The 114,612-nt window shown below is 70.5% G+C and carries 101 protein-coding genes and 1 riboswitch (2 of these 102 running past the window's edge); of the genes, 37 read left to right on the top strand and 64 right to left on the bottom strand.

All coding sequences use genetic code 11. The annotated features are described in order from the left end of the window. The 3 genes in view from I4J89_RS00775 to dxs are tightly spaced (at most 37 nt apart) and all read right to left on the bottom strand, a layout consistent with a single transcriptional unit that may run on beyond the window. Positions 1-321, bottom strand: the beginning of a protein-coding gene (locus I4J89_RS00775) for an outer membrane protein assembly factor BamB family protein (protein WP_196411822.1). 1,035 nt of this gene lie to the left of the window's left edge; 321 of the gene's 1,356 nt are visible here — the first part of the coding sequence; it begins with the start codon at positions 319-321; its stop codon lies beyond the left edge, outside the window. A gap of 24 nt (positions 322-345) precedes the next feature. Continuing rightward, a complete protein-coding gene (locus tag I4J89_RS00770; protein WP_196411821.1) occupies positions 346-1,656 on the bottom strand; it encodes an outer membrane protein assembly factor BamB family protein in 1,311 nt (436 codons plus the stop codon). A 37-nt stretch (positions 1,657-1,693) separates the two neighbouring features. After that, positions 1,694-3,628 (bottom strand): 1-deoxy-D-xylulose-5-phosphate synthase, encoded by a 1,935-nt coding sequence (gene dxs, locus I4J89_RS00765; RefSeq protein ID WP_196411820.1) that lies wholly within the window; start codon positions 3,626-3,628, stop codon positions 1,694-1,696. A 123-nt stretch (positions 3,629-3,751) separates the two neighbouring features. After that, a riboswitch (ZMP/ZTP riboswitch) is annotated at positions 3,752-3,834 on the top strand. Positions 3,835-3,848: 14 nt separating this feature from the next. On the opposite strand from dxs, the gene I4J89_RS00760 reads away from it, so the two are divergent. Next, the gene (locus I4J89_RS00760) at positions 3,849-4,703 is read left to right on the top strand and encodes a bifunctional 5,10-methylenetetrahydrofolate dehydrogenase/5,10-methenyltetrahydrofolate cyclohydrolase (RefSeq protein WP_196411819.1); all 855 of its coding nucleotides are present in this window, start codon (positions 3,849-3,851) and stop codon (positions 4,701-4,703) included. 5 nt (positions 4,704-4,708) lie between these two features. On the opposite strand, the gene I4J89_RS00755 is transcribed toward I4J89_RS00760, so the two are convergent. Both I4J89_RS00755 and I4J89_RS00750 read right to left on the bottom strand, forming a co-directional pair. Continuing rightward, positions 4,709-5,983, bottom strand: coding sequence for a class I SAM-dependent RNA methyltransferase (locus I4J89_RS00755; RefSeq protein WP_196411818.1), 1,275 nt, complete (start codon positions 5,981-5,983; stop codon positions 4,709-4,711). Further along, positions 5,980-8,019: an APC family permease gene (locus tag I4J89_RS00750; RefSeq protein ID WP_309238129.1), complete on the bottom strand. Its 2,040-nt coding sequence runs from the start codon at positions 8,017-8,019 to the stop codon at positions 5,980-5,982. The genes I4J89_RS00755 and I4J89_RS00750 overlap by 4 nt, the downstream gene beginning before the upstream one ends. 113 nt (positions 8,020-8,132) lie before the next feature. Here I4J89_RS00750 and I4J89_RS00745 point away from each other — a divergent pair, with 113 nt between their 5' ends. Both I4J89_RS00745 and I4J89_RS00740 read left to right on the top strand, forming a co-directional pair. Beyond that, positions 8,133-8,798, top strand: coding sequence for a potassium channel family protein (locus I4J89_RS00745; RefSeq protein ID WP_196411816.1), 666 nt, complete (start codon positions 8,133-8,135; stop codon positions 8,796-8,798). A 3-nt stretch (positions 8,799-8,801) separates the two neighbouring features. Then, the gene (locus I4J89_RS00740) at positions 8,802-9,464 is read left to right on the top strand and encodes a potassium channel family protein (RefSeq protein ID WP_196411815.1); all 663 of its coding nucleotides are present in this window, start codon (positions 8,802-8,804) and stop codon (positions 9,462-9,464) included. Here the strand turns inward: I4J89_RS00740 and I4J89_RS00735 are convergent. From I4J89_RS00735 to dut, 4 genes are all read right to left on the bottom strand, one after another. Further along, on the bottom strand, positions 9,461-10,231 hold the full coding sequence (locus tag I4J89_RS00735; protein WP_196411814.1) for a DUF3159 domain-containing protein: 771 nt from the start codon (positions 10,229-10,231) through the stop codon (positions 9,461-9,463). The genes I4J89_RS00740 and I4J89_RS00735 overlap by 4 nt on opposite strands. Then, a complete protein-coding gene (locus I4J89_RS00730; protein ID WP_196411813.1) occupies positions 10,228-10,605 on the bottom strand; it encodes an OB-fold nucleic acid binding domain-containing protein in 378 nt (125 codons plus the stop codon). The genes I4J89_RS00735 and I4J89_RS00730 overlap by 4 nt, the downstream gene beginning before the upstream one ends. A 114-nt stretch (positions 10,606-10,719) precedes the next feature. Beyond that, the gene (locus I4J89_RS00725) at positions 10,720-11,370 is read right to left on the bottom strand and encodes a DUF3710 domain-containing protein (RefSeq protein WP_196411812.1); all 651 of its coding nucleotides are present in this window, start codon (positions 11,368-11,370) and stop codon (positions 10,720-10,722) included. Positions 11,371-11,388: 18 nt separating this feature from the next. Continuing rightward, entirely contained in the window at positions 11,389-11,862 is a 474-nt protein-coding gene (gene dut, locus I4J89_RS00720; RefSeq protein WP_196411811.1) for a dUTP diphosphatase, read from the bottom strand. A gap of 95 nt (positions 11,863-11,957) precedes the next feature. Between dut and I4J89_RS00715 the strand changes: the two genes are divergently transcribed. Continuing rightward, a complete protein-coding gene (locus tag I4J89_RS00715; RefSeq protein WP_196411810.1) occupies positions 11,958-12,455 on the top strand; it encodes a DUF3093 domain-containing protein in 498 nt (165 codons plus the stop codon). Here I4J89_RS00715 and I4J89_RS00710 read toward each other — a convergent pair. Further along, entirely contained in the window at positions 12,421-13,314 is an 894-nt protein-coding gene (locus I4J89_RS00710) for a hypothetical protein (protein ID WP_230858150.1), read from the bottom strand. The two genes, I4J89_RS00715 and I4J89_RS00710, sit on opposite strands and share 35 nt — an antisense overlap. Before the next feature lie 143 nt (positions 13,315-13,457). Next, positions 13,458-13,754: a DUF4193 domain-containing protein gene (locus I4J89_RS00705; protein WP_196411809.1), complete on the bottom strand. Its 297-nt coding sequence runs from the start codon at positions 13,752-13,754 to the stop codon at positions 13,458-13,460. Between the two features lie 336 nt (positions 13,755-14,090). On the opposite strand from I4J89_RS00705, the gene I4J89_RS00700 reads away from it, so the two are divergent. After that, a complete protein-coding gene (locus tag I4J89_RS00700) occupies positions 14,091-14,642 on the top strand; it encodes a LytR C-terminal domain-containing protein (protein ID WP_196411808.1) in 552 nt (183 codons plus the stop codon). 23 nt (positions 14,643-14,665) lie between these two features. Here I4J89_RS00700 and I4J89_RS00695 read toward each other — a convergent pair whose 3' ends face one another. Beyond that, complete coding sequence (locus I4J89_RS00695; RefSeq protein WP_196411807.1) at positions 14,666-15,487, bottom strand: inositol monophosphatase family protein; 822 nt, start codon at positions 15,485-15,487, stop codon at positions 14,666-14,668. Between the two features lie 253 nt (positions 15,488-15,740). Between I4J89_RS00695 and I4J89_RS00690 the strand changes: the two genes are divergently transcribed. Both I4J89_RS00690 and I4J89_RS00685 read left to right on the top strand, forming a co-directional pair. After that, a complete protein-coding gene (locus I4J89_RS00690; protein WP_196411806.1) occupies positions 15,741-17,309 on the top strand; it encodes an RNA polymerase sigma factor in 1,569 nt (522 codons plus the stop codon). A 247-nt stretch (positions 17,310-17,556) separates the two neighbouring features. Next, positions 17,557-17,799, top strand: coding sequence for a DUF7455 domain-containing protein (locus tag I4J89_RS00685; protein ID WP_196411805.1), 243 nt, complete (start codon positions 17,557-17,559; stop codon positions 17,797-17,799). A gap of 84 nt (positions 17,800-17,883) precedes the next feature. On the opposite strand, the gene I4J89_RS00680 is transcribed toward I4J89_RS00685, so the two are convergent. The 3 genes from I4J89_RS00680 to I4J89_RS00670 form a co-directional block, all read right to left on the bottom strand. Further along, on the bottom strand, positions 17,884-19,614 hold the full coding sequence (locus I4J89_RS00680; RefSeq protein WP_196411804.1) for a DEAD/DEAH box helicase: 1,731 nt from the start codon (positions 19,612-19,614) through the stop codon (positions 17,884-17,886). A 94-nt stretch (positions 19,615-19,708) separates the two neighbouring features. Then, positions 19,709-20,323, bottom strand: a complete 615-nt coding sequence (locus I4J89_RS00675; RefSeq protein ID WP_196411803.1) for a trimeric intracellular cation channel family protein — start codon at positions 20,321-20,323, stop codon at positions 19,709-19,711. Between the two features lie 7 nt (positions 20,324-20,330). Next, positions 20,331-20,549, bottom strand: coding sequence for a DUF3039 domain-containing protein (locus I4J89_RS00670; RefSeq protein ID WP_196411802.1), 219 nt, complete (start codon positions 20,547-20,549; stop codon positions 20,331-20,333). A 119-nt stretch (positions 20,550-20,668) separates the two neighbouring features. Here I4J89_RS00670 and I4J89_RS00665 point away from each other — a divergent pair, with 119 nt between their 5' ends. Both I4J89_RS00665 and I4J89_RS00660 read left to right on the top strand, forming a co-directional pair. Continuing rightward, a complete protein-coding gene (locus tag I4J89_RS00665) occupies positions 20,669-21,619 on the top strand; it encodes a pseudouridine-5'-phosphate glycosidase (protein WP_196411801.1) in 951 nt (316 codons plus the stop codon). A gap of 14 nt (positions 21,620-21,633) precedes the next feature. After that, positions 21,634-22,527, top strand: a complete 894-nt coding sequence (locus I4J89_RS00660) for a carbohydrate kinase family protein (RefSeq protein WP_196412213.1) — start codon at positions 21,634-21,636, stop codon at positions 22,525-22,527. Here the strand turns inward: I4J89_RS00660 and I4J89_RS00655 are convergent. Next, the gene (locus tag I4J89_RS00655; protein WP_196411800.1) at positions 22,521-22,913 is read right to left on the bottom strand and encodes a DUF3099 domain-containing protein; all 393 of its coding nucleotides are present in this window, start codon (positions 22,911-22,913) and stop codon (positions 22,521-22,523) included. The genes I4J89_RS00660 and I4J89_RS00655 overlap by 7 nt on opposite strands. Positions 22,914-22,976: 63 nt before the next feature. After that, the gene (locus tag I4J89_RS00650; RefSeq protein WP_196411799.1) at positions 22,977-23,543 is read right to left on the bottom strand and encodes an HhH-GPD-type base excision DNA repair protein; all 567 of its coding nucleotides are present in this window, start codon (positions 23,541-23,543) and stop codon (positions 22,977-22,979) included. A gap of 96 nt (positions 23,544-23,639) precedes the next feature. On the opposite strand from I4J89_RS00650, the gene dtd reads away from it, so the two are divergent. Continuing rightward, a complete protein-coding gene (gene dtd, locus I4J89_RS00645) occupies positions 23,640-24,062 on the top strand; it encodes a D-aminoacyl-tRNA deacylase (RefSeq protein ID WP_196411798.1) in 423 nt (140 codons plus the stop codon). On the opposite strand, the gene I4J89_RS00640 is transcribed toward dtd, so the two are convergent. After that, entirely contained in the window at positions 24,059-24,844 is a 786-nt protein-coding gene (locus tag I4J89_RS00640) for a sporulation protein (RefSeq protein WP_196411797.1), read from the bottom strand. The genes dtd and I4J89_RS00640 overlap by 4 nt on opposite strands. Before the next feature lie 270 nt (positions 24,845-25,114). Here I4J89_RS00640 and sigB point away from each other — a divergent pair, with 270 nt between their 5' ends. Then, entirely contained in the window at positions 25,115-26,068 is a 954-nt protein-coding gene (gene sigB / locus I4J89_RS00635; RefSeq protein ID WP_196412212.1) for an RNA polymerase sigma factor SigB, read from the top strand. Between the two features lie 2 nt (positions 26,069-26,070). Here sigB and I4J89_RS00630 read toward each other — a convergent pair whose 3' ends face one another. Both I4J89_RS00630 and I4J89_RS00625 read right to left on the bottom strand, forming a co-directional pair. Then, on the bottom strand, positions 26,071-28,617 hold the full coding sequence (locus tag I4J89_RS00630) for a bifunctional acetate--CoA ligase family protein/GNAT family N-acetyltransferase (RefSeq protein WP_196411796.1): 2,547 nt from the start codon (positions 28,615-28,617) through the stop codon (positions 26,071-26,073). A gap of 3 nt (positions 28,618-28,620) precedes the next feature. Then, positions 28,621-29,802, bottom strand: a complete 1,182-nt coding sequence (locus I4J89_RS00625) for an acetoin utilization protein AcuC (protein WP_196411795.1) — start codon at positions 29,800-29,802, stop codon at positions 28,621-28,623. 218 nt (positions 29,803-30,020) lie between these two features. Here I4J89_RS00625 and I4J89_RS00620 point away from each other — a divergent pair, with 218 nt between their 5' ends. Continuing rightward, a complete protein-coding gene (locus tag I4J89_RS00620) occupies positions 30,021-30,722 on the top strand; it encodes an iron-dependent transcriptional repressor DtxR (RefSeq protein WP_196411794.1) in 702 nt (233 codons plus the stop codon). Here I4J89_RS00620 and I4J89_RS00615 read toward each other — a convergent pair. Further along, positions 30,719-31,270 (bottom strand): hypothetical protein, encoded by a 552-nt coding sequence (locus I4J89_RS00615; RefSeq protein WP_309238126.1) that lies wholly within the window; start codon positions 31,268-31,270, stop codon positions 30,719-30,721. The genes I4J89_RS00620 and I4J89_RS00615 overlap by 4 nt on opposite strands. A 286-nt stretch (positions 31,271-31,556) precedes the next feature. Between I4J89_RS00615 and I4J89_RS00610 the strand changes: the two genes are divergently transcribed. Then, the gene (locus I4J89_RS00610) at positions 31,557-32,027 is read left to right on the top strand and encodes a hypothetical protein (protein WP_196411793.1); all 471 of its coding nucleotides are present in this window, start codon (positions 31,557-31,559) and stop codon (positions 32,025-32,027) included. Beyond that, entirely contained in the window at positions 32,024-32,926 is a 903-nt protein-coding gene (locus I4J89_RS00605; RefSeq protein WP_196411792.1) for an alpha/beta fold hydrolase, read from the top strand. Before I4J89_RS00610 ends, I4J89_RS00605 begins: the two co-directional genes overlap by 4 nt. 795 nt (positions 32,927-33,721) lie before the next feature. Here the strand turns inward: I4J89_RS00605 and I4J89_RS00600 are convergent. Then, positions 33,722-34,912, bottom strand: coding sequence for an MFS transporter (locus I4J89_RS00600; protein WP_196411791.1), 1,191 nt, complete (start codon positions 34,910-34,912; stop codon positions 33,722-33,724). Positions 34,913-35,017: 105 nt separating this feature from the next. Here I4J89_RS00600 and I4J89_RS00595 point away from each other — a divergent pair, with 105 nt between their 5' ends. Next, complete coding sequence (locus I4J89_RS00595; protein ID WP_196411790.1) at positions 35,018-35,557, top strand: hypothetical protein; 540 nt, start codon at positions 35,018-35,020, stop codon at positions 35,555-35,557. Positions 35,558-35,608: 51 nt separating this feature from the next. Here I4J89_RS00595 and I4J89_RS00590 read toward each other — a convergent pair whose 3' ends face one another. The 3 genes from I4J89_RS00590 to I4J89_RS00580 all read right to left on the bottom strand — a co-directional run bounded on the left by I4J89_RS00590 (position 35,609) and on the right by I4J89_RS00580 (position 39,525). Continuing rightward, positions 35,609-38,503, bottom strand: coding sequence for a vitamin B12-dependent ribonucleotide reductase (locus I4J89_RS00590; RefSeq protein ID WP_196411789.1), 2,895 nt, complete (start codon positions 38,501-38,503; stop codon positions 35,609-35,611). A gap of 45 nt (positions 38,504-38,548) precedes the next feature. After that, positions 38,549-39,067, bottom strand: coding sequence for a transcriptional regulator NrdR (gene nrdR, locus I4J89_RS00585; protein ID WP_196411788.1), 519 nt, complete (start codon positions 39,065-39,067; stop codon positions 38,549-38,551). Positions 39,068-39,363: 296 nt separating this feature from the next. Beyond that, complete coding sequence (locus tag I4J89_RS00580) at positions 39,364-39,525, bottom strand: hypothetical protein (RefSeq protein WP_196411787.1); 162 nt, start codon at positions 39,523-39,525, stop codon at positions 39,364-39,366. 301 nt (positions 39,526-39,826) lie between these two features. Between I4J89_RS00580 and lexA the strand changes: the two genes are divergently transcribed. Continuing rightward, complete coding sequence (gene lexA, locus I4J89_RS00575; RefSeq protein WP_230858209.1) at positions 39,827-40,546, top strand: transcriptional repressor LexA; 720 nt, start codon at positions 39,827-39,829, stop codon at positions 40,544-40,546. Positions 40,547-40,769: 223 nt separating this feature from the next. On the opposite strand, the gene I4J89_RS00570 is transcribed toward lexA, so the two are convergent. Both I4J89_RS00570 and hflX read right to left on the bottom strand, forming a co-directional pair. Further along, positions 40,770-42,548 (bottom strand): hypothetical protein, encoded by a 1,779-nt coding sequence (locus I4J89_RS00570; RefSeq protein ID WP_196411785.1) that lies wholly within the window; start codon positions 42,546-42,548, stop codon positions 40,770-40,772. Positions 42,549-42,639: 91 nt separating this feature from the next. Further along, on the bottom strand, positions 42,640-44,055 hold the full coding sequence (hflX, locus tag I4J89_RS00565) for a GTPase HflX (RefSeq protein WP_196411784.1): 1,416 nt from the start codon (positions 44,053-44,055) through the stop codon (positions 42,640-42,642). Between the two features lie 150 nt (positions 44,056-44,205). Here hflX and I4J89_RS00560 point away from each other — a divergent pair, with 150 nt between their 5' ends. Continuing rightward, the gene (locus I4J89_RS00560) at positions 44,206-45,663 is read left to right on the top strand and encodes an NAD-dependent malic enzyme (protein WP_196411783.1); all 1,458 of its coding nucleotides are present in this window, start codon (positions 44,206-44,208) and stop codon (positions 45,661-45,663) included. Between the two features lie 380 nt (positions 45,664-46,043). Here I4J89_RS00560 and I4J89_RS00555 read toward each other — a convergent pair whose 3' ends face one another. The 3 genes from I4J89_RS00555 to miaA are packed head-to-tail and all read right to left on the bottom strand — an operon-like array spanning position 46,044 to position 48,519. Then, positions 46,044-46,775, bottom strand: a complete 732-nt coding sequence (locus I4J89_RS00555; protein WP_196411782.1) for a glycerophosphodiester phosphodiesterase — start codon at positions 46,773-46,775, stop codon at positions 46,044-46,046. Then, positions 46,775-47,605 (bottom strand): diaminopimelate epimerase, encoded by an 831-nt coding sequence (dapF, locus tag I4J89_RS00550; RefSeq protein ID WP_196411781.1) that lies wholly within the window; start codon positions 47,603-47,605, stop codon positions 46,775-46,777. Before dapF ends, I4J89_RS00555 begins: the two co-directional genes overlap by 1 nt. Before the next feature lie 8 nt (positions 47,606-47,613). Continuing rightward, on the bottom strand, positions 47,614-48,519 hold the full coding sequence (gene miaA / locus I4J89_RS00545) for a tRNA (adenosine(37)-N6)-dimethylallyltransferase MiaA (protein ID WP_309238122.1): 906 nt from the start codon (positions 48,517-48,519) through the stop codon (positions 47,614-47,616). A gap of 180 nt (positions 48,520-48,699) precedes the next feature. On the opposite strand from miaA, the gene I4J89_RS00540 reads away from it, so the two are divergent. From I4J89_RS00540 to I4J89_RS00525, 4 genes are all read left to right on the top strand, one after another. Continuing rightward, a complete protein-coding gene (locus I4J89_RS00540) occupies positions 48,700-49,908 on the top strand; it encodes a DUF349 domain-containing protein (protein ID WP_196411780.1) in 1,209 nt (402 codons plus the stop codon). Positions 49,909-50,218: 310 nt separating this feature from the next. Next, positions 50,219-52,135: an SCO2524 family protein gene (locus tag I4J89_RS00535; RefSeq protein WP_196411779.1), complete on the top strand. Its 1,917-nt coding sequence runs from the start codon at positions 50,219-50,221 to the stop codon at positions 52,133-52,135. After that, positions 52,135-53,052, top strand: a complete 918-nt coding sequence (locus tag I4J89_RS00530) for an SCO2523 family variant P-loop protein (RefSeq protein ID WP_196411778.1) — start codon at positions 52,135-52,137, stop codon at positions 53,050-53,052. Before I4J89_RS00535 ends, I4J89_RS00530 begins: the two co-directional genes overlap by 1 nt. Continuing rightward, a complete protein-coding gene (locus I4J89_RS00525) occupies positions 53,049-54,026 on the top strand; it encodes an SCO2522 family protein (protein ID WP_196411777.1) in 978 nt (325 codons plus the stop codon). Before I4J89_RS00530 ends, I4J89_RS00525 begins: the two co-directional genes overlap by 4 nt. Here I4J89_RS00525 and I4J89_RS00520 read toward each other — a convergent pair. Further along, positions 53,995-58,173 (bottom strand): HEAT repeat domain-containing protein, encoded by a 4,179-nt coding sequence (locus I4J89_RS00520; RefSeq protein WP_196411776.1) that lies wholly within the window; start codon positions 58,171-58,173, stop codon positions 53,995-53,997. The genes I4J89_RS00525 and I4J89_RS00520 overlap by 32 nt on opposite strands. A gap of 77 nt (positions 58,174-58,250) precedes the next feature. After that, positions 58,251-59,216: an NAD(P)/FAD-dependent oxidoreductase gene (locus tag I4J89_RS00515; protein ID WP_196411775.1), complete on the bottom strand. Its 966-nt coding sequence runs from the start codon at positions 59,214-59,216 to the stop codon at positions 58,251-58,253. 182 nt (positions 59,217-59,398) lie between these two features. On the opposite strand from I4J89_RS00515, the gene I4J89_RS00510 reads away from it, so the two are divergent. Next, entirely contained in the window at positions 59,399-60,364 is a 966-nt protein-coding gene (locus I4J89_RS00510; protein WP_196411774.1) for an SCO2521 family protein, read from the top strand. On the opposite strand, the gene I4J89_RS00505 is transcribed toward I4J89_RS00510, so the two are convergent. From I4J89_RS00505 to I4J89_RS00495, 3 genes are all read right to left on the bottom strand, one after another. Next, entirely contained in the window at positions 60,345-60,812 is a 468-nt protein-coding gene (locus tag I4J89_RS00505) for a TIR domain-containing protein (RefSeq protein ID WP_196411773.1), read from the bottom strand. The two genes, I4J89_RS00510 and I4J89_RS00505, sit on opposite strands and share 20 nt — an antisense overlap. A 19-nt stretch (positions 60,813-60,831) precedes the next feature. Then, a complete protein-coding gene (locus I4J89_RS00500) occupies positions 60,832-62,622 on the bottom strand; it encodes an NAD-binding protein (RefSeq protein ID WP_196411772.1) in 1,791 nt (596 codons plus the stop codon). A gap of 91 nt (positions 62,623-62,713) precedes the next feature. Next, positions 62,714-63,658, bottom strand: coding sequence for a threonine ammonia-lyase (locus I4J89_RS00495; RefSeq protein ID WP_196411771.1), 945 nt, complete (start codon positions 63,656-63,658; stop codon positions 62,714-62,716). A gap of 84 nt (positions 63,659-63,742) precedes the next feature. On the opposite strand from I4J89_RS00495, the gene I4J89_RS00490 reads away from it, so the two are divergent. Continuing rightward, positions 63,743-64,621: a LysR family transcriptional regulator gene (locus tag I4J89_RS00490; RefSeq protein ID WP_196411770.1), complete on the top strand. Its 879-nt coding sequence runs from the start codon at positions 63,743-63,745 to the stop codon at positions 64,619-64,621. A gap of 128 nt (positions 64,622-64,749) precedes the next feature. On the opposite strand, the gene miaB is transcribed toward I4J89_RS00490, so the two are convergent. Then, positions 64,750-66,234, bottom strand: a complete 1,485-nt coding sequence (miaB, locus tag I4J89_RS00485; RefSeq protein ID WP_196411769.1) for a tRNA (N6-isopentenyl adenosine(37)-C2)-methylthiotransferase MiaB — start codon at positions 66,232-66,234, stop codon at positions 64,750-64,752. A gap of 21 nt (positions 66,235-66,255) precedes the next feature. Beyond that, positions 66,256-66,684, bottom strand: coding sequence for a hypothetical protein (locus I4J89_RS00480; protein WP_230858148.1), 429 nt, complete (start codon positions 66,682-66,684; stop codon positions 66,256-66,258). A gap of 128 nt (positions 66,685-66,812) precedes the next feature. Here I4J89_RS00480 and I4J89_RS00475 point away from each other — a divergent pair, with 128 nt between their 5' ends. The 4 genes from I4J89_RS00475 (at position 66,813) to I4J89_RS00460 (ending at position 70,119) form a co-directional block, all read left to right on the top strand. Further along, complete coding sequence (locus tag I4J89_RS00475; RefSeq protein ID WP_196411767.1) at positions 66,813-67,565, top strand: amino acid ABC transporter ATP-binding protein; 753 nt, start codon at positions 66,813-66,815, stop codon at positions 67,563-67,565. Between the two features lie 38 nt (positions 67,566-67,603). Further along, positions 67,604-68,539, top strand: coding sequence for a glutamate ABC transporter substrate-binding protein (locus I4J89_RS00470; RefSeq protein ID WP_196411766.1), 936 nt, complete (start codon positions 67,604-67,606; stop codon positions 68,537-68,539). A gap of 69 nt (positions 68,540-68,608) precedes the next feature. Next, positions 68,609-69,265: an amino acid ABC transporter permease gene (locus I4J89_RS00465; protein WP_196411765.1), complete on the top strand. Its 657-nt coding sequence runs from the start codon at positions 68,609-68,611 to the stop codon at positions 69,263-69,265. Then, entirely contained in the window at positions 69,262-70,119 is an 858-nt protein-coding gene (locus tag I4J89_RS00460; RefSeq protein WP_196411764.1) for an amino acid ABC transporter permease, read from the top strand. The genes I4J89_RS00465 and I4J89_RS00460 overlap by 4 nt, the downstream gene beginning before the upstream one ends. On the opposite strand, the gene rny is transcribed toward I4J89_RS00460, so the two are convergent. From rny to I4J89_RS00430, 6 genes are all read right to left on the bottom strand, one after another. Beyond that, positions 70,120-71,844, bottom strand: a complete 1,725-nt coding sequence (gene rny / locus I4J89_RS00455) for a ribonuclease Y (RefSeq protein WP_196411763.1) — start codon at positions 71,842-71,844, stop codon at positions 70,120-70,122. A 2,198-nt stretch (positions 71,845-74,042) separates the two neighbouring features. After that, on the bottom strand, positions 74,043-74,804 hold the full coding sequence (locus tag I4J89_RS00450; protein WP_196411762.1) for a regulatory protein RecX: 762 nt from the start codon (positions 74,802-74,804) through the stop codon (positions 74,043-74,045). A 14-nt stretch (positions 74,805-74,818) separates the two neighbouring features. Continuing rightward, a complete protein-coding gene (gene recA, locus I4J89_RS00445) occupies positions 74,819-75,865 on the bottom strand; it encodes a recombinase RecA (protein WP_196411761.1) in 1,047 nt (348 codons plus the stop codon). Positions 75,866-76,061: 196 nt separating this feature from the next. Next, on the bottom strand, positions 76,062-76,262 hold the full coding sequence (locus tag I4J89_RS00440; protein ID WP_196411760.1) for a DUF3046 domain-containing protein: 201 nt from the start codon (positions 76,260-76,262) through the stop codon (positions 76,062-76,064). 34 nt (positions 76,263-76,296) lie between these two features. Then, entirely contained in the window at positions 76,297-76,959 is a 663-nt protein-coding gene (locus I4J89_RS00435) for a UdgX family uracil-DNA binding protein (protein ID WP_196411759.1), read from the bottom strand. Between the two features lie 69 nt (positions 76,960-77,028). Further along, entirely contained in the window at positions 77,029-78,375 is a 1,347-nt protein-coding gene (locus tag I4J89_RS00430; RefSeq protein ID WP_196411758.1) for an aminotransferase class I/II-fold pyridoxal phosphate-dependent enzyme, read from the bottom strand. Between the two features lie 60 nt (positions 78,376-78,435). Between I4J89_RS00430 and I4J89_RS00425 the strand changes: the two genes are divergently transcribed. Together I4J89_RS00425 and leuE are read left to right on the top strand one after the other, a co-directional pair. After that, a complete protein-coding gene (locus I4J89_RS00425) occupies positions 78,436-79,674 on the top strand; it encodes a bifunctional pyridoxamine 5'-phosphate oxidase family protein/GNAT family N-acetyltransferase (protein ID WP_196411757.1) in 1,239 nt (412 codons plus the stop codon). 13 nt (positions 79,675-79,687) lie between these two features. Beyond that, positions 79,688-80,338: a leucine efflux protein LeuE gene (leuE, locus tag I4J89_RS00420; protein ID WP_196411756.1), complete on the top strand. Its 651-nt coding sequence runs from the start codon at positions 79,688-79,690 to the stop codon at positions 80,336-80,338. A gap of 58 nt (positions 80,339-80,396) precedes the next feature. Here leuE and I4J89_RS00415 read toward each other — a convergent pair whose 3' ends face one another. Further along, on the bottom strand, positions 80,397-82,604 hold the full coding sequence (locus I4J89_RS00415) for a serine/threonine-protein kinase (protein ID WP_196411755.1): 2,208 nt from the start codon (positions 82,602-82,604) through the stop codon (positions 80,397-80,399). A gap of 234 nt (positions 82,605-82,838) precedes the next feature. Between I4J89_RS00415 and I4J89_RS00410 the strand changes: the two genes are divergently transcribed. Next, positions 82,839-87,545 (top strand): Lhr family helicase, encoded by a 4,707-nt coding sequence (locus I4J89_RS00410; protein ID WP_230858147.1) that lies wholly within the window; start codon positions 82,839-82,841, stop codon positions 87,543-87,545. 786 nt (positions 87,546-88,331) lie between these two features. On the opposite strand, the gene I4J89_RS00405 is transcribed toward I4J89_RS00410, so the two are convergent. Continuing rightward, positions 88,332-89,258 carry an LLM class F420-dependent oxidoreductase gene (locus I4J89_RS00405; protein WP_196411753.1) on the bottom strand — a complete coding sequence of 309 codons (927 nt, stop codon included), beginning with the start codon at positions 89,256-89,258 and terminating at the stop codon, positions 88,332-88,334. Positions 89,259-89,331: 73 nt separating this feature from the next. Here I4J89_RS00405 and I4J89_RS00400 point away from each other — a divergent pair, with 73 nt between their 5' ends. Then, the gene (locus I4J89_RS00400) at positions 89,332-90,120 is read left to right on the top strand and encodes an SAM hydrolase/SAM-dependent halogenase family protein (RefSeq protein WP_196411752.1); all 789 of its coding nucleotides are present in this window, start codon (positions 89,332-89,334) and stop codon (positions 90,118-90,120) included. 267 nt (positions 90,121-90,387) lie between these two features. On the opposite strand, the gene I4J89_RS00395 is transcribed toward I4J89_RS00400, so the two are convergent. After that, positions 90,388-91,125, bottom strand: a complete 738-nt coding sequence (locus I4J89_RS00395; RefSeq protein ID WP_196411751.1) for an N-acetyltransferase — start codon at positions 91,123-91,125, stop codon at positions 90,388-90,390. A gap of 96 nt (positions 91,126-91,221) precedes the next feature. Between I4J89_RS00395 and I4J89_RS00390 the strand changes: the two genes are divergently transcribed. Continuing rightward, positions 91,222-92,019 carry a DNA-formamidopyrimidine glycosylase family protein gene (locus tag I4J89_RS00390; protein ID WP_196411750.1) on the top strand — a complete coding sequence of 266 codons (798 nt, stop codon included), beginning with the start codon at positions 91,222-91,224 and terminating at the stop codon, positions 92,017-92,019. Between the two features lie 2 nt (positions 92,020-92,021). Here the strand turns inward: I4J89_RS00390 and pspM are convergent, their stop codons facing one another. From pspM to rimO, 6 genes are all read right to left on the bottom strand, one after another. Then, positions 92,022-92,786: a phage shock envelope stress response protein PspM gene (pspM, locus tag I4J89_RS00385; protein WP_196411749.1), complete on the bottom strand. Its 765-nt coding sequence runs from the start codon at positions 92,784-92,786 to the stop codon at positions 92,022-92,024. A gap of 37 nt (positions 92,787-92,823) precedes the next feature. Further along, positions 92,824-93,684, bottom strand: coding sequence for a PspA/IM30 family protein (locus I4J89_RS00380; RefSeq protein WP_196411748.1), 861 nt, complete (start codon positions 93,682-93,684; stop codon positions 92,824-92,826). 234 nt (positions 93,685-93,918) lie between these two features. Continuing rightward, positions 93,919-94,329, bottom strand: a complete 411-nt coding sequence (locus I4J89_RS00375) for a helix-turn-helix domain-containing protein (protein ID WP_196411747.1) — start codon at positions 94,327-94,329, stop codon at positions 93,919-93,921. Positions 94,330-94,488: 159 nt separating this feature from the next. Beyond that, positions 94,489-94,974 carry a CinA family protein gene (locus tag I4J89_RS00370; RefSeq protein WP_196412209.1) on the bottom strand — a complete coding sequence of 162 codons (486 nt, stop codon included), beginning with the start codon at positions 94,972-94,974 and terminating at the stop codon, positions 94,489-94,491. Positions 94,975-94,989: 15 nt separating this feature from the next. Beyond that, the gene (gene pgsA, locus I4J89_RS00365; protein WP_196411746.1) at positions 94,990-95,583 is read right to left on the bottom strand and encodes a CDP-diacylglycerol--glycerol-3-phosphate 3-phosphatidyltransferase; all 594 of its coding nucleotides are present in this window, start codon (positions 95,581-95,583) and stop codon (positions 94,990-94,992) included. Further along, positions 95,580-97,040, bottom strand: a complete 1,461-nt coding sequence (gene rimO / locus I4J89_RS00360; RefSeq protein WP_196411745.1) for a 30S ribosomal protein S12 methylthiotransferase RimO — start codon at positions 97,038-97,040, stop codon at positions 95,580-95,582. Before rimO ends, pgsA begins: the two co-directional genes overlap by 4 nt. An 88-nt stretch (positions 97,041-97,128) precedes the next feature. Here rimO and I4J89_RS00355 point away from each other — a divergent pair, with 88 nt between their 5' ends. Next, complete coding sequence (locus tag I4J89_RS00355) at positions 97,129-97,767, top strand: helix-turn-helix transcriptional regulator (RefSeq protein WP_196411744.1); 639 nt, start codon at positions 97,129-97,131, stop codon at positions 97,765-97,767. 32 nt (positions 97,768-97,799) lie between these two features. Next, on the top strand, positions 97,800-98,282 hold the full coding sequence (locus I4J89_RS00350) for a DUF3291 domain-containing protein (RefSeq protein ID WP_196411743.1): 483 nt from the start codon (positions 97,800-97,802) through the stop codon (positions 98,280-98,282). Here the strand turns inward: I4J89_RS00350 and I4J89_RS00345 are convergent. Next, positions 98,233-100,716, bottom strand: coding sequence for an FtsK/SpoIIIE family DNA translocase (locus tag I4J89_RS00345; protein WP_196411742.1), 2,484 nt, complete (start codon positions 100,714-100,716; stop codon positions 98,233-98,235). The two genes, I4J89_RS00350 and I4J89_RS00345, sit on opposite strands and share 50 nt — an antisense overlap. An 86-nt stretch (positions 100,717-100,802) precedes the next feature. Here I4J89_RS00345 and I4J89_RS00340 point away from each other — a divergent pair, with 86 nt between their 5' ends. Next, positions 100,803-101,228 carry a type III secretion system chaperone family protein gene (locus tag I4J89_RS00340; RefSeq protein WP_309238116.1) on the top strand — a complete coding sequence of 142 codons (426 nt, stop codon included), beginning with the start codon at positions 100,803-100,805 and terminating at the stop codon, positions 101,226-101,228. Positions 101,229-101,343: 115 nt separating this feature from the next. Here I4J89_RS00340 and I4J89_RS00335 read toward each other — a convergent pair whose 3' ends face one another. The 5 genes from I4J89_RS00335 to I4J89_RS00315 all read right to left on the bottom strand — a co-directional run bounded on the left by I4J89_RS00335 (position 101,344) and on the right by I4J89_RS00315 (position 107,436). Beyond that, positions 101,344-102,894: a S1 family peptidase gene (locus I4J89_RS00335; RefSeq protein ID WP_196411741.1), complete on the bottom strand. Its 1,551-nt coding sequence runs from the start codon at positions 102,892-102,894 to the stop codon at positions 101,344-101,346. An 87-nt stretch (positions 102,895-102,981) separates the two neighbouring features. Next, positions 102,982-104,670 (bottom strand): ribonuclease J, encoded by a 1,689-nt coding sequence (locus I4J89_RS00330; protein ID WP_196411740.1) that lies wholly within the window; start codon positions 104,668-104,670, stop codon positions 102,982-102,984. 13 nt (positions 104,671-104,683) lie between these two features. Then, positions 104,684-105,577, bottom strand: coding sequence for a 4-hydroxy-tetrahydrodipicolinate synthase (dapA, locus tag I4J89_RS00325; RefSeq protein ID WP_196411739.1), 894 nt, complete (start codon positions 105,575-105,577; stop codon positions 104,684-104,686). A 26-nt stretch (positions 105,578-105,603) separates the two neighbouring features. After that, on the bottom strand, positions 105,604-106,173 hold the full coding sequence (locus tag I4J89_RS00320) for a DUF2752 domain-containing protein (protein ID WP_196411738.1): 570 nt from the start codon (positions 106,171-106,173) through the stop codon (positions 105,604-105,606). Between the two features lie 45 nt (positions 106,174-106,218). Further along, entirely contained in the window at positions 106,219-107,436 is a 1,218-nt protein-coding gene (locus tag I4J89_RS00315; RefSeq protein ID WP_196411737.1) for a winged helix-turn-helix domain-containing protein, read from the bottom strand. 42 nt (positions 107,437-107,478) lie between these two features. On the opposite strand from I4J89_RS00315, the gene I4J89_RS00310 reads away from it, so the two are divergent. Both I4J89_RS00310 and I4J89_RS00305 read left to right on the top strand, forming a co-directional pair. Continuing rightward, on the top strand, positions 107,479-108,042 hold the full coding sequence (locus tag I4J89_RS00310) for a GNAT family N-acetyltransferase (RefSeq protein ID WP_196411736.1): 564 nt from the start codon (positions 107,479-107,481) through the stop codon (positions 108,040-108,042). 4 nt (positions 108,043-108,046) lie between these two features. Beyond that, positions 108,047-108,439: a thiol-disulfide oxidoreductase DCC family protein gene (locus I4J89_RS00305; RefSeq protein ID WP_196411735.1), complete on the top strand. Its 393-nt coding sequence runs from the start codon at positions 108,047-108,049 to the stop codon at positions 108,437-108,439. 165 nt (positions 108,440-108,604) lie between these two features. Here the strand turns inward: I4J89_RS00305 and I4J89_RS00300 are convergent, their stop codons facing one another. The 6 genes from I4J89_RS00300 to I4J89_RS00275 all read right to left on the bottom strand — a co-directional run. Beyond that, positions 108,605-109,432, bottom strand: coding sequence for an MFS transporter permease (locus I4J89_RS00300; RefSeq protein ID WP_196412207.1), 828 nt, complete (start codon positions 109,430-109,432; stop codon positions 108,605-108,607). Next, the gene (locus tag I4J89_RS00295) at positions 109,432-109,872 is read right to left on the bottom strand and encodes a hypothetical protein (RefSeq protein WP_196411734.1); all 441 of its coding nucleotides are present in this window, start codon (positions 109,870-109,872) and stop codon (positions 109,432-109,434) included. The genes I4J89_RS00300 and I4J89_RS00295 overlap by 1 nt, the downstream gene beginning before the upstream one ends. Before the next feature lie 18 nt (positions 109,873-109,890). Beyond that, a complete protein-coding gene (gene dapB / locus I4J89_RS00290; protein ID WP_196411733.1) occupies positions 109,891-110,640 on the bottom strand; it encodes a 4-hydroxy-tetrahydrodipicolinate reductase in 750 nt (249 codons plus the stop codon). Between the two features lie 4 nt (positions 110,641-110,644). Next, on the bottom strand, positions 110,645-111,523 hold the full coding sequence (locus tag I4J89_RS00285) for a phosphatase PAP2 family protein (RefSeq protein ID WP_196412206.1): 879 nt from the start codon (positions 111,521-111,523) through the stop codon (positions 110,645-110,647). Positions 111,524-111,616: 93 nt separating this feature from the next. Beyond that, positions 111,617-112,948: a M16 family metallopeptidase gene (locus tag I4J89_RS00280; RefSeq protein ID WP_196411732.1), complete on the bottom strand. Its 1,332-nt coding sequence runs from the start codon at positions 112,946-112,948 to the stop codon at positions 111,617-111,619. Continuing rightward, positions 112,949-114,612 carry the 3' portion of a polyribonucleotide nucleotidyltransferase gene (locus I4J89_RS00275; RefSeq protein WP_196411731.1) on the bottom strand. 679 nt of this gene lie beyond the right edge of the window, so 1,664 of the gene's 2,343 nt are visible here — the last part of the coding sequence; its start codon lies beyond the right edge, outside the window; the stop codon is at positions 112,949-112,951.

Here is a 114,612-nt window from a genome sequence, read left to right as displayed (position 1 = left end):
CATGCCGATCGGCACCTGGGCGGTCCACAGCCGGCGGGGCGGCTGTTCCAGCGCCCAGGCGGTCAGCTCACGTCCGGGCCCGTCCACGGCGGCCGTGTAGAGCCGGCCGCCGGCCAGCTGGATCGGGATCTCGACGGCGCTCACCGGCCCAGCGGTGCCCAGGTCGCGCCAGCGCGTGCCGCCGGTCGGAACCGCGCCGCCCAGGGCGATCAGCAACACCGCGGCCACCAGCAGGCCGGCATGCCGGTACCGCCAGGGCGGCGGGCGCCGGCTTGGCTCCGGGTCGAGCGGGGCGTCGCGGTCCAGCTCGATCAGAGTCACGCCCCACCCTTCACCGGTACGCGGTCAGCCCGCTCTCGTGCTCGTCCGGTACGCCCAGACGATCAGTTCGCCGTACATCGACCGGCAGACCAGCCGGTCCGGGGCGCTCCGGCAGTCGCCGGTGCCCGGTGGCAGATCGGCCAGGAGCCGTGGCCGATCAAGGCCCGGGGCGACGACCGCGACCATGGTACGCGGGCCCGGCCCGATCTCCCGGGTGACGAGCAGTTCCCCGTCGGCGGTGGTCCCGGCGACCGGGCGCCATCCGGTCACGTCCGCCAGCACCCGGCCGGTCGCCGGATCCACCACGGCCACCGGGTCACTCGTCCCGTCCGTCGAGTACGCGATAAGCCAGTTCCCGTACTGCTCGACGGCACGCCAGCCGGGCCGGCGCCAGCTCTCGACGCCGCTCTCCGGGTCCACCGCCCGGATGCCGGCCGGCCCGATCAGGCAGGCCAGCTCGCCGCACGGCCGGATCCGCTGGGTGCTCGGCGCCCGCACGCTCCACAGCTCGCGGAGCGTCGCCGTGTCGTACGCGGACACCTTGACCGAGCCGCGCCCGGGATGCCGCAGCAGCACCGCGTCACCGATCACCACCGGGTTCTCCGGGTCGTAGTCGGCCACCGGGAACGTCCGGCTGGCCAGGTGGGCGCCGGTCGGCACGTCGTACAGGTCGGCGGTCTGGTCGTCGCGCAGCAGCATGATCCGGGACATCGAGCCGGGCACGCTGAGCAGCACCGCGGTGTTCGGCACGTGCACACGCCAGCGGGCCAGGCCGACGGCCGGGTCGATCACCTCGACCTCGTTCTGCACCCGGCGGCCGATGCCCGAAGTGCTGCGCACACCCTCGACCGCGAACAGCAGCGCGGTGCCGGGGAAGGACACGACGTTGCGGTCGTTGTGCCATTCCCGGGTCCCGGTGTCGAGGGAGATCGCCGTGGTGCCGGTCTCCTCGCGGCCCACGTTCCAGGGCCGCAGCAGTAGTTTTCCGCCGCCGGTGCGCAGCCGGTAGACCGGCTGGTGCTGCTGGATCTGCCAGCGCAGACCGCCGTCCGCCAGCTGGTAGGAGCTGAGCCGGCCGGTGGTCTGGATCAGCAGGCGACCGTCGTCTACGGCGTACGGATCACCGGGCCCGATCGCGACGCGCAGCACCTCGGCCAGCGGCGGCCGGGACGGCGGCCCCGCGGTCGTGACCCCGAAGAGCACCAGGAGCACGACCAAGGCCGGACCGAACCAGGGTGACGTCGTGCGCCGCCCTGGTCGGTGATAAGACTCCGGCTCCCCGCGTTCCAGGCCGAGATCGATGACGACCGGCCCGTCGTACGTGTCCGCACCCATCCATCAAAGGTAACGGTTCCGTAACGAAACCGCCCGGCTAGACCGTGGTGCGCGGTTCCGTCACCGTGTCGGCCGCCTCGTGACGCGACACCCACTCGGTCACGTCCCGCGCGATGTCCTGCGCGGTCAGCCCCAGCGAGGTGAGGATCTCGGCCCGGGTGCCGTGCGGGTGGAAGCCGACCGGCACACCGAAGTCGCGCAGCGGCACGTTCACGCCGGCGTCGCGCAGCGCGCTCGCCACCGCGTCGCCCACGCCGCCCGCGCGCACCCCGTCCTCGCACGTGACCACGAACCGGTGCTGTGCGGCCAGGCCGGTCAGCTCGATCGGGACCGGGCGGACCCAGCGCGGGTCGACGACCGTCACGCCGTACCCCTGCTCGGCGATCCGCTCGGCCGCGTCCAGGCCGAGCCCGGCGAACGAGCCCACCGCGACCAGAAGCACGTCCTTGTCCGGCCCGGCCTCGCGCAACACGTCCACCTGGCCGACCCGGCGCAGCGCCGGGGTCTCCGGCGCGACCGCGCCGGTCGGGAAGCGCACGATGGTCGGGCCGTCCTCCACCGCGACCGCCTCGCGCAGCTCCTCACGCAGCGTCTCGGCGTCGCGCGGCGCGGCGATCCGCAGCCCGGGCACCACCCCGAAGACGCTCATGTCCCACATGCCGTAGTGGCTCGGCCCGTCCGGCCCGGTGATCCCGGCCCGGTCCAGCACGAAGGTCACCGGCAGGTTGTGCATCGCCACGTCCAGCAGGACCTGGTCGAAAGCCCGGTTCAGGAAGGTCGCGTAGACCGCCACCACCGGGTGCAGCCCGCCCATCGCCAGGCCGGCCGCGGAGGTGGCCGCGTGCTGCTCGGCGATGCCCACGTCGTACGTCCGCTCCGGGTACTTCTTCGCCAGCGCGGCGATACCGGTCGGCTCGGCCATGGCGGCGGTGATACCCACCACGTCCGGACGCTCGTCGGCGATCCGGACCAGCTCGTCGGCGAAGACCTTCGTCCACTTCAGGGTCGGCTTGGCGAGCAGCTTGCCGGTCTCCACGTCGAACGCGCTGCCCGGGCCGTGCAGGCAGTCCGCCTCGTCCTGCTCGGCCGGCCGGTAGCCGTAGCCCTTGCGGGTCACCGCGTGCACGATCACCGGGGCGTTGTAGCCCTTGGCCCGGCGCAGCGCGGACTCCATCGCCTGCTGGTCGTGGCCGTCCACCGGGCCGATGTACTTCAGGCCCAGGTCCTCGAACATCGGCTGCGGGCTGACCGCGTCCTTGATGCCCTTCTTGACCGCGTGCAGCACCTCGAACACCGGCTTGCCCACCACCGGCGTCTGGCCCAGCGCGTCCTTGACCAGGTCGAGCACCCGCTCGTAACCCGGGTTGAGGCGCAGCGTGGAGAGGTGGTCGGCGAGGCCGCCGATGGTCGGCGCGTACGACCGGCCGTTGTCGTTCACCACGATGACCAGCCGGTTGCGGGTGGCCGCGATGTTGTTCAGCGCCTCCCAGCACATGCCGCCGGTCAGGGCGCCGTCGCCGACCACCGCCACCACGTGCCGGTCCTCGCCGCGCAGCGTGAACGCCTTGGCGATGCCGTCCGCGTACGACAGGGCGGTGGAGGCGTGCGAGTTCTCGATCAGGTCGTGCTCGCTCTCCGCCTGACTCGGGTAGCCGGTGAGGCCACCGCGCTGGCGGAGCAGGTCGAAGCCGTCCTGCCGGCCGGTAACGATCTTGTGGACGTAGGCCTGGTGCCCGGTGTCGAAGAGAATCCGGTCGCGTGGCGAGTCGAACACCCGGTGCAGGGCGAGGGTCATCTCGACCACACCGAGGTTCGGACCGAGATGCCCGCCGGTACGCGAGACCTTGGCCACGAGGAAGTCACGAATCTCGGCCGCGAGCAGGGACAACTGCTCTGGGGTCAGTCGCTTCAGATCACCGGGAGCGGTGATGCTGGTCAGCAGGCCGGCCGGGGTCGAGGGGGAGTCGCTCATGAGCGTGGAGTCTATCCGGGCCGCGCCGCACCGCACCTTGCGCGAACGGCCAGAGCCGATCCTCCACACAACCTTCACCTCCACCCCCGGTTGGCCGGGCGGCCGAGTGGTCCGGCATCCTGGAAGTCACGCAGCGACTGGCGGCACGGGGATGGTCGAACCATCGGGGAGCTCGTCACGGAGAGTCGACCGCCTGGGCTCCCGGTTCTTGGAGTCGCGCATGTCCGCTCAACTTCTTCCCGGCGCACCCGTCGCCGAGTCCGTTCTCGACGACGTCAGGGCGCGGGTCGCCCGCCTCAAGGAGCGCGGCGTCCAGCCCAGCCTCGCCACCATCCTGGTCGGCGACGACGACGCCAGCGCCGGCTACATCCGGATCAAGCAGAAGCAGGCCGCCGAGCTCGGGTTCGCGTCGCCGCACCGGCACCTCGGCGGTGACATCACCCAGGCCGACCTGCTCCGGGTGATCGCCGAGTTCAACGACGACAAGAACGTGCACGGCGTGCTGATCCAGTACCCGATCCCGGGCCATCTGGACTACGACGCCGCTCTGCAGACCCTCGACCCCGACAAGGACGTCGACGGGATGCACCCGCTCAACATGGGCCGGCTCGCGGTCGGCCTGCCCGGTCCGCTGCCCTGCACCCCGGCCGGCATCGAGGCGCTGCTCGCCTTCCACGACATCCCGGTCTCCGGCCGCGAGGTGGTCATCCTGGGCCGGGGCGCCACCCTGGGCCGCCCGCTGGCGATGCTGCTGGCCCAGAAGCGCCCCACCGCCAACGCCGCGGTCACCGTCGTGCACACCGGGGTGAAGGACTGGCCGCGGTACACCCAGCGCGCCGAGATCCTGATCGCCGCCGCCGGCGTCCCCGGCATCATCAAGCCCGAGCACGTCAAGCCCGGCGCCGTGGTGATCGGCGCGGGCGTCCGCTACGAGGGCCGCCGCCTGCTGCCGGACGTCGAGGAGTCCTGCGCCGAGGTGGCCGGGGCGATCACCCCGCGGGTCGGCGGCGTCGGCCCCACCACGGTCGCCATGCTCTTCCGCAACGCCGTCGTGGCCGCGGAGCGGGCCGGATAACCGGCTCAGGCCGGCACGATCAGAGCGACGCACTCCACATGCTGGGTCATCGGGAAGCAGTCGAAGGCCCGGATCTCCGCGGCCTTCCAGCCGAGTGACCGGAACGTCGCCAGGTCCCGGGCCAGCGCCGCCGGATCGCACGCGACGTAGGCGATGGCCCGCGGACCCGCCTCCGCCACGGCACGGACCACCTTGGCGCCGGCGCCGGCCCGCGGCGGGTCGAGCACGACCAGGTCGACCGGCCCGGCGACCCGGCGCCGGCTCAGCGCCACGTCCACCTTGGCGGCGACGACCTCCACGTTCGGCAGGCCGCCGAGGTTGGCCCGGGCCGCCGCCACCCCGATCGGGGACGACTCGACCACGGTGGTCCGGGCCCCGGTGCGCGCGGCCAGGGCGGCCGCGAAGAGCCCGGCTCCGCCGTACAGGTCCCAGGCGACCTCGCCTTCGGCGGGTCGCAACATGGTCAGCACCACACCGACAAGCGTGTCGGCGGCGGCCGGGTGCACCTGCCAGAAACCTTCCGGGGGTACGCGCCAAGCACGCCCACCGGCGACCTCGGAGACCTCCTCCGGCCCCGACAACCGGACCAGTCCCGGACCGGACGGGCCGTCGGTGAGGTCGTCCCCGGCCAGCGGTGACCGGCTGACGAGCACCGCGACGTCGCCGCCGGTACTCGCGACCACCTGGAGCCCGTCCGCGTCCGGCCAGGCCCGGGCGAGCAGGTCGAGCTCCTGGATGGCCGGGTGCGCGATCCGGCACCGGTCGATGGCCACCACCTGGTGCGACCGGTGCTGGAGCAGTCCGGGCCGGTCGGCCGCGTCCACCGCGTACCGGACGCGGCTGCGCCACCCGAGCAGCCGCGACGAGTCCGCCGGGCCGGGCAACGCCTCCACCCGTACCGGAAAGTCGGTGAGCCCGGCCAGGCGCTCGAGCTGTTCCCGGACCACCGCGGTCTTCCACCGCAGTTGCGCGTCATCCGAGACGTGCTGGAGGTCACAGCCGCCGCACCCACCCGGATGGGCGTAGGGGCAGGGCGGGGTGACCCGGTCCGGGGAAGCCTCGTGGATCTCCACCGCGTCGGCCCGCAGATAACCGCGGTGCAACTCGGTGATCTCCGCGGTGACCCGCTCGCCGGGCAGCGCGTGGCGGACGAAGACCACCCGGCCGTGCGGGCCGCCGATCCGGGCCACACAGTGCCCGCCGTGCGCCGGCGCGCCCACGGTCACCTCGACCCGGTCGCCCTGCACCAGGTCGTCCTCGACCGGAACCGGCACGCTCATGACTGACCGTCTTCGCCGTCGACCGGTTCGGCGATCTCGTCGTCGCCGCGGTTGCGCGGGCCACGGGCCGGCGCGCGGCTCAGGTCGCGGTCCAGCCGCTCCAGGTCGCGGTCCTGGCTGGACCGCAGCTGCCAGGGCACGCTGGTGACCATCACGCCCGGCTCGAAGAGCAACCGGCCCTTGATCCGCAGCGCACTTTGGTTGTGCAGCAGGTTCTCCCACCAGCGGCCGACCACGTACTCCGGCACGAAGACGGTGACCACGTCCCGGGGCGACGACCTTCGCACGCTCTTCACGTAGTCGATGATCGGCCGGGTGATCTCCCGGTACGGCGAGTCGACCACGGTCAGCGGCACCGGGACCTGCCGCCGCTCCCACTCCTCCTGGATGTTGCGGGTGTCCTTGTCGTCGACGTTCACGGTGACCGCGGTAAGCGTGTCCGGCCGGGTCGCCTGTGCGTACGCGACCGCACGCAGCGTCGGCATGTGCACCTTGCTGACCAGCACGACCGCGTGGTTGCGGGAGGGCAGCACGGGACGCTCGTCGGTCGGCTTCAGCTCCTCGGCGACCCGGGTGTAGTGCCGCTGGATGGCGACCATCAGCCCGTAGATGACCAGCATCATGGTGATCGCGATCCAGGCGCCGAGCAGGAACTTGGTGATCAGCACGATGACCAGTACTGCCCCGGTAAGTACCATGCCGAACGTGTTGATGGCCCGCGAGCGGATCATGCGGCGGCGGCGTTCCGGGTCACGCTGGGTCTGCAGCAACCGGTTCCAGTGCCGGATCATGCCGGCCTGGGACAGCGTGAAGGAGACGAAGACGCCCACGATGTAGAGCTGGATCAGCTTGGTGACCTCGGCGTGGAAGGCCACGATCAGCACGATCGCGGCGACCGCCAGGAAGAGGATGCCGTTGCTGAAGGCCAGCCGGTCGCCGCGGGTGTGCAGCTGGCGCGGCAGGAAACGGTCCTGGGCGAGGATCGAGCCGAGCACCGGGAAACCGTTGAACGCCGTGTTGGCCGCCAGGAAGAGGATCATCGCGGTGACCGCGCCGACCACGTAGAGCATGATCGAGCCGGCACCGAACACGGTCTCGGCGAGCTGAGTGGTGACCGTCTTCTGCACGTAGTTGACCGGCCCGGAGACGATCTGCAGGGCCGGGTTCTCGACGAACTGCAGGTGGGTCGCGCGGGCCAGGGAGATCATGCCGACCAGCATCACGACGGCGATGCCACCGAGCAGCATCAACGTGGTCGCCGCGTTCTTGCTCTTCGGAGGCTTGAAGGCGGGCACCCCGTTGGAGATCGCCTCGACACCGGTCAGCGCGGCACAGCCCGACGAGAAGGTTCGCAACAGGAGGAACGCGAAGCCGAAGCTGGTGAGATGGTCCTCCTCAGCCGCGATCACCAGCCCGGCGCTGGGCGCCTGCAGGTCGTCACCGAGCACGTAGAGCCGGAACAGGCCGGTCAGGATCATGCCCACGATGACGACGATGAAGAGATAGGTGGGCACGGCGAACGCGTTACCCGACTCGCGCAGGCCACGCAGGTTGAGCGCGCTCAGCACGACGACGGCGGCGATCGCGACGCCGACCTTGTTCTCCGCCACCCAGGGGACCACCGAGCCGAGGTTGCTGACCCCGGAGGAGACCGAGACGGCGACGGTGAGGATGTAGTCCACCAGCAGCGCACTGGCCACACCGATCCCGGCTCGCGGCCCCAGGTTGACCGTGGCCACCTCATAGTCACCGCCGCCGGACGGATACGCGTGCACGTTCTGCCGGTAACTGGCGACCACCGTCACCATCACCACCGCGACCGCGAGCGTCACCCACGGTGAGTAGACGTAGGCGGCGGCACCGGCGATGGAGAGGGTCAGCAGGATCTCGTCCGGCGCGTACGCCACGCTGGAGAGCGCGTCACTGGCGAAGACGGGCAGCGCGATCCGCTTCGGTAGAAGGGTGTGTTTCAGCCGGTCCGAGCGGAACGGCCGGCCCAGGAGCAGCCGCTTGGCTAGAGAGGTGGTACTTGCCACGAGTGCCAAGAGTACGGGCGGAGCGCATCGCCCGTACCCCGCCCCGGACACCGCCGCCGAGAGGCACATGGCAGGCTCACACTGGTCCGTAGTGATTCGGGAGGGCACGAACCGTGCACGTGGTGATCATGGGGTGCGGCCGGCTCGGTTCGACGCTGGCGCAGAAGCTCGACGCGCAAGGTCACCAGGTGGCCGTGATCGACCGGGACGCCGAGGCGTTCCGGCGGCTCGGCGCCGATTTCGGCGGCGTCACGGTGAACGGGATCGGTTTCGACCGGGGTGTGCTGGTGGCCGCCGGCATCGAGCGGGCGGACGCCTTCGCGGCCGTCTCCAGCGGTGACAACTCCAACATCATCTCGGCCCGGCTGGCCCGGGAGACGTTCGGGGTGAGCCGCGTGGTGGCCCGGATCTACGACTCCCGGCGGGCGCAGGTCTACGAGCGGCTCGGCATCCCGACGATCGCGACGATCCGGTGGGCCGCCGACCGGATGTTCCGGTTCCTGGTGCCGGAGGACCGGTACGAGGTGTTCCGCGATCCGACCAGCGTGGTCAGCATCGTGGAGGCGCCACTGCACCGGGACTGGATCGGCCGCACGGTCAAGTCGCTGGAGGACCGGACCGGTGCCCGGGTCGCGTACCTGACCCGGTTCGGGATGGGCCTGCTCGCCCAGCCGTCCGGCGTACTCCAGGACGGCGACCAGGTCTTCATGCTGGTGACCGACGAGACCGTCGGCAAGGTGCTGGACATCGCGGAGCGCGCCGACAAGGAAGGCCTCTAGACCATGCGGATCGCTATCGCCGGGGCCGGCAACGTGGGCCGGTCCATCGCGCAGGAACTGATCGGCAACGGGCACGACGTGATGCTGATCGAGCGGCAGCCGCGGCAGCTCTGCCCGGAGCGGGTGCCGCAGGCCCAGTGGGTGCTCGCCGACGCCTGCGAGCTGAGCAGCCTGGAGGAGGCCGACCTGGCCTCCTGCGACGTCGTGGTGGCCGCCACCGGCGACGACAAGGCGAACCTGGTGGTGTCGCTGCTCGCCAAGACCGAGTTCGCGGTGGCCCGGGTGGTGGCCCGGGTGAACCGCGCCGAGAACGAGTGGCTCTTCACCGAGCAGTGGGGCGTGGACGTCGCGGTGAGCAAGCCGCGCCTGATGGCCGCCCTGGTCGAGGAGGCGGTGACGGTCGGCGACCTGGTCCGGCTGATGACCTTCCGGCAGGGCGAGGCCAACCTGGTCGAGATCACCCTCCCGCGCGACGCGCCGTACGAGGGAAAGCCGCTCCGCTCCGTGCCGATGCCCCGCGACGCCGCCCTGGTCGCGATCCTGCGCGGCAAGCGGGTCCTGGTGCCGACCCCGGACGACCCGCTTGAGGCCGGCGACGAGCTGATCTTCGTGTGCACCGCCGACGTGGAGGAACAGGTCCGCGCCGTGGTCCTCGGCAACGCCTAGGCGACGGCCGTCTCGCGGCGCTGGGCGGACGTCACCCGGTGGATCGCCCACGCCGTGAACGCGAAGGTGCCGGCGTAGATCGGCCAGCTCACCAGGATCCGCACGACACCCAGGGCGTTCGCCTCGCCGATCGCGTACAGGTACGCCTGGATGCCGGCACGCAGGCTCAGCGAGACCACCCAGAGCAGCGTCAGCCACTGGAAGGTCCGGAACAGCCGGGCGTTGCCGAACCAGTCCTGGCGGCCCTTGTTCGCCATGATGCCCCAGGCGTAGCCGATCAGCGGCTTGCGGAACGCCACCGAGAGCAGCAGCACCGCGGCCTGCCCGAAGGTGAGCAGGATGCCGGGTAGGTAGAAGTTCTTCGCCTCGCCGGTGCGCCACGCCAGCCAGGCGCCGATCGCGATGCCGAACAGACCGTTCACCGCGTGCCGGATCGGCTGCCTGCGGATCAGCCGCACGGCGCCGATGGCCAGCGCCGAACCGACCGAGCCGATGATCGCCCAGAGCAGCGCGTCGCGTTTCTCCAGGCCCAGCACCGAGTCGCCGAGCAGCACGTTGAGCATGACGAAGGCCAGCACCGGCAGGCTCGACTCGATGAGGCCGCGCACACCACCGAGTTGCTCGGCGATCTGCTCGCTCATCGACGGGAGCGGCTCATCCTCATCGTCCTTGCGGACCGGATGCAGCTCGAGCTCCTCGACGACCTCCTCGGCGATCCGCTCCTCGACCGACTCGTGCGCGGCGTGGCGCGGCTCGCTGCCACTCACCGGGGCGCCTCCAGCTCGTAGTACGGGTTGTAGATCACCTTACGGTCGTCCCGGATCGCGATCCGGCCACGCGCGGTGAGCTGGCGTCCTGGTTCGATGCCGGCGATCGACCGGCGGCCCAGGAAGACCAGCGTGACCACGTCGCTGCCGTCGTAGAGGTCGGCCTCCAGCGTCGGCAGGTTGGTGCGAGGAGTGTACGCCACGGTCCGCAGTCGCCCCGACACCGAAACGACCTGACCTCGCTGACACTGCTCAGCCGGGACCGCGCCGCACTTGGCGCTGTCCCGCTGGAGCTCCCGCGCGTCCAGCTCCTCCTCGGTCGCGGTCAATCGATCGAGAAGCCTGCGCAGCCCGGTGCGTTCTTCGATGGTCATGACTCCGCTGTCACCCTTCCTCGACGCCCATGGGTCTCGGACGGCACAGTGTGCGCGCGTGCCTGCGGCCAACGGTACGCCCGAAGCGCCGGGGTGACATGGATCACCAACCGGCTATCCGGGCTGGTTGCCCGGACCCTGCTCGGCCATCTCCTTCGGCAGCCGCATCGGCAGCGGCTCGCGTACCGGCCGGGGCTCGTTGTCCCGGACCACGACCAGCCCGGCCAGCACCTCGCCGAGTACGCCCTCGCGCGCCCGGTCCGACGCGGCCGCACCCTGGTACAGCGCCCGGACCATCCAGCGGGGCCCGTCGACACCGACGAACCGCACGTCGGCCGGCCCGTCCGGGGTGTTGACCCGGGCCGCCAGCTCGATCCCGTACTTGCCGTCGATCTCCTGCGGGGTCACCCCGTCGGCCGCCATGGCCTCGGCGATCTCGGCCCGCACCTCGTCCCAGATGCCCTCGGTCTTCGGCGCCGCGAAGACACCCAGCTGCAGGGCGCTCTCGCCGTCCACCAGCACGATCTGCTCGACGCCGCCTTCCGGGTTGGCCTGCACCCGCACCTCGACGCCCTCGACCGCCGGGATCTGCAGACTGCCCAGGTCGAGGCGCTGCACCCCGTCCGGCGCGTGGCTGACGTCCCACGGGCCGAACTCGGGCGCCGGTGCCTCACCACCGGAGGCCAGGCTGTCGGCGAGCGCCTTTGAGGGCGGCGCGTCGGCCGCACGAACGTGCTTCGCGCCACCGCGCTTACGGGAGAACATCAACTCCACCTTCCGTCTTCAGTCTTGCGTCTGCTGCCCGGGCAGCGCTGCGTGGCCGCCGGTCGAACCGTGCCCGCCGGCTCCACGCGAGGTGTCGTCGAGCGTCTCCACCACGTGGAAGGCCGCCCGCTCCACCCGTTGGATCACGAGCTGGGCGATCCGGTCCCCGCGCGAGATCTTGACGGTGTTCGCCGGATCCAGATTGATCAGGATCACCAGAATCTCACCGCGGTAGCCGGCGTCGACCGTACCGGGCGCGTTGAGCACCGTCACGCCGAGGCGAGCGGCCAGCCCGGAACGCGGGTGCACCAGACCCACGTACCCCTCCGGGAGAGCGATCGCCAGGCCGGTTCGGACCTTGGCCCGCGCACCCGGGGCGATCTCGACCTCCTCCGCCGCGACCAGGTCCGCGCCGGCGTCGCCGGGATGGGCGTACGCCGGCAGGGGCAGGTCCGGATCGAGCCGGCGGACCTGGATGACTACGTCGGTCACGGCGGGTTTCCTCACGGGGTACGGGTACTGCGGGGCGGCACCTACCCTGCCATCCTGCCGCGCCGGGCAATGGAGGCGCGCCGTACCCTTCGAGGGTGACACCCGAGTCCCCGGCCCGCACGGCTGCGGCCTATCGAGAACGGCTCAGCCTGCCGTGGTGGGCCTGGCCCGCCGCCCTCATCACCGGCGCGATCCTGGCCACCGAGCTGGTCCTGGGCCTGCCCGATCTGCCCGGCTGGCTGCCGTACGCGGTGGTCCTGCCGCTCTCCGTGCTGCTGCTGATCCCGGCCGGCCGGCTGCCGGTGGCGGTCACCGCCGACGAGTTCCAGGTCGACGACGCCCGGCTGCCGGTCTCGGTGATCTCCGACGTGGTCGCGCTCGACACCGCCGGCAAGCGTGAGGCCCTCGGGGTCGGCGCGCATCCGCTGGCCTTCGTCATCCAGCGGGCCTGGATCGGACCGGCCGTGCAGGTGCTGCTCGACGACCCGGCCGATCCGACGCCGTACTGGGTGGTCAGCACCCGGCACCCGGTCGAGCTGGCCACCGCGCTGCTCGAGGTCAGCCGTCGAGAGCGGGCCGCCCGGCCGGGCTGAGCCGCTTCGCGCTCTCCTTGCGCAGGTCCTCGCGGACCTTGTCGCCCACCACCCGGGTCGCCCGGCGGTTCAGGTAGCTGGCGACCGCCGCGCCGGTCAGCATCGGTGCCAGGGTGGTCAGATTGCGGCCGAACCGCTTCAACAGGGTCCGCTGCAGGTCCTTGCGGGCGGCCGTGCCGAGCACCGTCGCCACACCCACGCCCGGGATCAGCGGGTTCACCCCGCGCTGCCCGGACCAGGACTCGATCAGCTTCATGGCCCGCTCGGGCGTGCCACCGGTGATCGGCTGCCCGTACACCTCGTGCAGCTCGCCGATCAGCTTGATCTCGATCGCCACCACGGCGACCGTCTCGCTGGCCAGCAGCACCGGCGCCGAGAGCAGTGTCGGGGTAGCCACCCACTCGACGGAGGCGATCCCGCCGCCGGCCGCGCCGACGCCGGCGGTGGCCCGGGTGGCGTTGCGGATCAGCCGCTCGGCCAGCTCCTCGTCGTCCATGCCGGGAAAGTGCCGGCGCAGGGTGTCCCGGTCCCGTACCGGGACGTGCGGCGCCACGTCCGCGACCATGTCGGTCATCCAGCGAAGTGCCGCCTTCGGACGGAACAGCCGGCCGATGTCGCGGGCCCGGACGTCGCTGATGAGCCGGCCCATCAGCCGTCTCCGGCCGGCCGGCTCCAGGTCGTCCGCGGTGAGAGCCGCCACGGTGCGGCCCAGCTCGACGTCAGTGCCCGGTTTCGCATCGGTGCCCGGTCGCACGTCGAGTTCCGCCGCCGTGTCGTGGCCCGGTTTCCGGGCAGGATCGAACTCGCTACCGGCACCGGACCCGGTGTCGGGCTCGGTCGCACGATCCGCGTGGTTCATCGTCGTCCTCCCCTTCGGCGTCTCCGGTATGTGCCCGGCTACGCCCCAGGGTCAAACCCCCGTGTAAAACCCCCCATGGCGAACGCCGTACGCCCGACCGCGTGATCCGCGATCGGGTGGCGGCGCGCTGCGCGCGGGTGCGCTCAGGCGCACTCGCGGCAGATCAGCTCCCCGTTTCGCTCCACAGCCAGCTGGCTGCGGTGGTGCACGAGGAAACAGCGGGCGCAACGGAACTCGTCGTTCTGCATCGGCAGCACCTTGACGGTCAGCTCCTCGTCGGCGAGGTCGGCGCCGGGCAGCTCGAAGCTCTCCGCCACCTCGACCTCGTCGACGTCCACTGCGCCCGACTGCGAGTCGGCGCGACGGGCCTTGAGCTCCTCGAGGCTGTCCTCGCCGAGGTCGACCTCATCGCGACGCGGGGCGTCGTAGTCGGTGGCCATCGGTCTTCACTCTCCTGTATCGATGTGTCGCTTGGCGTTAGTAACGCCGGTGACAAGGTTTCGGTTCCCGGTTCCGCTGGACGATTTCTGACTCCCGGGAACGACCCCGGCGAGCGCGGAACCTTACCTCTGCTGCGGCAGGGTTGTACGCGTTCTGGCGGCACATTGTTCCCGATGTGATTGAGGCGACATCAAAGTAGGGGCACCAGCGTCTCGATCATTGTCGGCGCGCCGGAAGCATTCCCTGTTTCCGCGTACCTGGCGGGCAGACGCTAACCTCTCGACAAGCCCGGCGACCCCAACCGGGTTCGCCGCCGGAATCCTGGAGCCAGCCCCATGAGCTTTGCGCGCGTCCGAGCGCTGGTAGTCGTCGGAGTCCTTTCCGTCGCCGCGCTCGTCTTCGTCGTCGTGGCGCTGGTCCGCGACTCGCAGCGGGATTTCGCGAACGGTGACGGCTGCGCGGCCGACGCTCCGCTCGCCGACATCCGGCTCCCGGACGACCCGGCCGAGGTCAAGGTCAAGGTGCTCAACGGCACCAGCAAGTCCGGCCTCGCCGAGGCGGTGACCAGCGAGTTCAAAAACCGGCGGTTCGCCGTCGAGAACCCGTCCAAGAGCAAGACCAAGTTCAAGGGCGTCGCGGAGATCCGGTTCGGCCCGGAGGCGGTCGGCAAGGCTCAGCTGCTGCGGGCGTACTTCCTGGCCCAGTCGGAGATGGTCTACAGCCCGAAGCGCAAGGGCCCGGTCATCGAGATCGTGATCGGCGACGAGTACCAGCAGCTGGCCACGACCACCGAGGTCAACCAGTCGCTGGTCGAGATCGGCGAGCCGACCCTCCCGCCGGGCGCCTGCCTCAAGCCGGTCGAGGCCAAGGCCAAGAACGACGACTGAGCCGCCCGGCCCACCGGCCGCGCCTACGGCCCACCCGCCGCGTCCAGCTCCACCAGCGCGTCGTGCAGCGCCGGGAACAGCGCGGGCGGAGCCGCCACCAGCATCTGCTTGCCGGCCGGCGCGCCGGACAGCCCGGCGACGGTGAGTCCCGCCTCCGCCGCGATCAGGCCACCGGCCGCGTGGTCCCACAGGTTCAGGCCCTTCTCGTAGTAGGCGTCCAGGGTGCCCTCGGCGACCATGCAGAGGTCCAGGGCCGCCGCGCCGAACCGCCGGATGTCACGCACACGGGTGATCAACTCGGCCAGCACCACACCCTGATGTGCCCGGCGCCGCGGGTCGTAACCGAATCCGGTGCCGATGAGAGCCTGATCCAGAGTCGTTCGCACCGAGCCGCTCAGGCGCCGGCCGGACCGCCAGGCTCCGCCGCCCCGGGTGGCCGTCCACTCGTCGCCGGTGGCGGCGTTGCAGACCACCCCGGCAACCACCTCACCGTCGCGCTCAGCGGCCAGGGAGACGGCGTACTGGGGCAGGCCGTAGAGGTAGTTCACGGTGCCGTCGATCGGGTCCAGGATCCACCGCACAGCGCCGGATTCGACCGTCACGGAGTCCCCGTACTCCTCCCCCAGCACCCCGTCACCGGGCCGTTCAGCCAGCAGCGCGTCCACCACCTGCCGCTCGACCGCCTTGTCCGCCGCGGTGACAACGTCGGTGTCGGTGCTCTTGGTCTGCACGTCACCGATCGCCTCGTCGCGCATCCGCCGAGCGGTGGCAGCCGCCTGACGGGCCACGCGCACCGCGATCGCCAGCAACTCGCCGGGCGTCGATACCGTCGAAATCTCGCTCACGTTTGGGTCCTTTCCACCGATAGCATTCTTGCGCCGAACGTCTCTGACGAGGTCGTCGGGCCCTAGCGGCGTGCTGGAGGCGGAGGATCTCGGTCGGCGGCGCTACAATTCACCCCTGCCCACGCTTCACGGACACACACCTGCGGGACTGTCCGTGTCCCGAGGGCCCCCAAACCGACTCCGGCGAGCCTCGCCCCCGCGTGCGCGCTGGATCCTGGCCGTGCCCAACCTCATCGCCTCCGGAAGGTCATTCGTGACAGAAGCCCACCAGAACGGTGCCGACGTTCGCTCTCTCACCGAGGCCTTGATCACCCATGCCCAGGGTGCGGGCGGGCAACTCACATCGGCGCAGGTCGCGCACACGCTCGAGTCCGCTGCGGTGAACGCGGCCCAGGCCAAGAAAATCCTGCGTGCCCTGGTGGACGCCGGCATCACCGTTGTCGTGGACGGCTCCGCCAGCACGCGACGCAAGGTGGCTGCCGCGCGCGCCGCCACGCCCGCGTCCAAGGCGACCACCGCCAAGACCGCTCCGGCGAAGAAGGCGGCGCCCGCCCCGAAGCAGGCGGCCCCGGCCGCGGAGGGCGACACGCCCGCCCCGGCGAAGGCCGCACCGGTCCGCAAGGCCACCGCGGCGGCCGCCAAGGCCACGCCGGCCCGTAAAGCGACCGCTGCCAAGGCCACCCCGGCCAAGGCCGCCAAGCCCGGCGAGGAGAGCCCTGAGGGGGAGATCGATCCCGAGGAGCTCGCCGCCGAGATCGAGGACGTGGTGGTCGAGGAGCCGGCCGCGATGGTCGCCGCCGCGGCGACCGACGCCGCCAGCTCGGCCACCGAGGGCGACTTCGAGTGGGACGACGAGGAGTCCGAGGCGCTGAAGCAGGCGCGTCGCGACGCCGAGCTCACCGCCTCCGCCGACTCGGTCCGCGCCTACCTCAAGCAGATCGGCAAGGTTCCGCTGCTCAACGCGGAGCAGGAGGTCGAGCTCGCCAAGCGGATCGAGGCCGGCCTCTACGCCGCCGAGCGGCTGCGCGCCGCCGACGAGGGCGAGGAGTCGCTCGAGCGCAACTTCGAGCGCGACCTCAAGTGGATCAACCGGGACGGCGAGCGGGCCAAGAATCACCTGCTCGAGGCGAACCTCCGGCTCGTGGTCTCGCTGGCCAAGCGGTACACCGGTCGTGGCATGGCGTTCCTGGACCTGATCCAGGAGGGCAACCTCGGCCTGATCCGCGCGGTCGAGAAGTTCGACTACACCAAGGGCTACAAGTTCTCCACGTACGCCACCTGGTGGATCCGGCAGGCCATCACCCGCGCCATGGCCGACCAGGCCCGCACCATCCGCATCCCGGTGCACATGGTCGAAGTCATCAACAAGCTCGGCCGCATCCAGCGCGAGCTGCTCCAGGACCTGGGCCGCGAGCCCACCCCGGAGGAGCTGGCCAAGGAGATGGACATCACGCCGGAGAAGGTGCTGGAGATCCAGCAGTACGCGCGTGAGCCGATCTCGCTGGACCAGACCATCGGCGACGAGGGCGACAGCCAGCTCGGTGACTTCATCGAGGACTCCGAGGCCGTAGTCGCGGTCGACGCCGTGTCGTTCTCCCTCTTGCAGGACCAGCTCCAGCAGGTCCTGCAGACGCTCTCCGAGCGGGAGGCGGGCGTGGTCCGGCTCCGGTTCGGCCTGACCGACGGCCAGCCGCGCACGCTGGACGAGATCGGCCAGGTGTACGGGGTGACCCGGGAGCGGATCCGGCAGATCGAGTCGAAGACGATGTCGAAATTGCGACACCCGTCCCGGTCCCAGGTCCTCCGCGACTACCTGGACTAGGACGAGTAGTCAACATTACGTGTCTGATTGGTCACCACCCGTACATCAACGGGTGGTGATCAGACCGTTGTGCAGAAGTGATCGTTGACGTGGCACCCTTGGATCACGGCACACTAGCCAGAACCGAACGTGTGACCTCGGTCCCCCCGGGGCACTCTGGGAAGGCTGCAACGGTGCAGGGTGTTGCACGATGTGTGAGCAGTAGCCGAAGAACATGTTCATCGGTGACGAACAGAGGAGGAAGGCGATGACCCCGACCCTCACGCCGCCGGCGGGTAGCCTGGCCGGCCCAGCAGCCGATGAACGGTGCGACCGCTGCAATGCAGCCGGGAAGCTCCGTTTGTCCCTGGCAGGCGGTGGCGAACTGGTCTTCTGTGGCCACCACGCCAACCGGTATGCCGAGGACCTCGTGAAGATCGCGGTTCAGTACACCGCCGACCCGGATTTCACCTGGCGCGGCGCGGTCAAGATGTCTAACTCCACCAACTAGCAAGATCAGCGGTCCCCCCGACTGACGCGTAAGAAGGGGCGCTCCCTCCAGGAGCGCCCCTTCTGCGTGCCATCGAAGTCGAGGTCAGAAGGTCTGGATCGTGGCGATCCGCTCCTCCAGCTGCTCGATCGTGGCCTGTGCGCTCGGCGGGCCGCCGCACAGCCGGCGCAGCTCCGCGTGGATCTTCCCGTGCGGGAGGTTCGTCCGGTGGTGGTGTGCCGCCACCAGAGTGTTCAGCTGCCGGCGCAGGGTGGCGCGCCGCTCGCCGGCGCTCATCGTCACGACCGGCTCCCGCTGCGCGGGCACCTCGGTCTTCGCCTGCTCCTGCTGCTGCCGTTTCTGGGCCGCCATCTGCTCCGTCTGGCGCTTGTTCAGCAGGGTGGTCACCTGGTCCGGGGTGAGCAGGCCGGGCAGGCCCAGATAGTCCGCCTCCTCGGCGGAGCCGGTGCGCGCGGCCATCCCGAACGAGGTGCCGTCGTAGATGACCTGATCCAGCTCGGCGACGGCGGAGAGCGCCTCGAACTTCTTGTCCAGGTCACCGAGCGCGTCTTCGGCCTTCTGCGCGCGCTCCAGCAGCGAGTCCTCCAGCCCGTCCTTCTCCTTCGGCGCGCCCAGCACGTGGTTGCGCTGCGCCTCCATCTCGCTGGCCAGCCCGAGCAGATGCGGGACGCTGGGCAGGAACACCGTCGCCGTCTCACCCTCCCGGCGGGCCCGGACGAACCGGCCGATCGCCTGAGCGAAGTAGAGCGGGGTGGAGGCGCTGGTGGCGTAGACGCCGACGGCCAGCCGGGGGATGTCGACGCCCTCCGACACCATCCGGACCGCGACCATCCAGCGCTGCTCCGAGTTCGCGAACTCGGCGATCCGGCCGGAGGCGCCCTCGTCGTCGGAGAGGACCACGGTGGCCGGCTCGCCGGTGAGGTCGCGCAGGAGTTTCGCGTACGCCCGGGCGGCCGTCTGGTCGCTCGCGATGACCAGGCCGCCCGCGTCCGGCATGCCGTGCTCGCGGATCTTGGTGAGGCGGGCGTCGGCGGCACGCATGACCTGGGGCATCCACTCGCCCCGGTGGTCCAGGGCGGTCCGCCACGCCTGGGCGATCAGGTCCTTGGTCATCGGCTCGCCCAGCCGGGCGGCCAGCTCGTCACCGGCGTTGGTCCGCCATCGGGTCTCCCCCGAGTACGCCATGAAGAGCACCGGGCGCACGACGCCGTCCCGCAGCGCGTCGGCGTAGCCGTAGACCGAGTCCGCCCTCGACCGCTGTACGCCGTCCTGGCCGCGCTCGTAGGCCACGAACGGGATCGGGTTCTCGTCGGAGCGGAACGGCGTACCGGTGAGCAGCAGGCGGCGTACGGCGGGCTCGAAGGCGTCCTTGACCCCGTCACCCCAGGTACGTGAATCGCCGGCGTGGTGGATCTCGTCCAGGATCACGAAGGTCCGCCGGGTGATGGTCCGCCGCTTGTGCACCGCGGGCGCCATGCCGACCTGCGCGTAGGTGAGAACCGCGCCGTGGAAGTCCCGTGACGAGTGCACGTCGGAGTTGCGGAACTTGGGGTCGAGCTGGATGCCGACCCGGGCCGCGGCGTGCGCCCACTGGGTCTTGAGGTGCTCGGTGGGGCAGACCACGGTCACCGCGTCACAGGTGCCGTCGGCGATCATCTCGGCCGCGATCCGCAGCGCGAACGTGGTCTTGCCGGCGCCGGGTGTCGCCACCGCCATGAAGTCCTCGGAACGGCGACGCAGGTACGTCACCATCGCCTTGCGCTGCCAGTCCCGCAGCGGCGGGAAGATCTCCAGGTTCGGCACAGGCGGGCTCAAGCTCCGGTGATCCCTTCGTCCATGGAAAAGCCTCCGCGATGTCGGGGCGCGGAGGCGGCACCCAGCATAGCCGCGGCCGGGTGCGAAACGGGGGCTACGGTGCCGCCACCGGCGCCGACCAGCGGCGGTAGAGCGCGATAAGGCGTACCCCGGTCATCAGGGCCGCGGCGCTGACCAGCGGAACCAGGCCGGTGAAGCCCAGTTTGTGGGAGAGGGTGACAAGAACCGCACCGCCCAGGGCGATCACCGCGTAGATCTCGCGTCGCAGCACCACCGGGATCTCCCCGGTGAGCAGGTCGCGGGCAACCCCGCCGCCGATCGCGGTGAGCATGCCCAGCAGGCAGGCGCCGACCGCCGGCACGCCGGCGTCGAGAGCCTTCAGCGTGCCCGTCGCGGTGAACAGTCCGAGCCCGGCGGCGTCCAGGAGTAGCACCGTACGGCGGACCCGGTTCAGCGTCGGATGCAGCCAGAAGACCGCGACCGAGGCGATGACGGCGGTCACCGCGTACCGCCAGTCGCCGAACGCCAGCGGCGGCACCGCGCCGATCGCCAGGTCACGCAAAATGCCGCCACCGAGCGCCGCCACGAAGCCGACGAACGCCACCCCGAACAGGTCGAGGCGTTTCACGACGCCGGCCGAGGCGCCCGAGGCGGCGAACACCGCCACGCCGATCAGGTCCGCGACGAGCAGTGGATATCCGCCCGTCACGCGCCGATCAGACCTTCATGGCTTCGTAGATCTCCTTGCACTGCGGGCAGACCGGGGAGCCCGGCTTCGGGGTCTTGGTCACCGGGAACTTCTCACCGCAGAGCGCGACCACGAAGGTGCCCATGACCGCGCTCTCCGCGATCTTCTCCTTGCGAACGTAGTGGAACATCTCCGGACCGGTGTCGGCATCCTTGGTTTCCGGACGCTCCAGGATCTGGGTGCTCACGTTATCTACCCTTCAGGAAGTTTTCAGTGGTGAGGCGAGGCTCCAGCCCACAAGTCTGACAGCTCACGCCTGGTCGGTCCAACGACAACGCGGCCGGTGAGAGCCGTACGGTAGCGGGCGTGACTGACTTCGCGATTCGATACGGCGAGCACGTGACCCGCGCCCGCCGGGACGGCCGTCCGGTGGTGGCCCTGGAGAGCACGATCATCTCGCACGGCCTGCCGCACCCCGACAACCTGCGGGTGGCCCGGGAGATCGAACAGACCGTACGGGACAACGGAGCCGTCCCCGCCACCATCGGCATGATCCGCGGAGAGGTGGTCGTCGGGCTGGACGACGCACAGGTCGAGCACCTCGCGCTCGCCGGTGACGTGGCCAAGCTCTCGGTCCGTGACCTCGCGATCGCCGCGGCCCGGCGCGCCGACGGTGCCACCACGGTCGCCGCCACCAGCGCGATCGCGGCCGCCGCGGGCATCGGGGTGTTCGCCACCGGCGGGCTGGGCGGTGTGCATCGCGAGGCGAACGTCACCTTCGACGAGTCGGCCGACCTGACCGCGCTGGCCGGTACGCCGATCGTCGTCGTCTGCGCAGGGGTCAAGTCGATCCTCGACGTGGGCGCCACCCTGGAGCGGCTGGAGACCCTCGGGGTGTCGGTGGCCGGTTACCGGACCCGGCGCTTCCCCGGCTTCTTCATCACCGACGGCGGCTTCGACGTCGACTGGCAGCTGGACTCGCCTGAGCAGGTGGCCGACTTCATCCGGGCCCGGAGCGAGCAGGGCGTGAGCGAGGGCGCCCTGGTGCTGGCGAACCCGCTACCCACCGAGGAGCAGCTCGACCCGGAGCTGCACGACCGGACGCTGGCGACCGGGCTGAACCTGCTGGCCGAGCAGAACATCACCGGCAAGGCGGTCACCCCGTTCCTGCTGTCGCACTTCCACTCCAGCACCGAGGGGAAGAGTCTGGAGGTCAACATCCGGATCATCCTGCGCAACTCGGCGCTGGCGGCCCGGATCGCGGCGGCCACCACCTCCGGCTCGGCGGCGCCGGTGGGGTTCGCGGTCCCCGCGTGACGCCGGTGCCCGCGATGATCGTCGTCGGGGACCTGGTGACCGACGTTCTGGTCGAGCAGAACGGTCCGATCCAGGTCGGATCGGACACCGACGCGGCGATCCGGGTCGGCGGCGGAGGCCAGGCCGCGAACACCGCAGCCTGGCTCGCCCACGCCCGGCAGGAGGTGACGCTGATCGCGGCGATCGGCGACGACGTCGCCGGCCGGGAACGCGTTGCCGAACTGGAGGAGGCGGGCGTGCACTGCGCGGTGCGCGTCCACCCGGGCACCGCCACCGGCAGCGTGGTGGTGCTCACCGGTCCGGCCGAGCGCACCATGATCACGGATCGGGGCGCCTCCCAGCTGCTCGATCCGGAGCACGTCACCGCGGTGGTCGCGGGCGCACCGCCCGGCAGCCACCTGCACCTGTCCGGCTATCCGCTGCTGCACGCCGGTTCCCGGGCGGCCGGCCTCGCGGCCCTGGCGGCCGCGGCCGGACGAGGACTCACGGTGAGCGTCGACGCGGCCTCGGCGGCCCCGTTGCGCGCCGTTGGTGCGGCGGCCTTCCTGGATTGGGTACGCGACGCCGACCTGCTCCTGTGCAACCAGGACGAGGCCGACGTGCTCGCCGGTCCGGGCACCGCGACGGACCAGGCGGCCCGGATGACGGCCCACGCGCGCAACGTGGTGGTGAAGCAGGGGGCGGCCGGCGCCTTCTGGTGCGGGCGGGACGGCGTCGCGGTGTCGGGGGCGGCGTCGCGCGTACCGATGAAAGATCCGACCGGGGCGGGTGACGCCTTCGCCGCCGGCCTGCTCGCCGCATGGTTTTCCGGTGCCGGGCCGGAAGCGGCGCTCGCCGCCGGCGCCGCACTGGGCGCGGCCGCCGTTGCCCGGATCGGAGCCCGCCCGGGTCACTCACCCGTTCACTGAGGGCGGCGGCGGGCCTCGGCCGGGTCGTCGACCACCTCGGAATCGATGGTGATGAACTCGGGCTCGGGGGTGTCGTGCCGGCCCAGCGCGCGCTGCACGTCCTCGCGCGCCGCCCGGTCAGCGGCGCGCTCCTCCTTGCTCTTGGGCGGGCGGTCGTTGGCGATCAGCACGGCCATCCAGGGCAGCAGGACCATCCCGAGCGCGCAGAGGGCCAGCCAGAGTGGCAGCAGTGGCACCTTCGCACTGATCAGGACCGCGCCGAGGATCAGGCAGCCGGCCCGGACACTCATCATCGTGACGTAGCGGATCTGCCTGCTGCGAAGCTGATCGTCCTGGCTGCGTGCGGCGTTGGTGATCAACACCGGGCGCTCCGGCTGCTTCTTCACGCGAAGTCTCCGATCGACCCAGCCATCCTTGCACCGTCCGGGTCGTTCTGCCCACCGGCCCGGCTACTGAGCGCCCTTGGCCGCCGCCTTCTTCTGCTGCTTGAACTCGCGCACCTTCTGCAGCGACGCGGCGTCGACCACGTCGGCCACCGACCGGTAGCCGTCCAGCGCGTAGTCCCCGGCGACCGTCTCCCAGCCCTCCGGGCGGACCCCGAGCTGCTTGGCCAGCAGCGCCACGAAGATCTGCGCCTTCTGCTTGCCGAAGCCGGGCAGCTCCTGGACCCGCTTGAGCAGTTCCTTACCGGTCGCCGCCTCGGACCACAGCCGCGTCACGTCGCCGCCGTACCGGGAGTCGACGAGCGCGGCGAGCTCCTGCAACCGGGCCGCCATCGAACCGGGGAACCGGTGGATCGCCGGTGGCCGGCTGCACAGCTCCTTGAACGCCTCGGGCTCGGCGGCGGCGATGGCGGCCGGGTCGAGCGTGCCGAACCGGCTCAGCACCTTCCAGCCGCCACGGAACGCGTGCTCCATCCCGTACTGCTGGTCCAGCATCATGCCGACCAGCACGGCGAACGGGTATTGATCGAGGACCTTGTCAGCCTCTGGCTCGTTGGCGATCTGGAAGCCCATGGCTGAATGTTCCCACGCCTGGCTGTGCGGGAGACCCTCCGGTCCCGGCTTCGGCCTGCCGGAAACCGTCCGACCGAGCTCGGTTAGCGTCGCCTGATGCGAGCACTGGTACAGACCGTCAGCCGAGCGAGCGTACGGGTCGACGACGAGGTCGTCGGCGAGGTCAAGGACGGCCTGCTGGTCCTGGTCGGCGTGACCCACGACGACACGCCGGCGCTGGCCGCCGAACTGGCCCGCAAGACGTGGGAGCTGCGCATCCTCGACGGGGACCGGTCCGCCTCGGACGAGGACGCGCCGGTGCTGGTGGTCAGTCAGTTCACCCTGTACGGCGACGCGCGCAAGGGCCGCCGCCCCACCTGGAACGCGGCCGCCCCGGCCGAGGTCGCCGAGCCGCTGGTGACCGAGTTCGTCAACGCACTGCGGGCCCGGGGAGCGACCGTGGCGACCGGCCGCTTCCGGGCCCATATGCTCGTCGAAAGCGTGAACGTCGGACCGCGGACGGTCCTGTTGGAGCTCTAGAACAGACCGCGCCGCTGCGCGGACTGCCGCAGCCACTGGTCCAGCCGGGCGGTCCAGTCGATCTGGTCCACGGTGGCGTAGTCCACGTCGAAGCTGCCGAAAGCGTCGTGGCCCTCGGTGAACAGACCACCCCGCTTGTCCAGCTCCAGCACGACCTGAAGCTTGCGCGGCGTGGGCAGGAAGGTCAGCTCCAGCTGGTTGATGCCACGCGCGTACGCCGCCGGCGGGTAGAACTCGATCTCCTGGTAGAACGGGAGCTCCTGCTCGACCCCGTAGACCCGGCCCTTCTCCACGTCGGCCTTGCTGAACCGGAAGCCGAGACGCAGCAGCGCCTCCAGGATCCGCTCCTGAGCCGGCAGCGGATGCACTGCCACCGCGTCCAGGTCCGACTTGTCGACGGCGCGGGCGACCTCGAGCTCGGTGGTCAGACCCATCGTCATGCCGTGCAGATGCTGACCGTTCAACACGGTCACCGGCGTCTGCCATGGCACGTCGAACCGGAACGGCACGTCGTGGCGCACACCCGGCTCCAACCGGAAGGAACCGGTCAGGCGCTGCCGGTGGAACTCCTGGTTCGACTGGTACTCGCTGTCCCCGCTCTCCACCTCGACCCGCGTGGTCAGACCGATCGCCAGATATTCCACGTCGACGGCGTGGTCACCGCCGACGATGTGCACCTGGCCCTCCAGGAAACCACCGGGGTACGTGTTCGGGTTCGCCAGCACGGTATCCACCGACGGCCCACCCACACCCAGCGCCTGCATCATGCGTTTGAAGACCACGAGACCAATCCCTTCCTCGGGAAAGCACATTATCGAGACACGGCAACCGCGCAGAGTGATCAAGCGCCCGGTTGTCGACTTGGCGACGTCAGGGTTCTCCCCCATTCATGCCACCTGGACGCTGGCCTCACCTCCGCTTAACGCGCCGCAGACGAAGCTAGCCATCACCGGCACGGATGCGGCTGGTACGCACGAGACGTTATCGCGGGGAGGGGACTCAAAGTGGTCCTGAACATGAAGGCGTCGGAGTCCATCATCGTCGAGGACAGCATGACCGACGAAGTCGAGACGCTCGCCGACCTGGACGCCACTGACGAACGCGGTGTCTCGGCCGATCTGGTTCGCGCCTACCTCAACGGAATCGGCCGGACCCGCCTGCTCACCGCCGTCGAAGAGGTCACCCTCTCGAAGCGCATCGAGGCAGGCCTGTACGCCGAGGAGAAGCTCCCGGCAGCCGCCGCCGACATGGCCCCCCTGCTGCACATCATCGCCGCCGAGGGCAAGGCCGCGAAGAATCACCTGCTCGAGGCGAACCTGCGCCTCGTGGTCAGCATCGCGAAGCGCTACACCGGTCGCGGCATGGCGTTCCTGGACCTGATCCAGGAGGGCAACCTCGGCCTGATCCGCGCGGTCGAGAAGTTCGACTACACCAAGGGCTACAAGTTCTCCACGTACGCCACCTGGTGGATCCGGCAGGCCATCACCCGCGCCATGGCCGACCAGGCCCGCACCATCCGCATCCCGGTGCACATGGTCGAGCAGGTCAACCGGATGGTGCGCAGCCGCCGTGACCTGGCCGCCACGCTCGGCCGGGAACCCAGCATCGCCGAGATCGCCAAGGCGATGGACGTGCCGGAGTTCCAGGTCATCGAGCTGATCTCGTACGACCGGGAGCCGGTCAGCCTGGACCAGGCGGTCGGCGAGGACGGCGAGAGCGCCCTCGGTGACTTCGTCGCCGCGGTCGACCCGAACCAGCCCGGCGAGGCCGTCGGTCAGGGCGAGCTCCGCAGCGAGGTGGAAATCGTACTGGCCACCCTCTCCGAGCGGGAGTCGGCGGTGATCCGCCTCCGCTTCGGCCTCGACGACGGCCGGCAGCGCACGCTGGACGAGGTGGGCCGCGAGTTCGGCCTCAGCCGCGAGCGCATCCGCCAGATCGAGAAGGTCACCATGCTGAAGCTGCGTGACCCGGAGCGGGCCTCCCGCCTCGAGGCGTACGCGGTCTGAGCTCAGACGCTGCGCAACCGCCGTGGGCCGGTGTCCGGACGGACACCGGCATCGCCGAACTCGGCGACGGCGTGCAGCACCGAGAAGCCGTCCGGGCGGGCCAGCACCGGGTTCAGGGTGAGTGAGCGGACCCGCGGATGCTCGTCCGCCAGCCGCCCGACCCGCAGCAGCAGATCGATGAGCGCGGCCCGGTCCACCGGCGTGGACCCGCGATAGCCGTGCAGCAGCGGCGCCGCCCGCGGCTCGTCCACCAGTGCCTCGGCCGCCCGGTCGGTCAACGGGGCGGCCCGCCAGGCCAGGTCGCCGAGCAGCTCGCTGGCCACTCCGCCGAGGCCGAACCCCACGACCGGGCCGAACGCCGGATCCTCGACCACCTCGATCACGCAGGCCACGCCGGGCGGCACCATGGTCTGGACCAGGACATCCGTCCCGAACTCGGCGGAAAGTTCGCGGTACGCCGCGCGTACGCCATCGGGGTCGGCAAGAGTGAGGCGCACCGCGCCGAGGTCGATCCGGTGCCGCAACCCACCGCCTGCCGCCTTGAGCGCGACCGGATAGCCCAGCTCGGCCGCTGCGGCCACCGCCGCGTCCTCGGAGCCGGTCAGGGTCGACGGCACGACCGGGATCCCGTAAGCGGCGAGCAGGTCGGTCGCGGTTTCCGCGGCCTCGGCCGCGGCGGTGTCCAGGTCCGGCAGAGCCGGCATGACGCCCGGCGGCCGGCGCAGCCAGTCCGCGTAGTTGACCACCCGGGCCAGGGCTCGCACCGCCTCCTCCACCGACGGGTAGACCGGCACCCGCGGCGGCACCTGACCGAAGACCAGCGTCGCGACGGTCGGCTTCTCCCCGGCCAGCGCCACGCTCGCCAGCGCCGCGGCGAAGTCGGCGTCCTCATCGGAGAGCTGGCCGGGCACCGGCGGGGCACAAACCGCCACCAGCGCGTCCACCCGCTCGTCGACCGCCGCGTCGGCCAGCGCGTCGGCGAGGTCGTGCGCGGTCGCGCCGGGACCCGCGTCGTGCGGATAGCCCTCGGCAACCACCAGCCCGGCGGCGCGGCAGGCGCCCACGGCCAGTTCGGCCAGCGCGGACGAGTTGCCGACCACGGCCACCCGGCGCCCGGCCGGCAGCGGCTGGTGGGCCAGCAGCATGCCGACGTCGAAGAGCTCCTGGACGGTGTCGACGCGAATGACGCCGGAACGGGCGAACAGGGCGGTTACCGCGTTCGCGTCCGGGCCGGGCAGATCACCGGCCAGACCGGGCGGGCGGGTGGCCGAGGCGACCGCCACCACCGGCTTGATCCGGCTCATCCGGCGGGCCAGGCGCGCGAACTTGCGGGGATTACCGAAGGTTTCCAGATAGAGCAAGACGACGTCGGTGCCGGGATCGTCCTGCCAGTACTGCAACAGGTCGTTGCCGGAGACGTCGGCCCGGTTGCCGGCCGACACGAAGCTGGACAGGCCCAGACCTCGACGGTCGGCCTCGGCCAGCAACGCCACGCCCAGCGCGCCGCTCTGGCTGAAGAAGCCCACCCGGCCGGCGATCGGCAGGCGCGGGGACATGGTGGCGTTCAGGCGTACGCCCGGGTCGGTGTTGGCGATCCCGAAGCTGTTCGGGCCGACCACGCGCAGGCCGACCGCGCGCGCCCGCTCGATCAGGCCGCGCTGCTGGGCGGCGCCCTCCGCGCCGGCCTCGGCGAAGCCGGTGGAGACCACCACCACGCCGCTGGCGCCGGCCCGGGCGGCGTCCGCGCCGGCCTCCGGCACAGCCGCGGCGGGCACAGCGATCAGGGCCAGGTCGATCGGGACTTCAGCGTCGGCGGCGGTCCGGTACGCGGTGAGCCCGGCAACCCGGTCAGCGGTGGGGTGGACCGGCACGACGGCACCGGTGTAGCCGCCGTCCCGCAGGTTGCCCAGCATGGCGGCACCGATGCCGTGACCGGTCGCGCTGGCGCCGTAGATGGCAATCCCGCGCGGGGCCAGCAGACGGGCGATCGACCGGGCCTCGGTGAGATGCTCGCGGGACTCCTGCACCTCCCGGGACTTCTCGGTGGGCGCGATCGGGAAGCTCAGGTGGACGACGCCGTCCGCGTACCGGCGCTGCACCTGGTAGCCGGAGTCGCCGAAGACGCGCAGCATGCCGCTGTTCTCCGGGAGCACCTCGGCGACGAACCGGGTGATGCCGTGCTCCCGGGCCGCCTCGGCCAGATGCTCCAGCAGTACCGAGCCGATGCCCCGGCCCTGGAGGGCGTCCTCGACCACGAAGGCGACCTCCGCCTCCGGCGAGCCGGGGCCGAGGCGCTCGTACCGCCCGACCGAGGTGATCTTGCCGTCGGCGACGGTGACGAAGGCCTCCCGGTCCCGGTGGTCCACGTTGACGAAGCGCTGCAGGTCACGCTCCGGGATCCGCGGGTACGGCGAGAAGTAGCGCAGGTAGCGGGTGCGATCGCTCATCCGGGAGTGGAAGTCCACGATGGCCGGCGCGTCCTCGGGCCGGATCTGCCGCAGGTGCGCGGCGGATCCGTCGGCCAGCAGAACGTCTGCGCTGCGCTCCATCGCTCAGTCCCGGGGGTCGTGCGGGTCGAGACCGTGCAGCGGGAAGACCGCTGTGCGGGTGGCCAGGATGGCCCGGTCGACCGGATCGGTTCCGCCCGGCGACCACTGCTGGATCGGCGGCTCGATCCCGTCGGTCATCGTCTCCGGGATCTCGGCGCCGGGCCGACGTTGCGCCGCGAGGGCCCGCCATCCGGGCGGGGTAGGCGTCTGCGGCGCCAGCGGCTCGCCGGTGGCCACCGCGAGCAGGTGCGTCCAGGCCCGGGGCACGACCTCGACCAGGGCGTACCCGCCGCCGCCGGTGGCCACCCAGCGCCCGTCGCAGACCTCGTCGGCCAGCTCGCGGATCGCGATGTAGGTGGCCCGCTGCCCGTCCACGGAGAGCCGCAGATCGGCGAGCGGATCGAGCCGGTGCGCGTCGGCGCCGCACTGGCTGATGATGATCTCCGGAGCGAAGGCCCGGACCACCGACGGCACGACCGCGTGGAAGGCCCGTAGCCAGCCGGCGTCGTCGGTGTTCGGCGGCAGCGGCACGTTCACCGCGGTGCCCTCCGCGTTCGGACCACCCACCTCGTCGGCGAACCCGGTGCCCGGAAAGAGCGCCAGCGGCGTCTCGTGCAGACTCACGGTCAGCACCCGCGGGTCGTCGTAGAAGACGCACTGCACGCCGTCGCCGTGGTGCACGTCGACGTCGAGGTACGCGATCCGCTGGGCACCCTGTTCCAGCAGCCAGGCGATCGCCACCGCCGGATCGTTGTAGACGCAGAACCCGGCGGCCCGGGCCGGCATGGCGTGATGCAGGCCGCCGGCCACGTTCACCGCACGCCGGGCGGACCCGCGCCAGACCGCCTGGGCCGCGGCGAGGGTGGCACCACAGATCCGCGCCGCGGAGTCGTGCATGCGGTCGAAGACGGGATTGTCCGGAGTGTTCAGACCCCAGCCGGTGAAGAAGGGATCAATCGGCGCCAGGCGCACGGCGTCCAGGTAGTCGGGACGGTGCACCCGGGTGAGATCGGTATCACTGGCCGGCCGAGGCGTGATCATCTGGACGTGTGGACGGTCGAGAACACCCAGCTCACGGGCGAGCGCCATGGTCAGCTCGACCCGCACCGGGTTGAGCGGATGATCACCCATGTCGTAGTCGAGCAGAGCGCTGTCCCAGACCACTGCCGTCGTCTCATCGGCCATGCTCGACATGCTGCCATGCGGCACCGTCCCCCGGCTGGGACGACGTGTCGTTAGCACGTGTGTTCCGTGGTCAGGTAGGGTCTCTTGGCACTTGCTCGGGGCGGATGTCAACCCCCCGCCGCGCGGTATTATCGCTGCTGGGAGGACCGCATCGTGAATTGTCTCGTCGATACCGCTGCATGTGTCGGCGCCCCGCGCCTCGTCCAGGAGGTCAGCGCATGAAGGCGTCGCTGCACAAACATGATCTCGTCGACACCACCGAGATGTATCTGAAGACCATCCTCGAGCTCGAGGAAGAGGGTGTTCCGGCGCTCCGCGCCCGGATCGCCGAGCGCCTGCACCAGAGCGGTCCCACGGTAAGCCAGACCGTCGCCCGGATGGAACGCGACGGGCTCCTCACCGTCGAGGGTGACCGCCACCTGGTCCTGACCGAGCTGGGCCGCAACACCGCGATCGGCGTCATGCGCAAACACCGCCTCGCCGAGCTGCTGCTCGTCAACGTCATCGGGATGCCCTACGAGGAGGCCCACGAGGAGGCCTGCCGGTGGGAGCACGTGATGAGCGACGCGGTGGAGAAGCGGGTCTACGAGCTGCTCAACAAGCCGACCCGCTCGCCGTACGGCAACCCGATCCCGGGACTCGAGCAGCTCGGCGCACCGGATGAGACCGCCGCTGCCCTCGACCTCGGTGAACGCAACCTGGCCTTCCCCGGCCTGTCCGGTGACGTGGTCGTCCGGCGGATCTGCGAGAGCGTGCAGACCAACGCCGACGTGCTGCGCCAGCTGCACGCCGCCGGCATCGATCCGGGTACCACGGTGACCGTCGCCCAGGAACGGGACGGGGTGACCATCGACCGGTCCGGCGACAAGATCCGCCTGCCGCGCGAGGTGGCGTCCCGGGTGTTCGTCGCGGCTCGCTAGCCCACGGTGGTGTTCATGGCCTTCGCCAGGTCGAACAGCTTCGTGTTCATGTCCTTGACCGCGGCGGCGTTGGCCCCCTTGGCGAAGGTGAAGCGCAGCGTCTGCAACTGCTTCGCCTCGCTCAGCCAGCCGATCTCGACCGTGGGGCCGTGCCCGGCCGTGGCCTTGGTGTTCAGCCGATAGGCGGCCTTGCCCAGACCCTTGAGCTTGGTCGCCTTCGGCGGCATGCGCTCGGAGGCGAACAGGGTGGCGTCCGCCTTCGTCGTCTCGACCACGGAGAGTGACAGGTCGGGCCACGGGGCGCTCACCGTCTGCACCACACAGGTCGAGGTGTCGTCGATCTGGTCGGAGGCGGCGACGGAGAACCGGATGCCGACTCTCTCCTCGATGAACTTCCAGTCCCACAGGATGCAGGCGCCGCCCGCCGAGGCGGCCGGCGGCTCGACGACCTTGACCGGGGGCACTGGCGGGCTGGACTCGGCGGGCTTGCTGCAGCCCGGCACGGCCAGCAACACGGCGGCGCCCAGCACGGCGAAACGCGTACGCACTCGTGATCCTCCCCGGTACCGGGCACACCGTACTGGCCGCGCGGCCCGAGCGGAAGAGGCCGCATTGATGTACGCGCAGTGATATTGGGCGGCTACTGCGCGTACTCCCACATCGCGCATTTTTGGGTACGCGTCAGCGTCTGTCCTCGCCGAGCCGGACCGTCCCCGCCCGCCCCCGCGATCACCTGCCCGCTCCTGGCCGCAGCGCGACCGCCGGGCATATGCGGTGGCTGCCGTGGCTCTGAATCGCTTGACGCGCGGTGTCAAGTGGCGGAAGGATGGGGGCGTGGGTGGGAACGGTGGGCTGAGGGAGCAACTGCTTCGGCTGCTCGACGTCCGCCTGCTCGACCCCCTCGAGATTCTGCTCGAGGATGATCGATCCGTCGGTGAGGTGCGGGAGCGGCTGCGGCTGCGGGTCGCCGACTGGGCCGACACGATCGAGAACGGCAGCGAGTCGGCCGCCGTCCGGACGATCGTGCGGCTCATCGCCACCCTCTACCCCGATGATCACGCGTTCGCGCCGCCGGTCGACTGGTGGCGGGCCCCGCTCGGGCAGGCCGTGGTCCGCCGGATCGGGCATCCCTACGCCGAGTCCGTGTCGCTTGCCACGGCCGGGGCGATGCTGGGCATCAGCCGGCAGGGAGTGCACGACCTGGTGCGCCGGGGTCGCCTCCCCCGCCATGCGGACGGTGGCGTGCCGGTGGTCGCCGTCCGGGAACGACTCTTGCGTACGCCTCCGACCGAGGAGCCCAAATGATCAACGATCGCCTCATCGACGCCGGCGACCTGCCACTCGCCGTCCGCGACTTCGGCGGCACCGAGCCGCCGCTCCTGCTCCTGCACGGTGCCGGCGGCAACCTCGCGCACATGACCACGCTGGCGCGCGCCCTGCGGCCGCGACATCGCGTCGTCACCGTCGACCTGCGGGGACACGGCCGCTCCGGTGACGGCACCTGGACGTGGGACGCCGCCCTCGGCGACCTGGCCGCCGTCTGTGTCCAACTCGAGCTCGAGCGACCAGCGGTCGTCGGCCACTCACTCGGCGGCATGCTGGCCGCCCTGTGGGGCCAGCGCCATCCCGAGTCGTGGGGCGTGGTCAACCTCGACGGCAACCCACCACCGACCCGCGCTGAGCATCTCCCCGGCCTCGACCCGGACAAGGCGGCGGCCGAGCTGGGCCGGCTGCACACGGTCTTCGACGCCATGGAGGCCGCCGCGGGCCAGGTGATCGAGGCGACCAAGCTCCCGGACCTGGTGGAGCGGCAACAGATGGCGGCGCGGGACATGGGCGCCAACGAAAAGGTGTGGATCGAAGGCTTCCGGCGCAACCTGGTGCACCAGAACGGGGAGACCTCGATCCGCCCCTCGGCCGCGACCACAGCCCAGCTACGCGCCCTCATGAACGGCCTGGACCTCACCCCGGTGTACGCCGCGACGACCTGCCCCCAGCTCGTCGTCCTGCCCACCCGCAACCTTCCCGAGCAGGAGCCTTTCGCCGAGCTGTACGAAGCACACCGCCGCTACCTGGTCGAGCAGGCGAAGTCCCTGCCGAACCTGCGCTACCTCTCCCTGGCCGACGCCTCGCACGCCATGGTCATCGAACAGCCGGCTCTGCTCGCCTCAATCATCGGCGACTTCCTGTCCGAACACCGCTGACCACTCAAACCGAGGCGCTCGCCGGGATTGACGCACCGGAGGCCGCCGGGCTGAAGCCGCGCAGGCGCACCTGCCGACCGGACGGATAACGGCCGTCGGCGTCGGGCTGGCTGGCGCCGCCGCGATGCCGCCCACCGCGCAGACGGCGGGCAGCGGGACCGGCACGCCGCCACCCGTATGCCGAGCCCTCGCCGGGTCAACGACGACCGCTTCCGGGCGGCGGATCCGATGGCGCCGCGAGCAACGCCGCTCGCCACGCAGGCGAGGGCGCGATTCAGCACGCGGACGCCGCCGCATGGCGCAAACCCTGGCAGGCGCCCAGCAACCACCTGCGGCAGGCAGGGTGCGTGCGATCGCGAGCTACCCCGCCTGGCGGGCGGACAGCGGGCGCTGGCCGGCGGGCGCGTTGGAGGCCGGGGTTGTGGTGGCCGTGCGTGGTCGGCGCGCATGACCCGGCAGGCGCGTTGGAGGCCGGGGTCGCGGTGGCCCGCGCGGGGTCGCCGCGCACGGCCCGGCAGGCGCGTTGAGGGCCCCGGGGTTGCGGTAGCCGTGCGCGGGCGGCGCGCACGACCCGGCAGGCGAGTTGAGGGCCCGGGGTTGCGGTGACCGCGCGCGATCGGCGCACATGACCCGGCAGGCGCGTTGGAGGCCGGGGTTGCGGTAGCCAGGCGGGGGCGGCGTGCATGGCCCGGCGGGCGCGTTGGGGGCGTGCGTTGTGCTTGGTCGCGGGGTAGCGGTGGGAGGTGTGGGTTGGGGTCGGGGACGGCCGTTGGGCGTACCGGAAAGGGGGTTGTCTCAGCGGGAGGGGGAATGCGGCAAGGGTTTGGCTGCATGGGAGGCCGCCAGGCCGATGGTCAGGGCGGCCAGTACGCAGAGGAGGGAGTTCAGGATGCCGAAATGCTCGGCGGCGAAGCCGATGAGCGGAGGGCCGGCGAGGAAGGCGCCGTAGCCGACGGAGCCGGCGACTGACACGCGGATGGCCGCGCGGGCCGGGTCGTCGGCGGCGGCGCTCATGCCGATGGGAAAGCCGAGGGAAGCGCCTACGCCCCAGAGGAGGGCGCCCAGCAGGGCCATCGGCACGGTGTTGCCGGTCACTACCAGCAGCAGGCCGGCGGCGGCGGTTGCGGCGGTGAGGCGGAGGACCGGGACTCGGCCCCAGCGTTCGATGGCGTGGCCGCCGAAGAGGCGGGCCAGGGTCATGGCGGTGACGAAGACGCCGAAGCCGATGGCGCCTACGGTTTCGCTGCTTCCGTAGCCGTCGACGAGGCTGATTGCCAGCCAGTCGTTCGCGGTGCCCTCGGTGAAGCCGAAGCCGAGCATCACCAGGCCGATGAGGAGGGTCCGCGGTTCGCGCCAGGCCTCGCCGATGGTCATCGCGCGGCGGGCGCCCGGCTCGGGGGCGGTGTGCGGCAGGAAACGCCGCACCATGATGGTCATGATCGCGGCGGTCAGCGCGGCGGAGAGGTAGAGCTGTGCCCAGAGCGGCAGGCCGGTGGCTGCCGCGCCGGCGCCGGTGGCCGCACCGGCGACGGTGCCCAGGCTGAAGCCGGCATGAAAGCGGGGCATCAGCGTACGGTTCAGACGGCGTTCTACGTCGGCGCCTTCGACGTTCATGGCGACGTCCCACGTGCTCGTGGCTATGCCGGCGAAGAGAAGGCCGGCGCCGGCGATGATCGGGGAGCCGAGCAGCGTGCCGGTGGCGACCAGGACCAGGCCGGATACCAGTGACAGGCAGCTGAACAGGACCGTGCGGGACGGGCCGAGACGCTGGACGATCGGGCCGGCGAGCGGGATCGCAGCGACCGCCGAGCCGGACATGCAGAGCAGCAGCAGGCCGAAGCCGGCGGCGGAGATGTCCAGGGCGTCCCGGGCGGCGGGTGCCCGGGACAGCCAGCCGGCGTAGGCGAACCCGTTCATCGCGAACGCTACGGCGACGGCGACCTTGGCGGAATTGAGGCGGGCGAAGTCGACGTCGAGGCTGGCCACACCTCAACTTACACGTTAAAGCAGAGCCGGTCACCGGCCGCCGACCGGCCACACCCGACAATGGGCCGGCGGCATCGCCTGTACGCGACAGGAAGGGAGAGCGAGATGAGCCGGCCCGAGGAACTGCAAGCAGAAGCGCGTTCGGTGCTCGCGCTGCTGGAGCCTTTGGGACCGCTGACACCCACCGGCAGCTTCGTCTCCGGCCTGATGGTCTGGCGCGACCTCGACGTGATGCTGCTGGGCGGCCCGGAGTACGCGCCCGGCGACGTCGTGGCCCTCCTCGGCCGCGCCGTCACGATCCCCGGCGTCACCGCGTTCGACTACACCGACGAGCGGGGCAGCCGGTCACCGACCGGTGAGAAGCGCGACGAACGGTTCCACGTGACGCTGACCCTGGACGAGTGGCGGGTCGACCTGTCGATCTGGCTGCACGACGACCACGCCAACGTCACCGAATGGCACCGCGAGCTCGCCGGACGCCTGACCGACGAGGAACGGCAGGCGATCCTCGCCATCAAGACCATCTGGCACCAGCGGCCGGAGTACCCGGACGAGATCAGCGGCTTCGACATCTACACGGCGGTGCTGGAGCACGGAGTGCGTACCGCGGTGGAGTTCGGGGTCTGGCTGCGCGAGTCCCGCTGAAACGGGCGACCGCCCGGCCCTGATCGGGCCGGGCGGTCGCTTTCATCCGGTTCAGCTGCAGCCGGAGGTGGAACCGCAGCCCTCGCAGACGTAGCAGCTGCCGGCGCGGCGCATCTTGGTGCCGCAGGTGAAGCAGAGCGGCGCGTCGGCGGACTGACCGGTGACGATCTCCAGCAGCTCGGTGGACGAGCCGGCGGAGACCGGGGTCTCCTTCTCCTGGACGACCGGCGCCTTCTCCTCGGCCGGCGCGCTCGCCGCACCGACCGGAGCGGAGACCGGCGCGGACGCGGCCATGCCGGCCAGGTCCACCGCGGCGGCCTCGGCGGCCGCCTCGGCCTGCGCCTGGGCGGTGCGCTCCTTCGCGGTGAAGATGCCGAGCTCGGCCCGGGTGTCGTACGGCAGGAAGTCCAGCGCCAGGCGACGGAAGATGTAGTCCATCACCGACGACGCCATGCGCACGTCCGGGTCGTCGGTCATGCCGGCCGGCTCGAAGCGCATGTTGGTGAACTTGCTGACGAACGTCTCCAGCGGGACGCCGTACTGAAGGCCTATGGAGATCGCCACGGAGAAGGCATCCATGACGCCGGCCAGGGTGGAGCCCTGCTTCGACATCTTCAGGAAGACCTCACCGAGACCGTCGTCCGGGTAGGACGACGCGGTCAGGTAACCCTCGGCGCCACCGACCGAGAAGGACACCGTCTCCGACGGGCGCTTCTTCGGCAGGCGCTTGCGAATCGGGCGGTACTCGATGACCTTCTCGACCACCTTCTCGACCGCTTTTTCCTCAACCGCCGCGGGCTCCTCCGCCTTGTTCCTCTTCGCGGCGGAGAGCGGTTGCCCGACCTTGCAGTTGTCGCGGTAGATCGCGAGCGCCTTCAGGCCGAGCTTCCAGCCCTGGTAGTGGATCTCCTCGATCTCCTCGACGGTCGCCGTCTCCGGCATGTTGACCGTCTTGGAGATGGCGCCGGAGATGAACGGCTGCACAGCGGCCATCATCCGGACGTGGCCGATCGGCGCGATGGCCCGCTCGCCCATGGCGCAGTCGAAGACCGCGTAGTGCTCCGGCTTCAGACCGGGGGCGTCGATCACGTTGCCGTGCTCGGAGATGTGCTCGACGATCGCCTCGACCTGCTCCTCGGGGTAGCCGAGGCTGCGCAGCGCGCGCGGGACGGTCTGGTTGACGATCTGCATGGAGCCGCCGCCGACCAGCTTCTTGAACTTGACGAGTGCCAGGTCGGGCTCGATGCCGGTGGTGTCGCAGTCCATCATCAGGCCGATGGTGCCGGTCGGGGCGAGGACCGAGGCCTGCGCGTTGCGCCAGCCGTTCTTCGCACCGATCTTGTTGCCGTTCTGCCACTGCCGGGTCGCCTCTTTGACGATCTCGGTGGCGACCGGGCCCTGCGGACGGATCTCGTCGTTGGCAGCGGCGTGCTTACGCATGACGCGCTGGTGCGCCTCGGCGTTGCGGGCGTAACCGTCGTACGCGCCGACGACACCGGCCAGCTCGGCCGAGCGACGGTACGCCGTACCGGTCATCAGCGAGGTGATCGCGGCGGCGACGCCACGGCCGGCCTCCGAGTCGTACGGCAAGCCGGACGCCATCAGCAGGGCGCCGATGTTCGCGTACCCGATACCGAGCTGACGGTAGGCGCGGGTGGTGACCCCGATCTTCTCGGTCGGGAAGTCGGCGAAGCAGATCGAGATGTCCATCGCGGTGATGATGAACTCGACGCTCTTGACGAACTTCTCCACCTCGAAGCCGCCGTCGGCCTTGAGGAACTTCATCAGGTTCAGCGAGGCCAGGTTGCAGGACGAGTCGTCCAGCGACATGTACTCCGAGCACGGGTTGGACGCGGTGATCCGGCCGGTCTCGGGGTTGGTGTGCCAGTCGTTGATGGTGTCGTCGTACTGCAGACCGGGGTCGGCGCACTCCCACGCGGCCGTGGCGATGTCGCGGAACAGCTTCTTGGCATCGATGGTCTCGATGACCTCGCCGTTCAGGCGGCCGCGGAGACCGAACTCGGTGCCCTCCTCATAGGCCCGCATGAACTCGTCGCTGACCCGGACCGAGTTGTTGGCGTTCTGGTACTGCACCGAGACGATGTCGGCGCCGCCCAGGTCCATGTCGAAGCCGGCGTCCCGCAGCGCGCGGATCTTGTTCTCCTCGCGCGCCTTGGTCTGGACGAACTCCTCGATGTCCGGGTGGTCCACGTCGAGGATGACCATCTTCGCGGCACGCCGGGTGGCGCCGCCGGACTTGATGGTGCCCGCGCTGGCGTCGGCGCCGCGCATGAAGCTGACCGGGCCGCTCGCCGTGCCCCCGGACGTCAGCAGCTCCTTCGAGGAACGGATCCGGGACAGGTTCACACCCGAGCCGGAGCCGCCCTTGAAGATCAGGCCCTCTTCCTTGTACCAGTCGAGGATCGAATCCATCGAGTCGTCGACCGAGAGGATGAAGCAGGCGCTGACCTGCTGCGGCGAGGAGGTGCCGACGTTGAACCAGACCGGTGAGTTGAAGCTGAACACCTGGTGCAGCAGCATCCAGGTGAGCTCGTGGTCGAACAGCTCGGCGTCCGCCGGGGAGGCGAAGTAGCCGTGCTCCTCGCCCGCCTTCCGGTACGTCTTGACGACGCGGTCGATGAGCTGCTTGAGCGACCACTCACGCTCCGGGGTCCCCACCGCACCCCGGAAGTACTTGGTCGTGACGATGTTCGCCGCGTTCACGCTCCAGAACGCCGGGTACTCCACGCCCCGCTGCTCGAAGTTGATCGAGCCGTCCCGCCAGTTGGTCATGACGACGTCGCGGCGTTCCCACTCCACTTCGTCGTACGGGTGGACGCCCTCGGTCGTCCACACCCGCTCCACACGCAGCCCCCCGGCCGCCGCGCCGTTGCCGCCGCTGGTCCGGCTGCGCTGGCGACCTGCAGTGATGCCGTCTCCGGCCATATGAGTGTGCTCCCCCTCGTAGTACCAGCTGAATTACGGCTGCACTCAGCCGTTTAGCTTTGGTGCGCGACCGCCGGACCGCGGCGCGACGCTGTGTCGCGTCCCGGGTTCCCTGACCGTCGCCGCGTCGCGCAGTGCCGCGATCTCCTTCTCGAATTCGTCGAGTGAGTCGAACGACTTGTAGACACTGGCGAACCGGAGATATGCCACCTGGTCCAGCTCACGCAACGGCGTGAGAATCGCCAGGCCCACCTCGTGGCTGGGGATCTCGGCGGCGCCCCGGGCCCGGACGGTCTCCTCCACCCGCTGCGCGAGCAGCGCGATCGAGTCCTCGTCGACGGGACGGCCCTGACAGGCCTTCCGCACGCCGCTCATGATCTTCGTCCGGCTGAAGGGCTCGGTGACACCGCTGCGCTTGACCACCGCGAGGACCGCCTCCTCGACCGTGGTGAACCGCTTGCCGCACTCGGGGCACGAGCGCCGGCGACGGATCAGCTGACCGTCATCGGCCTCACGCGAGTCGACCACGCGCGAATCGGCGTGGCGACAGTACGGGCAACGCACCGCGACCCCTTCCGGACACCCTCGCCACGGAATCCGGGCATGCAGAAGCGCAGCTTCGCCATGGTCAGGACCGTCGCGTCGCTGTGGACTGCATGTGGATAACCGGGAGAAGGAAACCCAACCTGTGGATGACTTACATCCGTGTAACCACTAGATGTTGGGGTAGACGCTATGCCCCGGCGGACGCCGATGCAAGTTCAGCGGCGTGCCGACGCGCCGTATTTTGCACCTCACCACCAGGGGTGATGTCACGATCACGCGGAGCGCCCGCGGGCCGGGGCTCGACGCGCCGAAAGTCAGCCCTGCGAGGCGGTCGCGAAGAGCACGACACTGGCAAGAGCGGACATCAGGAAGAACAGGCTGAGCAGCACGACCCGGCCGCGCCGGGTGAGTCGCAGCGGCGGTTCGGCGTGTCGCGCACCATTGACCACCATGACGAGTTCCCCCTTCTCGGACATGCGTTCGATAGAACGTGCGTACGACGGTCTATCAGAACACAGGTACGGAAGTCGAGCACTTCTGAGCGACACGCCGGGGGAAAGTCGTACAGATGTTTGAATAAGTCGCACCCGCCTACTAGGTTTTCCGTCAGAAGGGGTCAGCCGGACAAACGCCATCCCCACGGCGTCTGCCCGGCTCCGCGACGCACCACGTGCCGACAGGCACTGGCCGACAGGGAGGGCGGACGTGTCGACCGACGACCGGACGAGCCGACAGCAACAGACCGGGAAACCCGAGGCGGTCGGCGCCTCGGCGGCAATGCGGCGCCGTACCCCGAGCCGCGCCCGCGGGGCCGACGCACCCCAGCTGCGGTCGGTGACACCGGTCGGCCACCTGCCCGAGGCAGTCGCCACCGACCTCACCGCACGTCAGCGCCGGATCCTCGAGTTCATCCGCGACTGGGTGGAGCGGTACGGATACCCGCCCAGCGTGCGGGAGATCGGGGAGGCGGTCGGGCTGGTGTCCCCGTCCAGTGTGGCGTACCAGTTGAAGGCGCTGGAGACCAAGGGCTACCTCCGGCGCGACCCGAACCGGCCGCGCGCCGTTGACGTACGGGCGCCGGGTGAGCTGGTCGACGACGAGGCGATGCGGGCGGCCCGGCCGCAGCCGGCGTATGTGCCGCTCGTCGGGCGGATCGCCGCCGGTGGCCCGATCCTGGCCGAGCAGGCCGTGGAGGACTTCTTCCCGCTGCCCCGCGAGCTGGTCGGCGAGGGCGAGGTCTTCATGCTGGAGGTCAAGGGCGACTCGATGATCGACGCGGCCATCTGCAACCGGGACTGGGTGGTGGTACGCCAGCAGCCGACCGCCGAGGCCGGCGACATCGTGGCCGCGATGATCGACGGCGAGGCGACGGTGAAGAGCTACCGGCAGCGGGACGGGCACGTCTGGCTCATGCCGGCGAACCCGGCCTTCGACCCGATCCCGGGCGACGACGCGACGATCATGGGACGGGTGGTCGCGGTCCTGCGCCGCGTGTGACGGCGAGGCCGCCCGGGACGGATGGTCGCGGCCCAGCGCCTCGCGGCCCAGCGCCTCGCGGCCCAGCGCCGCGTGCAACAGCGAGGCCGCCCGGGACGGCCGCCGTGGACTGCGGCGCCAGGTCGATGGAGGCCCGGCTGAGCGGCACGCACCCGCGCATGACGGCACATTGAAAAGGCCCGGTCCCCCGCTCATCGAGTGGGAACCGGGCCTTTGATGTCTGTTACCGGTGGTAGCCGTCCTGGCCGGGCTGAGGGCGGCCGCCGCCACCGTAGACGCCCGGGGACCGCTGCGCCTGTCCCTGCTGGGGACCGCGCGGCGGCTGCGGACCTCGGCCCTGCTGCTGGCCACCATAACTCCCGCCACCACGCTGCGGGGGCTGGTGTCCCCGGCCGGGCGGCGGCGGCTGCGGACCGCGCGGCGGCTGCTGCTGCGGACCACGAGCCGGGGGCTGCTGAACACGGCCGGGCGCCTGCTGCGGACCACGCGGCGGCGGCTGCGGGGCGCGAGCCGGAGCCTGCTGCGGGCCACGCGCGGGCTGCTGCGGACCGCGGGCCGGCTGCTGGGGACCCCGGGCGGGCTGCTGGGGACCCCGGGCGGGCTGCTGCGGGCCTCGTGCGGGCGTCTGTTGCGGGCCGCGCGGCGGCTGGGCGGCCGGGCGGCCGTACTGCGGGCCGTTGCCCGGGCTGCCGCCGTAAACGCCGGTGCCGCGCTGCGGGGCGCCGCCGGGCGGACCGGACTGGGCGCCGTAGACCGGGCCCGAACCCGCGCCGGGACGAGTACCGCCGTAGGCGGCGGCCCGCTGCGGCGCACCGCCGACGCCGATCAGCTCGGTCTCCGGGTCGGTGGTCTTCAGGCCGGTGGACAGGTCGTCCGCGCCGGCCGCGGCCGCCGGTGACTTGCGGAAACGCATGATGCCGAAGACGCCGACCCCGACCAGGATCAGGCCCAGCGCGCCAACGCCGGCCACCATGTAGGTGACGTCGTCGACGGTGAGATCGGAATACCAGGAGTCGCTGGCTCCGCCCTTGCCGGACTTCTCGGAGAGCGCGGCCACCGTGGTGGCCGGCGTGTACTCCCGGATGTTGTTGGCGGTGGCGCTGTCCCCGTTCATGTCGGAGACCGTGAGGAAGGCTTTTCCGTCGGCGCTGTACGAGATCGCCTCGCCGAACGGCTCGTTGGGCAGGCCGGTGGTCCGCGGCTCCTTCTTCAGCGCACCGATCACGTCCCCGCCGGTGACGTCCCACTCGAGCGCGTCGGTGTAGGTCCGCAGCGCCACCTTCGCGCCGCCGGACGCGACCGCCCCGCCGGTGATCGTCTTGTTGCCGATCCGGGCCAGCGTGTTGCCGGCCGTCTCGGTCGCGTTGACGTTGATCTCCGCGACCTTCTTCATCGGCACGGCCTCGGAGTTGCGCGCCTTCAGCGGGGCGGTCGGCTGGTAGACGGCCGCCGGCTTGCCGATCTCCTTGGTCACGATGAGCGGAGTGCCGTCGCCGCTGAGCAGCAGCGCCTCGGCGTCGTGGCTGTCACCCTCGGGGTAGCTCAGCCGGTGCAACGCCGGCTTCTTCGCGCCGCCGGCCGGCATGCTCCAGAGCGCGACACTCGGGCGGGGATCCGGGTCGGCGGCCCGGACACCGTTGTCACCGATGTCGGCGATCCACAGCGTCTCGCCGTCGGCGGAGAGGACCAGGTCCTCCGGGTCGAGCGGGCCCTCGCCGCTGTAGTCCTGCACTTTGTCGACAGCGCACTCGCGGTCCAGGAAGAAGATCTTCTCCTTGGCCGATTCGGTCGTCCCGTCATTGATGACGACGTAACCCTTGCTCGTCGCCACGATGCCGGAGATCTCGGTGAGCCGCTTGTCGGTGATCTTGCACAGTTTCTTGCCCGGCGTCGCCTTCGCGCTGACCGTCGCCGCGGGGGTCGGGTCCTCGGCGGACGCGCTGGAGGAGCCGACCATCACCAGGCCCACACCCACGATGATCGGAAACACGAGACGCCGCATCCGCACAGTGTCGCACGCGGCGTCTCGTACCGGTATTACGTGTGGATCAATGCAGGGTGGACCGCCCCTGAAGTCCGTTTCCGCACGCCGATCAGCGGCTGAATCCGGCCAGTTCGGCGGCGAGCTGCTCGTTCACGCGAACGTGCAGCTCAGTGCCGTCGTCCAAGTGACGGGACTGGATCACCTGACCGGACCGGTGCACTCGGGCCACCAGGTCACCCCGGTCGTACGGGATCAGGACGGTCAGGTCGACCGCCGGCCGGGGCAGCCGGTCGGCGATCGCCGCCTGGAGCTCCGCCAGCCCCGTGCCGGAGCGGGCGGAGACGAAGACGGCGTCCGGCCATGTCCGCTTGAGCCGAAGTTTCGTCTCCTCGTCGGCGGCGTCGACCTTGTTGACCACCAGCAGCTCGGGAAGCCGGTCGGCGCCGACCTCGCCCAGCACCTCGCGGACCGCGCTGACCTGGCCCTCCGGGTCCGGATGGGCGCCGTCGACGACGTGCACCACCAGGTCGGCGTCGGCCACCTCCTCCAGCGTCGAGCGGAACGCCTCGACGATCTGGTGCGGCAGGTGCCGGACGAAACCCACGGTGTCGGAGAGGGTGTAGACCCGCCCGTCCTCCGCGGAAGCGCGCCGGGTGGTCGGGTCCAGGGTGGCGAAGAGCGCGTTCTCCACCAGCACGCCGGCCTGGGTCAGCCGGTTCAGCAGGCTGGACTTGCCGGCGTTGGTGTAACCGGCGATCGCCACGGCCGGGACCCCGCTCGCGGCACGGCGGGACCGTTTGGTCTCCCGTACCGTCCGCATGGCTTTGATCTCGCGCCGCAAGCGCGAGATGCGCTGGTTGATGCGCCGCCGGTCGGTCTCGAGCTTGGTCTCACCGGGACCACGCAGACCCACGCCGCCGCCGGCGCCACCGCCGCGACCGGAGCCACCGGACTGGCGGGAGAGGGTCTCACCCCAGCCGCGCAGTCGCGGCAGGAGGTATTGCAGCTGGGCCAGCTCGACCTGAGCCTTACCCTCGCGGCTCTTGGCGTGCTGGGCGAAGATGTCGAGGATCAGGGCGGTCCGGTCGACCACCTTGACCTTGGTCTGCTGCTCAAGGTTACGCAGCTGGGACGGGGACAGCTCGCCGTCACAGATGACGGTGTCGGCGCCGGTGTCGAGAACCACGTCACGTAGCTCGTCGACCTTGCCCCGGCCGATGAAGGTGGCCGCGTCGGGTTGCTTGCGGCGTTGGATAAGGCCTTCGAGCACCTGCGAACCGGCGGTCTCGGCGAGGGCGGCGAGCTCGGTCAGCGAGTTCTCCGCGTCGTCGACGCTGCCCTCGGTCCACACCCCGACCAGCACGACTCGCTCGAGTCGCAACTGCCGGTACTCAACCTCGGTTACATCGGTGAGCTCGGTGGAGAGACCGGCCACCCGCCTGAGCGAGTGCCGCTCCTCGAGCTCGAGCTCGCCGGTCGTCAGATCCGGCTCGTCAAGGACGGGTGTCTGGTACGTGTTTCGCAAAAGTGACCTCCTCCGCCCGATCGTGGCATGTCCCGTCGGGCGGCGCATCCACATAACTGGGCTAACTCACTAGTAACCACCGCGAGCGAATCGACTATTCCGCAAGAGCGAGAATGCGGATACTCACCCACCAACGTCGGAGGGAACACCGTGGTGACCACCCGCCTGCCGAGCGCAGGATTCTCGATCACGATTCGCATCGCCGTTACCGCGGACGCCTCGTCCATCGGCCGGCTCACCACCTGTGTGGGTGAGGCCGGAGCGATCGTGACGGCACTCGACGTGGTGGACTCCGACCCCACCCACGTGCTCGTGGACCTCACCTGTGACACCGCCGACGCCGCGCACGCCGACCAGGTGGTCAAGCAGCTCGAGGACCAGGACGGGGTGGACGTCCGGAAGGTGTCCGACCGTACGTTCCTGCTGCACCTCGGCGGCAAGATCGAGGTGTCGTCGAAGGTCGCTCTGCGTAACCGGGACGAGCTGTCCCGGGCGTACACGCCGGGCGTGGCGCGGGTCTGCATGGCGATCGCCGAGAACCCGGCCGACGCCCGCCGCCTCACCATCAAGCGCAACACCGTCGCGGTGGTCAGCGACGGCTCGGCGGTGCTCGGCCTCGGCAACATCGGGCCGGCCGCGGCGATGCCGGTGATGGAGGGCAAGGCGGCGCTCTTCAAGCGGTTCGGCGGCGTGGACGCCTGGCCGGTGGTCCTGGACACCCAGGACACCGACGAGATCGTCAACATCGTCCGGGCGATCGCGCCCGCGTACGGCGGGATCAACCTGGAGGACATCGCGGCGCCGCGGTGCTTCGAGATCGAGGCGCGGCTGCGGGAGTTGCTCGACATCCCGGTCTTCCACGACGACCAGCACGGCACCGCGATCTGCGTACTGGCCGCGCTGACCAACGCACTGCGGGTGGTCGGTAAGCGGATGCAGGACGTCAAGGTGGTCGTCTCCGGCGCCGGCGCGGCCGGCACCGCGATCATGAAGCTGCTGCTGCGGCAGGGCGTGGGCGACATCATCGCGTACGACCGGAAGGGCGCCCTGCACCGCGGGATGCCGGACATGACGGAGACCTGGCAGTGGCTGGCCGACCACACCAATAAGGCCAACTACTCCGGTGACCTGCCCGGAGCGATCGCCGGTGCCGACGTCTTCATCGGGGTCAGCGCGCCGAACCTGCTCACCGGCGACGACATCGCCCGGATGGCGGAGAAGTCGATCGTGTTCGCGCTGGCGAACCCGGACCCCGAGGTGGACCCGCGCGAGGCCCGCAAGCACGCCGCCGTGGTGGCGACCGGCCGATCCGACCAGCCCAACCAGATCAACAACGTGCTGGCCTTTCCCGGTGTGTTCCGCGGCATGCTCGACGTCAGCGCCGAGGAGTTCACCGAGGAGATGGCCCTAGCCGCGGCCCGGGCCATCGCGGACGTGGTGGGCGAGGACAAGCTCAACCCGACGGTGATCATTCCGAGCGTCTTCGACGCGCGGGTGACGCCGGCCGTGGCCGCCGCGATCCGGGCAGTGGTCAAGGGGACGCCGGCGCCGACGAACCCGTCGGCGGCGCCGGATTCGGAACTGGACCAGGCTCCCGACGCCTTCTAGACCGCGGATCTCTGCCTGCCGGTTGCGCTTTTTCGGGGTACGCGTGACCGGCGTCCCGCCCAAGCCGACCCTGTCCCCGCTCTCCCGGCGCGAGCCCGGCTTTGCCTCGCCGCCCCAGCGCGACCGCCGGGAAACAGCATCACCTGGCGGTTACGGCGACCGGGCGCTGGCAAGCAACCAGAGCAAAACCGCGCCCGGCCCGCCCGCAGCGGGACGGACTGGTGTTTCCCGGCGGTCGCGCTGCGGCCGGGACGGAAAGCCTGGCTCGCGTCGGGCAGGGCGGCACGCGTCGGCTTCGGCAAGACGCCGGTCACGCGTACCGAAGAAAGAGAGTGACCGGCGAGCGAACCTTGACCACGGCGTTGTATGACCGAGCGGGTTCAGACCGAGCCGGCGTTGACCCAGCCGGTGAGTTCGCCGACGTGGTCGGTGATCAAGCCGGCCACCCCGGCGTCCACCAGGGGACGCCACCGCGCCATGTCGTTCGGCGTCCAGGGCATCACCTGGACGCCGGCCTCGGCTAGGCCGGCCATCGTCTCCGGGTGGGACAGCACGTCCTCGAGGTCCGGGTTGCAGTAGGCGACGTCCAGCTCACGACAGGTCGCGACGGTCTCCGCGTCGAAGCGGAACAGCAGCAGCCCGAGGCGTACGTCCGGGACCAGGCCGCGGACCTTGCGGAGCACGTCGGCGTCGAAGCTCTGGATGACCGAGCGCGCCAGCAGGTCTCGCTCGGCGAGCTGGGCGACGATCGTCTTCACCTCGTCGAGCGTGGCCGGCGGCTTGATCTCGACGAGCAGCTCGGCCGTTCCGGCGGCCAGCAGGTCCAGGGTCTCGGCCAGCGTCGGCACCCGCAGACCGGTGAACCCGGCGCCGAACCAGGAGCCGGCGTCCAGCGCCGCGATCTCGTCGTAGGTCAGGTCCCAGACCCGGCCGGTGCCGGAGGTGGTGCGGTTGACCGTCCGGTCGTGGATCACCACGGGTACGCCGTCCCGGGTCACCCGCACGTCGAACTCGACCAGGGTGGCACCCGCCCGCACCGCGGCGTCGAAGGCGGGCAGCGTGTTCTCCGGCGCCACCGTGGAGTAGCCGCGGTGGGCGACGCGGTGCAGCATCAGAGCACCTCGCCGGTGGCGACGAGCACGGCGGGGCCCTCCAGCCACCAGACCCCGTCGTCGTCGTGGGTCACGATCAGCCGGCCGCCGGGCAGGTCCACGGCGATCGAGCCGGTCGTCAGGCCCGCGTCGCGCAGCGCCACCGCGCCGACCGCCAAGGCCCCGGTGCCGCAGGACAGGGTCTCGCCGGAGCCACGCTCGTGCACGCGCATCCGGACGTGCCCGTCCACACCGTCGACCGGCTCGGCGGGCTCGACGAACTCGACGTTCACCCCGCCCGGGAAGACCGCGGGGTCGTGGCCGGGTGGTCTGGTCAGGTCCAGGACGGCCAGCCGCACCCCGTCGTGCAGGTTGCAGACCAGATGCGGGTTCCCGCAGTCCACCGCGACCCCGGGAACGGTCAGGGCTCCTATGGTGGCGGTGCTTCCGGCGTACACCCGCGGGGTTGTCATGCGCACCCGGATCGAGCCGTCATTGACCTGCGCGACCATGATCCCGGCCCGGGTTGCCACCGGCAGGCCCGCAGGGCCGGGCGTGGCGAGGTCGTTGCTCATCAGATAGCGGACGAAGACGCGGACGCCGTTGCCGCACATCTCGGCGAACGAGCCGTCGCTGTTCCAGTAGTCCATGAACCACTCGGCCTCGCCGGCCTGCCCGGCCGCCTCGGGGTGCTTGGCGCTGCGCACCACCCGGAGCACGCCGTCGCCGCCGATGCCCCGGTGCCGGTCGCAGAGCGCGGCCACGCGCTCGGCCGTCAGCTCCAGCTCACCGTCGGGGTCGGGAAGGATGACGAAGTCGTTGCCGGTTCCATGGCCCTTGGTAAAACGCACGCCGCCAATCATCGCGCAAGCGTAAGAGCGTCCGCCAGGAGCGTCGTGGTGGCGCCGTCCAGCCAGGTGACGGACGGGTCCCGCCGGAACCACGACCGCTGCCGCCGGACGAACCGGCGAGTGCCGCGGACCGTGTCCTCCTTGGCCTGGGCCTCGGTGAGCAGGCCGTCGATCTGCGCGAGCGCCTGCTGGTAACCGAGAGCCCGGGAGGCGGTCCGCCCCTCGCGGATGCCGTCCAGACCGCGGACCTCGTCGATCAGGCCCGCCGCCCACATCAGGTCCACCCGCAGCGCGATCCGCTCGTCCAGGTCGGTGGTGTCCCGGTCGACGCCGATCCGCACCGCGTCATAGACCGGTACCGGGTCCGGCAGGGCGGCGGTGAACGGCTGACCGGTCAGCTCGATCACCTCCAGCGCGCGGACGATCCGGCGGCCGTTGGAGGTCAGGATCTTCGCCGCGGCGACCGGGTCCCGCTCACGCAGGCGGTCGTGCAGGGCCGCCGGGCCGGCCACGGCCAGCTCGTCCTCCAGCCGCGCCCGGACCGCCGGGTCGGTGCCCGGGAACTCGAAGTCCTCCAGCACCGCCCGCACGTAGAGACCGGAGCCGCCGACCAGCAGCGGCACCCGCCCCCGGCCGAGGATGTCGTCGATCGCCGCCCGGGCCAGCCGCTGGTACTCCGCGACCGCCGCCGGCTCGGTCACGTCCCAGATGTCGAGGAGATGATGCGGTACGCCCTCGCGCTCCTCGACACTCAACTTGGCCGTGCCGATGTCCATCCCGCGGTAGAGCTGCATCGAGTCGGCGTTGACCACCTCGCCGCCCAACTCGTGGGCCAGGGCGACGCTCAGCGCGGACTTGCCGGCCGCCGTCGGGCCGACGACGGTGATCACGCGGGAGTCTGACCGGAACGGCACCGATCAACCGTAGGACACCGTTGTGTCACGGTCGTCGGCGGGAGCTTTCCCCTAACCGGGTTGGACCTGTGACAATGCGCGAGAAAGAATGCCGGTGGGAAGATTGGCATTCGACTGCGCTATGGCGGTGGCCACGGGCCCGTCCGGGTCCGATGACGCCGGGAGAACGAGGATGAGCTCATGAACGACTGGACGGCCTTCGGGCGCGTGGATGCCGACGGCACCGTGTACGTGAAGACCGCCGAGGGCGACCGGGTGGTCGGCTCCTGGCAGGCGGGCACGCCAGAGGAAGGGCTGGCTCACTTCGCCCGGCGCTTCGACGACCTGGTGACCGAGGTCGACCTCGTCGAGGCTCGCCTCAAGTCCGGCGCGGCAGACGCCTCGCACTCGCTGAGCAGCGTCAAACGGCTCCGCACCCAGCTCGACGAGGCCCACGTGGTGGGTGACATCGACGGTCTCGCCGCCCGGCTGGAGCGGCTCGCCGGCCTGGCCGAGGAGAAGGCCGGGGAGGCTCGGGCGGCCCGTGAGGTGGCCCGTACCGAGGCGCTGGCGCGCAAGACCGCCCTGGTCGAGGAGGCGGAGAAGATCGCCGCCGAGGCGACCGGCTGGAAGTCGGCCGGCGACCGGCTCAAGGAGATCCTCGACGAGTGGAAGACCATCCGCGGCGTCGACAAGAAGACCGACGGTGAGCTGTGGAAGCGGTTCGCCGCCGCCCGGGACGGTTTCACCCGCCGCCGCGGTGCACACTTCGCCACCCTCGACGGGCAGCGCAAGCAGGCCCAGACGGCCAAGGAAGAGCTGGTCAAGGAGGCGGAGGGTCTCTCCGACTCGACCGAGTGGTCCACCACGGCGAACCGGCTCAAGGAGCTGATGGCCGAGTGGAAGGCGGCTCCGCGCGCCGCCAAGGAAGCCGAGCAGCGCCTCTGGGAACGCTTCCGGGCCGCTCAGGACGCCTTCTTCACCCGGCGCAGCGAGGTCTTCTCCGCCCGTGACGCGGAGTACCAGGGCAACCTGGAGAAGAAGCAGGCCATCCTGGCCGAGATCGAGGCCGTCGACGTCGACGCCGACCCGCGTGGCGCGCAGAACCGGCTCCGCGACGCCCAGGCCGCCTGGCACGACGCCGGCCGGGTGCCGCGCGAGGCGGCCGCCTCGCTGGACCGCCGCTGGCGGGCCGCGGAGGAGCGGATCCGGGTGGCGATGGACTCGGCCTGGCGCAAGACCAGCCCGCAGGACAACCCGCTGCTGCGCCAGATGCGCGACCAGGTCGCCGAGGCCGAGCAGCGGCTGGCCCGGGCACAGGCCGCCGGCGACGCTCGGCGGATCAAGGAGGCTGAGCAGGCACTGGCCTCCAAGAAGCAGTTCCTGGCGCTGGCCGAACAGGCGAACTGAGTACAACACGATCGGAGGAGCGGGGCGCCGGACCAGTGGTCCGTCGCCCCGCTCTTTTCGTTCTTCATTGGAGGGTCGGATCGACTTAGCCCCGCTCGTAGCGCTACTTTGGAGCGCCTGCGCGGTTGATAGCTTGACGGGTGCGACATCATGAGGGAGTCAGCGCGGACCGAGCGGCTATCGACCGAACCAGATGTACGCCGGTCCGGCTCCGCGGCACGCCGGGCGGCCGAGGCCCCCTCGGTGCAGCCGGTGAGCCGCGGGCATCTGTCGCCTTTGGGCCCGTCTGCGGAGATGGTGGTGTGCACCGGTGAGGATCGAACCGCGACAGCATCTGCTGGAGACCTGGAAAGCGACGGTTCTGAGCTCGTGGCGCGACGGTCGATGGCATTGGGGTGGCCGCGACGGATCCAACTCCATCAGTGACGCCGAGCAGCTGCTCTGCATCCTGCTCCCGGCCACACAGGTGACACCGTTCGCGCTGGACCGGCCGAACGCCACGGCCGACGCCATGCTCGAGGCACTCCGGCCGCTCGGCGACGAGAAGAGCATCCCGCTCAACCTGGTCCGGATCGCCACCGACTACTTCACCCGGTACGTCGACGAGAAGAACGACGGCCGCCCGATCTTCTCCGGCGGCAGTTACTACAAGTCCGACGAGGGCGGCAAGCTGACCGACGAGCAGCTGGGTCGCGACATCGTGGACTCGTTCGCGATCTCGGTGACGCTGTCGCTGGCCACCATCGGTTTCGTCCGCATCTTCCGGCAGTCCGTCACCCGGATGAATCTGCGCCGCGAGTTGCGGGAGCTGGAAAGACTCGCCAGCACCCGGCTCACCGCGGCCATGGTCGGCCTGCTCCGGAGCTTCTCCACGCACGTCTTCGAGGCGGACGACGATCCCGGGCAGGTCCTGCTCCGCACCATCAACAAGAGCCAGGCGCCGTCCAAGACGGTCGTCAACCAATTCCGTACGGCGTTGCAGGAGACGATCGCGTCCTTCGGCGAGGTCCTGATCGGATCGGGGCAGACGCAGGCGCTCGAGGGCGCCAACGCGCTCTTCGAGTGCGGTTGGTCGTGGGGCATCGTCAAGGAAGCGCCCGAGGTCGCGCTGGAGTACAAGCCGGTCGGAGGGGGCGAGCCGGCCACCGGAGAGGTACCGGCCGCAGCGCCGCCGGAGGAGATCGAGGACATCGGCCCGCAGCCGGAGGGCATCGCGGAGAACAAGCCGTACCTCTACTTCACCGTGGTGGCGGTCGACGCGATCGAGGACCTCTTCTCCGAGCGGACCCGTGTGCTGGGTCTGCTCAACGAGGAGCAGCAGCGCCTGTCGCGTGCGCTCCAGCTGCGCTGGGATCTCACCCTCACCTACTGGGCGACGGTGGCGACGTTCAGCGGCGGGCCGAAGTGGCCGCTGGAGGACCCACCATGGCAGACCACCGACGGGCTCCGCAGCGAGTACTACAGCCTCCTGGTGACCTCGATCGTGGTGAAGGACCTGGTCCGGCGACGCGGTGCGGACACCCGCCTGGCCCGGATCGGCGCCGTGCTGGCCGACCTGTCGAACGAGGGCCGGGTGACCCGCCGGCACCGCCCGGGCGACTCGGGCCTGCGGCTGCACCATCCCGGCCTGGAGGTCGTCCTGGAGGGCAGCGCCGACGACTCACCGGACAAGACGAAATCGGTGTGGTACGTCGGGGAGTTCGCCTCTCTGCTGCTCCAGCGCTCGGTCGCCATCGCCGGCCTGCTGAGCGACGTGGAGGAGCGCGCGCGCCTGCTGCGCCTGGCGGACGGGGTGTGGGACCATCTCTCCCGCCGCCGGCTGTCCGGCACGAGCCACCGCAGACTGTGGGACCAGCCGTCCAACGTGTTCGAAGAGCTCCCCGGGTACGAGCAACCGTCGTGGTACTACACCGAACGGGTGGTGGCGGGCCTGGTCAGCACGGCTAACCTGCTGAGCGAGGAACCGCTCGTCAACGACCGGCTCGTGATCCACGCCTTCGACCTGCTGTTCGAGGCCGAGCACCTGTACGACATGGAGCTCATGAGGGGTTCCGCCGATGCCAGCCTCGAGGTGATGGACGTCTTGACCGAGATCCGGGCCAAACTCGACCGGGCGCGATCCATCGCTCGTACCCGGCCGGGATCGGCGACCGCCCTGGTGAGCTGGATCCTGCTGGAGCTCGACGGCCTCGACGCCGTCCGCCAGAACGAGAGTACGGCGATCTGATGTTCGTCTTCGCCGCGTCCGACAAGGGCGGTACCGGCCGATCGGTGACCAGCAGCAACCTGCTGTATCGCAGCGCTCTGCAGGGCAACGACGTCTGCTACCTCGACTTCGACTTCGGCTCGCCGACAGCGGGCGCCATCTTCGGCATCGAGAAGGCTGAGAACGGCACCCAGAGCGGGTCCGGCCTCTACCGCTTCCTGCTCAAGGAGGTGGAGGAGCCGGAGCGCATCGACATCTGGACGTCGACCGACCGGCGCGCCATCCGTGAGGGGCAGGCCAACACCGGCCGTCTCGTCCTGCTCCCGGGTGACGTCGGCAGCGGCGACTTCCCGAGGCGGGGCGGCTTGGAGGAGCAGTGTCTCAAGCTGTTCCTCCGGCTCAACGAGGAGTTCAGCCTCTGCATGGTCGACCTCAGCGCCGGGCGGAACATCGCCGTCGAAACGGTTCTGAAGGTGACCGCCAGGCCGGAGATGCGCAACATCATGAGTCGCTGGCTGGTCTTCCACCGGTGGACCAGGCAGCACGTGGTGGCGGCGGGCGGCCTCGTCAACGGGCCGCACGGCCTCCTCGCCTCCGCACAGACCCTGGGTCACGACCGGCAGGAGTTCGCCAGCAATCTTCGATACGTCCGCACCGCGGTGATCGATCCGGCACCTTCGGCACAGAGTGGCCTCACCGCTAAGCAGGGCGTTTGGCTCGACGAGTGCAATAGGCGACTCACCCGGCTGGCGGGAGACCACCAAGTCGGCAAAAATTTAGTATTAGGGACCGTTCCTCTGGATCCCATGCTGCAATGGCAGGAACAGTTGATCACTGACAAGGACGTGGTGGCCGGCGTCGCGAACCAGGAGACGCGAAACGCCTTCGATTCGTTGGCGAGGCGCCTCGTCGACGACTCTGCTTGGGAGACCCTATGACGGTAGCCCCGCACCGCCAACGCGTGGTCTACCGGGAGAAGGCGGCCGAACGGACCGCTCCTTCCGTCGGGCTCTCGCACGTCTCGCTCGAGCTGGGCCACCTCTACATGGAGGACCTGCAGGACCCGGAGAGTGAGAGCCGGCTCGCCGAGTACTTCCGGAGCGTCTCCCACTGGGTCAAGGCCACCAAGTCGATGGGCCGCTGGGGCAGCACGTCGTCGCGCATCAGCACGTGCTTTCTGATCGACGACTACTTCAGCCGGCTCGACGATCCCCGGGTGATCATCAAGAAAGTGGTCGACGCGGCCGCCAAGAGCGGGCTGGAGATCGACTACATCGCCCGTGAGTCGAGCTGCGCCGAGTTCGGGGCGACCAAGCTGGCGCAGCAGGTCTTCGACAGCATCGTTCCGGAGCCGCTGCCCGGCGCCAACGGGAGCCGGCCGCCGCTCGAGAAATCCGGCTGGCTGGCGAACGGTCGCCGGTCCTTCGACCCCACAGTGGTGCCGGCCATGGCGGACGGTACGTGGCACGGCCCCGAACAGACCGCCGCCAACCGGCACTCCATCTTCATGGACGTGCAGATCAAGGACGACCTGTGGTCGTGCTCGTTCCTGGCCTCGGTGTGGCAGCTCCTCCGGTTGGGTGTCCTCCGGCCGGAGGACAAGCAGCTCACCAAGCCGGTGAAGGTGCGGGGCGATTACCCGAGCGCCTGGTCCGATCTGCCGCCGGTGATCAAGCTGACCGACACCCCGAACCCGTTCTGCGCGTACCGCAGCTTCTCGATCCTCCCGACCCGTTTCATGGAGGTCGAGATGGCCGCCCGGACGGTGCTGCAACAGGTCGAGGTCGACGCGCTCATCACGGCGGACCTCAACGCCCGGGCTCGCGCCGAGAGCATCCAGCTCCCGCCGGAGATCCTCGATCGCATCGATTACGCCTTCATCAACGATTGGGCTCCCGCCACCGGTCGTTGAGACGGAGCAGGTTCTGCGCGGTGCTGCTGACCGCGAAGTCCTCATCCGCGGTGCAGGTGATCAGGACGTCCTGAACGTCGCCCAGGTGGGCGACCGGCTCAAGGATCTCCACCGCCGCCCGCCGCACCTCGTGCTGCTCCGCGTCCCGGGCCTGCGTCAGCACCTCCCGGCGCACCGTGTCGTCGGTGAGCCAGCCGGCCAGGGCCCGGATCACGACCTGCCGGATCGCCGGCTCCCCGCTGGAGAGCCGGGCCAGCAGTTCGTCGCGCAGGTCGTCCTCCTGGAGGTCGGCGGCCGCGGCCGCCGCCGCGGCGACCACTGACGGATCGGCGTCGCGCCGGACCCGATCCCGGAACACCTCGGCGGCGGTCTTCGGATCGGCGCCGGAACCGAGGAGCCCCACCGCAGCCGCGCGGATCTCCGGCTTGGGGTCACTGGTGGCACGTTCCGCGATCACGGTCCAGAGCGGGGCCGCGGTGGTGGTATCGCCGACCGCGGCGGCCGCGGCGGCGGCGAAAACCTCACCCACGCTGTCATGGGAGATCCGATCCAGCAGCACCCCGGCTAGATCGACCCCGGCCGGGCAGAATCCGATCAGCACCTGGAGCGCTGCCAGACGTATCTGCGGGTGGTGGCCGTCGCCGGTGAGCGGCACCAGTGCGCCGCCCGTCGCGGCGTCCAGGGGCCGGCCGCAGAGGCCGCGCAGAGCAGCCGTCCTGATCTCCGTGTCCCGGTCGTTCTCGGCGACTTCGACCAGCGCCTTGGTGACGGTCTCGTCGCGGTCCGAGCCGAGCGCTTCGACAGCGGCCTGACGGACCGACGGTGTCGCGTCCGTGCCGGCGACACGGACCAGCAGGCGCCGCCGGGACGTGGTCTCCGGTAGGTCGGCCAGCCCCTGCACCGCGGCCAGCCGGACGGACGGCTCGGTGTCGCGGGCCGCCGTCGTCAGGGCGGCTTCCAGGCGGGGATGGGACCCGTAGGCGCTGCTGAGCGTACGAACCACGGCGCGCCGCATCACCTCGTCCGGTTCGGCGGCGAGGCGGGCCCTCAGCGCCTCCCACGATCGCTCCCGCGGCCGCTGACCACGGGCTGCGAGGGCGACGGCCGCATCCCGGACCACCAGTCCGTGCGTGTCATCGCGGATCCGCTCGAGCAGGGCGCCCTCGGAGCCGCTGCGCCCGAGCAGGCCGACCGCGGTCCGGCGGACACCGGCGACAGGGTCGCTACCCATCCGGGCCAGCAGCACCTCACGGGCCTCGCCATCGGTCTCGGCGCGGGGCAGCAACACCCCGGCGGCCGCCTCCACCACCTCCGATGCCGGGTCACGGCGGCAGGCCTCCATCAAGGCCTCCACCACCTCGCCCGAGAGCTGCCGGCTCCGCGCCAGAACCCGTACCACGCCGGCGCGTACCACCGCATGATGATCGTTACGCAGGGAATGGAGCAGGACCTCCACGACACCCGGCTCACCGCTCAGACGCTCACCGAGAATCTGTACGGCCGAGAGCCGGACCGTGGAGAAGGCATCGGTGCTCGCCGCCTCGAAGAGCACGTCGCGTGACTCGGGATAGACCGCGGCCAGGGGTGCCAGGGCCTGCACCGAAGCGAGGCGGACAACCGCTTGTTCGGCACCACGGGCGATGCGCAACAGCGGCTCCAGCGCCGGCCGGCCCCGCTCGGTCGCCTCATGCCGGACTGCCTGCTGCGCCAGCTCGCCGAGGCCGGCCACCGCGGCACAGAGGATCCGGACGTCGGCGGCATCGTCGAGCTGGGACTCGAACGTCTCGACCAGGCGTTCCCCCGGCTTCGCGAGGATCGCCGCGATCCGGGCCGCGGAGACCGCAGGGGTCTCGGCGAGCGCGGCGGTGTCGATCGCCCGGGACGTGGATGCCGATAGCTGGTCGCTGACGATCCGCACTCCCACCCGCCGATACCAGTCCAGGTAGGTCTCGCTCTCCGGCCAGCTCGATCCGACCGCCTCGACCGCCGGGATCAGCTCGTCGACCAGCAGATCCGAGTAGGCCGAACGGGACTCGGCCGGCGTCCTGGCGCAGTGCTCCAGAACCAGGCTGACCTGACGCAACACCAGGCCGGCGGCCGGCCCGGCGTCCTCGATCGGGTGAATCCCGGCCAGGCACTGCACGGCCAGCACCACGTTCCACGGCGGGTCGGGCGGAGGATCCCGGTGCCAGTCCGGATTGATCTCGGTGACGAGCAACTCGACGAGCTCGGCCGCGAGCGGCACCGACACCTGGCCGGCGACCAGCCGGAGTGTCTCCCGCCATCCCGGATCCGCCCACCTGTCGCGGAACAGGGACTTGATCTCCTCGCGCGCCTCGTGCCGTTTGAACCTCTCGACGATCGCCCAGGCACAGTAGAACTCCAGGAACGTCCGGTGCACGAAGCGGTAGTCGGCGCGACCGGCCCGGCCCAGCACGAAGCTACGCTTCTGGAGCTGCTCGATGGTCTGCTTGGCGGACGCCTTCGCCTCGGTCCAGCTCGAACCCTGCCGCACCAGGTGCTGGGCGAAGATCTGCCGGAGCTCGTCGCCGCTCACATGATCACCGTGGGGTCCCAGCCGGCCGGACATCATGTCGAACGCCAATGAGCGCAGCAGATTGTGCTTCTCGTCGGCGTCGAGGAGTTGCGACCCGGCGTCCGTGTTCACCATCCGGCTGTCATCCCAGCTGTGCACCAGCGTGACGGCGGCTTCCTTGTAGAGCCGCCACCGCTGTTTCGGCAGCATGCGATGCCGCCCGAGCACGGCGAGGATGCTGAGCAGCATCGGATTGCCGGCCAGCTCGGTGAGCTCCGGCGACCGGCGGATGGTGCCGAGGACGACCTCGCGCCGGACCGTGGCGTCGGTCTCGGACACCGCCTGGAACCAGCGGCCCAGGAAGTCCGCGGCCTGTTCCGGTGCGAACCGCTGCAGGGTGTAGTGGGCGAAGCCGGCCGCGGCCAAGGCAACCCGGTTGTACTCCGCGGGGCGAGTGGTCACCACGACCCGGGCATTGGGGAAGCTCTCGGCGAAGGCCGCTATCTGCCCGGCCGTCTCCTCCCGGATGCGCCGGTCGAAGATCTCGTCGAGGCCGTCGAAGATCACCACCGCCGGGTCACCGCGGGCCAGGTGCAGGCGCAGGCCGTCGGGCTCCTCCTCATAGCCGTCGGTGGCCGCGCGGTACGCCAGGTACTCCCGGAAGTTGCGGCACTGGCCGGCGGCGACGGCCCCGGCGTACGACCGCAGCTCGACCAGGATCGGCAGGTGATCGGCGAGGACAGCGAGCCGTTCGTCGGCGTGCGCGCGGGCGAGGCGGAGGGCGAGGTAACGCACGACGGCTGACTTGCCGGCGCCCGGGTCACCGATCAGCACCAGGCGTTGCCGGTCGCACACCACGTCGAGAACCGGCTGCCCGGGCCAGGACTTCGGCAGGGCCGACCGGTCGTAGCGCTTGGCGTCGGCCGCACCGCGCGGACTGGGATCGAGTGCGGGCGGTGGCTGGTCGTCACGCGCACGCGGCTCCACGAAGACGTCCAGCAACTGCGTGCCGAGGTACTGCTGGGGGGAGAGATTGAGCAGGTCGAGCCCGCCGTACTGCTGGCGGAGGCGCTCGAAGTAGTGCTCGGTCGCCGCCGGGCTCAGGCCGGCCACCTGGGCAACGGCGGGCACCGGGGTCTCCTCCCGGGCACGCTCCTCCAGCAGCTTGTGGACCGCGCCGTAGACCAGCAGGGCGAGGTCGCTGGGCGAGTCGAAGAAGTCGCACAGGTGCTGGGTCTGCAACACCTTTCGCAGCGCGTCGACGTGTACCGATTTCGGGCCGCGGTCGACGAACCTGACCGGCCATGGCGCGTCCTGGTTGTGCAGGAAGATGAGACAGTCCTTACCCCTGGCGACGGCGTGCTCGTACTCCAGGTGGGTGAAGGACTTCGACTGGTTGGGCGGGGTGTCGCCATACTGCCAGGCGAAGATGCCGATGTAGATGTCGCACGACTCGACATCGGCGAGGCAGCGTGCCAGAGGGGTGGACTTACCGGCGGAATACTTCTCCATCGTCCGGAACGGCAGGCCGAACAGCTCGAGCGCACTGCGGACCGCCTGGCGGCACTCCCTCAGATCCTCGAACGTGGCGGAGATGTAGGCCTCGGTCAAGCATTTCTCCCCTCGCCACAGCCGGAGCAGGCAGCGGCGATCACTCGGCGACGCTCCCCGGCAGCGCTGCGTAGCGGTCAATATATCCGGGACAGGCAAGCCTCCACCATGGACGCCACGTCGTGTGCGCAGCCCCAGGAGACGCTGACCCCGCCACCACCGTGGCCGTAGTTGTGCACGATGAGCTGGCCGTCCAGGCTGGTCACCTCGAGCCGGATCTCGTCGCGCACCGGGCGGTAACCGGCCCGGACGCCGATCACCGGAGCGTCCCGGAGCAGCGGCTCGATCTCCGCGCAGCGCTCCCGGATGCGCTCCACCGCCACGGTTTCCGGCACGGGTGCCCCGCCCGGCGTCTCCAGGGTGCTGCCCAGCACCACCGTGTCACCGTGCGGGATGAAGTAGGTGAGCTCCGGGCCCGCTCCCTCCTCGGCGAAGAAGGTGTCGATCCCGGGGTTGCCGACGACCACCACCACACCGCGCACCGGGATCAGGGCCGGATCCGCGGCCAGCCGGCGGGCGCCGGAGCCGCTGCAGTTGACGACGACCGGGGCACTGCCCACCAGTGCACGCAGCGAGGCGATCTCACGCTGCTCCACCGCCACGCCCGCGGCGCGCAGCTCCGCCATCAGATGGTCCGAGTAGGCGAGCATGTCCACCACCGCCGTGGTGTAACGCCAGGCGCTGCGATAGCCCGGCCACGCGCTCTCGTCGCAGACCTCCAGGTCCCGGGTGTAGAAGAGCCAGGGATGCGGAACCGCGACCTCCCGTGCCGCCTCGACACCGCGTACCATCCGGACCCCGGCGGCGCGCCTGCCCGCGAGCTCACGGAAGACCTCCAGGCTCTCCCTCGCCCACCGCCCGGCATCCGGGTGACCGACCAGAAAGGGGCCCCACATCGCCCCCGCCGCGCAGGAGCTGGTGTCCGGCGGGAGCCGCCGCGCCACGATCCGCACCGACAACCCACGCCGGGCCAGACAGAGGGCGCTCGTCAAACCGCAGACGCCCGCACCCACCACGATGGCATCGACGTTGGTAACGGTCACCCCCCGACACTAATGGCTTACTCGGCGGCGTCGCACGGACCGAAATTTCGGCGCCCGGCCGCACCTGAGACGAGCAGGCGTGACAAGCGCATATCCTTCCGGCGCGAGCTCGGCACGCCGCTGTTTGCCCGGCCTCGAACCGGAGCGTCACGATGGATCCAGGAAACGTCCGCGGAGGACTCATGTTGGCTTTCGGCGAGGTGCAGACCGGGCTTCTGCAGAACTCCGCCGCGCTGTCCCGGCGAGGAACCGAGCAGCTGGTCGCCACCGCGGTGGACGAGCGGATCCAGACGGTGGAGCGCCCCATCGGGCGCACCTGCTCGCAGGACCAGCAGGAAGGCGTGGACTGCCTCCTGCCGGCCGTCTCCGGGCGGCACACCCGGGGCATCGGCACCGTGCTGGCCCGGGTCGTCGTCGTCGGTGGGCACGTCATTCAGGGCTCCGCGTACGCCCAGGTGGCGCCGGCCCGCAACACCGTACGGCTGCCCTGGTCGCACTACCTGGCCAGCCCGGGACAGCTGGAGGCGATCGGCAAACTGGACTCGAAGGACGTCGCGCTCGGCGTGCTCAGCGGCGCCCGGACCGCGAAGACCCTGGAGCTCAGCGCGATCACCACCCGGATGGTGGACACCGTGCAACGGTCACGGCTGGTCGACCACGCACCGCCGCTGCGAACATCGCGTCTCCGGCTGCGGTGGACCGCCGTGCTGGACAAAAGCCTGAGCGAACCGGACGGTGTCTTCACGCTCGTCTCGGATGAACTCCGCACTATGGAACTTCGCGTGCCCACCGCGGACCTGACGGCTGTGGTCGCGCTCTGCGAGGACCTGGCCCTGCACGACTGGCTGCTGACCACGGTGCTGTCCGTCCTGGACGCGACGCTCGCCCACGACCGCAGCCGTACCGATCGGGTGAGCCGGCTGCAACCGCTGCTGGAGCATCTCCTGCATCTCTGGATGCCGGCCGCGCACGTGCCCGAGCAGCTGCTGCCGGTATGGGAGGCGCTGGACCAGCGTCCCGGCTTCACCCGGCAGTGGGAGGCCGCGGTGGCCCGCATCCGCGACCAGATCACGGTCGAGACGCTGGATCTGTTGCAGGCGGCTGACGGACGCCGTCCGACGCGGCCGGTCAGCCCACCGGCACGGTGACCGGCGGCATCCGGCGGGCACCCGCGGGCCAGAGCTGCACGACCGTCTTGCCTCGCGCCCGGGCCCACTCGACCGTCTCGGCCGTGCCGCCGCGCCCGCCGGCCGGGTCGCCGTCCCAGACCGCGACCAGGATGTCGCTGCGGTCGACCACCTCGCGGCTGGCCGCCTCGTACGCCGCCTCGGGCGGGCCGGGCACCTCGACCCGGGACACCCGGCCGGCCTGGGTCAACAGGCGGGCCGGCGGGGTGGCCGCTCCGGGCAGCACCACGTCGAAGGTGCCGTGGCAGGCCCGGATCGCGCGGGCGAATAGCTGGTCGGCGCCGTCGGCGAGACAGGTGATCCCGTGCACCCGGGGGAACCTCATCAGGTAACGCACGAGCTCCTGGTAGATCAGCTTGCTGGCGGCCGGCGTCAGGCGGATGTGCCCGGTGACTCCGATGGTCGTCATCCCAGTCCTCCCGCCCTCGTCATGCCGGGTCGAACACCCGATCTGCTCCAGTTTCCGTCAACCGCACCACCCGAAACCCGGCGTCGGCCAAAATGTGCGGTATCTCCAGAACTGCGGAGCGACATTTGGCACGTCCCTCCGGTCCCAGATCCTGCCAGTCCACCAGATCCGGAGATCGGCGTCGAGCCCGGTCCCGCTCCGGACCGTGCACCCACCCGTCGGCTCGGGCCGCGCGCGCCCACCGCTCCTGCTCGCGCTGGGCCAGCAGCTCGACCTCGTCCGGCGCGAAACGGAAGTCGTCGGCGCTGCCGTCGGCGGGCACCACGGCACAGCCGACCATGTGCAGCTTGACCCCGATGTCGTCGGCCTGCCGGCGGTTCGATCGCCGCAGCTCCTCGTCGAGGTCCACCCACGGACGCAGGGCGGGTGTGCTACCCAGTTTCTCGCCGCGGCGCAGACAGCCCTCGACGAAACGCTCGTGGATCAGGCGGCCCAGCCGCTCGGACAGGTCGTCGGCGATCAGCGCCGGATCGCAGCCGGCGGCCACCGCGGAGAACAGCTTGACCCGGCCGTCGATCGGGTCGAGCAGCGGCTGCTCCCGGTGGTGGCGGCTGAACGCCTCGGTGATCGAGGCGAGCGCGTCCACCACCACGACGATGTCACCGCTCACCCGGCGCCAGAGCCGGTGCTCGCGCAGGGCCAGTTCCAGCCCTTCCCGGTCGTCGGAGAAGCACAGGAAGGCCCGGTCGTAGCGGCCCAGGTCGCCCTCCTCCAGCAACTCGTGCAAGGAGGATTCGTACGGCACCGGGCGGCAGCCGTCCAGGATCACCTCGTGCCGGTGGGTCAGTTCGCCGAGATTCCGGGCGGCGTCCGTGGCCACGATGTCCACGTCCACCCGCTGGTGCGGTTCGGATCGGCGCAGTCGCCAATGGCGGGCGATCTCCAGCAGCAGCACCTGTGCCAGCGACGAGTCGCCGGCGACCAGCAGCCGCGTGACCTCGTCCGGCCGGACCGGCAGCGGCTGCTGGTCGAGCAGCACGTGGACGGCGAGCTGATCGAGATGGAAGAAGTCCAGGCGCTGCCCCGGCGTGTGCGGCACACCCAGGCGGCGAGCCTGCAGGGTCAATGCCCACTCCGGCTCGTGGATCTGGGCGTAGAGGGCGATGTCGCTGCGCGAGGAGGCCACCCGGGCGGCGGCCGCCGCGATCGCGAGGTTCGCGGCGCTGGTGTCCGCGCAGGCGTAGAGCACGGCGGCCCGGGCGACGCCGGCACCGCGCAGCACGTCCGGGTCGCGGCCGTCGCCCTGCACCCCGAGCAGGCTGCGGCGGCGCAGTTCCAGGGGGCCGATCGGCTGGGTTCGTACCACCACGACGCGGCGGCCGCTCAGGTGCAGCCGGTGTGCGAGGGTCCGCGCCACCGAGGTGTCGCCACAGACCACCACGTGCCCGCTCGAACGGCGGGCACGCAGCCGGCGCAGCTCCGAGGAGAGCAGCAGCCGGGCCGCTTCGACGACCGCGTACAGCGTCACGATGGGTGCCGCGAACCGGGCGATCTGGAGGGCCGGCGGGAAGTCGGTGCCGCCCTCCAGCGGATCGGCACCGAGGACGAACAGCTGGAGCGTGCCGTACATGAGGTTGAGCGGGTCGCGGGCGGCCGGATCGTCACCCCGGGCCAGGTACTGATCCAGCCCGAAGAAGCCCAGGACCAGCGCCAGCACCCCGATCAGGGCGAAGACCGCCCGGGTGGCGGTCACCGCGGTCTGGCTCTGCTCATCCCGGAAAGACAGGGGGGTACGGGGGAAGGTGGCCATCGACACCTCTCGGCAACACGGCTCCGAATCGCCCACAGTGTTACACGACGTCGCCTGAGCGGCTACGCACCGTCCATTCTGCGCTGTCGAGTCACGGACCGGAGAGCGTGGCGAGCTCGGCCGGGTCCGCGTTGCCTCCGGTGCAGACGACGGCGACCCGACGGCCGGTGAAGAGCTCCGGGCGGCTGAGGACGCCGGCCAGGGCGGCGGCTCCGGCGCCCTCGGCCAGCGTGTGTGCGGCGGTGGCCAGCAAGCGGCGGGCCTCGGCGATCTGGCCGTCGGAGACCAGGAGGAAGTCGGCCAGCCGGTCGCGCAGCACGCCCTGCGGCAGGGCGAAGCCGCGGCCGGTGGCGAGACCGGCGACGGCGGTGCGGTTGGGGCGTTCGACGATCTCCCCGGCGCGCCAGGAGTCGTGGGCGGCGGGCGAGGCCGATGACTGGACGGCGATCACGGCGCAGTGCGGCGCCACCTCGGCGGCGACCAGGCACGCGGCGGCGGCGCCGGTCCCGCTGCCCACCGGCACGACGATCGCGTCCAGGTCCGGACGGGCCTCGAGGATCTCCAGGTAGACGGTGCCGACTCCGGCGAGGAGTTCCGGCGTGTCGCCGGGACTGATCAGGCGGGCGCCGGTCTCCTCGGCGTGCTGTCGCGCGTACCTCTCGGCGTCCTCCAGGGAGTCGCCGATGCGGACCGCTCGCGCGCCCCACGCCTCGACCGCCTCCGCCTTGCCCGCCGGCGTGCCGCCGGGCATCACCACCGTGCATTTGACCCCGAAGACATGACCCGCGTACGCGAGCGACTGCGCGTGATTGCCGGTCGACCAGGTGACCGTGCCGCGCTCGCGCTCCGCGGCACTCATGCCGGCCAGCAGAGTGAGGCCGCCGCGCACCTTGAAGGCGCCGACCGGTTGCGTGTTCTCGTGCTTGACCAGCACCGACGTCCCGGCCGCCCGGTCCACGAGCGGATACGACCACATCGGGGTGGGCGGCAGATGCCGGCTGAGCAGTTCACGGGCGGCGCGGATGTCGTCAATCATGCTGCGATCGTCCGGTGCGACCGTCACATAGGTCCAATGCCTATGTTCTCGCTGATCTATAGACAGCATTGATATGTTGGCCGAATGCTCGACGTCACCCGGCTCCAAGTGCTTGTCGCGGTCGCCCGCCACGGCACGGTGACCGCCGCGGCGCAGGCTCTGCACTACGCGCAGCCGTCGGTGAGCCACCACCTGGCCCGCCTGGAGGCGGAGACCGGCAGCCGGCTGCTCCAGCGGGTCGGCCGCGGTGTGCGGCTGACCGAGGCCGGCCGGATGCTCGCCGACCGGGCCGAGGAGATCCTCGGACGGCTCGCGGCCGCCGAGGCGGAACTGGCCGCGCACACCGGGCTGCGCAGTGGCCGGGTCCGGCTGGCCGCCTTCCCGTCCGCGCTGGGCACCTTCGTGCCGGTCGCCGCGGCCGGGTTCGCCGCCGCGCATCCCGGCGTCGACCTGCGCTTCACCGAGGCCGAGCCGCCCGCGGCGGTCCGGCTGCTGCGCAGCGGTGACGCCGACGTCGCGCTGCTCTTCAGCCACCCGGGCGAGGCCACGCCGGACCTGGACGGGCTGCGGCGGGAACCGCTGATCGACGAGCCGACTTATCTGGTGGCGCCCGCGGACTGGCCGGGCGACCGACTCGCCGACCATCGGGACCGTCCGTGGATCGGCGGCTGCGAACGCTGCCGGAGCCGGTTGCTGAGTGCCTGCGCGGCGGAGGGCTTCACGCCGGACATCCGGTTCACCACCGACGACTACGTGGCGGTGCAGGCTCTGGTCGCCGCCGGGCTGGGCGTGACCACGCTGCCGGCGCTCGCCCTGGCGGCACATCGCGACCCGCGCGTCCGGGTGACGCCGCTGTCCGGACCCGGGCGCCGGGTGTGGGTCGCGGTGCTCGGCGAGCCACCCGACCCACCGGGCACCACGGCGCTGCTGGACCATCTCCGGGCCGCCGCCCGGTCGGTCTGAGCCTCGCGCGAACCCCGCGCTGCGGCCGTGCGCGGGCGGATGATCGCGTGGCTCGGCGGGACTGTGGTGGCGCGTACCTCAAAAAAGGCGTCAGCGATGAGCGGACCCGGACCACCGCGGGGCTTGAATCAGAGGGCGCAGCCCTCGGCGGGCGGCAGCGGAGCCGGCACGCCGATCGAGGGCAGGCCCAGGGAGACGCCCTTGAGCTTGGGTGTGCGGCCGGCTTCGAACGCGTCGCCGGCGCGCGTGCGGCGGTGGCTGAGCGGGTCGCCGTCGGCGTTGAGGTGGTGCGGCGCCGCGTAGGTGATCACGGTCTCGACGATGTCGCCGGGGCGCGGCGCGATGCCGCCGGTGGCGAAATGCACGAGTCGGCCGTCGCGGGCGCGGCCGCTCATCCGGCCGGTGCGCTCGTCCTTGCGGCCCTCGCCGACCGCGACCAGAACCTCGACCTTCTCGCCGACGAGCTTCTTGTTCTCGTCCCAGGTGATCTCTTCGAGGGTGGCGATGAGGCGGTTGTAGCGGTCCTGCACGACCGCCTTGGGCACCTGCTCCTCCATGGTGGCGGCAGGCGTGCCGGGACGCTTGGAGTACTGGAAGGTGAAGGCGCTGGAGAAGCGGGCCTGACGGACCACCTCGAGGGTCTGCTCGAAGTCCTCCTCGGTCTCGCCGGGGAAGCCGACGATGATGTCGGTGGTGATCGCGGCGTCCGGCATCGCGGCCCGGACCTTCTCGATGATCCCCAGGTACTTCTCCTGGCGGTAGCTGCGGCGCATCGCCTTCAGCACCCGGTCGGAGCCGGACTGCAGGGGCATGTGCAGCGAGTGGCAGACGTTCGGCGTCTCGGCCATCGCCGCGATCACGTCGTCGGTGAAGTCCTTCGGGTGCGGGCTGGTGAACCGGACCCGCTCCAGGCCCTCCACCTCGCCGCAGGCGCGCAGCAGCTTGCCGAAGGCGAGCCGGTCGCCGAACTCGACGCCGTAGGAATTCACGTTCTGGCCGAGCAGGGTCACCTCGAGGACGCCCTCGGCGACCAGCGCGCGGACCTCGGCGAGGATGTCGCCGGGGCGGCGGTCCTTCTCCTTGCCGCGCAGGCTCGGGACGATGCAGAACGTGCACGTGTTGTTACAACCGACAGAGATGGAAACCCAGCCCGCGTACGTCGACTCGCGCTTGGTCGGCAGCGTGGAGGGGAAGACCTCGAGCGACTCGAGGATCTCGACCTGCGCCTCCTCGTTGTGCCGGGCGCGTTCCAGCATCGCCGGCAGCGAGCCGATGTTGTGGGTGCCGAAGACCACGTCGACCCAGGGCGCCTTCTTGACGATGTCGCCCTTGTCCTTCTGCGCGAGGCAACCGCCGACCGCGATCTGCATGCCCGGGTTCTTCAGCTTCGTCGGGCGCAGGTGGCCGAGGTTGCCGTAGAGGCGGTTGTCGGCGTTCTCGCGTACCGCGCAGGTGTTGAAGACCACGACGTCCGCCGCGTCGGCGTCGGCGGCGCGCACGTAGCCGGCGTCCTCCATCAGGCCGGAGATCCGCTCGCTGTCGTGCACGTTCATCTGGCAGCCGTACGTGCGCACGTCATAGGTGCGCGGGCCACCCTGCATCTCGGTAGTCATGGCAATTGACCAGGCTACCCGTTACGCGGCGGCGGGCCGCTCCGGCGTCCGGCTACATCTGGGGTCGCGGCCGTCGCAGGGATGCAGCACCCGCCGTTCCGGGCCGTCGTCGGTCTCCCGTTCGTCGACGTGCACCGGTCGCAGGGTCCCGTCCGGCTCCGCCAGCACGTACCGCGACGGGTCGAGGGTGTCGTCGGGAAGCAGGACCGCGGCACGCAGCCGGACCGCGACGGCGCTCGCGATGGTCTCCTCGGCGACCTCGGAAGGCGCGAGGTAGACGTCGACGACTGTCGGAAAGTCGCCACGGACGTGATAGACGTCGCAGAGCAGCGTGTCGCCGGGAACCAGATCGTGCACAGGTTGCTCCAGCGCACCGGCCAGCGCGCCCCTTATCAGGTCGGGGTCGATCCGCGCGGCCACACTCCAATTCCAGAGGCCGTCTGCCGCCATACCCATCATGCTGTCCACCTCATCCGCCGCGCACCTGCTGTGTTACCGCTCCGTGACCATTCTCGACACGATCCGATACTGACCGCCCCATAAGGTGTGTCCATTCGAGTGAACCGACAACCGAGCGGATGGACCGGGTGGCAGACGAGGCTCTCATCGTCCTTGAGAAGGTCAACAAGTGGTTCGGCCCACTGCATGTGCTACAGGACGTGAATCTGTCTGTCGCACGCGGTGAGGTGGTGGTCGTGATCGGACCCTCCGGGTCCGGCAAGTCCACGCTGTGCCGCGCCATCAACCGGCTGGAGCCTATCGACTCGGGCACGATCACCTTCGACGGACAACCGCTGCCCGCGGAGGGCCGGGCCCTGGCCCGCCTGCGCAGCGAGGTCGGCATGGTTTTCCAGTCCTTCAACCTGTTCGCGCACAAGACCATCCTGCAGAACGTCATGCTGGGCCCGGTCAAGGTGCGCAAGGAGAAGCCGGCGGCGGTCCGGGACCGCGCCATGGGCCTGCTCGAGCGGGTCGGCATCGCCAGCCAGGCCGACAAGTACCCGGCCCAGCTCTCCGGTGGACAGCAGCAGCGGGTCGCGATCGCTCGCGCGCTCGCCATGCAGCCCAAGGCACTGCTCTTCGACGAGCCCACCAGCGCACTCGACCCGGAGATGGTCGGCGAGGTGCTGGACGTGATGACCTCGCTGGCCGCCGAGGGCATGACCATGGTCGTGGTCACCCATGAGATGGGTTTCGCCCGACATGCGGCCAACCGTGTCGTATTCATGGCAGATGGACAACTGGTCGAAGAGGCCGCGCCGGCCGAATTCTTCGCGAATCCGAAGACGGAACGGGCGCGGGACTTCCTGTCCAAGATCTTGACGCACTGACCGTTGCCCTTTCCTGTCACTACAAGAGGAGATTGAGCATGCGTATGAAGCGGGTAGCGGTGGTCGCCGCGGCGGCCTTCGCGTTCACCCTGACCGCCTGTGGCGAGGAGGGGACCCCGACTCCGAGCGGCGCCGGCAACGGCAGCGGCGCCGCGCCGGCCTCGGACACCTGCTCGACGTCGGGCACCACCTTCACTGCGGACACGGCGGCGGCCGTCACCGGCAGCCCCACCTTTGACAAGATCAAGTCCGCTGGCAAGGTGGTGGTCGGCGTCAAGTTCGACCAGCCGAACCTGGGCTACAAGGACACCGCGGGCACCCGCTGCGGGTTCGACATCGAGACGGCGCAGTACCTCGCGTCGAAGCTCGGCGTCGACCCGGCGAAGATCGAGTACAAGGAGATCCCGTCCGCCAACCGGGAGACGGCGATCAAGGGTGGGGAGATCGACTACTACGTCGGCACCTACTCGATCACCGACAAGCGCAAGGCCGACGTCTCGTTCGCGGGCCCGTACTTCGTGGCCGGCCAGGACCTGCTGGTCCGCAAGGACGAGTCGGCGATCACCGGCAAGGACACCCTGAAGGGCAAGAAGGTCTGCTCCGCGACCGGCTCCACGCCGATCCAGCGGGTTCGCGACGAGGCGCTCACCGAGCCGGAGAACATCGTCGAGTTCAAGACCTACTCCGAGTGCGTCTCGCAGCTGCTTGACAAGAAGGTCGACGCGGTCACCACGGACGACGCGATCCTCAAGGGCTACGCCGCGCAGAGCCCGGACGACCTGAAGGTGGTCGGCCAGCCGTTCAGCACGGAGAAGTACGGCATCGGCCTGCCCAAGGACGACAAGGCCTTCCGCGACTACGTGAACGACCAGCTGGAGGCCGCGTTCAAGGACGGCACCTGGCAGAAGATCTACGACGGCACGCTGGGCAAGTCGGGTTCGCCGGCCAGCCCGCCGACCCTCGAGCGCTACTGATCAACGCCGCGCCGGCCGGCGTCGGGTGGTTCGCCACCCGGCGCCGGCCGGTGATTTAAAGGACGGGGCATGACGGAATTCCTTCGCGTACTGACGGACAACTGGAGCCTGTTCGCCGACGGCTTCAGCAACACGGTGCAGCTGTTCCTGTACAGCGCGGTCGGCAGCCTGGTGCTCGGCACGCTGCTCGGCGCGTTCCGGGTCTCACCGATCCCGGCGCTGCGCTGGTTCGGTGCCACCTACGTCAACATCGTGCGCAACACACCGCTGACGCTGGTCTTCGCGTTTCTGGTTTTCGCCGTCCCGAAGCTCGACGTCAACATCGACTACTTCCCGAGCGCGTGCATCGCCCTCACCGTCTACACCGCGGCGTTCGTCTGCGAGGTGGTCCGCTCGGGCGTGAACACGGTGGCCCCCGGGCAGGCCGAGGCGGCTCGGGCGATCGGCATGACCTTCGACCAGGTGCTCGGCCAGGTCATCCTGCCGCAGGCGGTCCGGGCCATGGTGCCGCCGCTGATGAGCGTCATGATCGCCATGCTGAAGAACACCACGATCGCGGCCGGGTTCTCGGTGCTGGAGGCCGGTGCGATTCCGGCGTACATGTCTGAGCGCGGTGAGCCTCAGTTCATCGTGCTGATCTGGATCACGATCGGCTTCCTGATCCTGATCACACCCCTGGTGCTACTGCAGCGGTCCCTCGAGCGTAAGTGGGCGGTGTCGCGATGAGTTCGGCGTTGTACGACCTGCCCGGCCCCCGTGGGCGCCGCCGCAACGCGCTGATCGGCGTGCTGGCCACCGTGGCGATCCTCGGATTGCTCGCCTTCGTGGTCTACCGGTTCTGGGAGACCGGCCAGTTCGAGGCCCGCCGCTGGGAGCAGTTCAAGTTCAAGGCCGTGCAGAGGGAACTGCTCGAGGGCCTCTGGTTCACGCTGAAGGCGGCCGGCATCGCGGCGGTGCTCGCGCTGCTCTTCGGCGCCGTCTTCGCCGCCGGACGGCTCAGTGATCGCACTCTCCTCCGGGCTCCCTCGACCACCGTGGTCGAGCTGTTCCGGGCGATCCCGCTGCTAATCCTGATCTTCTTCGGCTACTACGTGCCCCTGCAGTACGGCTGGTCGATCGACAAGATGTGGGCGCTGATCATCGGCCTCACGCTGTACAACGGCTCGGTGCTGGCGGAGATCTTCCGCGCCGGGATCAACGCGGTGGCGAAGGGGCAGTCCGAGGCCGCCTACGCCATCGGCATGCGGAAGAACCAGGTGCTGCGGCTGATCCTGCTGCCGCAGGCGTTCCGGGCCATGCTGCCGGCCATCGTCAGCCAGCTCGTGGTGCTGCTCAAGGACACCGCCCTGGGCTTCATCATCACGTACCCGGAACTGCTCACGGTCGGCAAGACGATCGGTGGCCGGCTGGCCTTCGGGCTGCCGTACGTGCCGTCTTACCTGGTCATCGCGGCCATCTACATCACCCTCTGCGGCATGCTGTCGGTCCTGGCCTGGTGGCTGCAACGGCGGATGACCCGGCTGCCGAAGAGCAAGGCCGTGGAGCCGGTGCCGCTGACCGACGCCACCCGTCAGATCTGATTACCGGGCCAGCTCCGTCACACGGGACTCTCGTACGACCGTGACGCGGATCTGGCCCGGATAGGTCAGTTCCTCCTCGATCTGCTTCGCCACATCCCGGGCGAGCACCGCGGCGCCGATGTCGTCGATGTCGTCCGGCCGCACCATCACCCGGATCTCGCGGCCGGCCTGCATCGCGAAGACCTTCTCGACGCCGACCTTGCCGCCGGCGATCTCCTCGATCCGCTCCAGACGCTTGACGTACGCCTCCAGGCTCTCCCGCCGCGCACCCGGCCGGCCGCCGGAACAGGCGTCCGCGGCCTGGGTCAGCACCGCCTCGATGGTCTGCGGCGGCACCTCGTTGTGATGCGCTTCGATAGCGTGCACCACGTCGTCGTGCTCGCCGTATTTACGAGCCAGATCGGCACCGATCAGGGCGTGGCTGCCCTCCACCTCGTGGGTGAGCGCCTTGCCGATGTCGTGCAGGAAAGCGGACCGCTTCATGGTCGGCACGTCCAGACCCAGCTCGGCCGCCATGATCCCGGCGATGTGCGCCGTCTCGACCAGATGCTTCAGCACGTTCTGGCCGTAGCTGGTGCGGTACCGGAGGCGGCCCAGCAACTTCACCAGCTCCGGGTGGATGTTGGTGATGCCGACGTCGACGAGCGCCTCCTCGGCGGCCCGGTCACAGAGGCGCTCCACCTCGTTGCGGGCACTGTCGAAGACCTCCTCGATCCGGTGCGGGTGAATCCGGCCGTCCAGCACCAGCTTCTCCAGCGTCAGGCGGCCGACCTCACGGCGTACCGGATCGAAGCAGGACAGCAGCACCGCCTCCGGGGTGTCGTCGATGATCAGGTTCACGCCGGTGGTGGACTCGAAGGCCCGGATGTTGCGGCCCTCCCGGCCGATGATCCGGCCCTTCATCTCATCGCTCGGCAGATGCAGGACGCTGACCACGCTCTCCGCGGTCTGCTCGCTGGCGATCCGCTGAATCGCGTCGACCACGATGTGCCGGGCCCGGGTGTCGGCCGTGCCCTTCGCCTCGGTCTCGATGTCCCGGATCAGGATCGCCGCCTCGCGCTTCGCCTGACCCTCGATCGACTCGATCAGCTCGCTCTTCGCCGTCTCCGCGGTGAGCCCGGCGATCCGCTCCAGCTCGCGGCGCTTCACCTCGTCGGCTCTCGTCAGCTCTTTCTCACGCCCGGCCAGCGCCGCTTCCCGCTTGCCGAGGTCGGACTCCAGGGCGGCCAGGCGGCGCTCCCGCTCCACCAGGCGCTCCACCTCCTCGGCGTGCAGCCGCTCCCGCTCGTCGATCCGGGCGGCCCGGCGCTCCACCTCGGCGGCCTGCTCCTTCACCGTGGCGTTGAGCAGCGCGATCTCCCGCTCACCGGATCGCCGGGCGGCGGTGCGTAGCTGCTCGGCGTCGGTCTCCGCCTGGCGGTGAGCGTGCTCGAGGATCGTGTCGGCCTCGCCGTGCGCCGCCTCCAGAACGCGGCGGGCCTCGGCCCGGGCGGCACTGGCCTCGGCCTTGGCGGCGGCGGCCTCCGCCCGTACCGAAGCCGCCTTCGCGTTCGCGTCGGCGACCTTCGCCTGCGCGTCGCCGACCGCCTGCTCCTGCCGTTCCTGGGCGTTCTGCCGATCGGCGTTGAGGTTACGCAGCGCCCGCGCCCCGAAGACGATCCCGGCTATCACCGACACGGCGAGCACGATGGTCGCAACCACGAGCACCCAGACCAGGGGGTCCATCTCGCCGCGTCTCCCTTCGCTGCCGGCGCGATGTGCACGCGCGCGGCCTCTCTGCGGGATGCCCGACCAAGGCAGATGACCGCAGGCGGCACCGGACCCCGGGCTCACACGCTCCGCGTTCGGCGTCCCCGAGCTTCCAGTCTCCGCCTTGCGAGGCTGGCGCTCTCCGACTTCCGCTTCCTTCCGGGCGCGGTCCGCTCAGCCCGTCACCTGGGGCACGCCCGCAGGGGCCGGCCTGCTCGAGCGGTGGCCGGTAGTCGGCGCGGCTGAAGCTGCCCGCGCGTCGGACCCTGATGCGGCGCCTCGATGGGCCTTGGGTGGCCCGTCGTTCTCGGGTTGCCGGGGTGCCGGCTTTGGCAGACTGCGGATCGCTGGTGGTGGCTCGCGTTGCTTTGTCACCCGCGTTGCCGGTTGCCTGCGTTGCCTGCCACCGGCTGCGCTGCCAGTTACCAGCGTTGCCGGTCGCCTGCGTTGCCGGTCGCCTGCGTTGCCTGCCACCTGCTGCCGGCGTTGCCGGTTGCCCGCGTTTGCCAGTCGCCTGCCACCGCATTGCCGGTTGCCTGCGTTGCCTGCGTTGCCTGCCACCCGCGTTGCCGGTTGCCTGCTACCCGCTGCCGGCGTTGCCGGTTGCCCGCGTTGCCGGTTGCGTGCATTGCCTGCCACCCGCATTGCCGGTCGCCTGCGTTGCCTGCTACCCGCTGCCAGTTACCAGCGTTGCCGGTTGCCCGTTGCCGTTCGCCTGCGGCGCCTTGCCGCCGCGGTCGGGTCCGCCGGCCGGTAAGCATCGCTTCCTCAAGCGCGGAATGACGCTGAACGGTCGAGCTCGTCGCCCGGCTAGCATTCATCCGCAACGATCGGTTGCGACTGCCTCCGGCCAGCGAGCCGGCCGCTCGCTGCTCGGATCGGAGTTTGTGGAGTTGTGGGGTCGACCGCCGGTATGTCGCGCCGCCTGCCGCGCGGTCAGCGGCTGACGGAGGTATCAGCCTGGGCGGCGGAACCGTCCAAGTGATGCCGTAATGTAATGCGATCTATGTTGTGCCTGTTGCTTGCGATGGTCGAACAAACCTTGTGTAACGCGAGGCTAGGTCGCAAGCACCGCTTCGGTCAAGGACTCATGATTCGGCAGCGGATAGGACGTACGGCACAGACGTGCTTACGCCCAGCTTACGATCGTGCCGGGATATTTCCGACGTACCGTGCGATGCCACCTAGACCTCCGTACTCACCGGAGCCGCCCGCTCTGCGCCGGTCGGCGACGGCTCGGCTTCGCGGCACGGAGAGTGACCGGAGTGACTGAGTCAGCAGGACATCACGGAGGATCCCACCAAAAGATCACAAGGGGAAAGATCTTCACATCGGGACTATATCGGGTTTTACGTAGGGGTGATGGCTCGGGTTCGGGGTGGGTTTCGCTTCGGCCGCCGCAGTTGCCCATCTCTGCGAGATGGGCAAATCGCCTTTCGCCGGAGGGCGTGCTGGTGGTTGCCGCGCGGTCTCCTGGCGCGCACTCGGGGCCAGTTGCGTGGACCACACGGGTGGCCTTGGGCCGAGCCGGCCAGCCGCTCCTGGGTCTTGCGCCCTGGTTGGATCACGAAGCGTCGTATCCGAGCCGGCCAGCGACCTGATGAGGCTCTGCTGGCTCGGGCTAGCTGTGCTGAACCAAGGCTTGGACCCAAGCGCCGGATCCCAGTCGGCCAGGACCTTCTGCGCCCTGCCTTCAGGCGGCTACGTGGAGCCCTGCGATGCGCTGGGTCCCGGAGCAACCAGCGGCCTCCTGGCGCCCTGCGCTCCCTGACCAACAGCGTGGAGCTTTGCGATACGCCGGGACCCGAAGCCAACCAACGGCCGCCCTGCGCCCTGCGCTCCCTGACCAATAACGTGGAGCTTTGCGATACGCCGGGACCCGAAGCCAACCAACGGCCACCCTGCGCCCTGCGCTCCCAGACCAATAACGCGAATCCCCGTGATGCGCGGGGTCCGAAACCGGCCAGCGGCCCGCTGGCTGGGCCGGCTGCTGGGCTACCGTGCCGCCGGTTGCCCGCTCCGCTGGTCACCGCGTGGCTGGTGAAGGCGGGCAGCGCTGGACGGAAAGGCGGCCAGTAGCCTCCTCACGGGCGACCTTCGGCCCCCAAGGCTTCCGGCGCTCAGCCCAGAGTTCGAGCCCGGCCTCCGAGGCCGGTGCCGGCCGCCGGACTTCCTCAGATCGGGGAGTCGCCGGCCTGGTCGGCCAGAGCGTCCGCATCGATGGCATCGGCGAACTCCGCCGCCTCAGCGTCGCGTGCGGCCAGCGCGTCCTTCACAGCACGGATGGCGACTCCGGCCGGGTAGCCCTTGCGAGCCAGCATGGCGACTAGACGGCGGAACACCGCATCCGGCGCACCGCTGGCGCTGCGGAGCTTGCGATCTACCAGGGCCCGCGCGGCCGCAGCCTCGGCGTCCTCATCGAGGGACTCCAGTGCCTCGCCGGCCACTTCCGGATCCACGCCGCGCTGGCGCAGCTCGTTGGCGAGCGCACGACGGGCCAGCCCGCGGCCGTGGTGCCGGCTGGACACCCAAGCTCGGGCGAAGGCCGCGTCATCGATGATGCCGACCTCGTCGTAGCGGTCGAGGACCTCGGCGATCACCTCCTCGGAGATCTGTTTTCGCGCAAGGACCTTCGCCAGCTCCGCCCGCGTACGCGGGCGCACAGCGAGCTGGCGCAGGCAGATCTCGCGGGCCGTCTCGGCCTCACTCTGCGGCGGCTTGGACGGCCGCCCCTCATCGCTTTGCGAGAACGCCCCGAAATCGGACTCTGGCCCAGCGCCGTCGTCTGACGTGCGGCGGCGCCCCGCTGCCCCGAAGCGCCGCCCACCGTCACGGCGGAATCCCCCGGAACCGCCATCCACCGGCCCGTCGGTCTCGGCCCGGGGCGGGATGGCATCCCATCCCCGCCCGGACCGTGCACCGCGTCGTCCAGCCATCGCGGCCTACCGGATCAGAAGTCGACCGGCGGCAGCTCGGGGCCGCTCGCGGCATCACCAGTGGTCTGCCCCACGCCGAGCTTCTCCAGGATCTTCTTCTCGATCTCGGCGGCGACGTCGGGATTCTCCTTGAGGAACTCCCGCGCCTTCTCCTTGCCTTGGCCGAGCTGGTCGCCGTCGTACGTGTACCAGGCACCGGACTTACGGATGATGCTCTGCTCGACACCGACGTCGATGAGCGAACCCTCCCGGGAGATGCCCTTGCCGTACATGATGTCGAACTCGGCCTGCTTGAACGGCGCCGCCACCTTGTTCTTGACGACCTTGACCCGCGTCCGGTTACCGACGACGTCGGTCCCGTCCTTCAGGCTCTCGATGCGGCGCACGTCGAGACGCACGGAGGCGTAGAACTTCAGCGCGCGACCACCGGTCGTGGTCTCGGGCGAGCCGAACATCACGCCGATCTTCTCGCGCAGCTGGTTGATGAAGATCGCGGTGGTACCCGAGTTGCTGAGGATACCGGTGATCTTCCGGAGGGCCTGGCTCATCAGCCGTGCCTGGAGACCGACGTGACTGTCGCCCATCTCACCCTCGATCTCGGCACGCGGCACGAGGGCGGCCACCGAGTCGATGACGATGATGTCCAGCGCACCGGAGCGGATCAGCATGTCCGCGATCTCCAGCGCCTGCTCACCGGTGTCCGGCTGGGACACGAGCAGCGCGTCGGTGTCGACGCCGAGCGCCCGCGCGTACTCCGGGTCGAGCGCGTGCTCGGCGTCGATGAACGCCGCGATGCCGCCCGCCTTCTGCGCGTTGGCCACCGCGTGCAGCGCGACCGTGGTCTTACCGCTCGACTCCGGCCCGTAGATCTCGATGACCCGGCCACGCGGCAGGCCGCCGACGCCGAGTGCCACGTCGAGCGCGATCGAGCTGGTCGGGATGACGGCGGTCTGAACAACCGGGCGCTCCCCGAGCCGCATCACCGAACCCTTGCCGAACTGCTTGTCGATCTGTGCCAGCGCGAGTTCGAGCGCCTTTTCCCGATCAGGTCCTGCCACCATTGCCGCCACCCCTGTATTCGACTTCGCGGTCTTCGTCGAAGAGCTCTTGTTCACCACGGCCGACACGGTATGCGGTGGGTATGACAAAAATCTTCCGCCCCACCGTGAGCTGTGGATGGCCAAGCCGCTGTGGACAATAGCCGAACACCTGTACGACGATCGAGCGACACGCCAGAACAAGCGTACGAAAAGCGGCTCAACGCAGGCGCGCGGGCACCCGATCGGGGTACGCCGCCACCACCGCGCGCCAGATGGTAGCGGTATCAACACCCTGAGCGATGGACTGGTTGATGGTCCGCCCACTCAGGTCCGTAAAGGTGTAATCCGCCGCAATGCTGCGGGCATAGGCGGATCCGAACGTCTGCTCGAGACGGTCCCAGAAGTCAGTCAGCCGCACAGCACGAGCCTACCCAGGCTGACATGGGCAGCTTTCAGGCGAGCGCGGCGGCCGCCACCCGCAGATCATCAACAAGTCCCTGGTACGCGGCGTCGCGATCGTCCGCCCGAAGGACCGCCGACGGATGGATGGTGGCCAGCGCCTGGATCTCCGCCACGGGGAAGTCCTCCGGGTGCGCCGCCGACGCGGGCCAGGGCATCAGCTGCCCCCGCGACTTGGTGACCCGGAACGAGGGGCCGAGCAGCGCCCGCCCCGCGGTCGCACCGAGGATGACCACCAACTTCGGCTTCAATAGGGAGAACTCCGCAACCAGCCAGGGCCGGCAGGCCGTGATGTGCGCCGGTCCGGGGTTCTGGTGGATGCGCCGGCGGCCTCGCAACTCGAAGCGGAAGTGCTTGACCGCGTTGGTGATGTAGAGGTCGGCGGGATCGATGCCGGCATCGTCAACCGCCTCGCGCAGCAACCGGCCGGCCGGCCCCACGAACGGCAGACCACGCTGGTCCTCGACGTCACCGGGCTGTTCACCCACGAAGACGATCTTCGCGTGCGGTGCCCCACGTCCGAACACGGTCTGCGTCGCGTCCTGATAAAGCTCACAACCCCGGCAGTCAGCGGCGGCCGACTTGAGGTCGTCGATGCTCCGCGACTGCTGGGGCACCCACTGCTGCGCTCCGACTGGCGCCTCGGTCCTCGGCATTCCTCCGTTCTACCCGTACGGTCCATCACCATGCCGACCGGCCTCACCCTCCTGATGGACCCGTTCCCGTCACCGCATCGGCGCGGCGGTGGCCGAGGGGCGGACGGCAGCAGCGACCGCCCGCGCAAGGGGCGGTATGTCCTCTTCGTTCAGTGAGCTGACGGTGATGCGGATCCCCGGCTCGGAACGAACCCGGAAAAGGGCACCGGGCGCCACCGCATAGCCGGCGTCGCGCATCGCCGTGACCGCCAGTGTCTCGTCGGGCACCGGAACCCAGACGTTGATGCCGCTGTCGCCGAAGGCGACCAGGCCGTGCGCCCGGATGGCGTCCTGGAGACCACGGCGGCGACGTGCATACGCCTCGGCGGCATTCGCGATCCGAGCGGTGACGTCGGGATCCTGCCAGAGCTTCAGAAGCAGCCGTTGCAGCGTGGTGGAGACCCAGCCCATCCCGATGCGCATCCGGCCCACCACCCGGGCGACGGTCGTCTCGTCACCGGCCAGCACCGCGATGCGCAGATCCGGCCCGAAGGGTTTCGAGGCTGAGCGGACGAACGCCCACGAAGACGTGACCGGCCCCACGCAGTGCGGCGGCAGCTCGGCCAGCTCGGCGGCGTGGTCGTCCTCGATGACAACCACCCCGGGATGACCGGTGAGCAACTCCCGCAGCCGGGTGGCGCGCTCCGCGGTGACCGCGGCACCGGTCGGGTTCTGCGCGCGCACCGTTATGACGACAGCCCGCACACCGGACTGGAGCGCGGCCGCGAGCGCCTCCGGCACCGGCCCCTCCTCGTCCACGGCGAACGGGAACGCCCGCAGTCCCAGAGCGGCGATCAGATCGATCACACCCGCCCAGCCGGGGTCCTCGACGGCGACCGCGTCTCCCGGACGGAGGTGAGCGGTCAGCACCCGCTCGATGGAGTCGAGGGCGCCGGCGGTCACGGCGAACGCGGCGTCCTCCACCGGAATGCCCTGCTCGAGGAGGCGTGGACGGGCCGCATCGACCAGCTCCGGCATGGTGACGGCGGTGGCGTACCCCTGTGGCGGGCCGGTCTCGGCCGCCACCGCCGCTAACAGCGGGCCCAGCGGGGGCAGCAACCGCACGTCGGGCTCGCCCGTGGAGAGATCCCGCAGCCCGGCCGGCACCGGGAGTCGCGATCCGGAGCGCGGCACGGCCACAGCGGGACGGGCACGCACCCGGGTGCCTCGCCGGCCCTCGGTCTCGATCACACCACGCTGCCGGAGCTCCTGATACGCCTTGGCGACCGTGGCCGGACTGACATGTAGGGCGCTGGCGAGCACGCGCACCGAGGGAAGCGCCGCGCCGGTCACCCAGTCGCCTCGCATGATGCCCGACTCGATGCTCGCGGAAATCTCGGCGGCGTTCTCGCCGGTGACCTGATACTGTCCTGACACAGATGCGATTCTGTACTAGTACAGTGCCGTGCGCAAGACGATCACCCCTCGGAGGCCACGATGACCGACCTCTATCCCCCTACCGAGCGCACGACCGCCACGCGCACCCGGAGCCGGATGCACTACGAGCGGGAGACGGCCCACGCGATTCTCGACGAGGCGTTCGACTGTGCGGTGGGCTTCGTCGTGGACGGTGAGCCACGCGTCTTGCCGAACCTGCACGTCCGGGTGGGCGACACCCTCTACCTGCACGGTTCCACCGGGGGCCGGATGGGTCTCGCGGCTCGCGGGGACGGCATTCCGGTCTGCGTAACAGCCACCCTGCTCGACGGCTTGGTGTACGGGCGATCGCAGTTCCACCACAGCGCCAACTACCGCTCCGTGGTGGCGCTCGGAGTCGCCCGGCCGGTCGTCGAGGAGAGGGAGAAACGCAGGGTGCTGGCGGCCCTGGTGGCGAAGGTCGGCGTGGGCCGGCCCGGGGACAGCAGACCGCCGACCCGGCAGGAGCTGGCCCAGACCAGCGTGCTGGCGCTGCCACTCGCGGAGGTCTCGGTGCGGGCGCGCGGCGGCGGTGTGATGGACGATCCGGATGACCTGGATCTTCCCTACTGGGCCGGCGTGCTGCCATTGCGGACGGTGGCGGGACCACCGCTCACCGAGCCGGGTGTGGCCGCCGCGCCCCCGGCCTACCTGCCCGGGCATCCTTCGGAGTGGCAGACACCGGTCGTGATGGAAGGCCGGCACGTGCGGCTGGAGCCGCTCGCCCCAGGTCACGCGGAAGGCCTGTTCGAGGCCCTGGACGATGAAGAAGTCTGGCGGCACATCCCCACGCCACGGCCGCAGACGCCGGAGGAGATGGCCCGGGACATCGCCGATGTGCTGCGGGGGCAGTGGCTCGGCCACCGGGCGGGCTGGGCACAGATCGACCCGGTGACCGGGACGGTCGTCGGCATGACGAGTTATCACGACATCGACACCGGCTACCGGTCGCTCGGGATCGGGCACACGCTGGTCGGCCGGAAGTGGTGGCGCACCGGCGTCAACACCGAGGCGAAACTGATGCTGCTGGAGCGGGCGTTCGATGTGCTCGGCGCCGAGCGGGTCTTCTGGTACACGGACATTCGCAACGAACGCTCCCAGCAGGCGATCGCCCGGCTGGGCGCCAGCCGCGACGGGCTGATCCGTCGCCAGCGGCCGCGGCCGGATGGCACCTGGCGCGACACCGTACTGTTCGCGATGACGGTCGACGAGTGGCCGGCAGCAGCCCGCCGACTTCGCGACCGACTGGCCGCCGAGTGATGGGGGAGGACTTGTGCTAGGCATCACCGACTTCTGGACCTACGTGCTCGGTGTGGTGGCAATCATCCTGTTGCCCGGCCCCAACTCCATCTTCGTGTTGTCGGTCGGGGCACGGCGGGGCGTGCGAGCGGGGTATCAGGCGGCGTTCGGCGTCTTCATCGGCGACACGGTGCTCATGATCCTCTCGGCGACCGGGGTGGCCTCCCTGCTGGGCACCTATCCCCCGCTCTTCCTCGTCCTGAAATACGCGGGCGCCGCGTACCTGTCCTGGGTTGGCGTCAACATCATCCGCAGTGCCTGGAAGCGGTGGCGGCACCGCTCGGAGACAGTGCCGATCGACGCGAGTGAGCTGGCCTCGCTGCGTCGCCCATTCCGGCGCGCCGCTGTGATCAGCCTGCTCAATCCCAAGGCGATCCTCTTCTTCGTGTCGTTCTTCATCCAGTTCGTCGAGCCGGGCTATCCACATCCGGCGTTGTCGTTCCTGATCCTCGGCGCGGTCGTGCAGTTCTTCAGCGTGCTCTACCTGACGGCGCTGATCTTCGGCGGCCGGTTCCTCGCCGGGCAGTTCCGGGAACGCCGGAGACTCGCGGCGGCCGCAACCACGGGAGTGGGGGCACTCTTCGTCGGTTTCGGCGTCAAGCTCGCCACGGCGAGCGCCGGCTGACGACTCGAACGGCCGCTCAGCGCCTGGTGGAGCTCGCCGGCCGCCGATTTCGGCGGACTCAGCCTCGGCCGGAGTCGGCGGTCGGGGTACGGCCGGAACGGTCCGTGTAGAAGGTGCTCCGGACCATCTGGATCTTGCTCAGGTGCTCCGGCCACACCCTTTCGGGCGCGGCCCAGCCGAGGGCGTACGCCCTGCCGTTGACAGCGAACCAGCGAGTGCTCACCCGCCTCGGCTCGCCGTCCGCTCCCTGATAGCGGTACTCCCAGTCGGCCGCTCGGTGGAGCAAAGGCGCCGAGTCGATGGAGATCAGCGCGTACCCGGACACGACTGCTTCGCTCTTGAGACGGAGGTCCTCGGCATGGCAGGCCTGGAGCGGATCGGCATCCGCGTCACGGCCCGGATCGAGACTCATCACCACGGAGCCTCGGGGCTCACGAAAGCAATACGTGGTGCCGATCCGCTGGTAGGTCCAGCCGTCCGGAACCGCGAGGTGAAACCCCGAGCCGTCGGTGAAGTAGGACCATCCGGCGAGCAACTTCAAGCCGTTGACTCCCCGGGCTGCGCCCTTCTTCGGGGTGACCCGGGCGCGCGACGAAGGCGGCGCGTCGCAGACGACCGGGGAGAATCCGCCCCGACCGGCAACCGCGGTGGTCGGCAAGGCCCCGGGCGACGGGCCGGGCGCCGAAGCGGACGTGCCGCCGGGCTGGGCGGACGCGGCGGGCGAACGCCCGGACGGCGTCGCCGGGGCTCGCACGGGCTCGGACTGCGTAGTGGAAACGGGCGGAAGCACCACGTGCGGGCGGGGCCCGCTGTTCTGCGCCAGATAGCCCATCGAGACGCCGCCGCCCACCAGCACGACCGCGACGCAGGCGACCACGGCGGATCGGGCGCGGACCGGGCGCAGCCGCGGACGGCCCTTCGGGGACGTCACCCGTCCCGTGATCTGGCCGGCCAGGATGGGAGGCGTCTGTGGTGCCAGGCGTACCAGCGCCTGACCGCCCTGGTGCAACGGTGTGGTCGTCGCGTCGTCGGCAGCGACCGCGAATGGGTCAGGGGCCTCCGGTTGGCCGGCGACACTGGTCTCGTCGGCCGGACTCGGCGGGCTGCCGGGACAGGCGGGCACTCCAGACTCCGCGCATGGTCCGCTGTCGGGGTCGGCTTTCGAGAGGTCACCGGCTCCGGGCTCATCGATCGCCGGTTCCGGGTGGCCGTCGACGTCCGCTCCGGCGTTCGCATCGCGCCGGTGCGCGTCAAAGGCGTCGCCCGACTGCGGAGGGATCTGTCCAGCGGTCCCTGCGGCATCCGGCACGCGGTCACGATCGCCCACATCGCGCTCCGTCGAATGGACGCGATACTCGGATGCGGCTCCGTCCGCAGACTTGCGTGCCTCCTCCGGGCGGTGATGCCGGACCCCGCGCTGGCCTGGGACCAGCGGAATCTCCCGGTGGTCGATGGCGACGATGAGGCGCAGGCGGCTCTCCACCTCGGCCGCGGTCAGGCGGTCGACCGGGTCGTACCGCAGGAGTCCGTCGAGGACGGCTGTGAGCGGACCGGCGCGTACCGGCGGGTCGGGCGGTTCGGTGGCGAGGGCGGCGAGCGTCGCCATGGCGGTCTCGCGGGCGTACGGCGAACGGCCCTCGACCGCCGCATAGACCGTGGCACCGAGCGACCACAGGTCCGATTCCACCGTAGAAGCGCCATCCCGGGCCCGCTCCGGAGAGACGTACTGCGGCGACCCGACGATCAGCCCGGGCGCGGTGACCGTGCCGTCGTCGACGAACGTGGCCAGCCCGAAGTCGGTCAGGACCACCCGGCCGTCCGTGCCGATCAGCACGTTGTGCGGTTTCACGTCGCGGTGCAGCACCCCGGCCCGGTGTGCCGCGTCCAGCGCGTCCAGCACGGCGAGCCCGATGCGGGCGGCGCCGGCCGGATCGTACGGCCCTTCCTGCTGGAGGACCTGGTGGAGCGAGCGCGACGGAACGTACTCCATGACGATCCACGACTGGCCGTCGTCGTGCACCACGTCGTAGATCCGGACCACGTGGGGATGGTTCAGCCGGGCCGCGCTACGGGCCTCACGAAGCGTCCGGTCACGCAGCCGATCCTTCTCCGCCTCGGTCATCCAGTCCGGCGGGACGATCTCCTTGATCGCGACGTCACGGTCCAGCATCTCATCGCGGGACAGCCAGACGCGTCCCATTCCGCCGGCGCCGACCGGCTCCAGAAGACGGTACCGACCAGCAACGAGCATCTGCCTGACCGCCATCGGCACCCACCCATCACGTCGGGTATCAGGATAATCAGCCACAGACCGCCCATGGAACGACGATCACCCGGTCACCGCGTGCGGCACGGTGGGATGCGAGAACGATTCGATCTCGCGTACCCCCGGGGAAGCCGGCACGGTCGCGCTCAGCGCGCCCTCACGCAAAACACAAAGCGGGAGTACGGGGAACCGAGCCGCCGATTTCTGTCGTACCCCCGAGGGAGGATGTACGGCATGCGAGAGGTGCTCGAGAAGTTCGGACCGGCCACCAGGGAGTGGTTCACGGCCGCCTTCGCCGCGCCCACCGCTGCCCAGACCGGCGCGTGGGGTGCGATCGGAGCGGGGCGGAACGCGCTGGTGGTGGCACCGACGGGTTCCGGCAAGACACTGGCCGCGTTCCTGTGGTCGCTCGACCGGCTCGCCCGTGAGCCGGTTCCCGAGCAGGTCCGGCAGCGATGCAGGGTGCTCTACGTGAGCCCGCTGAAGGCGCTCGCGGTCGACGTGGAGCGCAATCTGCGGGCTCCGCTGACCGGTATCCGGCAGGCCGCCGGGCGCCTGGGACTACCCCCACCGGAGATCACCGTCGGGATGCGGACCGGAGACACTCCGGCGGAGGAACGGCGTGGCTTCGCGCGTACGCCACCGGACATCCTGATCACCACACCGGAGTCACTGTTCCTGCTGCTCACCTCCGCGGCCCGGGATTCGCTCCGCGGGGTCCAGACGGTGATCGTGGACGAGGTGCACGCGGTCGCGGCCACCAAGCGCGGCGCGCATCTGGCTCTCTCCCTCGAGCGGCTGGACGCGCTGCTGGAGCGCCCGGCGCAGCGGATCGGCCTTTCCGCGACGGTCCGGCCGATCGACGAGACCGCACGGTTCCTCGGTGGCGCGCAGGACGTGGAGATCGTCCAGCCACGCAGTGCCAAGACGATCGAGGTCTCCGTCGAGGTTCCGGTGGAGGACATGACTCGCCTCGACGAGGTGCCGGAGCCGGACGGCGACCCGGGGGGAGGTCGGCACACGCCGTCGATCTGGCCGGCGGTCGAGGAGCGGGTCCTCGACCTGATCGAGGGTCATCGGTCGACGATCGTGTTCACCAACTCGCGGCGCGGCTCCGAGCGGCTCTGCGCCCGGCTCAACGAGCTCGCCGCCGAGCGTGGCGAGCTAGCAGCCGCTGAGCGGGCCGCAGCCGCGGCGAACGCAGAGCAGTCGAGCAGCGAACAGGCAGACGCGGATCAGGCAGACGCGGACCAGGCAGACGGTCTGACGAGCTTCGGGCAGGTCGCCGTCGGACAGGCGGCGGCAACGGTCAGCGCCAGATCGACGAGGGCCGGACAACCGTCACAGGCGTTCGCCCGGATGCCGGCCGAGATCATGGCACAGGCCGGAGGCACCAAGGGCGCGCCGCCGGTCGTCGCCCGCGCCCACCACGGCAGCGTCTCGCGCGAGGAGCGCAAGCAGATCGAGGAGGCGCTGAAATCCGGCCGGCTTCCGGCCGTGGTCGCCACCTCGAGCCTGGAGCTCGGCATCGACATGGGCGCTGTCGACCTGGTGGTGCAGATCGAAGCACCACCCTCGGTCGCTGCCGGCCTGCAACGCATCGGCCGGGCCGGGCACCAGGTGGGTGCGGTGTCGCGGGGGGTGGTCTTTCCCAAGCATCGTGGCGATCTGGTCTCCTGCGCGGTCGTCGCGGAGCGGATGAGCGATGGCGCGATCGAGGAGCTGCGCTATCCCCGCAACCCGCTCGACGTGCTGGCTCAACAGATCGTCGCGATGGTCGCGCTCGACGTCTGGCACGTCGACGAGCTCGCCGCGCTGGTGCGCCGGGCCGCTCCGTTCGCCGAGCTGCCCGACTCAGCGCTGCACGCGGTGCTCGACATGCTCTCCGGCCGGTACCCGTCGACCGCCTTCGCCGAGCTCCGGCCGCGTCTTGTCTGGGACCGGGACACTGACCAGCTCACCGGCCGGCCCGGCGCGCAGCGCCTCGCCGTGACCAGCGGCGGCACCATTCCGGACCGCGGAACCTTCGGGGTCTTTCTGGCCGGTTCCGAGCGGGCTTCGCGGGTGGGCGAGCTGGACGAGGAGATGGTGTACGAGTCTCGCGTCGGCGACGTTTTCCTCCTGGGCTCCACGTCCTGGCGGATCGAGGACATCACCCCGGACCGGGTCCTGGTCTCCCCCGCTCCCGGTGCGCCGGCCCGGATGCCGTTCTGGAAGGGCGACTCCCCCGGACGTCCGATCGAGCTCGGCCGGGCCATCGGCGCCCGGCTGCGCTCCCTGACCAGGGCCGGGGACGAGAGAGCCACGGCGACGTTGCGCGACTCGGGGCTGGATGAGTGGGCCGCCGACAACCTGGTGTCCTACCTGCGGGAACAACGAGAGGCCACTCGCCACCTGCCGGACGACCGGACCGTCGTGGTGGAACGCTTCCGCGACGAGCTCGGCGACTGGCGGATGACCGTGCACTGCGTGCTGGGAGCGCGGGTGAACGCGCCGTGGGCACTGGCGGTCGGCCGCCGCCTGGCCGAGCGGTACGGGGTGGACGGTCAGGTCATGCCCTCCGACGACGGCATCGTGATCCGGCTTCCGGACACCGCGGAGGAGCCACCCGGCGCGGACCTGATCACCTTCGACCCGGAGGAGATCGCCCAGCTGGTGGAGGAGTCGGTCGGCACGTCCGCACTGTTCGCGGCCAGGTTCCGGGAGTGTGCGGCTCGGTCGCTGCTGCTCCCCCGGCGGGACCCTCGGCGTCGGCAACCGCTCTGGCAGCAGAGGCAGCGGTCGGCGCAGTTGCTCGACGTGGCTCGGGAGTTCGCCGACTTCCCGGTGACGCTGGAGGCAGCCCGCGAGTGCCTCCAGGACGTCTTCGACGTGCCCGGCCTGGTGGGCATGATGCGGGAGATCTCCGGCCGCAAGATCCGGCTGGTCGAGGCGGAGACCTCGCGGCCGTCCCCGTTCGCCCGATCGCTGCTCTTCGGCTACGTCGGTGCCTTCCTGTACGAGGGGGACGCCCCGCTGGCCGAGCGGCGCGCCGCCGCCCTCGCCCTCGACTCCACCCTGCTCGGGGAACTGCTCGGCCGCGTCGATCTGCGGGAGCTGCTCGATCCGCAGGTCGTCGCGGACACCGAGGCGCAGTTGCAATGGCGTACGGCGCAGCGCACCCCCCGCGACGCGGAGGACGCAGCCGAGCTGCTCCGCCTCCTCGGCGATCTCTCAAGTGCCGAGCTGGCCGAGCGGGGTGCGCCCGAGGAGTGGGTGGTCGCTCTGGAGATGGCCCGGCGAGCGGTCCGGATCCGGATCGCCGGGCAGGAGCGCTGGATCGGCGTCGAGGACGCGGGACGCTATCGGGACGCGCTCGGCGTGGCTCTGCCGGTCGGGATTCCCGAGGCTTACATGGAGCCGGTGGCCGATCCGCTCGGCGACCTGGTGGCGCGGTATGCGCGGACGCACGGCCCGTTTGCGGCGGCCACCTGCGCGGCCCGGTTCGGACTGGGTGTGTTCGTGGTGGAGCAGGCACTCAAACGGCTGAGCGCGACCGGCCGGGTCAGCTCCGGCGAGTTCTCCCCCGGCGGCGCCGGCACCGAGTGGTGCGACGCCGAGGTACTGCGCATGTTGCGGCGCCGCTCCCTGGCCGCGCTGCGTCGCGAGATCGAGCCAGTGCCGCCCGCGGTACTGGCCGCGTTCCTGCCCCGATGGCAGCAGGTCGGTGGCAACACACGTGGTGTGGACGCCGTCGCCGCCGCGATCGAGCAGGTGCAGGGGGTTGCGGTCCCGGCCTCGGCGTGGGAGCGGCTGATTCTGCCCGCACGGGTCGCCGACTATGCCTCGCCGCTGCTCGACGAGCTGTGCGGCAGCGGTGAGGTGCTGTGGGCCGGCTCCGGATCGATCACCGGCGGGGATGGCTGGGTGACGCTGGCGTACGCGGACAGCGCGCCACTGCTGCTGCCTCCACCCGACGAGGAGTTCGCGGCGACGCCGCTGCATCAGACGATCCTGGACTCGCTCGGCGACGGGCAGGCGCTCTTCTTCCGATCGCTCTCCGACCGGGTCGGATCGACCGACGACACCGAGCTCGCCGCTGCCGTTTGGGATCTGGTCTGGGCCGGTCATCTGACCAACGACACGTTCGCACCGCTGCGGGCGCTACTGGGCGGAAGCGGCGCTCATCGGGCCAAGGCGGCGCCGGCTCGCACCCGGTACCGGCGACCGGGCCGGGCGCAGATGCCTTCTCGCACCGGTCCGCTGAACATGGCGGGACGCTGGTCACGCCTACCGGACCGGGATCTCGATCCGACCCGGCGGGCGGCCGCGGTCGCGGATCTGCTGCTGGAACGGCATGGCGTGGTGACCAGGGGAGCGGCCATTGCCGAGGGGGTGACCGGCGGGTTCGCGGCGGTCTACCCGGTGCTGGCAGCGCTGGAGGAACGCGGCGCGGCCCGGCGCGGCTACTTCGTGGAGGGATTGGGGGCGGCACAATTCGCGGTCCCCGGTGCGGTGGACCGCCTGCGGGCTCTCGCCGAGCCGGCGGAATTGGCGAAGCGCGCCGGAAGCTCGGTGGTGCTGGCCGCTACCGACCCGGCGAATCCGTACGGTGCCGCGCTGCCGTGGCCGGAACGGGTCGTGGACAGCGGCGACGGCGAGCCGACCGCGAAAGCCGGACATCGGGCGGGCCGCAAGGCCGGGGCCCTGGTCGTGCTGGTCGGTGGCGAGGTGGTGCTTTACGTGGAGCGGGGCGGCCGGACACTGCTGTCGTTCACGGACGAGACCGAGGCGTTGACGAAGGCAGCCCAAGGCCTGGCCGGAGCGGTGCGTTCCGGAGCACTCGGGGCGATGTCGGTGGAACGTGCGGATGGCGAATCGGTTCATGCCTCACCGTTGCGGGACGCGTTGACGGCCGCCGGCTTCCGGACCACGCCCAGAGGACTGCGCCTCCGCGCATAGGAGGTGCGGCAGGGACGAAGCCGGAACAGGGACGCCAGCGATGCTTGACGCAGGCCGTCGCCAGGGGCGGCCGGCACGCCAGCGCCAGCGCCAGCGGATGCTGAATTCACGGCGGCGCCGGCGAACGCATCAGGCACACCATCGCCACAGACCCCAGCGTTAGCGCATGCGGGGCGCGGCGAGTGGGACAGGCGGAGTGCGGGCGCAAATGCGGGTTCTGTGGGTGCGGCGCGCGGGCACGGAGTGCGGGGTGCAACTCGTGGAATGCGGGTGCGGAGCGCGGGACGCGGAGTCGGCACGCTGAGTGCGGTGCGCAGGAGTGGGGGCAGCACGCAGCAACCGGAAGCGGAGCTCGGGACGCGGCGCGGGACACGGAACGCGGTAAAGCGCAGGGCAGGGATACCGTGCGGCACGAAAAGCAGACACCGAGTGCGCCGTGGAGCGCACGGAAACCGAACGCGGAGCACGCAACGCGGCACAAGCACGGAACGCGGTGCAGCGCGGGCAGGAAATGCAGCGCGGCACGCCGAAGGCAGACACCGAGTGCGCAGGGCAGCACCCAGCAACCAAACGCGGCACAAGCACGAAACGCGGCACAAGCACAGAACACGGCGCGAGCACGGACGCGGTCCAGCGCGAGCACGCAACGCCGTGCGGAACGTGGAAACCGTACTCGGAGGGCAGCGCGCCGCAACCACGTGCCGGATGCGGCGAAAGGCAGACGGTGACCGCCATGTGGCGGTCACCGTCAGGAACAAACCTTGCCACCCTGGGCCCGGATGGAGCTCAGAGCTGCGACGCGACCTCAGAAGCAACCAATTCGACATGATCGAGATCGCTCAGATCCAGCACCTGGAGGAAGAGGCGGGACGCGCCGGCCTCGGCGTACCGGGTGATGGTTTCGACGGCCTCGGCCGGCGTGCCGACGATGCCGCCGCTGGCTCGCATCTCCTCGGGTTCGCGGCCGATGGCCGCGGCGCGGCGCCGGATTTCGGCGTCGTCGCGGCCTACGCAGAGCACCGCCGCGGCGGAGAAGGCGGGAGGCTCGGTGCGGCCGATCGCGGTGGAGGCGGCGCGGACCCGGTCGAACTGGGCGGGGATGTCTTCGATCTTGGAGAAGGGGACGTTGAACTCGGCGGCGTAGCGGGCGGCCAGGGCGGGTGTGCGCTTCTTGCCGTGGCCGCCGATGATGACCGGCAGCGGGGACTGCACCGGCTTCGGCAGCGCCGGGGAGTCGGTGAGCTGGTAGTGCTTGCCGGTGAAGTCGTAGGTGGAGCCGGCGGGGGTCGCCCACAGGCCGGTGATGATCTCGAGTTGTTCCTCGAGGCGGTCGAAGCGTTCGCCTAGGGCGGGGAACGGGATGCCGTACGCCGTGTGCTCCGTCTCGAACCAGCCGCCGCCGAGGCCGAACTCGATGCGGCCGCCGCTCATCGCGTCGACCTGGGCCACCGCGATGGCCAGCGGACCTGGCAGGCGGAACGTGGCCGAGCTGACCAGCGTGCCGAGCCGGATCCGGGACGTCTGGACGGCCAGCGCCGCCAGTGTGATCCAGGCGTCGCTCGGTCCGGGCTGACCGGACACGTCGCCCATTTTGAGGTAGTGGTCGGAGCGGAAGAACCCGTCGTATCCGCCGTCCTCGGCGGCCTTGGCCAGCCGCAGCAGATCGTCGTGGCCGGCGCCCTGCTGAGGTTCAGTGAAGATCACGAGACGCATGGATCAACCCTGCCATGCCGCCGCGGCGTGCCCGTCCCACATCCGTCAACAACAGGCAGTAACGTTGGCCACCATGGCCGGTTATGGATGGATCAGTTTCACCACCGATTACGGTACGTTCGACGGTTTCGTCGCCGCCTGCCACGGGTCGATCGCACGTGTCGCGCCCGAGGTTCGAGTGATCGACGTCACTCATCATGTGCCGCCGGCCGACGTCTCGCGGGGTGCCGCCGTGCTGGCGCAGACCGCCCCGCACCTGCCGACGTCGGTGCATCTCGCGGTGGTGGATCCGGGCGTGGGCACGGCCCGGCGCGGCGTGGTGCTGACTACCCCTAACGGCCTTCTGGTCGGCCCCGACAACGGCCTGCTGATCTGGGCCGCGGAGGCGCTGGGGGGCGTCGAGTCCGCCTACCAGCTGAGCAACAAGGATTGGCTGCTCGGCGACGTGTCCCGCACCTTCCACGGGCGCGACGTGTTCGCTCCGGCCGCGGCCTGGCTCGCCGCCGGCGCGGCAGCCGCGGAGGCGGGGCCACCGGTCGATTCAACCACTTTGGTACGCCTTCCCGACCCGGCGGTGACCGTCGGCGACGGCTGGATCGAGGCCGAGGTGCTCACCGTGGACCGGTTCGGAAATGTCCAACTGGCCGCGGAGGGTTCGATGCTGACCGGCCTCGGCCCGGAGCTTCTGGTCAACGGCAACGTCCGGGCCCGACGCGGAGCTACATTTGCTGACGTCAATGCGGGTGAGCTTCTGGTTTTCGCGGATTCCGCCGATCGAGTGGCGATCGCGGTGAACAACGGCCGCGCTGTCGTCGTCCTTTCGGTCCGCCCCGGCGACGTGGTCCGAATCGCGGCACGCTAACCCGGGACACGACTCGGTTCGCTCCGGCGACGTGGCCCGAAACGCGCCACGCTAACGCATTTGCGGCTCCGGCCGGCGCACATCAGATGACCTATTCCGCTTTGCGCAAGCCCAACCGAAACCGCATCCGCCTGGGCACCCGCTCTTCTAACTGCCATATCCAGACGGCGATGAAAAGTCCAGGATGACGAAGTCCTTCGGGGGGCATGAGAATCGAGGGATCACCCGACAAATGCGAAGGCACGCTCGACCGACTTAACAAATAAATCAGATCCGGTGATGGATCCAGACGTTCGGCTCGACATAAACCGCATTGTTCTGCGCCACATCGCACAACACCGGAGACAGCGCCCCCGGCACTTCCACCGGCCCGGTCTCGTCGAAAGGCAAACCGGTCCAGGAACGCCACTGCTCCAACGTGCCGCCGAACGCCATGCTCTGGTGCGCCACGTTGACGATCCGCCCGCCGGCCCGCACATGCACTCGGAGCCACGGATCCACCGGCAAGCCGTCATCGCGCGTCTCGTAGGCGTACGCATCGATGGGTTTGGTGATCTGAGCTGTCTTGGCACTCGGCCGGACCGGCGCGACCAGATCGGTGAAGCCCAGCCGGGCCGTGTTGTCGCGCATCGCGGCAAGCATCTTGCCGGAGATGCCGCCGCCGCGCAGATCGGGGCGGATCGAGATCTCCAGAGCCGACACGATGGTCGGTGAGACCCCGGCGAACCGGTCGTGAATGGCGGTCCGGATGGCCCACTCCCAACCGGTCTCGGGCAGGCCGTCGGCGATGTCGCCGTCGAAGGAGATCGGCACCGAGTGCGCCTTGGCCACCGCCTGTCCGCTCGCCCGGTCCACCGCCAGCAGCACGAACTCGGGCCAGAGCTTTTGGTAGTGGCGGTAGTAGAGGGATGAGGTGGGGTCCTTGGTCATGAATTCCGGCCAGAGGCCCTCGAGTTCGTCGAAGAGCTTCCACCGGTCACCGACCGGAGCGATGTCCAGTTCCATGCGCGCAGGATGTCAGCCGACCGGCACGCGGGTCACGCGCTTTTCCGAAGAGCCGGCACACCTGCCGGACTCGGCGATTAGGGGCAGGATGGTGGCATGCCGGAAGGGGATACCGTCTGGAACACCGCCCGCGTGCTGGAGAAGGCACTCACCGGCGAGGTGCTGACCGGCTCCGACTTCCGGGTTCCGCGGCTGGCCACCACCGACCTGGCCGGCTGGACGGTGGCCGAGTCGGCGAGCCGCGGTAAGCACCTGCTGCTCCGCCTCACCCGGGACGGACGGCCGTCGCACACCCTTCACTCGCACCTGCGGATGGAGGGGGCCTGGCGGGCCTACGCCCCCGGCGAACGCTGGACCGCCCGCCCGGCCCACCTGATCCGGGTGGTGCTGCGCACCGGGCGCTCGGTGGCGGTCGGCTACCACCTGCACGAGGTCACGCTGGTCCCGACCGCGGAGGAGGAGCGGCTGGTCGGCCATCTCGGCCCGGATCTGCTGGGCGCGGACTGGGATCCGGCGGAGGCGGTCCGCCGGATCGCCGCCCAACCGTCGGCGAGCATCGCGGAGGCGCTGCTGGACCAGCGGAACCTGGCCGGGGTCGGCAACCTCTACAAGGCCGAGACGCTGTTCCTGCGCGGCCTGTGGCCGTGGACGCCGGTCGCCGACGTGCCCGACCTGACGGCCATTGTGGAACTCGCGCAGAAGCTGGTCGCCTCCAACCGGGGCCGGTGGACGCAGACCACCACCGGGTCACTGCGGCGCGGCGAGACCAGTTATGTGTACGGACGCCGCGCCCAGCCGTGCCGCCGCTGCGGCACGGCGATCCGCAAGGCGGACCAGGGCGAGCGGATCACCTACTGGTGTCCGCGGTGCCAGCCCGAGCCGGCCGGGCGCTGACGTCAGCCGGCGGCGCGGAAGCGGGTGGTGCTGTCACGCAGCTCAGCCAGGCCCTCGGCGATGCCGCGGAGCCGGTCGGTCGCCTCGATCAAGCTGAAGTACGCCGGGTGGCGGGTGTCGGCCACCGGGTGGCCGTCCTCCGCGACGTAACTGGCCGCCGCCGCGACCAGGCTCTCGAAGGCGGTGACGCCCTCGTCGAACTGCTCGGCCAGGGCAGCGTGCGACTGGACCAGCGCGTCTCGCTGGCCGGGCTGGCCCAGCGGGATGGCGCGCTCCACGCTCGCCGCCCGCTGGCCGAGATCACGCAGCCAGGTCTCGGCGGTCGCCGCCTCCAGAGCCGCGGTCTCGCCCGCACCGGTCAGCCGGCCGGCGAGCCCGGACATGGTCTGCGAGGCCCGGTCCAGCCGATCCCAGGAGTCGGCGATCGCCGAGCCGCGAAGCGCGAACCGGGTGCGCTGGCGCCGCACCTCGTGGATGACCGTCCGGCCGGCCGGGAACCTCTCCAGCGCACCGGCCAGGCCGGGCGTGGTGATCGCCGGCGGCGGCGCCGGGGTCGCGGCGAGCTGCCGGTGATCGCTCCAGCGCCACCAGGCCAGCACGGCCGAGGCGCCGGCACCGGCCGCCCACGCCGCGTCCGCGATGCCGATCCCCGCGTACGGGGTGAGGACGGCAGCGGCCGCGGTCAGGCCACCGCCGAGCACACTCCACCGGCGCGCCGAACCGCGCAGCCGCTTGAGCCGTCGGAAGTACCTGGTCCGCTCGTCCACCGTCGCTCCTCCCCGTCGTCGCTGTCTGGTCGGCCGGTCAGCCCGCGGCGGTGGTGTCGCCGCGCTTCTGGTTCATGCTGGCCCGGATCTCGTCGAGGCGGGCCACGCTGGCCGGGTCGGCGGCCGGCGTGCTGGGCTGCTCGACCGCCGGCTGTGCCGCGGTGCCGCCCAGCTTCTCGCCGGCCATGCTGGCCCGGATCTGCTCCAGGCGCGACGAACCGGCCATGTCCAGACTGGACTTCTGCACCTCGAGCATGCGGCCCTCGACCGAGTTGGAGGCCAGCTCGGCGCGACCCATCGCGTTCGCGTAGCGCTGCTCGATCTTGTCCCGCACCTGGTCCAGCGACGGGGTGTTACCCGGCGCCGCCAGCTGCGACATGGACTCCAGCGACTTCGCCACGGTCTCCTGCATCTTGGCCTGCTCCAGCTGGCTGAGCAGACGCGACCGCTCGGCGATGCGCTGCTGAAGCACCATCGCGTTGTTCTCGACGGCCTTGCGCGCCTGCCCGGCGGCGGAGAGCGCCTGGTCGTGCAGGGTCTTCAGATCCTCCATCGACTGCTCGCCGGCCACCAGCTGGGTGGCCAGGGTCTGCGCGGTCGACTCGTATTTCTGCGCCTCGGCCTCGTCACCGGCGGCACGTGCCCGGTCGGCCAGAACCAGCGCCTGGCGGGCCATCCCCTGCAGCTTCTCGACCTCGGACATCTGCCGGGACAGCTTCATCTCGAGCTGCCGCTGGTTGCCGATCACGGCGGCGGCTTGCTGCACGAGCGCCTGATGCTGCCGCTGGGCGTCCTCGATGGCCTGCTGGATCTGGACCTTCGGGTCGGCGTACTCGTCGATTTTCGCGCCGAAGAGCGCCATCATGTAATGCCAGCCCTTGACGAACGGATTCGCCATCTCGCGGTATCCCCTCAAGTCGCTCCGTCGGACGCGTCACCGTTTCGAGTTACTTGACGGCGACGCGGAAAACCCATCGTGTCAGCCCGACGCCAGCGGCGTCACGTGACCTACGGGGGATCTCAGGGTCTCCCCTGGCTTCGAGGCTACGCTCCCCTGAGCCGGTCTGCGACACGCGTGTAAGCAGGCCGGGCCGTCCCCCGAAGGGAACGGCCCGGCTCACACATTTCATGATCAAGCGGCGTAGACGATGTCCCGCTGCTGCTTTTTGCGGGTCGCGTGCAACGTGGCCTTCAACGGCGAGTCCTGGCGCACCGAGACGGACATGTTGCCGTCCGTCGCCATGGCGCGGGCCGGCTCGGCCGTCTTCCCGGACTCCTCGTCGACGGGGACCAGCACGCCCTCCATGTTCTCCGCCAGCGCCAGCGTGTTGCTGACCTCGCTGAGCAACTCGGAGAGGCGGGCGCCGAGCGCGTCGCAGATGGCTGCGAGCAGCTCGCTGGAAGCCTCTTTCTGTCCGCGCTCGATCTCGGACAGATACCCCAAGCTGACGTTCGCGGCGGTCGACACCTCGCGCAGCGTGCGGTGCTGTCCCTGCCGGCGCGCCCGAAGTGCGTCGCCGATAACGCGGCGTAGCAGGACCATGGCACCTCCTCCTGCGGGCAGGGCCGCCGGCATACGCCGGAGGCTTCCCGCAACCGTACCTGGCGTGAGCCATGCCGACATCCCGCCCCGCCGAATTCCCGGGCCCACCGGCCGTCGGCGGTATCGGACAACGATGCCGGGACCGGATGAATTCCCAGCTCAGACCGGAGCGGGTGAAGTGCGGAGGGCGTCGGTGAGCAATTGCAGGACGGCCGTCACACTTTCGGTGCGAATGGCCTCCCGATTGCCGGTGAGACGCAACTCGCGTACCTCGGTCCCGGACGGACCGGCCACCGCCACATAGACCAGACCGACCGGTTTGCCGTCCTGGGGTTCCGGACCCGCGACGCCGGTGGTGGCCACTCCCCAGTCCGCGCCGCAGCGCTCCCGGACGCCGGCCGCGAGGGCGGCGGCCACGTCCGCGTCGACCGGGCCGCGCTCGTCGAGCAACTTCTCCGGTACGCCGGCGAGCGTCCCCTTGAGCTCGGTGGCATAGACCACCAACCCGCCCCGGAAGACCGCGCTCACGCCGGGAATCTCCACGATGGTCGCGGCGACCAGACCGCCGGTCAGCGACTCCGCCGTCGCCAGCGTCTCGTGCCTCTCGACGAGCACATGCACCGCCGCCGCAGCGGCCACCGACATCTCCACCCAGGCCTCCTAGCTCTTGCGCGCGGCCCTCCGCAGACGCAGGGCCTGAATCACGTAGTCGACTCCGGTGACCACCGTGACGACCAGCGCGGCGCCCATGAGACATACCCCAACAATCTCGGCTGATTCGGGTACCGGCCATAAATACCAAGCGATCGCGGCGGTCTGCAGACCCGTTTTGAGCTTGCCACCCCGTGAGGCCGGGATGATGCCGTATCGGATCACCCAGAACCGCAGGGCGGTCACCCCCCACTCCCGGACCAGGATGGTGATGGTCACCCACCAGGGCAGCTGACCGTACGCCGAGAGCAGCACCAGAGCCGTGCCGGTGAGCGCCTTGTCCGCGATCGGGTCGGCCACCTTGCCGAACGACGTGACGAGCTGCCACCGGCGGGCGATCCAGCCGTCCACGAAGTCGGTCGCCGACGCCACGCAGAACGCCAGGCAGGCCGCGATCCGCCAGTCCGGATCGGTCATCTCGGAGACGACCACGAACGCCAGGAACACCGGGACGAGCACGATCCGGATCACCGTCAACGCGTTCGCCGCGTTGTACAGCGACACCACGCGGGGCGCGGGCACCGGAGCCGGCTCGTTGGTCATGCCGCGGGCACCGGGGCGGCCGAGATCATCTCCACCGGCACAGCGATCAGGTCGACGCCCTCGGTGCCGATGACGGTCGCACGCACCAGGTCGCCGGGGCGCAGGACGGTCAGGTCGGCACCCTGGTCTCCGGCGACAAGCGTGGTGGAGCCGTCCACCTCCGGCGCCTGGTGCTCGGCGCGGCCCTCGACCTCGTCGCCGTCGACCGTGTCGATCAGCACCTCGACGGTGTTGCCGATCCGGTCCTCGGCGCGCTGGGCGCACAGCTCCTCGGCGAGCGCGACCACCCGGTCGTACCGCCGCTTGATGGCGCCCTCGCTGACCTTGCCGGTCAGGCCGGCCGCCTCGGTGCCGTCCTCGTCGCTGTAGTCGAAGACGCCGATGGCGTCGAGCCGGGCCTCGGTCAGGAAGCGCACCAGCTCGTCCACGTCCTGCTTGGTCTCGCCGGGGAAGCCGACGATGAAGTTGCTCCGGGCGCCGGCCCAGGGCGCCAGCTTGCGGGCCGAGTCGAGCAGCTCGAGGAAGCGCTCGGTCGAGCCGAACCGGCGCATCCGGCGCAGCACCGGCTCGCTGGAGTGCTGGAACGACAGGTCGTAATAGGCCGCCACGCCGGGCGTGGTGGCGATCGCCTCGACCAGGCCGGGCCGGGTCTCGGCGGGCTGGAGATAGCTGGCCCGGACCCGGACGATGCCGTCGATCCCGGCGAGCTGCGGTAGCAGTTTCTCCAGCAGGCGGGGGTCGCCCAGGTCCTTGCCGTAGGACGTGCTGTTCTCGCTGACCAGGACCAGCTCGCGCACGCCGGACTTGGCCAGCCACTCGGCCTCGGCGAGCAACTCCTGCGGGTCGCGGGAGACGAACGAGCCACGGAACGCCGGGATCGCGCAGAAGGCACAGCGCCGGTCGCAGCCGCTGGCCAGTTTCAGGGACGCCACCGGGCCGTTGTCCAGCCGGCGCCGCAGCACCTTGCGCAGGTGGGCGGGGGTGTGCTCGTCGACGGTCGCGTGGCCGGGCACCACCACCTTGGCGGTGTGCCGCTGCACCGGGGTGATCGGCAGCAGCTCGCGCCGGTCCCGCGGGGTGTGCGCGTCGAGCGACTCGCCGGCCAGCACCTTGTCGAGCCGGGTGGCGATGTCGGTGTAGTCGTCGAAGCCGAGCACCGCGTTCGCCTCGGGGAGGCTCTCGGCGAGCTCCTTGCCGTACCGCTCGGCCATGCAGCCGGCGGCGACGACCTTCGCCCCGGTGTCGGCGGCGGCGAGCAGGGTGTCGATCGAGTCCTGCTTGGCTTTCTCGACGAAGCCGCAGGTGTTGACGAGTACGACGTCGGCGCTCTCGGCGTCGGTGCCCACCTCCCAGCCACCGGCATCGAGACGGGCGGCGAGCTCTTCCGAGTCGACCTCGTTACGGGCGCAGCCCAGAGTGAGGAGTGCGACACGGCGGTTGGGTGGCGTTACAGACACCCGCCCAGGTTACCGGGCAGCCGCGGAACGGCCGTCCTCCGGACAGCCGGACTCTAGCACCAAGTCGCGTTGGTAATACGATTGCCGGGTGACTGAGGATCTGGACGATCTCGCGCGGGTGTCCGCACTCACCGATGGGGTGCGGCGTGCCGCGTACCGGGTCGTGGCGGAGGCGACGGCCGGTCCGGTCGGGCGGGACGAGGTGGCCGAGGTGCTCGGCGTCGGCCGGACGCTCGCCGCGTTCCACCTCGACAAGCTGGTGGACGTGGGACTGCTCGAGGTCTCGTACGCCCGCCGCTCCGGCCGGACCGGTCCGGGCGCGGGCCGTCCCGCCAAGCTGTACCGGATCTCCGCGGCGGAGCACGCGGTCAGCGTGCCGCCGCGCGCCTACCGCACCGCCGCCGAGCTTCTGGCCGAGACCGTCGAGCGCATCGGCGCCGATCGGGCCCTCTTCGAGGTGGCCCGCGAACAGGGCCGGGAGCATCCCGCGGACGGCCGGGATCCGGCCGGGCTGCTCGCCGAGCGGGGTTACTCGCCGGCCGGCTCCGACCGGATCGAGCTGCGGAACTGCCCGTTCCACCAGCTCGCCGAGCAATTCCCGGCACTGGTCTGCGGGATGAACCTGGCGCTGATCGAAGGCCTGACCGAGGACTCCGGATGGACCGCCCGGATGGACCCGGCGCCGGGCCGCTGCTGCGTCAGCCTCACTAAAAACAAAGGTGATTGACTTTAGAGTGGCCGGCTGGTGAGCTGAGCGACATGACCGGTTTCCACCTCGCACAGATCAACTTCGCCCGCCTCCGCGCCCCGCTGGACGACCCCTCGATCGCCGAGTTCGTCGAGGGCCTGGCCGTGATGAACGCGCTGGCCGACCGCTCACCCGGCTTCGTCTGGCGGATGGTCGGTGACGGCGGCGACGGCACCATCGCCGCCCCGGCCGACCCGCTGTCGATCTACACCCTGTCGGTCTGGGAGTCGGTCGAGCACCTGCGGGCCTATGCGTTCCAGAGCGAACACCTCGATTACCTGCGCCGGCGCCGGGAGTGGTTCGAGCCGCACGACAGCCGTACGTCGCTGGTGCTGTGGTGGGTCCCGGCCGGACACCGGCCCACCTTCACCGAGGGGCGGTCCCGCCTGGAGCGCCTCGCCGCCGACGGGCCGACGGCGGAGGCGTTCACCTTCCGGCAGGTCTTCAGTCCACCCGCAGAGCGGCCAGCGCTTCTTCCAGCTCGTCCGGCTTGACCAGCACGTCCCGGGCCTTGGAGCCCTCGGACGGGCCGACGATGCCGCGGGTCTCCATCAGGTCCATCAGCCGGCCCGCCTTGGCGAAACCCACCCGCAGCTTGCGCTGCAACATCGAGGTGGAGCCGAACTGGCTGGTCACCACCAGCTCGATGGCCTGAATCAGCAGCTGGAGATCATCGCCGATGTCCTCGTCGATGTCCTTCTTCTTGCTCGGCGGCGCCTCGGTGACGCCCTCGCGGAACTCCGGCTCGCGCTGGTCCTTGCAGAACTTGACGACCGCGGCGATCTCTTTCTCGTCCACCCAGGCGCCCTGGATGCGGACCGGCTTCGAGGCGCCCATCGGCAGGAAGAGCCCGTCACCGCGGCCGAGCAGCTTCTCCGCGCCCGGCTGGTCGAGGATGACCCGGGAGTCGGCCAGCGAGCTGGTGGCGAAGGCCAGGCGGGACGGCACGTTCGCCTTGATGAGGCCGGTGACCACGTCGACCGACGGGCGCTGGGTGGCCAGCACCAGGTGGATGCCGGCGGCCCGGGCCAGCTGGGTGATCCGGACGACCGAGTCCTCCACGTCGCGCGGGGCGACCATCATCAGGTCGGCCAGCTCGTCGACGATCACCAACAGGTACGGGTACGGCTTCATCTCCCGCTCGCTGCCCGGCGGCGCCTTGATCTCGCCGCTGCGAACCTTGCGGTTGAAGTCGTCGACGTGGCGCACCCCGTTGGCGGCGAGGTCGTCGTAGCGCATGTCCATCTCGCGGACCACCCACTCCAGGGCGTCCGCGGCCTTCTTCGGGTTGGTGACGATCGGCGTGACGAGGTGCGGGATCCCCTCGTACCCGGTCATCTCCACCCGCTTCGGGTCGACCAGCAGCAGCCGGACCTCGTCCGGCGTGGCCCGGGTGAGCAGGCTGACCAGCAGCGAGTTGAGGCAGCTCGACTTGCCGGCACCGGTCGCGCCGGCGATCAGGATGTGCGGCATCTTCGCCAGGTTGGCGACGACGAAGCCGCCCTCGATGTCCTTGCCGAGCGCGACCACCATCGGGTGGTGGTCGGCGGTCGCCGCGCGGGACCGCAGCACGTCACCGAGCGCCACGTTCTCCGGGTCGGTGTTCGGGATCTCCACGCCGACCGCGCTCTTGCCCGGGATCGGGCTGAGGATCCGCACGTCCGGGGACTTCACCGCGTACGCGATGTTGCGGGACAGCTGGGTGATCCGCTCCACCTTGGTGCCCGGGCCGATCTCGACCTCGTAGCGGGTGACGGTCGGGCCGCGGGTGAACCCGGTGACCACGGCATCCACGTTGAACTGGTCGAAGACGCCGCTGAGCGCCGCCATGATGTCGTCGTTGGCCCGGCTGCGCGCCTTCGCCGGAGCACCGGTGCTCAGCAGGTTCGGCGGCGGCAGCCGGTAGTCGCCCTTGACCGCCGAGATCTCCAGCTGCTCGGCCCGGGTGGGCAGCGGCGAGTGCTCGGGCGGCACCGGCTTCTTCCGGCTCACCGGCACCTTCGGCAGCGCGATGGTGTCGTGCAGGATCAGCTCTTCGTCGAAGTCGTCGGGCGGCTCGGCCGCACCGGGCTCCGGCTCCGCGAGTGCGCCCTGCCGGCGGCGGGCCGGGCGGCGCGGCTTCGCCGGCGCCTCCTCGCCCTCCTCCGGGAGAACCTCGACCGGCGGGCGGGTGGCCCGGGACCGGCCGCTCACCAGATCGAGCAGGAGCAGGAGCCGCTCCGGGATCTTGGCGATCGGGGTCGCGGTGATCACCAGCAGGCCGAAGACGAAGAGCAGGACCAGCAACGGTACGGCCACCCACGCGGTGACCGCCCGCTCCAGCATCCCGCCGATGCCGTAACCGAGCAGGCCGCCGGCCTGGTCCAACGCGAGATCGTCGGCCGGCCGCCCGGAGATGTGCAGCAGGGCGGCGGTGGCCACGATGATCGCCGACCAGCCGACCAGGTGCCGCCCCTGGTGGTCCGGATCGACCGGCTCCCGCATCAGCCGGACCGCGCCGTAGAAGAGCAGCAGCGGCAGGAAGACGGCCAGACTGCCGAGGAAGAGACGGATCGCGTCGGCCAGCCAGAGACCGACCGGCCCGGCACCCCGGGCCCAGAGCGCGACCGCGATCAGGATGCCGAATCCCAGCACCAGCAGCCCGGCGCCGTCACGCCGGTGCTCGGGTCCGATGTTGCGTGCGCTCGCGGCCTGCCGGCCGGCACCGCGGGCGACCCAGCCGACGCTGTGCGCCAGCCCCATCCAGAGCGCGCCGAGGCCACGACCGACCGTCGCTCCCGCGTTGCTCTTGCGCCGGACCGGTGCGCGGCGCGCCGCGGGCTTGCGCGCGGCCGGTTTCCGCGCCGGTTGGCGGGCACGGTTGACCGCGGCGCCGCGCGACGTGGACGCGGCGCGGCCCCGGCTCGCCGGAGGAGTGCGGCCCGCCATGGATGTCACCGTAGCCGGACGAGCCCAATCCGCCGAGAAGGCGCACCGTGACAGCTTCTCGCTTTCCGGGCGAATACCATCACCAGGTGCAACCTCTCGACAACGACATGATCAAGGCTGCTCTGGATGCCCGGGGCTTCGCGTACTTCGTCGATGCCGACGACGACGTCGCCGGCAACTTCCAGGGCAACCTCATCTACTTCTTCCGGCTCGGCGAGCGGAGGGAGATCCTCCAGATTCGCGCGATGATGCAGCACGTCTTCTCGGTGGAGGACGTGCCCAAGCTCTACGAGTTCTGCAACACCTGGAACCGCGATCAGCTGTGGCCGAAGGCGTACGTGCACGTGACCGACGAGGGCAACGCGGTCGTGGTGGGCGAGGTCACCACCGACTGGGAGCACGGCGTGACGCCGGAACAGCTCGACCAGGTGCTGCTGTGCGGGATCGCGACCGGCTGCCGGATGGGTGAGGCGCTGGGCGAGCTGAAGAGCGGCGGATCGGGGCCCTCGTGACGTACACGAGAGCCCCGATCGCGTAACCGGGCCTCAGCACCTGGCCGGGCGGAGGTTCCGGGCCCGGCATGCGGCGCGGCCGGGTGGCTTCCACACCCGGCCGCGCCGACGGCCGCTAGGAGACGTTGAAGCCCAGCGAGTAGGCCCCGGTGCCGGCGGAGGCCACCACGACGTAGCGGTAGGTGCCGGTCCGGCCGGTGAAGCTCAGCGTCTTGTCGCCGTCACCGGTGGCCTGGGCGACCGTACGGAACTGGCCCCTGCTGTTGAGCCGCTGGAGTGCCAGATCGAAGTCCGCCCCCTCCGGTGCGTCCAGGCAGGCGGTGTGCGTGCCGGCCCGGGCGCGGTACGCGCCACCGTTCGGCTGGGACTGCGCCGCACCGGCCCGCGCGAGCGAGCCCTCACGCTGCACCGGAAGGCCGGCGCACGCCGAGGTCTCCCCCGCCGGCGGCTCGTTCTCGGCCGGCGGCTCGGTCGCGGCCGGCGGAGCCGGAGCCTCGCCGTTGGTCACCAGCGTCAGGTCCTGCGCGGCCAGGACCTCGTTGAGCGGCTGGAAGAACGTCTCGCCGCCGACCGTGCAGTCACCCGAACCGCCGGACGTCATGCCCTGGGCCTGGTCGCCGGAGAGCCACGGCCCGCCGGAGTCACCGCCCTCAGCACAGACATCGGTACGCGTGAGCCCGGTGACCGCGCCCTCCGGGTACCGGACGGTCTGGTTCTTGGCCAGGATCGTGCCGCAGAACGTGCCCGTGGAGGAGCCGGACCGGCAGACCGCGGCACCGACCGGTGCCTCGGTGTTACCCGCCACCGGAAGCTCGTTGCCGCGGAAGTCGTTGACCACCGCGCGCGGGGTCCAGTCCCCGTTCACCGCGACGAAGCCCATGTCGGCCTCGCCGGGGAACACCGAGAACTCCACGGTGCCCTGCGCCTCGTTGTTGAAGCCGGTGGTCTGCGCGCCCTCGGCACCACAGTGCCCGGCGGTGACGAAGCCGCCCTCCACCGAGAAGCCGATCGAACAGCGGGCCTGCCCGCCGCCCACGTTGATGAAGTACGGGTCCGCGCCACGCACGTCGAAGAGCGGCTTCGGCTGCGCGTCGCTGATCTTCACGGTCACCGCGTTGCCGGAGAGCCCGTTGTTCTGGGCCCACCGCAGCGCGTCCGACTTGGCGCCCGGCTGCGCGACCACGACCACCTTGTTGGTGGCGGGGTCCACGTACCAGCCGGTCACGTCGTCCGGACTGGAGTTCGCCTCGTCCAGCTTCGTCTTCGCCGCGTCGAGCTGCGCCTCACTGCGCTTGACCAGCACCGGCACCGCACCGGCGGCCTTGACCTCGTCAGCCGCGCCCGGGTCGGTGACCGCGACCTTGAGCGTGGTGCCGTCCAGCCACGCGCCGCCGAAATCCTCGCCGGTCTGCGCGGCGAGCGTCGCCGAGACCCCGCCGGCCCATTCCGCCTTCGCGAGCCGGGCCCGCGCCTGGTCGCCGTCGAGGCCCAGGTCGCGTTTCATCGCCGAGAGCAACTGCGGGGCGATGTCCCCGCCCTTACCCGCGGCCACGGTCGACGACGAGCCGTCGGACTCGGTCCCGGCGAGCGACGGCAGGGTGAAGGCCACCGCCGCTCCGGTCGCCGCCAACACCGCCGCCGCCACGGCGATCGGTCTGCGCTGCATCTGGAGAACTCCCTCCGCCACGGGTGCCGTGGGGGCGGCACCGTGCCAGGGAGTACGCAGCTGACTCTCAGATGGTTGAAAAAGGCCTCAAACTTCTACAACCGTGGGGACGATCATCGGCCGGCGGCGGTACGCGTCGTTCACCCAGCGGCCCACCGTACGGCGCACCACCTGCTGCAACTGGTGCGTGTCGGTGATGCCGTCCTCGGCGGACCGGTGCAGCGCCGCGGTCAGCAGCGGGACGACCGGGCTGAACGCCTCCGGGTCCTCGGAGAAGCCCTTCGCCGAGATGACCGGTTCGCCGACCACCTTGCCGGTGACCGAGTCGATCACCACGGTGGCGGCGATGAACCCGCCGTCGCCGAGGATCCGGCGCTCGGTGAGCAGCGACTCGCTGACGTCGCCGACCGCGAGACCGTCCACGTAGACGTACCGGCTCTTCACCCGGCCGACCACGCGGGCGTGACCCTCGACCAGGTCCACCACGTCGCCGTCCTCGCAGAGCACCACCCGGTCCGGGGCCACCCCGGACTCGATGCCCAGCTGGGCGTGAGCGCGCAGGTGCCGCCACTCGCCGTGCACCGGCATCAGGTTGCTCGGCCGGGTCACGTTGAGCAGGTAGAGCAGCTCGCCGGCGGGCGCGTGACCGGAGACGTGCACCTTGGCGGTCTCCTTGTGGATCACCGTGGCACCGGCCCGGGAGAGCTGGTTGATCACCCGGTAGACCGAGGTCTCGTTGCCCGGGACCAGCGAACTGGCCAGCACCACGGTGTCACCGGACTCGATGGTGATGTGCCGGTGGTCGCCGGTGGACATCCGGCCCAGGGCGCTCATCGGCTCGCCCTGCGAACCGGTGGACATGAAGACGATCTCGTCCGGCGGCAGGTGGGTGGCCTCGTCGAGACCGACCAGCAGGCCGTCCGGGATGCGCAGCAATCCCAGGTCACGGGCGATGCCCATGTTCCTGACCATGGAGCGGCCGATCAGGGCGACCTTCCGGTCGTACTCCCAGGCGGCGTCCATCACCTGCTGCACCCGGTGCACGTGTGAGGCGAAGCTGGCCACGATGATCCGGCCGCGCGCCTTGCTGAAGATCGAGCTGAGCACCGGGCCGATGTCCCGCTCCGGCGTGACGAAACCGGGCACCTCGGCGTTCGTGGAGTCGGAGAGCAGCAGATCGACGCCCTCGGAGCCGAGCCGGGCGAAGCCCGCGAGGTCGGTGATCCGCCCGTCCAGCGGCACCTGATCCATCTTGAAGTCGCCGGTGTGCAGCACCAGACCCGCCGGCGTACGCACGGCGACCGCCAGCGCGTCGGGGATCGAGTGGTTGACCGCGAAGAACTCGCACTCGAACGGGCCGAGCCGCTCGGTCTGCCCCTCCCGCACGGTCAGTGTGTACGGATCCAGCCGCCGCTCGGCCAGTTTCGCCTCGACCAGCGCCAGCGTGAACTCCGACCCGACAAGCGGGATGTCCGGCTTGTGTGCCAGCAGATAGGGCACCGCGCCGATGTGGTCCTCGTGACCGTGGGTGAGCACGATCGCCTGGATGTCCTCCAGCCGGTCCAGGACCGGTGTGAAGTCCGGCAGGATCAGGTCGACACCCGGCTGCTCGACGTCGGGGAAGAGCACCCCGCAGTCGACGACCAGTAGCTTCCCGTCGTACTCGAAGACGGTCATGTTGCGGCCGATGGCGCCGAGCCCGCCGAGCGGGACGACGCGCAGGGCGCCCTCCGGCAGCGGTGGTGGCGGACCCAGCTCCACGTGAGCTTGACTCATTCGCCTCTTCCTGTCAGAGCACGATGCCGGCCGCGGCGGCGTCCTGGCGCAATTGGTTCAATTCCTCTTCGCCCGCGTCGACCAGCGGCGAGCGGACGGGCCCGGCCGGCAGACCGAGCGCGTTCAACCCGGCCTTCACCAGCATCGTCCCCGGCGACCGGAAGATGCCGGTGAACAGGGGCATCGCCCTGCGGTGCAGGGTCAGCGCGGCGGTCGTGTCGCCCCGCTCGTACGACTCGATCATGTCCTTGGCGAGCGCACCGGTGAAGTGCGTCGACGTGCCCACCAGGCCGGTCCCGCCGATGGCGAGCAGCGGCAGCGTGGCCGCGTCGTCACCGGAGTAGTAGGCCAGGCCGGTCCGGGCGAGGACCCACGAGCTGGCGATCAGGTCGCCCTTGGCGTCCTTGACGGCGACGATCCGCTCGTGCTCGGCGAGCCGGCACATGGTCTCGGTGGCGATCGCTGTACCGGCCCGGTGCGGGATGTCATACACCATGATCGGCAGTCCGGTCGCGTCGGCGACCGCCTTGAAGTGCCGCTCGACGCCGGCCTGGGGTGGCTTGTTGTAGTACGGCGTGACGACCAGCAGGCCGTGCGCCCCCGCCTTCTCCGCGGCGTGGGCCAGCTCGATGGTGTGTGCGGTGTTGTTGGTGCCCACACCCGCGACGATCCGGGCCCGGCCACCGACAGCCTCGACCACGGTCCGCAGCAGTGCGTCCTTCTCCGCGTCGGTGGTGGTCGGGGACTCACCGGTGGTGCCGCTGATGACGAGCGCGTCGTTGCGCTGCTCGTCGACGAGGTGGGCGGCGAGCCGGGCCGCACCCTCGAGGTCCAGGGAACCGTCGGTGGTGAACGGAGTCACCATGGCGGTCAGCAGCCGTCCGAACGGCCGCGGGTCGTGCGTCATACCTGACAACCTATCGGACGCCCCGGTCACACGTAGAAAGCGGTGAACGGCGCCCAGGGCAGGTTGCGCAGGATACTCCAGACACCCCAGGCCACCACGAATGCGATCATGACGGCCGGACTGATCGTGAGTTGCGGAAGCTTCCACCGGAAGGCGGCCCGCCCGGCCCAGGCCACATACATGTAGAGCAGGAACGGCACCGCGAAGACGAACAGCAGGTGATGGCGCGCGGCGGCCGGCACGTTGGCGTGCAGCAAATACCACGCGGCGCGCGTGCCCCCGCAGCCGGGACAGACGAACCCGGTCGTGTATTTCAGGATGCAGCTCGGCTCGGCGGCGGCACCCGACTCCACCGGATCGCTGATCAGCGTGTATCCCGCTGCGGCGCCCATGCAGGCAAGCACGGCCAGCGGGGCGAGCCAGACCGGCGAGCGGGCGCCGATCCGCGTGACGAACCGGGTCAGCCGGTCGGGTTGCGGATAGGCGTGCTGGGCGAGCCACTCCGGTGGCACCGCGGGTCCCTGAACCGGCTGATCGGCGAGCCACGGCGGCAGCTGGCCCCAGGTGCCGGGCGGCGAGGGGGTCGCGGTGCTCATGGGCGCCACGGTACACCGGCGCCACCCGGCGTCGATGCCGCCAGTTCAGACCGCCTTCAGCGCGGCGGCGAGCGGACCGGCGAAGTCACCCCGCTCGGGGACGGCCACCGCCTCCAGCCCCAGCCAGCCGGCCAACCGGAACAGCTCGGCGGCGAGCGCGTCGGCCGTGGCCTCCGGATCGGCGCCCGGCTCGATCCAGGCGGCCGGAACCTGGAGCACACCGGTCTTGCGCTCGGCCTTGAGGTCGACCCGGGCGGCGAACCGGTCGCCGAGCAGGAAGGGCAGCACGTAATACCCATACAGCCGCTTGGGCTGTGGCACGTAGATCTCGATCCGGTACGCCATGTCGAAGAGCCGCTCGGTGCGCGCCCGCTCCCAGATCAGCGGATCGAACGGGCTGACCAGCGTCGCCGCGCTCACCCGGCGTGGCAGCCGGGCCTCGTGATGCAGATAGGCCGGCGCCTTCCAGCCGGCGATCGTGACCGGGCGCAGCACCCCCGCCTCGACCAGCTCGGCGAGCGCCGCCCGGCACTCGCGCACCGGCAGCCGGAAGTAGTCGCGCAGCTCCGGCTCCGCGGCGACGCCCAGGGCCTGGGCGGAGAGCTCCACCAGCGCGCGGAAGGCCGCCGCCGGCTCCGGGGTCGGCGCTGCCAGAACCGCCGGCGGCAGCACGCGCTCGGGCACGTCATAGCGCCGGGCGAAGGAGGTGGTCCGCTCGGCGGCGGTCACCTGACCGGTGTAGAAGAGCCACTCCAGCGCCTGTTTCACCACCGACCAGTTCCACCCCCAGTGGTCCTTGGTCCGCGGGGCGTCGTGCTCGACCTCGGCGGCGGTGATCGGACCCCGCTCGCGCACCTCGTCGAGCACCCAGGCCACCAGCTCCGGCTGCTCGACGGCGACCCGGCGCATGTTGCCCCAGGCCAGCTCGTGCGCCCGCGCCATCCGCCAGCGGAAGAGCGGCTGGAGGTCGGCCCGGATCAGCGAGGCCTCGTGCCCCCAGAACTCGAACAGCTCGCGCGGCCGGCGATAGGCGGCCCGCTCCAGCAGGCCGGCCGGGTAGGGCCCCAACCGGCTGTAGAGCGGCATGAAGTGAGCGCGCTGCAACACGTTCACCGAGTCCATCTGGATGAGATGGAGACGGCGCAGCACGCGGCGCAGGTGGCGCAGATCGGTGGCACCGCCCGGCTTGGGATCGGTGAAGCCCTGGGCCGCCAGCGTGATCCGGCGGGCCTGGGAAACGGAGAGGGATTCGGGAACAGCCATCGAGAAAGCAGATTAGGCGAGGGGTATGACAAAGTTGCCGCCATGGCTCTCGGCTTCGTCCGTCCCGCGCGTCCCGAAGACGCTCCGGAGATCGCTCGCATTCAGCTCACCACCTGGCGTACCGCCTACCGGCGGATGTTCCCGGCGCACGTGCTGGCCAATCTGGACGAGGCCTACCTCGCCCGCGGCTGGACCGAGGCGATCACCGCGGCGCCGTCCGCGCGGCACCGGGTCCTGATCGCCGTCGAGCAGGGCGAGAACGCCTCGCACGTGGTCGGGTTCGCCGCCTCCGGGCCGGCCGACGAGCTGGCCCTCGCCCCCGAGGAGCAGCCGCTTCCCGACGACGTCGCGGCCGTCACCGACCTGCTGATCGAACCCCGGTGGGGCCGGCGCGGGCACGGCAGCCGGCTGCTGGCCGCCGCCGTCGACAACTGGCGCGACGACGGCTTCCGCACCGCGGTGGCCTGGGTCTACGAAGCCGACGACGTGATGCGCAAGTTCCTCGGCTCGACCGGCTGGGAGCCGGACGGCGCGGGGCGTGCGCTGGACGTGGACGACCTGCTCGTACCCCAGCTGCGGATGCATGTAGCGATCGACGGAGAATGAGATCGTGACGAACAACCGGCCGACCTTCGTCTACGACGGCGACTGCTCCTTCTGCACCTCGTGCGCCCAGTTCATCGAGCGCCGCATCCCGACCCGGGCCACGGTGATCCCGTGGCAGTTCGCCGACCTGCCCGCCCTCGGCCTCACCGTCGAGCAGTGCGAGGCCGCGGTCCAGTGGGTCGGCAGGGACGGCACCACCGCCGCCGGGCCGGACGCGATCGCCCTGCTGCTGCGCGACGCCGGCCGCATCTGGTCGGTCGCCGGCTCGGCTCTCGGCCTGCGGCCGATTCGCGCCGCCGCCTGGCCGGCCTATCAGTGGGTCGCCGACCATCGCGACCTCATGCCCGGCGGGACCGCCGCCTGCGCGGTGCCGCAAAACCGCCAAGTAAACCCGTAGCGGTACGCGCGAGGTCCGTCCCGCCCCGACCGCGATCCAGCACGACACGAGGCCGAAGCGCGCCAAGCAGCCCAACGCCAGTGCTGCCTCACGCCCCTCGAGACAGCAGTGGGGTTGGGCCGTGAGTGGCATGGAGAGGTCGCTCACGGTGCGCGTACCGGAAAGTCAGGTGACGTGCGCGGTCTCCACGGTGCGGCGGCGAAGCCGCAGCTTCTCCAGCGGGAGGAAGCTGGCCAGCGCCACCACGTGCGGGGCGAACGAGATCGTGATGGTCGAGAACGTGATCAGGTGGAACGAGTAGAAGAACGCCACCACCCACCCCCGCCAGCGCGGCGGCACCACGAAGATCAGCGGGCTGAGCAGTTCGAACGCGATGATCCCGAACTGGGCGAGGATGAGCAGGTAAGGTACGCCGGCGATCAGGTCGGCCAGTTCGGTGCCGCGCCGGATGATCGCCTGGGCGAGCACGCCGCTGGTGACCCACTCCAGGCCGCCGAAGCGCAGCTTCGCGATGGCGGCCAGGAAGTACGTGCAGATCACGGCGATCTGGGTGACCCGCAGCGCCCACCCGCCGGCCTCGGTCGGCGTCGGGTCGTGGTGCCGGGCACGGCCGACGGTGGGCAGCACCGCCAGCGCGACGAGCAGGCCCACCCGGTCGTGGTCGACCTTGCCGTAGCTCATCGCGATGATCATCCACTCGAAGTAGAGCAGGAAGACCGGCCAGCCGAGCAGGCGTGGTGCCCGTCCGCTCGCGGCGGCCAGCGCGAGCACCAGCAACGCCCAGAAGATCCCGTGCACCAGCAGCGGCCCGGGGGTGGGCAGCGGCAGCAGCCGGCCGATGAGGAGCGGCTCGTAGAGGTCACCGGGGGTGTTGGCGTGCGACCGCACCCACGGCGTGAAGATCACCAGGTCGGCGGCGACGAAGAGGTAGACCAGGGTACGGAAGGCAGCCACCCGGCCCCTGGGGACGGGCTCCGTGAGCCAGCGCGTGATCACGGGCGAGTCCAATCGGCGATGACCTCGTCGGTGTACGTGCCGGTCGGGCGGGCGTCCCGGATCCCATGCCAGCGGATCACGATCCGGACCTCACGCAACGCCGGAGCGCCCGGGGTGTGCTCCGCGTACGCCTGCGCGATCCGGCTCAGCCGGGACGGATCCGCCTGGTAAGCGGCCTGCTGGCCCTCGATCTCGGCCCGCCGGATCCCGCTGTTGGCCTCGGTGATCGCGACGATCCGCCCGGTGGAGTCGACGCCCTCGACCCGGGTGTCCTTGGCCGCTCCGTTCGGGTCGGGCGACGTCGAGTACATCCGGAAGGGGCCGAACGGGAAGTGGTCGTCCTGACCCCACAGGGTCCCGGCGACCAGCAGGGCCAGGCAGGCGACGGTCGCCAGCACCCGGACCCGGCGGCCCCGCGTCGTCAGATCGGTCGTCACCGCGACAACATAGCCGGATCAGTCGAGCAGCGGGTCCAGGCCGATGGTCAGGCCCGGCCGGTTGATCACGTTGCGGACGGCGAGCAGCACGCCGGGCATGAACGAGGAGCGGTCCAGGGAGTCGTGCCGGATGGTCAGCGTCTCCCCGGTGGTGCCGAAGAGCACCTCCTGGTGCGCGACCAGACCGGCGGCCCGGATCGAGTGGACCCGCACGCCGTCGATGTCGGTGCCACGGGCGCCGAGCTGCTCCTCCTTGGTCGCGTCCGGCATGGGCGCGCAACCGGCGGCGGCGCGCGCCTCGGCGATCACCTTGGCGGTGTGCATCGAGGTGCCACTGGGCGCGTCCAGCTTGCGCGGGTGGTGCTGCTCGATGATCTCGGCCGACTCGAAGTAGCGGGCCGCGCGGGCGGCGAACTGCATCATCAGGACCGCGCCGATCCCGAAGTTCGGCGCGATCAGCACACCGACCTCGGGCTTGCCGGACAGCCAGCCACGCACCCGGTCGAGCCGCTCCTCGGTGAAGCCGGAGGTGCCGACCACCACGTGAATGCCCTGCTCGATCGCCCAGTGCAGGTTGTCCATCACGACGTCGGGGCTGGTGAAGTCGACAAGCACCTGTGCACCCGCGTCGGAGGCGTTGAACAGCCAGTCGCCCTGGTCGATCATCGCGACCAGTTCGAGGTCGCCGGCGGCGTCGACCGCCTTGCATACCTCGAGGCCCATGCGGCCACGAGCACCGAGGACTCCGACCCGAATAGCTTCAGTCACACCGTCAACTTAACGTACGGCGGCGGGCCGACCACCACCGCTCCGCGAGCCCCACGACGACGAAAACCACCCCGACGTACGCCCATCCGACCAGCACGTCGATCACCCAGTGCTCGGCCGTGTAGACCAGCGTGAAGGTCATCGAGAGCGGGTAGGCGAGCAGCAGCGGCCACCACCGTTTGCGGATCATCGGCAGGAAGAACACCACCGACATGAAGGCGAAAGCGGTGTGCAGCGACGGCATCGCGGCGACCGGGTTCGCCGCCTCGATCTGCAACGCGTTGAGGGTGTTGCCGGCGCCCTCCAGGCCGATCGCCTTCCAGCCGTTGGTGGAGATCCGGACCGCCTCGATCAACGAGCCGTGCTGGGGTTCGGCCGCCCACCACGGCGGCGCGGCCGGGTAGAGGAAGTAGGTGATCAGGCCGAACACGCAGAGCGTGAACCACCGGCGCATGAACCGGGCCCACTGCTCCCGGCTCTGCATCCAGAGCACCACGGCGATGGTCGGCATGGTCAGGAAGTGCGAGAAGTACACGAGGGAGACGACCACCTCCCACCACTGGACGACGCCCGGTTGGTAGAGGTGGTCCTGCAGCCACTCGGTCGGGGTGACCCCGCCGAACATCCACTTGTCGAAGGCGATCAGCTCTTTGACGTGCGGCTCGAAGAGGCCGTCCGCGTAGCCGCGGGAGATGTTGTAGACCACCAGCAGCAGGCAGATCGGCAGCCAGTCGCGGAGGAACCGCAGATGCGTACGCCACGGCTCGTAGTTGCGCCAGGCGATGGTCGCCAGCCACAGCCAGCCGAAGGCCATCAGCGGGTCACTAGTCGGTACGCCGACGAAGTAGACCCCGACGGCGAAGACCACCGCCCAGATCAGCATCCCGATGATCCGCCGCTTCCGGAGATCCGGTGGCAGCGGGGTGGCGGGTGTCTCGGGCGGGGTCTCCAGCGTTGTCACGGGGTCCAAGAGTAGCTACGCGGGCAACTCGGACTCGTCGAACGGTCCCACCACGGCCAGCGAGCGCTCGCCGGACAGCAGATCGGCGGCGACCGCGTTGACCTCGTCGACCGTCACCGCATCGACGCGTGCGAGCAGCTCGTCGACGCCCATCAGGGAGCCGTGCAGCAGTTCCGCCTTGGCGAGCCGGCTCATCCGGGAGCCGGTGTCCTCCAGGCCGAGCACGTACGCGCCCTTCACCATGCCCTTGCCGCGGCGCAGTTCCTCGGTGGTGACGCCCTTCGCGGCCATCCGGTCCAGCTCGCCGCGGATCAGGTCGAGCACCTCGGCCGCCTTGGCCGGGGCGCAGCCCGCGTAGACGCCGACCAGGCCGGCGTCCGCGTACTGGCTGGCGTAGGAGTAGACCGAGTACGCCAGCCCGCGCTTCTCCCGGATCTCCTGGAACAGCCGGCTCGACATGCCGCCGCCGAGCACGTTGTTGAGCACGTCCAGCGCGAACCGGCGCTCGTCGTGGCGGCCCAGACCGGCGCCGCCCAGGACGATGTGGGCCTGCTCGGTGTCGCGGTGCATGACCACGTTGCGGGGCTTCTGGACGCGTACCCGCTTGTCACCCGGCCGGGGCTCGGCCGGGGCCGCGGGCGTGCTGTCCAGCGGGGTCCCGGCCAGCGCCTTGCGCACCAGCCTGACCACCGCCGCGTGATCCAGGTTTCCGGCGGCCGCGACGACGATCTGCGGCGGCGTGTAGCGCCGCCGGTAGAAGCCGTTGATCTGGGTCCGGGTCATCGGCGTGATCGACCCGGGAGTGCCCGAGATCAGCCGGCCCAGCGGGTGATCGCCGTAGATCGCCTCGGCGAAGACGTCGTGCACCTCGTCACCGGGCTCGTCCTCGTGCATGGCGATCTCTTCGAGGATCACGCCACGCTCGGTCTCCACGTCCGCCGGGTCGATGATCGAGTCGGCGACCGCGTCGCAGAGCACGTCGACGGCTAGTGGCAGGTCGGCGTCGAGCACCCGCGCGTAGTAGCAGGTGTATTCCTTCGTGGTGAAGGCGTTCGTCTCGCCGCCGACCGCCTCGATCTCCGCGGAGATGTCCAGGGCGGTGCGCTTGTGGGTGCCCTTGAAGAGCAGGTGCTCCAGGAAGTGCGAGGCGCCGTGCAGGGCCGGTGACTCATCCCGGGAGCCGATCCCGACCCAGATCCCGAGCGAGGCGCTGCGGGTGGTCGGGATCGCCTCGGTGATGATGCGCAGACCGCTCGGCAGGGTCGTACGGCGAACCGCGCCCTCAAGGCGGTGGGTGACAACGCGGGCCGGCCTTTCGGCCGGCCCGCGGTTGCTGTTCGCTGTCACTTAGTCGCGGCGCTCGCCCGACGGGCGGGACCGGCGGCGACGCGGCTCGCCGCCACCCTCACGGGGGCCACGGTCCTCACGGGGACCACGGTCCTCGCGGGGAGCGCGCTCCTCGCGCGGCGGACGGCCACCCTCGGCGGCGGCCGCCGGGGCCTCCTCGCCCTCCGGGCGGACCTTGTCCAGGTAGATCTTGCCGCGGGCGTCGATGTCGGCGATCGACACCTCGACCTTGTCGCCGACGTTGAGGAAGTCCTCGACCTTGTCGACCCGCTTGCCGTCGCCCACCTTGGAGATGTGCAGCAGGCCGTCACGGCCGGGCAGCAGCGAGATGAAGGCGCCGAACGCGGCCGTCTTCACCACGGTACCGAGGAACTTGTCGCCGGCCTTCGGCATGGTCGGGTTGGCGATCGCGTTGATCCGCTCGACCGCGGCCTCGGCGGCCGGGCCGTTCGTCGCGCCGACGTAGATCGTGCCGTCGTCCTCGATCGAGATGTCGGCGCCGGTCTCGTCCTGGATCGCGTTGATGGTCTGGCCCTTCGGGCCGATCACCATGCCGATCTTGTCGACCGGGATCTTCACGGTGGTGACCCGCGGAGCGAACTCGCTCATCTCGGCCGGGGCCTCGATGGCCGCGGTCATCACCGACAGGATCGTGGCGCGGGCCTCGTGCGCCTGCTGCAGCGCGCCGGCCAGCACGTCCGACGGGATGCCGTCGAGCTTGGTGTCCAGCTGCAGGGCGGTGACGAACTCGCTGGTGCCGGCGACCTTGAAGTCCATGTCGCCGAACGCGTCCTCGGCACCGAGGATGTCGGTCAGAGCGATGTACGACGTCTTGCCGTCGACCTCGTCGGAGATGAGGCCCATGGCGATGCCGGCGACCGGCGCCTTCAGCGGCACACCGGCGGAGAGCAGGGCCAGCGTCGAGGCGCAGACCGAACCCATGCTCGTCGAACCGTTCGAGCTGAGGGCCTCGGAGACCTGGCGGATCGCGTAGGGGAACTCCTCACGCGACGGCAGGACCGGCACCAGCGCCCGCTCGGCCAGCGCGCCGTGGCCGATCTCGCGGCGCTTCGGCGAGCCCACCCGGCCGGTCTCACCGGTCGAGTACGGCGGGAAGTTGTAGTTGTGCATGTAGCGCTTGGTCTTCTCCGGAGCGAGAGTGTCCAGCGACTGCTCCAGGCGCAGCATGTTCAGCGTGGTGACGCCCAGGATCTGGGTCTCCCCGCGCTCGAACAGCGCCGAGCCGTGCACCCGCGGCAGCACGCCGACCTGCGCGGTCAGTGCGCGGATGTCACGCGGGCCGCGGCCGTCGATGCGGACCTGCTCGCGCAGCACCCGCTGCCGGACCTCGGACTTGGTGACCGAGCGGAACGCCGCGCTGATCTCCTTCTCCCGGCCCTCGAACCGCTCGTCGAGCAGCTCGTGCGCCTTCGCCTTGACCAGGTCGAGGGCTTCCTCGCGCTCCTGCTTGCCGGCGATCTTCAGCGCCTCGGCGGTCTCCTCGCGGACGGCCTCCGAGACGGCCGAGTAGACGTCGTCCTGGTAGTCCAGGAAGACCGGGAACTCGGCGACCGGCTTGGCAGCGATCTCCGCCAGCTCGCTCTGCGCGCGGCACAGCTCGCGGATCGCGGGCTTGGCCGCCTCCAGACCGCTGGCGACGACCT

Source organism: Actinoplanes aureus (assembly GCF_015704865.1).
Taxonomy (GTDB): Bacteria; Actinomycetota; Actinomycetes; order Mycobacteriales; family Micromonosporaceae; genus Actinoplanes; species Actinoplanes aureus.
This window is presented reverse-complemented; position numbering and strand designations above follow the sequence as displayed.

Excerpts from the sequence above, each read along its gene's own strand:
- I4J89_RS00770 (WP_196411821.1), bottom strand. The coding sequence starts at position 1,656 with ATGGGTGCGGACACGTACGACGGGCCGGTCGTCATCGATCTCGGCCTG.
- dxs (WP_196411820.1), bottom strand. The coding sequence starts at position 3,628 with ATGAGCGACTCCCCCTCGACCCCGGCCGGCCTGCTGACCAGCATCACC.
- I4J89_RS00760 (WP_196411819.1), top strand. The coding sequence starts at position 3,849 with ATGTCCGCTCAACTTCTTCCCGGCGCACCCGTCGCCGAGTCCGTTCTC.
- I4J89_RS00755 (WP_196411818.1), bottom strand. The coding sequence starts at position 5,983 with ATGAGCGTGCCGGTTCCGGTCGAGGACGACCTGGTGCAGGGCGACCGG.
- I4J89_RS00740 (WP_196411815.1), top strand. The coding sequence starts at position 8,802 with ATGCGGATCGCTATCGCCGGGGCCGGCAACGTGGGCCGGTCCATCGCG.
- I4J89_RS00730 (WP_196411813.1), bottom strand. The coding sequence starts at position 10,605 with ATGACCATCGAAGAACGCACCGGGCTGCGCAGGCTTCTCGATCGATTG.
- I4J89_RS00725 (WP_196411812.1), bottom strand. The coding sequence starts at position 11,370 with ATGTTCTCCCGTAAGCGCGGTGGCGCGAAGCACGTTCGTGCGGCCGAC.
- I4J89_RS00710 (WP_230858150.1), bottom strand. The coding sequence starts at position 13,314 with ATGAACCACGCGGATCGTGCGACCGAGCCCGACACCGGGTCCGGTGCC.
- I4J89_RS00705 (WP_196411809.1), bottom strand. The coding sequence starts at position 13,754 with ATGGCCACCGACTACGACGCCCCGCGTCGCGATGAGGTCGACCTCGGC.
- I4J89_RS00700 (WP_196411808.1), top strand. The coding sequence starts at position 14,091 with ATGAGCTTTGCGCGCGTCCGAGCGCTGGTAGTCGTCGGAGTCCTTTCC.
- I4J89_RS00685 (WP_196411805.1), top strand. The coding sequence starts at position 17,557 with ATGACCCCGACCCTCACGCCGCCGGCGGGTAGCCTGGCCGGCCCAGCA.
- I4J89_RS00660 (WP_196412213.1), top strand. The coding sequence starts at position 21,634 with ATGATCGTCGTCGGGGACCTGGTGACCGACGTTCTGGTCGAGCAGAAC.
- I4J89_RS00650 (WP_196411799.1), bottom strand. The coding sequence starts at position 23,543 with ATGGGCTTCCAGATCGCCAACGAGCCAGAGGCTGACAAGGTCCTCGAT.
- dtd (WP_196411798.1), top strand. The coding sequence starts at position 23,640 with ATGCGAGCACTGGTACAGACCGTCAGCCGAGCGAGCGTACGGGTCGAC.
- sigB (WP_196412212.1), top strand. The coding sequence starts at position 25,115 with ATGACCGACGAAGTCGAGACGCTCGCCGACCTGGACGCCACTGACGAA.
- I4J89_RS00630 (WP_196411796.1), bottom strand. The coding sequence starts at position 28,617 with ATGGAGCGCAGCGCAGACGTTCTGCTGGCCGACGGATCCGCCGCGCAC.
- I4J89_RS00625 (WP_196411795.1), bottom strand. The coding sequence starts at position 29,802 with ATGGCCGATGAGACGACGGCAGTGGTCTGGGACAGCGCTCTGCTCGAC.
- I4J89_RS00620 (WP_196411794.1), top strand. The coding sequence starts at position 30,021 with ATGAAGGCGTCGCTGCACAAACATGATCTCGTCGACACCACCGAGATG.
- I4J89_RS00605 (WP_196411792.1), top strand. The coding sequence starts at position 32,024 with ATGATCAACGATCGCCTCATCGACGCCGGCGACCTGCCACTCGCCGTC.
- I4J89_RS00595 (WP_196411790.1), top strand. The coding sequence starts at position 35,018 with ATGAGCCGGCCCGAGGAACTGCAAGCAGAAGCGCGTTCGGTGCTCGCG.
- I4J89_RS00590 (WP_196411789.1), bottom strand. The coding sequence starts at position 38,503 with ATGGCCGGAGACGGCATCACTGCAGGTCGCCAGCGCAGCCGGACCAGC.
- I4J89_RS00580 (WP_196411787.1), bottom strand. The coding sequence starts at position 39,525 with ATGTCCGAGAAGGGGGAACTCGTCATGGTGGTCAATGGTGCGCGACAC.
- lexA (WP_230858209.1), top strand. The coding sequence starts at position 39,827 with ATGCGGCGCCGTACCCCGAGCCGCGCCCGCGGGGCCGACGCACCCCAG.
- I4J89_RS00570 (WP_196411785.1), bottom strand. The coding sequence starts at position 42,548 with ATGCGGCGTCTCGTGTTTCCGATCATCGTGGGTGTGGGCCTGGTGATG.
- I4J89_RS00555 (WP_196411782.1), bottom strand. The coding sequence starts at position 46,775 with ATGCTGCACCGCGTCGCCCACCGCGGCTACTCCACGGTGGCGCCGGAG.
- I4J89_RS00540 (WP_196411780.1), top strand. The coding sequence starts at position 48,700 with ATGAACGACTGGACGGCCTTCGGGCGCGTGGATGCCGACGGCACCGTG.
- I4J89_RS00530 (WP_196411778.1), top strand. The coding sequence starts at position 52,135 with ATGTTCGTCTTCGCCGCGTCCGACAAGGGCGGTACCGGCCGATCGGTG.
- I4J89_RS00525 (WP_196411777.1), top strand. The coding sequence starts at position 53,049 with ATGACGGTAGCCCCGCACCGCCAACGCGTGGTCTACCGGGAGAAGGCG.
- I4J89_RS00510 (WP_196411774.1), top strand. The coding sequence starts at position 59,399 with ATGTTGGCTTTCGGCGAGGTGCAGACCGGGCTTCTGCAGAACTCCGCC.
- I4J89_RS00505 (WP_196411773.1), bottom strand. The coding sequence starts at position 60,812 with ATGACGACCATCGGAGTCACCGGGCACATCCGCCTGACGCCGGCCGCC.
- I4J89_RS00500 (WP_196411772.1), bottom strand. The coding sequence starts at position 62,622 with ATGGCCACCTTCCCCCGTACCCCCCTGTCTTTCCGGGATGAGCAGAGC.
- I4J89_RS00495 (WP_196411771.1), bottom strand. The coding sequence starts at position 63,658 with ATGATTGACGACATCCGCGCCGCCCGTGAACTGCTCAGCCGGCATCTG.
- I4J89_RS00490 (WP_196411770.1), top strand. The coding sequence starts at position 63,743 with ATGCTCGACGTCACCCGGCTCCAAGTGCTTGTCGCGGTCGCCCGCCAC.
- miaB (WP_196411769.1), bottom strand. The coding sequence starts at position 66,234 with ATGACTACCGAGATGCAGGGTGGCCCGCGCACCTATGACGTGCGCACG.
- I4J89_RS00480 (WP_230858148.1), bottom strand. The coding sequence starts at position 66,684 with ATGGCGGCAGACGGCCTCTGGAATTGGAGTGTGGCCGCGCGGATCGAC.
- I4J89_RS00475 (WP_196411767.1), top strand. The coding sequence starts at position 66,813 with ATGGACCGGGTGGCAGACGAGGCTCTCATCGTCCTTGAGAAGGTCAAC.
- I4J89_RS00470 (WP_196411766.1), top strand. The coding sequence starts at position 67,604 with ATGCGTATGAAGCGGGTAGCGGTGGTCGCCGCGGCGGCCTTCGCGTTC.
- I4J89_RS00465 (WP_196411765.1), top strand. The coding sequence starts at position 68,609 with ATGACGGAATTCCTTCGCGTACTGACGGACAACTGGAGCCTGTTCGCC.
- I4J89_RS00460 (WP_196411764.1), top strand. The coding sequence starts at position 69,262 with ATGAGTTCGGCGTTGTACGACCTGCCCGGCCCCCGTGGGCGCCGCCGC.
- rny (WP_196411763.1), bottom strand. The coding sequence starts at position 71,844 with ATGGACCCCCTGGTCTGGGTGCTCGTGGTTGCGACCATCGTGCTCGCC.
- I4J89_RS00450 (WP_196411762.1), bottom strand. The coding sequence starts at position 74,804 with ATGGCTGGACGACGCGGTGCACGGTCCGGGCGGGGATGGGATGCCATC.
- recA (WP_196411761.1), bottom strand. The coding sequence starts at position 75,865 with ATGGTGGCAGGACCTGATCGGGAAAAGGCGCTCGAACTCGCGCTGGCA.
- I4J89_RS00435 (WP_196411759.1), bottom strand. The coding sequence starts at position 76,959 with ATGCCGAGGACCGAGGCGCCAGTCGGAGCGCAGCAGTGGGTGCCCCAG.
- I4J89_RS00425 (WP_196411757.1), top strand. The coding sequence starts at position 78,436 with ATGACCGACCTCTATCCCCCTACCGAGCGCACGACCGCCACGCGCACC.
- I4J89_RS00415 (WP_196411755.1), bottom strand. The coding sequence starts at position 82,604 with ATGGCGGTCAGGCAGATGCTCGTTGCTGGTCGGTACCGTCTTCTGGAG.
- I4J89_RS00410 (WP_230858147.1), top strand. The coding sequence starts at position 82,839 with ATGCGAGAGGTGCTCGAGAAGTTCGGACCGGCCACCAGGGAGTGGTTC.
- I4J89_RS00405 (WP_196411753.1), bottom strand. The coding sequence starts at position 89,258 with ATGCGTCTCGTGATCTTCACTGAACCTCAGCAGGGCGCCGGCCACGAC.
- I4J89_RS00400 (WP_196411752.1), top strand. The coding sequence starts at position 89,332 with ATGGCCGGTTATGGATGGATCAGTTTCACCACCGATTACGGTACGTTC.
- I4J89_RS00395 (WP_196411751.1), bottom strand. The coding sequence starts at position 91,125 with ATGGAACTGGACATCGCTCCGGTCGGTGACCGGTGGAAGCTCTTCGAC.
- I4J89_RS00390 (WP_196411750.1), top strand. The coding sequence starts at position 91,222 with ATGCCGGAAGGGGATACCGTCTGGAACACCGCCCGCGTGCTGGAGAAG.
- I4J89_RS00380 (WP_196411748.1), bottom strand. The coding sequence starts at position 93,684 with ATGGCGAATCCGTTCGTCAAGGGCTGGCATTACATGATGGCGCTCTTC.
- I4J89_RS00375 (WP_196411747.1), bottom strand. The coding sequence starts at position 94,329 with ATGGTCCTGCTACGCCGCGTTATCGGCGACGCACTTCGGGCGCGCCGG.
- I4J89_RS00370 (WP_196412209.1), bottom strand. The coding sequence starts at position 94,974 with ATGTCGGTGGCCGCTGCGGCGGCGGTGCATGTGCTCGTCGAGAGGCAC.
- pgsA (WP_196411746.1), bottom strand. The coding sequence starts at position 95,583 with ATGACCAACGAGCCGGCTCCGGTGCCCGCGCCCCGCGTGGTGTCGCTG.
- I4J89_RS00350 (WP_196411743.1), top strand. The coding sequence starts at position 97,800 with ATGACCGGTTTCCACCTCGCACAGATCAACTTCGCCCGCCTCCGCGCC.
- I4J89_RS00345 (WP_196411742.1), bottom strand. The coding sequence starts at position 100,716 with ATGGCGGGCCGCACTCCTCCGGCGAGCCGGGGCCGCGCCGCGTCCACG.
- I4J89_RS00335 (WP_196411741.1), bottom strand. The coding sequence starts at position 102,894 with ATGCAGCGCAGACCGATCGCCGTGGCGGCGGCGGTGTTGGCGGCGACC.
- I4J89_RS00330 (WP_196411740.1), bottom strand. The coding sequence starts at position 104,670 with ATGAGTCAAGCTCACGTGGAGCTGGGTCCGCCACCACCGCTGCCGGAG.
- dapA (WP_196411739.1), bottom strand. The coding sequence starts at position 105,577 with ATGACGCACGACCCGCGGCCGTTCGGACGGCTGCTGACCGCCATGGTG.
- I4J89_RS00320 (WP_196411738.1), bottom strand. The coding sequence starts at position 106,173 with ATGAGCACCGCGACCCCCTCGCCGCCCGGCACCTGGGGCCAGCTGCCG.
- I4J89_RS00315 (WP_196411737.1), bottom strand. The coding sequence starts at position 107,436 with ATGGCTGTTCCCGAATCCCTCTCCGTTTCCCAGGCCCGCCGGATCACG.
- I4J89_RS00310 (WP_196411736.1), top strand. The coding sequence starts at position 107,479 with ATGGCTCTCGGCTTCGTCCGTCCCGCGCGTCCCGAAGACGCTCCGGAG.
- I4J89_RS00285 (WP_196412206.1), bottom strand. The coding sequence starts at position 111,523 with ATGCTGATCTGGGCGGTGGTCTTCGCCGTCGGGGTCTACTTCGTCGGC.